The sequence below is a fragment of the Tardiphaga sp. 768_D3_N2_1 genome, assembly GCF_052076105.1.
Taxonomy (GTDB): Bacteria; Pseudomonadota; Alphaproteobacteria; order Rhizobiales; family Xanthobacteraceae; genus Tardiphaga.
Genome location: NZ_CP197245.1, coordinates 2,335,942 through 2,446,296, shown reverse-complemented (window position 1 = coordinate 2,446,296; position 110,355 = coordinate 2,335,942). Strand labels below are relative to the sequence as shown.

Genomic DNA, 110,355 nt, shown 5'->3' with positions numbered 1-110,355 from the left:
CGGATTGCGGGCCGAGACGGCCGTGATTGGATTTGATCTCGAAGGTATCGCGGTATCGTCTGGTTCCGCCTGTTCTTCTGGTAAGGTGCAGCCATCTCATGTGCTCGAAGCCATGGGTTTCGGGCCGGAGCTGACCCGGGGGGGCGTGCGTCTCAGTCTGGGCTGGTCCAGCACCGAAGCAGACGTTGATCGGTGCCTGGAGGCTTGGCGAAAGCTGTCGGGTACACTACTTAAACATAGCGACGAAACACAGCTTGAACGGTTCTAAGAGGGGTGATTTCCCGGCGGGAACATCGTAAAGAACCCCGACAAGCTTTGAGTTTCACGTTTCTGGATTGATCCACCGCGGTCCTTGAAACCGCGAGCGGAGGATAAAATGGCTGCCGTACAGGAGACAGTCGATCGGGTTCGCCAGATCGATGTCGATCAATATCGTTATGGATTCGAGACCGTCATCGAATCCGAGAAGGCCCCAAAGGGCCTTTCCGAAGACACCGTCCGTTACATCTCCGCCAAGAAGAACGAGCCAGCCTGGATGCTGGAATGGCGTCTTGAGGCGTATCGCCGTTGGCTGACCATGGAAGAGCCGAAGTGGGCGCGGGTCGAGTATCCGAAGATCGACTTCCAGGACATCTATTATTATTCGGCGCCGAAGCCGAAGAAGACCATCGGCTCGATCGACGAGATCGATCCCGAAATTCTCGAGACCTACAAGAAGCTTGGCATCCCGCTCCGTGAGATCGAGGCGCTGGAAGGCGTGGTGCGACCGGAGGGCGAGCGCAAGATCGCCGTGGATGCCGTGTTCGACTCGGTGTCAGTCGCAACCACATTCCAGAAAGAGCTGAAGCAGGCCGGCGTGATCTTCATGCCGATCTCGGAAGCCATTCGCGAACATCCCGAACTGGTGAAGCAGTATCTCGGCACGGTCGTTCCGACCTCCGACAATTTCTACGCCACGCTGAACTCCGCCGTGTTTTCCGACGGCTCGTTCGTTTACGTGCCGCCGGGTGTGCGTTGCCCGATGGAACTGTCGACCTATTTCCGCATCAACGAGCGCAATACTGGCCAGTTCGAACGGACGCTGATCATCGCCGACAAGGGCGCTTACGTCAGCTATCTCGAAGGCTGTACCGCGCCGCAGCGCGACGAAAACCAGCTGCATGCGGCTGTGGTCGAACTGGTGACGCTGGACGACGCCGAGATCAAGTATTCGACGGTGCAGAACTGGTACCCTGGCAATTCCGAGGGCAAGGGCGGCATCTACAACTTTGTCACCAAGCGCGGCGACTGTCGCGGTGACAATTCCAAGATCTCCTGGACCCAAGTGGAGACAGGTTCGGCGATCACCTGGAAATATCCGAGCTGCATCCTGCGCGGCGACAATTCGCGCGGTGAGTTCTACTCGATCGCGATTTCGAACGGCTATCAGCAGGTCGATAGCGGCACCAAGATGATCCATCTCGGCAAGAACACCACGAGCCGGATCATCTCCAAGGGTATCGCTGCCGGCAAGTCGCAGAATACCTATCGCGGCCTCGTTACTGCGCATCGCAAGGCGACGAATGCACGTAACTTCACGGCATGTGACTCGCTGCTGATTGGCGATCAGTGCGGTGCGCATACCGTGCCGTATATCGAGGCGAAAAACGCCTCGACGCTGTTCGAGCACGAAGCGACGACGTCGAAGATCTCCGAAGACGTGCTGTTCTATTGCATCCAGCGCGGCCTGTCGCAGGAAGAAGCTGTCGGCCTTGTGGTCAACGGCTTTGTAAAGGACGTGTTGCAGCAGCTGCCGATGGAATTCGCAGTGGAAGCGCAGAAGCTGATTTCGATCTCGCTTGAGGGGTCGGTGGGCTAAGTCCCGCCATCGCGGATGCCCGCATAGCGGCGCCTCCAGGATGTCGGAAAAATTGAAAACCATCCTTAGAGGCTTGCCGCGATTGGCGAGCACTCCTGCCTGAACCCGAGTGCGTTCAGGCGAGGGTGACGGTGATGATCAAAGGATAGAGACTGATGACCGCATTGCTTGAAGTGAAAGACCTGCAGGTTCGTGTCGAGGATCGCGAGATTCTCCATGGGCTGACGATGACCGTGAATGGCGGCGAAGTGCATGCCATCATGGGACCGAACGGTTCGGGCAAGTCCACGCTAAGCCACGTCATCGCCGGCAAGCCTGGTTATGAGGTGACCGGCGGCGAGATCCTGTTCAAGGGCGAAGACCTGCTCGAAATGGAGCCCGACGAGCGCGCCGCCAAGGGAGTCTTCCTGGCGTTCCAGTATCCCGTGGAAATTCCTGGCGTGACCACGATGAACTTCCTGCGCACCGCGGTGAATGCACAGCGCAAGGCGCGCGGCGAAGCCGAATATCTGGTGCCAGACTTCCTCAGGAAGGTCCGTGAAGTCGCGGCTTCGCTGAACATCCCGATGGATATGCTGAAGCGTGGCGTCAATGTCGGCTTCTCCGGCGGCGAAAAGAAGCGCAACGAAGTGCTGCAGATGGCGTTGTTCCAGCCGAGCCTGTGCATCCTCGACGAGATGGACTCCGGTCTCGACATCGACGCGCTGCGCATCGCGGCCGACGGCGTCAACGCGCTGCGGGACCCGGATCGCGCCATGGTCGTGATCACGCATTATCAGCGCCTGCTGAACTACATCATACCGGACCACGTTCATGTGATGTCCAAGGGCCGCGTCGTGAAATCGGGCGGCAAGGAACTGGCGCTAGAACTCGAGGCGACCGGTTATGCGCAGTATGAAGAAGTGGCGGCCTGAGTGAGACAATCATGAATGTAGCTCTCGCAAAGACGACAACGGGCGCGGTGCTGGACGGCACATTCGCTGCCGCACGGGGCCGGTTGCCGGGCGTCGGCACGGTGGCCGAAACGCGCCAGCAGGCGTTTGACGATTTCGCCCGCACGGGCCTGCCAACCCGGCGCATCGAAGAGTGGAAATATACCGATCTGCGCAACCTGCTGCGCGATGTGGCGCCGCTTGCGCCCACGCCGGATCAGGATGCGCTGGCACAGGCCGCGAAGCTCCTTGAGACGCTCGGTATGGGCGATACGCAGAAACTGGTTATCGTGGACGGCGTCTTCGCAGCCGGTCTCTCCGATCTGACGTCTGGCGGCGGCGTGACCGTGCATGCGCTGAGCGCCATGCTCGACGACGCCACCAGCGCGACACGCGCCGACCTGCTGCGCTCGCGTATTGTCGATCCGATGATCGCGCTGAATGCCGCCTTTGCAACCGATGGCATGCTGATCGATATCGCCGACGATGCCGCGCCATCGCGGCCGCTGCATATCGTGCATGTGGCGACACGCCCGAGCGTGGCCGCATTCACGCGGTCGCTTGTTCGCATCGGCAGTCGTGCGCGTGTGACGCTGGTCGAAAGCTTTGTCGCGACAGAGGCTGCGAAGTCCTATCAGGTGCATGATGCTGTGGTGATCTGGATCGGTGACGATTCCGGCCTGCAGCACGTGCGCGTGATGGAAGACGCTGGCGATGCCGCGAATATTGCAACGGCCATTGTCACAGTTGGTGCGCGCACCAAGTTCAACACTTTCAGTCTCACCACCGGCGGTGGCGTCAGCCGCTACCAGAGCTTCATCACGCTGGCCGGCGTGGACTCGGAGCTGTCGACCAACAGCGTCCACCTGCTGCGCGACAAGCAGCATGGCGACTGCACCTTTGTAATCGACCACGCGGCGCAGAATTGCCTCAGCCGTGAGCTGTTCCGTGCTGTGCTCGACGATCGCGCACATTCGGTGTTCCAGGGGCGCATCAACGTCCATCAGGCAGCACAGAAGACCGACGGCAAGATGATGTCACGGGCGCTGCTGCTGTCCGACGAGGCCGAGATCGACAACAAGCCCGAGCTCGAAATCTTCGCTGATGACGTGCAGTGCGGCCATGGCGCGACCATCGGCGCGCTGGATGACAGCCTGCTGTTCTATCTGCGGGCGCGCGGCCTGCCGGAGAAGGCTGCGCAGGCGCTGCTGATCCAGGCATTCGTCGGCGAGGCGCTGGAGTCGATCGTCAGCGACGATCTGCGCGACGTCGCGATATTGGCGGCGGAGCGCTGGCTGGAGTCGCGCGCATGACACTGCATCCTGCGGTCTCGAACGGGTCGTACGACGTCGCTCGCCTCCGCGAGGATTTTCCGGCGCTTGAGATGAAGGTCTATGGCAAGCCGCTGGTCTATCTCGACAACGCGGCATCGGCGCAGAAGCCCTATGCCGTGCTCGACCGTATGACCGAGGCCTACAAGTCCGAATATGCCAATGTGCATCGCGGGCTGCACTACCTCGCCAATGCGGCGACCGAGGCCTATGAGGGCGCGCGCATCAAGGTGCAGCATTTCCTCAACGCCAAGCGTCCTGAGGAAATTATCTTTACCCGCAATGCCACCGATGCGTTGAACACTGTCGCGGCGGCATGGGGCGGTGAGAATATCAAGGCTGGCGATGAAATAGTGCTCTCGATCATGGAGCACCATTCCAACATCGTTCCCTGGCACTTCCTGCGTGAGCGCCAGGGCGCCGTCATCAAGTGGGCACCGGTCGATGATGAAGGCAACTTCCTGATCGACGAGTTCGAGAAGCTGCTGACGGACCGTACCAAGATCGTCGCCATCACCCAGATGTCCAATGCGCTGGGCACGCTGGTGCCGATCAAGGAGGTCGTGAAGCTTGCGCATGCGCGCGGCATTCCGGTCGTGGTGGATGGCAGCCAGGCGGCCGTGCACATGCCGGTTGATGTGCAGGACATCGATGCCGACTTCTACATCTTCACCGGCCACAAGCTGTACGGCCCGACCGGCATCGGCGTGCTGTATGGCAAGTATGACCGGCTGGTCGCGATGCGGCCCTATGCCGGCGGCGGCGAGATGATCCGCGAAGTGGCGAAAGACTGGGTCACCTATGGTGATCCGCCGCACAAGTTTGAGGCCGGCACGCCGGCCATCGTCGAGGCCATCGGCCTCGGCGCGGCCATCGATTACGTCAATTCGATCGGTAAGGAGCGGATTGCCGCCCATGAGCACGACCTCCTGACCTATGCACAGGATCGGCTGCGCGAGATCAATTCGCTTCGCATCATCGGCACTGCCAAGAACAAGGGCCCGGTGATCTCGTTCGAACTGAAGGGCGCTCACGCCCATGACGTGGCGACCGTGATTGACCGGCAGGGCGTTGCAGTTCGCGCGGGAACCCACTGTGTGATGCCGCTTCTGGAGCGATTCAATGTAACGGCCACGTGCCGCGCATCATTCGGAATGTATAATACCCGCGAGGAGGTCGACCACCTCGCACAGGCGCTGATCAAGGCACGGGAGTTGTTTGCATGAATGACATTGCAGAAGCCAAAACGCCGAACGCCAGCCTCGAGGCTGAGAAGCCGGCTCACGTGCAGACCACCTCGGCGCTCGACCCCGCCGAAACCGAACGTATGGGCACCGAGATCGTCGCCGCGCTGAAGACGGTATTCGATCCGGAAATCCCGGCCGACATCTACGAGCTCGGCCTGATCTACAAGGTCGACATCAAGGACGATCGCTCCGTCCAGGTCGAGATGACGCTGACGACGCCGAACTGTCCCGCCGCCGAAGAGCTGCCGACCATGGTGGAGAATGCCGTGGCCAGCGTGCCCGGCGTCGGTCTGGTCAAGGTCGATATCGTCTGGGAGCCGACCTGGACGCCAGACCGGATGACCGACGAGGCGCGTCTCGTCCTGAATATGTGGTGAGCATCGCGTCTCGTTCTCAATATCGCCGATGGCGGCCTTGAACCGCCGAAGGAACTGAACACATGACTGAGATGACACCGAACCCGACCATACTGGCTGCCAAGCCGAAGCCGCGTCCTCGTCCGCAGGTGATGCGCCTGACCGATGCTGCCGCAACGCGAATCCAGGAACTGACCCAGCGTGCGGATTCCGAGATCGTGGGCCTGCGCGTCGGCATCAAGAACGGCGGCTGCGCCGGCCAGTCCTACACCGTCGAATATGCCCATGACATCAAGCCGACCGACGAGATCGTCGAGGACAAGGGCGTGAAGATCCTGGTCGATCCCAAGGCCGTTCTGTTCCTGCTCGGCACCGAGATGGATTACAAGACTGACAAGATGCAAGCCCAGTTCGTGTTCAACAACCCGAACCAGATCTCGGCCTGCGGCTGTGGTGAGTCCGTGCAACTGACGCCGGCAAAGATCGACGGCTGAGGGCTGTCTTTCCTAAATTAAAGCGCTGTGATGCCCGGGCCTGTCCCGGGCATCCTTTTTTCTGGCTTCGGTGAAAGCGAAGGAGGCGGGATGGCCGGATCAAGCTTGGCCATGACGTCGGGAGACGACGCGGATAGACCGCTTCCGCAATCGCGCGTCGCGTCCTACACTTCCCCAATGGACCGCGAATTCCTCAGTGAACTGTTCGCCGGCTTCGGGCCGGTGACGATCCGCCGGATGTTTTCCGGCTTTGGCGTTTCCGCCGACGGCATCAACTTCGCGCTGGTGCTGCGTGGGGCGATCTATCTGCGCGCCGATGAAAACTCGATCCCTCGTTTTGAGGCCGAAGGCTCGCAATGCTTTCAATATGAGATGAAAGGCAAGCTGCGGATGATCGCCTCCTATTGGCGGTTGCCGGAGCGGCTCTATGACGATCCCGATGAGGTGACGGAATGGGCGAGGGTCGCGCATGCCGCAGCGATCCGTGCATCGCTGGCAAAAGCAGGCAAGAAGCGGGCAACGAAGAAAGCGACGAAGGCGAAGGTCGTGAAGACCGTGGCGAAAAAGAAGGTCGCAAAGAAGGCTGCAGTTAAGAAGGTCGCCAGCAAGAAAGTCAGTAAAGCCGCAAGGAAGCGCAAATCCTCATCCTGAGGCGCCGCGAAAGTGCGCTCCTCACCATGAGGACGGAGTGCGGGGCGTCACGCCACCTGAAACTGCAGCTCCGCCGAATATTCCGGATCGACTTCGCAGATCACGCGGTTGCGGCCGCTACGCTTCGCAGCATAGAGACAGGCGTCGGCACGGCCGATGAGCGATTCCATATCGTCGCCGATCTGCAACATCGAGACGCCGACGGAAATCGTGACGCGTCCCAGGATCTCGCCAGTCGATTTTTTCTTCAGCTCCTTTGACATCACGGCGCGGCGGATATGATCGGCAACGGTGAGCGCCTGACGCAGCGGCGTGTTTGGCAGCACCACGGCGAATTCCTCGCCGCCATAGCGCGCGGTGATATCCTGGCCCTTGATGGTCTGCTTCAATGACTGGCCCACAAGACGCAGCACCTGGTCACCGGTGAGATGGCCGTAATTGTCGTTGAATGACTTGAAGTGATCGATGTCGAGCATCAGGAGCGACAACGGTTCGCCGCGTTTCACCGCGGTATCGATTGCTGCCATCAGCGCACGATCGAAATATTTGCGGTTGCCGAGCGCGGTGAGAGGATCGGTCAGGCTCTCGGCGCGGATCGCCTCGAGGCTCTGTTGCAACGTGTAGACCTCGCTCTTCGAGGACAGCAGCCGCTCTTCCAGCGCCTTGTTCGTGTCGTGTACTTCACGGGTGGACTTGACGAGACTCTCGATCACGGCTTTCACCGCAGCAGGATCGCGCGCGAGCGACAAATCCTTGCTGGCACCATCAAGGCTGGCATTGAAGTTCGTTGTCATACCCAGCGCATCGGTGATGAGCACCATCACGTCGTCGATTTCGCCGATGACGCGGGCGCCAACCTGATCGATGCGATCGGTGGTGCGAATCTGTGAAAGATAAGTGTCGTGGATCTGGTCGAGGTCGGCCTCTGTCAGGCGGCCATTGCGCGCCAGCGTCTCATTGATGACCTTGTTGAGCGCTGAATTGTAGCCAGTCGCGTAGACGTACCAGATCTCATAATTGCGCGGAATCGCCGTCTGGCGCAGCGATCGGATTTGTCCCAGCGCGACTTCGGCAAATGCCAAAGTCCGCTCTTGTTCGTCCAGGATGCCGGTCACGTTCTGTGCCCTCGCGGACAGCGGGTATACGCCGTCCTCTGAAATGCAATTTTGTTAAAAATATCGCATTCAGATTAGGGGACGAGAGTGAACGGCAAGTAAATGCTCCCGGCGCTATACTACCTATGCGCGTGCTCGGATCGGACGCAACAGAAAGGCCGGCAGGTGCGAATGATCCGCCGGCTCGTTGTCCTCACGGCGCGGACGCGGGGCTTCGGCACGGCCGATCGAAGGTGGACGCTGCGGCTGCGGAGCGGCGGCCACTGGTGCTGCGAAAGCGGCTTCCGCGGGTTGTGGCTGTGGGCTGCGCTCGCCGCCTTCCGAGCGACCACCTTCACGGCGCGGGCCACGCTCACGGCGCGGCTTGCGATCGCGTCCGCCGTCGCGGGGCTGATCATTGCGATGACCGTCGCGGCCGCCGCGCGGATGTTCGGCATTGGCTTCGCGATTGCCGGTGCGGTTGCGCGACTGGCGCGGTGCTTCGGTGGTTTCGCCTTCGACGGGCTCGGAGATGGCGACGCTGGATTCGATCTTGGGAATAGCCTGGCCAATCAGCTTCTCGATGGCCAGCATCGACTTCTGGTCGGCGGGCGCCACCAGCGAGACGGCGGTGCCGAGGCGACCGGCGCGGCCGGTACGGCCGATGCGGTGCACGTAGTCGTCGGAGTGATGCGGGACGTCGAAATTGAAGACGTGACTGACGGCGGGAATATCGAGGCCGCGGGCGGCAACGTCGGAGGCCACCAGGATCGGCAACTCGCCCTTGCGGAACTGGTCGAGCGCGGCGAGTCGGGCCGACTGCTCCATATCGCCGTGCAGGGCGCCGACGGCGAAGCCATGCTTCTGCAGCGATTTGGCGAGCAGCGCGACCTCGCGCTTGCGGTTACAGAAGATGATTGCGTTCTTGAGGTCAGTGGCTTCGCGGATCAAAGCGCGGAGCACTTCGCGCTTCTCATGCGGCTCGCGGCTAACGGCAACCTGCTGCTGGGTAATCGTGGATGCTGTGGTGGCAGGCTTGGCGACTTCGATCTTAACCGGGTTGTGCAGGAAGGTATCGGTGACGCGGCGGATTTCCGGCGGCATGGTCGCCGTGAAAAAGAGGGTCTGGCGGGTGAAAGGCACCAGCTTGCAGATGCGCTCGATGTCGGGAATGAAGCCCATGTCCAGCATGCGGTCGGCTTCGTCGATCACCAGCAATTCGACGCCAGTGAGAAGCAGTCCGCCGCGTTCGGTATGGTCGAGCAGGCGGCCCGGGGTGGCGATCAGCACATCGACGCCGCGGATGAGCTTGGCATCCTGATCCCCGAACGAGACGCCCCCGATCAGGAGCGCGACGTTGAGCTTCTGGCCGACACCGTATTTATCGAACTGTTCCTTGACCTGAGCGGCCAGTTCGCGGGTCGGTTCGAGGATGAGCGTGCGGGGCATGCGGGCGCGGGCGCGGCCCTTTTCCAGCATGGTCATCATCGGGAGAACGAAGGCAGCGGTCTTGCCGGTGCCGGTCTGGGCGATGCCGAGCACGTCCTTGCGCGCCAGCACGTGAGGAATCGCCTGTTCCTGAATGGGGGTCGGATTGGTGTAACCGGTGGCCGCAACGGCGGCGAGAACCTTGTCGGACAGGCCGAGATTGGAAAAGGACATTGAGCCTCTGTATGGGGGCATGATCTGATCCGGTATCCGGATGATCACAGTTCGGAATCACGCCTCAGGTGGAAACCGCCGCTTGGATTCTCGGAGAATACTGCAGCGCTTATCCCCGGAGCGGCACGCAAACATGCACGGAGATCGCTGGGCGCTGACAGGCGGCTTACTCAAGATATCGCGTTTCGATACCGGGCCGCGTCGAGCCGGAACATAGGCCGGAATCGGCCAAAGTCAATCCGCCACACCCTGGAACACCCCAAAAAGCTTAATGTTTTCGGGCAAAATGGGGCTGGGGGTCCGTTATCTGCTCGGGATTGGCGCCTACGGTCGCCGTGGTGGTCGCGTCGACCGGACCGGGAACCGACGCGTCGATCTCCCGCTGGCGATGCGTGCTCCACTCCACGAAGGCGCCCACGGTGCCGATCGCGGCCGTTGCCACCACGATTTCGCCAGGCGCACCCAAAGCGAGGGCGATGAGGCCGACCATCCACAGCGCAGCGATGAAGCCGAAGGCGATGCGCAGCGAGGCCGGTATCGCAGTCATCTTCGTCACCATGCGTAACGGGCCACGCCCTTGCCGGCATAGCTGCGTGTGGTCTCGGAGAATTCGCCCTCGAAGGTTGCCGCGAGCGAGAACCCGTTGCCCCATGTCAGTTCGGCAGACGCAGTTGTCAGCGCGGCATCGCGCGCGGCGGCGGCGCCGTTCACCACGAAGCTTGCGCCGGGCAGTGCCTGGAAGGTTGCCGATGCGGCCCGGTCGGTGTTGAAGTCATGCGCCCAGGCGGCGCGGCCGCGCAGCGTCAGCAGTGCGCCATCGAGTGCGAAGGCCTTGTCGGCGCGGAGGCCGAGTTCGGTGCGCGGCGCCATTACGGTCTTTGCCGTGTAGCCGAGTGCGAAGGCGTTGCTGCCGGAGACGACGCTCTCGGCATAAGCGGGCAGATCGAGGATCGTGATCTGGCCGGCGGCATAGGGCGTGAGGCCGATGCCGTTCAGCTCTGCCACGGCGCTGCGGCTGCCGAGCTCGACGCGGCCAGCATAGCTGTTGGCATTGAAGCGCGCGCGCAGGCGGTCGGCGCCAGCGACGGTGACGAGGCGTTCGGTCGTGATGTCCTGCCAGCCATAGGCGAAGGCCGCGCTGAGATAAGCGCCGCCGATCGTGTGGCGGAGGAAGCCGCCGACCTGCACGAGATCGGACTGCCCGGTGCCGCCTTGCGCAACGGAGAAGCTGGTGGCGCCGCCGGCCATGGAGATGCCGGCCAGCGTGGTGGGCGACAACCACACATCGGCGCCGGCTGCGGCGCCGTAGATACGCGAGGTCGCGCTGTTGCTGCCGGCAGCGGCGTTGCCGTCGGTGCTCTGCGATCCGCCGAAGCCGGATGCCCACATGCTCCAGCGCTGTTCGAAGACGGACGCGTGGGGCATCGCCTTGGTGATAGCCGCATAGGCATCGCGTGGCGCCTTGCTCCGCGCTTCCGGCGCATAGGCCATCGCATCACTGGCTGCAAAGCCCGACGCAACCGGCGGCGCATCGCTGCGGCCTGCGGCGGATGGGTCCATCATCATGCCCATGAACTGGGTCATGGCGTTGAAGCTCGTCTGCTGGGATCCCGTCGTCGTCTCGCCGGAGACCTGGGTGAGACCGTTCGCCGTCAGCCCGCCATAGACCATCGGGATGCCGCCGTTGCCATTGAAGTAGTTCACCAGCGCATTGCCGACGCCCTGCTGATTGCCGCCGGCGCCTGCTGTGGCCGGGCGCGCGAAAATCATTTCGAGATCGAGATAGGCATTGTTGCCGTCATAGCTGAGCGACGACCTGAAACCGTCCGGCAGATTGGTGGTGACGAACGAACTGAAGGTGGAACCGCCGAGGCCGCCGTCCGCACTGATGATCGTGTATTTCTTCGCGACATAGCTGCCGGATGCGAAAGATGCCTGCACCGTCGCACCGCCAAGCGTCGCGGTGCCGGTGACATTGGTACGATCGGAAGCGGCGGGCGAAACTTCGACCATATAGCTTGAGGCCGAGGTGAGAACGAGGTTGCCCTGCACGGTGAGCGTACCGATGGAATTGCCGGGCGCCAGCGTGCCGCCATTGATCGTGGTGTTGCCGACGGTGCCGGTGCCACCGAGCGTCGCGCCTGCATTCACGGTGGTGAGCGACGAGGCCGCGATCGAGCCGTTGACGCTGAGCGTGCCGGCATCGACGACGGTTGCGCCGGTATAGGTGTTGATGCCCGAGAGCATGAGCTTGCCAGTGCCGGTCTTGACCAGCGATTGCCCGGTAGCAGTGCCAGTGCCGGTGAGAACGCCGGTGACGGTGGTCGACAGATTATTGCTGCCGACCGTCAGTTCGACACTGTTGAGATCGAAGCGGCCGCTGCCGGCAATGGAGGCGGCGCTGATCCTGCCGTCGCTGGCCGGGCCCGGGGTAAAGAAGTTGACCACCGCACCAGGCGCGTTGTTGATCAGTTGCGCATTCCCGGCGGTGGAGTTGCCGTCGAACAGCACCGTGCCGCTATTGGTAATGACCGCGCTGCCGGCTGTCGTATTGCCGAGGAAAGTCAACTGGCCGTAATTGGTGATCACGCTCGATGCGATGCTACCGAGAATCTCGAGGGTGCCGGCGGTGATCGTGGTGGCGCCGGTATAGGTGCTGGCGCTGGTGAGCGTCAGCGTGCCGGCGCCGAGCTTCTCCACCGTACCGCTACCGCTAATGACACCGCCATAGGTGGAATTGTCCGAGCGATTGAAGATGAGCGCAGAGTTATTGACGATGTTGCCGGCCACCGAACCGCCGGCGCCGCCATCGCCGATCTGCAATGTGCCGGCACTGATCGTCGTGCTGCCGGTATAGGTGTTGGTGCCGGTCAGCGTCAGCGTGCCGGTGCCGATCTTCACCAGCGATCCGCCTGTGCCGCCGCCGTTGCCGCCATCGGTGATCGCGCCGCTGACGGTGGTGGACAGATTGTTGCTGCCGACCGTCAATTCATTGGCGCCAAGTTTGAAAGCGCTTGAGCCTTCGATCGAGCCGGCGCTCAGTTTGTGGTCGCCATTGGGACCGGTGCTCCCGGAGATATCAACTCCCAACCAGCCCTTGTTGATCAACTGTGCATTGCCGGCGGTGGAGTTGTCCCAGAAATATATCCCGTCGATCCCGGCGCTTGTAATGATCGCGTTGCCCGCCGTGCTGCCTTGATAGAAACTTGCTCCACCGTTGATGATCGAATTTCCCGCGGTGCTTGATCCGTAAAACTCCAATGAACCGTTATTGTTGACCGTCGCCGTTCCGAGAGAGGAACTGCTGCTCATGACGAGGACGCCGTTGTTGACCAGTGTGAGGCTGCCACCATTGATGACGATGCCCGCGCCGCCGAAGAAGTTGAGGAATCCGTTGGTATTTGTAATCGTGTAGTTAGATGCGCCCGCATTGAATACCCAGGCGCCAGCGTATGTATAGCCACCACCGCCGCCAACGACGTTGTCATGCGTGATCGTTGTCGTGTCCGACACGCCGAAATAGGCTGTGTCGCTGCCACCGGGCACGCCGCTGCTCCAGTTGCCTGCATCGAAGAAATTATTTGAGCCGGGATGGGCGACCCACGTCGTTTGCGCCATCGCTGGCAGCGCCGAGGCCAGAGTAAGAACGGACGCTGCGAGTAGCGCTGCGCGTAGCTTCTTCACTGTCATTACCATGTGTAACGCACCACGCCCTTGCCGGCGTAGCTGCGCGTGGTATCGGAGAATTCGCCTTCGAAGGTCGCAGCGAGCGAGAAGCCGCTCTGCCATGTGACTTCGGCTGAGGCGGAGGTAAGGGCTGCGTCGCGCGCGGCCATCGCGCCATTCACGACGAAGCTCGCGCCCGGCAGCGCCTGGAAAGTCGCCTGCAGCGTGCGGTCGTTCTGGTAGTCATGCGCCCAGGCGGCGCGACCGCGCAGGGTCAGCAATGCGCCATCGAGGGCGAAGGATTTGTCGGCGCGCAGGCCGAGTTCGGTGCGCGGTGCGGTGACGGTCTTGCCATCATAAGCGAGGGCGAAGTTGCCGGTGCCGGCGACCAGGCTTTCCGCATAAGCGGGCAGATCGAGCGCGGTGATCTGCACGGCGGCATAGGGCGTGAGGCCGACGCCATTGGTCCATGGCTCGTTGAAAAGATATGGCTCGTTGAAGCGATTGCCGAGTTCGACGCGGCCGGAGAAGGCGTTGGCATGGAAGCGCCCGCGCAGGCGGTCGAAGCCGGCGGCGGTGACGGATCGGTCGGTGGTGACGTCCTGCCAGCCATAGGCTGCGGCAGCGGTGAGATAGGCGGAGCCGGTGGTGTGCCGGAGATAGGCGCCGGCCTGGAACAGGTCCGAACTCCCGGTGCCGCCATTCGCCACGGAGAACGTTGTGCCGCCACCGGCCAGCGCGAAGCCGGCGATCGTCTGCGGCGCCCACAGATAGTCGGCGCCCACTGCGAAGCCATAGGTGCGCGAGGTCGTGGTGTTGCTGCCGATCGCGGTGTTGCCGTCGGTGGTCTGCGATCCGCCGAAGCCGGCGGCCCAGACATTCCAGCTCGCATCGAACACAGGCGCGCGCGGTGCGGCCTTGGTCACCAGACCAAAGGCGTCGCGCTCCGATGCGCTGCGCTTGCTGCCACGCGGCGCATAAGCGAGGGCCTCACCCGCGAAGGCGCTGGCACCTGAAATGGGCGCAAGCCCGGTACGACCGGCAATGCCGGGATCGGTCATCACGCCGAGAAACAGATTCATCGCCCGCATGCTCGTCTGCTGCAGGCCCACACCGGTTTCGCCGGAGGCCTGGCTCAGCGCCCTGAGCAGGTCGTTGCCGCCGAGATTGAACAGCGCATTCAATCCGGCCGGCAGCGCGTTGCCGCCGTTCAGGGCATTGTCGACGGCCGCTGCGACATTGCGCTGATTGGTAGTGGCGGCGTCGGGCAGCACAGGCGACAGCCAGCCCGGATCGAGGGTGAGCTGCAGATTGCCGCCGATGAGGCTATAGCGCGGATTGCGCGCGAAATTGCCGATCACGGTCGCTGTGTCGAATGCCCCGCTGATGCCGGCTGCGGTGAGAAACGTGTAAGTGGTGGTCGCGGACAGGCGGGCGTCTGGCCGGATCACCAGTGCGCCGGCCAGCGTGGCATTGCCGGTGACGATGGTCCTGTCGGCCGCTGCACCGGAAACTTCCACGAGATAGGTCGCGGCGGTTGTCAGCACGAGATTGCCGGCGACGGTCAGCGTGCCTATGGAATTGCCGGGCGCCAGTATGCCGCCATTGATGAGCGTGTTGCCGACAGTGCCGGTGCCGCCGAGCGTTGCACCCGCATTCACCGTGGTGAGCGACGACGGGGCGATGGAGCCGTTGACGCTGAGTGTGCCGGCATTGACGACGGTCTCGCCCGTATAGGTGCTTTGGCCGGTGAGGATGGTGTTGCCGCCGCCGGCCTGGATCACCTTGCCGGTGCCGGCGCTGTCGCTGATGACGCCGGCAAACGTGTAGCTGTTGGAGCGGTTGAAGATCAGCGTGCCCCCATTGTCGACATCGCCGACGATGGAGCCCGTGGTGCCGCCATTGCCGAGCTGCAGCGTGGCGCAATCGCAGATGACGGTGCCGCCGGTATAGGTATTGGCGCCGGTGAAGATCGCCGTGCCGGTGCTGCCGAAGCCGCCGATCCAGACTTCGATCTTCCCGGCTGTGCCGTCCTTGATCGTTCCGGCAAAGGTGGCCGTCGTATTGTCCATCGCGGTGACGAGCCGCGCATCGCCCGCCGTCGTGGTCACCGTGCCGGCGCCGGTGAGGGAGCCGATGGCGGCGAACAGGCTGCCATTGAGATCGAAGGTCGCGCCTGCTGCGATATCGTGGCGGCTGTTCATGCTCGGCAGGCCAGTCGCGCCCACCTGCAGCGTGCCGGCCTCGATCGACGTCAGGCCGCTATAGTCGTTACTGCTCTCCGACAGCAACAGCGTGCCGGCGCCGCGCTTGGTCAGGCCGCCCGGCGTGGCGCCGCTGTCGGAGATGGTGCCGGACAATTCCAAAGTCCCGGTATCGACCTGCAAAATGCCTCCGCCGGTGCCCAGCGCGATATTGCGGCCGGAGGAAAAGCCCGCCGTGGTCCGTAACGTGCCGCCGGTGAAAGTCAGCCCGCCCCCTGTCCAACCGAGATTGGCGTCGGAGGAGACGCTGAGGGTGCCGCCGGCCAGCGTGGTGCCGCCGGTATAGGTGTTGGCGCCGGACAGGGTCAGCGTGCCGATGCCGGTTTTGACAATGGAGCCGGGCAAGCCGTAGTTGCTTCCCCCGGCGTTGCAAGAGAAGCCACCTGCGCCGCAGTCGCTGATCTCGCCGGCGAACGTCGTGTCGCGCCCGTTGCTGCCGATGGTGAGTTCACCCCCGCCCAGATAGATCAGGCCCGCGCCTGCAAGGGAGCCGATCCGGGTCTTGGCATCGCTGGGCGTCGCGACGCTGTATATGATTTCGAAAAGGGCGCCCGCATTGTTGGTCAAGGCGGCGTTGCCGCCAGTCCCGCCTGTTGAGGAACGGAATTCCAGCGTTCCGTTATTGGTGATGTTGGCGTCCCCGGCGGTGGAGTTTCCATAGAAGCCCAATCTGCCGTCATTGACGATGTTGGCTGTACCGGCGGAAGCCGTGCCGACGAACTCCATCAGGCCGCCGCTCGTGGTTTTGAGCGTGAGGCTGCCGCCGTTGATGATCACCCCAGCGGTCTTGAGCTGGAGATAATTGCTGAAGGTCAGCGTGTAGTCGCCCGCATCGGCGTTCAGCGTGAGGTTATGCCATCGGTTGTTCGCGGCCGACTGCAGGTCCGTGATGGTCGATGCGCCGAAAAAGGCCGAGCCTGTATCCTGCGTCGGCCGCGATCCGCCGATCCAGTTGTTGCCATCGGCGAAATTAGAGGTCGCAGGCGTGGTGCTCCAGGTGGCGTCCTGCGCGCGGCCCGGATTAGACAGGCCGGTGCTGGAGACGGCCGCAACTGCGAGCAAAATCAATCGCTTGCCAGCAATGGCCCCGGCGTCGTCCCACTTCAACAAGTCTATGACCCCCGCACTCCCGACGATGCCTCTCTCCCATACCGGAGCGGCCGGAGTCCTGAAGTGCACCCAATAACAGCACGCTATCTTCTGAAGATTTTCTGATATCTTCGAAGGATACCGTGGGGCTGGCGTGGCCCGGCCATTTCATGGCAGAGAGCGCGTCGATTTTGCGGGGACGTCTGTGATCTTCTTTGCTGATTTCATCATCGATTTGCAGCGCGCCGAGTTGCGCCGGTCGGATGGCGATGTCATCAAGATTCGGCCCAAGCCATTTGATATGCTGGTATTTTTCGCGGGCAACGCTGGTCGCGTCGTAACCAAACAGGAGCTGATGGAGCGGTTCTGGCCGGGTGTTCACGTCGGCGAAGACAGCCTTTTCCAGTGCATCCGCGAAATCCGTGCCGCGCTTGGCGATGGGCGGCGCCAAATTCTCCGCAATATTTCCGGGCGCGGTTATTTGTTCGAGGCGGATGTGACGCGGCCGGAGAACGTCCTTCCGGTTATGCCACCTGCGGTTGAGGCCGAGCAGGTGGTCCCGCTGACGGACGAATACGCCGAGGTCGAAGTCGCAGAGACGAGCATGCCGCAGGGCGAGGCCGTCGTTTCCGAGCAGCCATCGCGGCGCTCGCCTGAACGGCGCTGGCGGATGGCAGGCGCGGCTGTTGCTGCCATCTGTATCGTCGCGATCGGTGGGTTGGCAGTCGCCGTCCCGTTCTTCAACCGAGGGATGGTTCTGGTACGGTCGCGACCGGCCATCGCATTGCTGCCGGTCGTGACCACCAATGGCGACCCGGATGTGCGCGCCATGGCGGTGGGCGTCACCGACCGGTTGGGTGCGGGCCTCGCGCGGATCGAGAATATCCGCGTGGTCACACCGGAGCAGGTTACGGCGCGCGCATCGCTCGATCCGGTGTCGTCGCGCCCGTTGCTGGCGGACTACGTGGTCAATGCCGAATTGCAGAAAGAGGAGCGGGGGTGGCTGGTCCGCGCCCGCATGATCGACAGTGCGAGCGGGGAGATCGCCTGGACATCCGACATCAATGTCGCCAGCGGCGATGCCGACGCGGGTCTTCAGCAGTCGCGGCTCGCCGCTGCAGTCGGCCATCCGCTGGCGCTGCGCATCAATGCGATTCTCAACGATGCCGTGCCGGGTGTCAAAGGCGCATCGGGCAGCGCGAAGGTTGCCGTTGAACAGGCGACCGCGTCGATCGTGCAAACCTCGCGCGAGCGTTTCCGTGCCGCGCAAGTCATGCTCGAAAAGGCGCTGGCCGATAATCCCAACGATGTCGATGTGCAGGCGGCGCTCGCAGCGCTGCAACTGCGTGGCATCCAGATGGTCTGGTACGAACCGCATGAACGCGAAAGCGTGAGACAGAACGCACAGGCGATGATGGAACGCGTGTTGCGGGCGAAGCCGACCTATGTGCCAGTGCTGGAAAGCTATTGCCGCCTGCTCAGTGCAACCAACCGATTTGTCGACAGCCTCGTTGCCTGCGCGCGAACACTGTCCTTCGATCCCTGGAACGGGCTGGCGATCTATCACATCGGCCTTGGCCAGACCTTCCTCGGGCGCTTCGAGGATGCGCTGACGAATTTCAAGCTGGCCGATCAGTATGACACGCCGACCGTGTCACGCTGGACGTGGTTGCTGGGCGCGGGTTTCAGTCTTGTTTGTCTCGAACGCGATGAGGAGGCTGTGCGCTGGCTGGAGCGGTCGCTTGCCGTCACGCAAGGTAGCGGGCGAACGCATTTCATGCTGGCGGTGGCCTATCAGCGGCTCGGACGTCATGCCGATGCGCAAGCGATGATTGCCAGAGGGCTCGCGCTACGGCCAGGAGCGACTGCCGAAAATATCGGCCCGCCGACCGAGAATACCAGTCCGGTCTATCTTGAGGCTGAGGCGCGCGTGCGCAAGGTTCTGGTCGAGGCAGGTCTGCCGCGGCGCTGAAAACGCTTTGCCCGACGTTACTGCACTGGCCTGCGCTCGCGGCCAGGTGGGCCGGCAATGGCGATGAGCGCGCCGCTCAGCAGCAGCGCTGTGGAGATCACGGCGAACATCGCAATGGCGCCGTGGCTGCCGAGCAGCGGTAACAGCGCAACGGGGACAAATGCGGATACGATGCGGCCCAGCCCCCATGCGCCAGCAGTGGCCGAGGCGCGCAGATGCGTCGGCAGCAGTTCGACCGCATAGAGACTGAGCACAGCGCTGTAGACCGCGCTGGCGAGGTTGAACACGATGCCGGTAACGATGAGCGGCGTCAGGACCGTGCTGATCGCGAAAGTGAGGCCGGTTGCGATCATCACCGTGGCGCAGGCGATCAGCGACAACCGTCGGGGAATGCGATCGACGAAGGCGGAGGCAGCCGCGATGCCGATGGACGGGCCGAACATCGTGAGCCCCGCGAATAGCAGCGACTCGCTGACATGGAAGCCTTTCTGCACCATCACGGCGGCGCTGAGCAGCGGGAAACCGATCGTGGCCCATGGGCCCAGGACGTAAAGCGCGGCAAGCAGCGCCGTGCGGCGCAGGCTGGTTGGGTCTCGGGCGAGGGCCCGGAAACCGCTGGATCCCGCGGCTACGGTTTCAGGAGCGGAGGTCACCAGCGGCGATGGATGGCGAGCAGACGCCTCGAAGCGGCGGCAGGCGGCATCAGCTTCGGCGTTGCGTCCGACCGATGCGAGCCAACGCGGCGATTCCGGCACCAGAAAGAACAACAGCGCCGTCAACGCCGAGCAGGCGCTGCCGAAGATCAAAGCCCAGCGCCAGCCTTCGATGCCCCATGGCGCGATCGGTGTCAGCCAGCGGATCATCAGGATGATCGCCGGTGCGCCGAGAAAGGCCAGGGCGCCGCACAGCATCATCAAGAGGCCACGGCGTCGGGGCGGCAGGAGGTCCGACAAATAGGCCGATGTCAAAGGCGGATAACCGCCGATGGCGAGGCCGGAGATGAAGCGGAATGCCGTCATCGTCGCGACATCGCGGCTGGCTGCGACAGCCAGCGAACTCAGCGCCAGGACGGCGAGCGCGCTCTGCAGGGCGATTTGGCGGCCATAGCGATCCGCAACCCAGCCGAACACAGGCGCACCAACGGCGCCGCCGGCAAAGACCGAGGCCAACAACAGCGAGAGTTCGCTTCGCGAGATGCTGTAGGGCGGTGCGAGAAATATGCCGGAAAAGGCGTTGCTGAGCGCCACTTCGGCAATGTCAGCGAATAGGCCGAAGGCACAGAGCGCGAAGATGCCGAGATGAAGGGGGGAAACAGGCAGCCGGTCGAGCCGTGCCGCAATGGTCAGCGCGGCAGCACTATCCAGCGCCCCGTGCGTCCGCATCTGGTCGTCCATCTGAAGCCCCGCCTCTCACAGCGGTAACGCTATGCGCGTCGTCCGCAGCCCGCGCGGACCATATGTCGATGAAACGCGATGAGTCGAGGGGGAGGGTGTGCGGCGAACCGCAGCGTGTCAGATCTGCGTCGGCGTTGCCGCGCAGCCATACAGGATCATCTCGCAGGTCTGCCGATAGCGCGCCGAGAAGTCATTCGCTGCGATCGGAGGGAGCGCCTGATTGACAGCCCGGCCGCCATCGGCCAGCGCCTGCGCGATCTGTGCGGCCGTAAAACGGCCGGTCAGGATCAGCAGCTTGCTGTAGTGGAAATCGATGATCAGCTTTTCCAGCTCGGCCTGGAAGGCGATCGCGGACTCGATCATGAGATCGCGGCAGCGCCGAAAGGCTTCCGCATTGAGCTCGACGGTATGCGGCGAGAAGGTCAGCATGCGGCGGGTCTCGCCGTAGCGCAGATCAATGATCGTGGCCATGATGTCGAGCGCGCTGCCGCCGCTTTCGCGGATCTTCTTGCCGGCTTCCAGCGCCTGTGCGATCGCAACCTCGTTGCGATGGGCGACCCCGGCACGAAACGCTTCTTCCTTGTTGCTGAAATAGTAATAGAGCGCGCGCTGCGTGAAACCGCATTCTCGCGCGAGGCCGACCATCGACAGGCCGGCATAGCCGTGGTCGAGAAATGCCTGGTTGACCCGGAGCAATAGATCGTGCCCGGGCGTAATCATCTTCTTTGCCATTGGTCGTCAGGTATCCAGTCGTAGTAGGCTTCGGGCGGGTGATTAAAACTGCCTGAAATCTTACAGTCTAAAAAATCCCATCCTCAAATCGCCAAGCTACGGAGGAACGCAAAGTTCCTGAAGCGCGCTTCCTGACGTTGGTTGCCTGTAGCAGGAGTAGCGATTTGATTAGCTAGCTCCCCGGATCTCGTCCGAACCCTGTGATATGTCGCTTAGCATAGTTCAGGGCAAACATGTCGAGGATTTGCCCTGTATTCTTTATCCACAAGATCGCGAGATCGAGCGCGCTGTCGCCGACCTCGTTGAGACACCCGCCGACCATGGATGGCCGGCGCATATCCATACAAATTTACCGAATCAGGCCTGTCGGCCGGCGTCCGAGGAAATGATACCAGCGCTGGATCACTTGCCGTAGGTGCCAAGCTGCATGCCGAGATTCTGCATCACGAACGCATTCATGCGCAGATGCACCTCGCTACCGCTCTGCAGGCGGGCGTCGATCTCATAGGTCGCCGGGTCGACCTGGCGAATAGCGATAATCTGGGTGATGGCCAACACGTCCGGCGTGGTCTGTGCCGGTTTGGCGGCCACCGGTGCGTGTTTTGGTTTGCCGGCCGGTGCAGCCTTGGCTGCAGGAGCGGGGGCTGCATCCTGGGCGAGTGCGATGGTAGGAAGCAGCAGCGCGGCTGCGAGGACCAGTGACTTCACGTCGATCTCCTGACTTTGATTTGGCTCGGGCTAATGGAGATTAAGGCAGAATTTGTGGCAATGTCCTGCAATGTGAGGGCGGATGATCTGCTTGTGTGGGCAAGACAAAACTACCTGTAACGGTTAGACCTCGGTTTGAACCGGCCGCCGTCTTGCCTCGACCAAGGCAGACAATCACGCGGTCGAGCCACCATAGAGATAAATGCGCTGGCGGGGCGGGGATAGAACAATGCGACGGTTTTTGATCCTGCTAGCGGCGCTGGCGGCGGCAGCACTTTCGGCGGCGCCGGCTTTTGCGGCGAAACGCGTGGCGCTGGTGATCGGCAACAACGACTACCGCAACGTGCCGAAGCTGCAAAAGGCTGTGAACGATGCCCGCAGTATCGGCGATGCCCTCAAGGGTCTCGGCTTTAGCGTCATGGTGGCCGAGAACCAGACCCGGCAGGCCTTCAGTCAATCCTTGCTTGCTTTCGATTCGGCGATTGAAAAAGGCGACACGGCCTTTTTCTTTTTTGCTGGTCACGGCTTCGAGATCGCCGGCCAGAATTTTCTGCTGCCGACGGACGTTCCTGCCGCCACCGAGGGGCAAGAGGAACTGGTGCGCGACTCCGCAATCCTCGCCGACCGTATCGTGACGCGCCTGCAGATGCGCGGCGCGCGGACGTCGATTCTGGTGTTCGATGCCTGTCGCAACAATCCATTCGAGCGCGCTGGCACCCGTGCAGTGGCCGGCAGCGGCGGCCTCGCCCCGATGACGACGCTTCCGGAAGGCGTCTTCTCGATCTTTTCTGCAGGGCCGCGGCAGACCGCACTGGATCGTTTGTCGAACAACGACACCGACCCGAATTCGGTCTTCACGCGCGCATTCATCAAGGAGTTGCAGGAGCCATCGCTGAACCTTGTGCAGGTCGCGCAGCGCACCCGGCGGACCGTCAGCGAGATGGCGGAGACCGTGAAGCACCGTCAGGTGCCGGTGTATTTCGACCAGATGGTCGATGACGTCTTTCTCAACGGTGTTGCGCTCAAACAGGCCGACGTGCGGCCGGCCGAACCGCTGCAGCAGGTCGCTGCGCTGCCGCCTGTCAACATTCCGCAACTGCCGCCGGCCAACGATGCGGTGAATGCACCGATCGCCAGCTTCTCGCGCCACAATGGTGGCTGGACCGTGATGTTCTCGATCGCCGATCCGACGCTGGGAATCTCCTGGCGAATGGGCGAGGCGGGTAGTTTCCGCGAGACCGGCTTCATGGACACGCTCGATCCGCGCACGCGCAAGCGGATGCCGAATCCGGCGATCCAGCTCGATGCCGATGCCGCGGCAGCGACGATCTATCTGCGTTACATCGACGCGAACGGCGAGATGCAGGGGCCGTTCCCGATCCGCTTCGATCCGGAGGCTGCGCTGGTTCGCGATCAGCGCAAGATTCTCGACATGACGGCGGGAAGCTGGCTTGCTTTCGGCGGCTACAACACGCCGTTGATGTACTATACGCACCTGATGTCGTATCGCTGCGCCATTCGCGAAGCTCGCGTAGGCATCGACAGTGCCATGCCGGACAAGGTTCTGAAATTCCCGCCTTGCGATCTGCACGACCCGATCGCGACACCAGCTGGTGCCGAACCCTACATCAAGATCCCTGCCACCACGAAGTTTGTTTCAGTCGAATTGACCTTCCGCGACGGCAGCGTATCGGAAATCAAGAGCTTTCGACGTTCTGGAAATCGATGAGCATGATCGACACCGCCCTGCGAACCAAAGTCATCGCTGACATCAAAGAGCTCGAAGAACGCCGCCGGCAGGCGATGCTGAGATCGGATGTACCAGAACTCGAAGAGCTTTTTGCCGAAGAGCTGGCCTACACGCATTCGAATGCCGAAGTTGACACCATGGCGGACTATATCGCCAAGCTCGACAACCATCATTATCTGTATCACGAACTGAATTTTCTGGATCAGGATATTCGCATTGTTGGTCCGGCAGCGCTTGTGACGGGCCGTATGACGGGTGAAGTCACGATCGCCGGGCAGTTGAGAAAGCTCAACAGCCGAACGACAGTCGTCTGGATCCGCCGTGATGACCGTTGGCGGATGCTGACATTCCAAAGCACGCCGATCCTCGTAGCCTAGAGGCGCGGCGTTTTCCGTTGACGGACCCTCGCAGTCTCGCTCAAGTTGCAATTTGGAGCTTGAGGAGAAGCGAATGACTGCAGGCGCGCACGAGAACTCGCTGACTGCGCGCTGCTGCATCGTCGGCGGCGGCCCTGCCGGGATGATGCTCGGCTATCTGCTCGGCCGTGCCGGTATCGACACGATTGTCCTCGAGAAGCACGCCGACTTCTTCCGCGACTTTCGCGGCGACACCGTGCATCCATCGACATTGCAGGTGATGGACGAGCTTGGCCTGATCGACGACTTTCTGAAGATCAAGCACGATCGTATTCAGAAAATGGACGGCTTCTTCGGAACGCACCAGCTGCGCATCGCCGACATCAGCCGCACCAGCGCGAAATATCCGTTCATCGCCTTCATGCCGCAGTGGGATTTCCTCAATTTCCTGCGCGACAAGGCGCAACGCTATCCGTGTCTCAAGGTGATGATGAACACCGAGGCGACCGATCTCATCTGGTCGGGCGAGCAGGTGGTCGGCGTCAAGGCCATCACGGAGCAGGGGCCGGTCGAGATTCGTGCCGATCTGACCGTGGCCTGCGACGGCCGGCATTCGATCGTGCGACCGGCAGCTAAGCTTGAGGTCGAGGACATCGGTGCGCCGATGGACGTCCTGTGGTTTCGCGTCGCCAAGGGCCCGGAGACCGAAAGCGTGTTCGCGCGGCTCGAGCCCGGCAAGATGATGGTGACCATCGATCGCGGCGACTACTGGCAATGCGCTTACGTGATCGCCAAGGGGCGCTATGAGGAGATCAAGGCGCGCGGACTGGAGGCTTTCCGTGCCGAGACGTCACGTCTGGCGCCGACCCTGGGTGCGCATATCGGTGACCTCACGAGCTGGGATGACGTCAAGCTCCTGACCGTCGCGATTAATCGGCTGACGCGTTGGACACGGCCGGGGCTGTTGTGCATTGGCGACGCCGCGCATGCGATGTCGCCGGTTGGCGGCGTCGGTGTGAACATTGCGGTTCAGGATGCCGTTGCGACCGCCAACCTGCTGGCAGCAAAGCTTGCGAAGGGACCGGTGACCGAGGACGATCTCGACGCTGTACGGCGCCGCCGCGAATTCCCGATGCGGGCCACGCAGGGCATGCAAGTGATGATGCAGAACAACATCATCAGCCGGGCGCTGGCTCCGGGCGGTCAGCCGCTGACGCCGCCGCTGATCATGCGCTTGGTCAGCGCGTTTCCTGTGCTGCAGGGATTGACCGCGCGCTTCCTGGCGATTGGCGTACGACCCGAGCACGTGCAGTCGCCGGAAGCGTAGGAGAGGCTATCCCTGCACCGAGAAGCCGCCGTCCACGGGGATTGCCGTTCCAGTGACGAAGTCAGACGCGCGAGACGACAGGAACACGGCAATGCCCGCGAAATCACCCGATGCACCCCAGCGGCCGGCGGGTGTTCGTGCCAGCACCTTGTCATGCAGGCCATCGATTTCACGGCGCGCATTCTGTGTCAGTTCGGTATCGATCCAGCCCGGTAGCACGGCGTTGCACTGAATATTGTGAGGCGCCCAGGCGACGGCGCAGGAGCGGGTGAACTGCACAATGCCGCCTTTGCTAGCGGCATACGCGGGCGCGAAAGACGCGCCAAAGATCGATAGCATCGATCCGATATTGATGATCTTGCCACCGCCCGCGGCCTTCATCGCCGGATGCGCCGCCTGCGAACAGACGAAGGCGCTGGTGAGATTAGTCTTGATCACGCTGTCCCATTCGTCGAGTGAGATCTCGTGCGGCGGCTTGCGGATGTTGATGCCGGCATTGTTGATGAGGATATCGATACGGCCGAGTTCTTTCAGCACGCCCGCGATCATTCCATCGACAGCGGTCTTGTCGGTTACATCGGCCGCAATGGCGACCGCTTTGGCGCCGCTCTCGGTCAATTCCGCGACGGCATCCTGGGACTTCGTCTGGTTGCGTCCGACCACGGCGATGGTGGCACCGGCCTGCGCCAGACCCCGCGCCATGCCGAGCCCGATGCCGCCATTGCCACCGGTGACGACGGCCACTTTGCCGGAGAGATCGAACAGTCCTGCAGTCATGGTGTTGTCCTCATTGTATCAGCCTTGAATTGAAAAGCCGCCATCGACCGTGAGCGCGGCGCCGTTGACGAAGTCGGAAGCCCCGCTGGCCAGAAACACGGCCGCGCCCGCAAGATCATCAGGCCTGCCCCAACGTTGCGCCGGTACACGCCCGAGAATGCGATCGTGCAGTTCGGGTCGGATTTCCCTGGCGCGTTTGGTCAGGTCGGTGTCGATCCAACCTGGCAGGATGGCGTTGGACTGGATGTTGTCCGCAGCCCAGGCCGTCGCCAGTGCGCGGGTGAATTGCAGAATGCCGCCTTTGCTTGATGCGTAGTTCGCCGCGCCGCCGGCGCCGAGCGTGGCCAGTACCGAGGCGATATTGATGATCTTGCCGCGGCCTGCAGCTTTCATCGCCGGGTAGACAGCCTGGGCGCAGATGAAAGGCGCAGTCATGTTGACGTCGATGACCTTCTGCCAGTCGGCCAGCGCCATCTCTTCAATCGGTGCGGACAGGCTGATGCCGGCATTGTTCACGAGAATGTCGATGCGGCCGAACGCGCTCAACGTCGCGGACGCCATCTGCGCGATCGAGTTGGTGTCGGTAACGTCGGTCGTCAGTGCGAGCACCGGATGTCCGGACGTCTCCAGTTCGGCTTTTGCCGAAGCAGCATTATCGCGGTTGCGATCGGCGATCACGAGGGTGGCACCGGCATTCGCCAGCCCGCGCGCCATGCCAAGGCCGATGCCGGTATTGCCGCCGGTGACGATGGCGACCCGGCCGATGAGATCGAAGAGATTGCTGGTCAAGATGTCCGCCCCGCATGCTTGTTCCTGACGCGTTCTGTGGCGCGCCTGGGACGATCATCGCAAGACTGGCGGGAAGATGGAAGAGGGCGTCAGCGCCGCACGAGCGCCAGCCCGATCAGGCCGACACCAAGCGATGCCCGCTGACAATCCTAGACGTCCAGCAATTCCTCGTTGGCAAATTCTGCCTTGTCCGAGATGAACGCAAAGCGGGCTTCGGCCTTCGAGCCCATCAGGCGCTCCACGGAATCGGCGGTTCCTTCGCGGTCTTCGGTCAGCAGCTGAACCCGAAGCAGCGTGCGCTTCGCCGGGTCCATGGTGGTTTCCTTGAGCTGCGCCGGCATCATTTCGCCCAGGCCTTTGAAGCGGCCGACATCGACCTTGGCATTGGCGTTGAACTCGCTCTTCAGCAGGGCGTCCTTGTGCGCATCGTCGCGCGCATAGACGGTCTTGCTGCCATGGGTCAGCCGATAGAGCGGCGGCACTGCGAGATAGAGATGTCCTTCGTCGATCAGATGCGGCATCTGGCGGTAGAAGAAGGTGATGAGCAGCGATGCGATGTGAGCGCCGTCAACGTCGGCGTCGGTCATGATGATGATGCGCGAATAGCGCAGATCTTCTTCGCGATACTGTGCACCGGTGCCGCAGCCGATCGCCTGCATCAGGTCTGATATCTGTGCGTTGGCCGTAAGCTTGTCCTTGGTCGCCGAGGCGACGTTCAGGATCTTGCCGCGCAGCGGCAGGATGGCCTGCGTCTTGCGGTCACGCGCCTGCTTGGCGCTGCCACCTGCCGAGTCACCCTCGACGATGAACAGTTCGGAGCCTTCGGTGGCTGTGTTGGTGCAGTCGGCCAGCTTGCCGGGCAGGCGCAGCTTCTTCACTGCGGTCTTACGCGAGGTTTCCTTCTCGGCACGGCGGCGCAAACGCTCGTCTGCGCGCTCCAGCACGAATTCAAGCAACTTGTTGGCCTGCACCGGGTTGCCGGACAGCCAGTGGTCGAACGGATCCTTGATGGCCTGTTCGACAATCTTCTGGGCTTCTGCCGTGGCGAGGCGGTCCTTGGTCTGGCCCTGGAATTCCGGTTCGCGCACGAACACCGAGAGCATGACGGCGGCGCCTACCATCACGTCTTCGGATGTGATCGTACCAGCGCGCTTGCCCTGGCCGACACGCTCGGCGTGATCCTTCAGGCCGCGCAGCATGGCGCTGCGCATGCCGGATTCATGGGTGCCGCCGTCCGGCGTCGGCACGGTGTTGGTGTAGGACGACATGAAGCCGTCGGCATCCGCAGTCCAGGCGACAGCCCATTCGCAAGCGCCATGGGCGCCGTTACGGCCGGATTTGCCGGAGAAGATCTCCGGATGCACCAGTGTGTCGGCATGGATCGCCGCGGCGAGATAATCCTTGAGGCCGCCGGGGAAGTGAAATTCATCCTCGGCCGGGACTTCCTCAATACCCTTGAGCAGTTCCGGATCGCACTTCCAGCGGATCTTCACGCCGCCGAACAGATAGGCCTTGGAGCGCGCCATCTTGAACAGGCGCTGCGGCTTGAAGGCTGCCTTGGCGCCGAAGATTTCGGTGTCCGGCTTGAAGCGCACGCGGGTGCCGCGGCGGTTGTTGACCTTGCCGAGATCCTGCAGCTTGCCCTGCGGAATGCCGCGGGCGAATGTCATCTTGTAGAGCTGCTGATTACGCGCGACCTCGACCTCGAGCAGCGAGGAGAGGGCGTTGACGACGGAGACGCCGACGCCGTGCAGGCCGCCCGAGGTCTCATAGACCTTGGAGTCGAATTTGCCGCCGGCATGCAGTGTGCACATGATGACTTCGAGGGCGGACTTCTTCGGGTGCTTCGGATGCGGGTCGATCGGGATGCCGCGGCCGTTGTCGGACACCGACAGGAAGCCGTCGGCGGTGAGTTCCACCTCGATGAAGGTCGCATGGCCAGCCAGCGCCTCGTCCATCGAGTTGTCGATCACTTCGGCGAACAGGTGATGCAGCGCCTTTTCATCGGTGCCGCCGATATACATGCCCGGGCGACGCCGAACCGGCTCGAGGCCTTCGAGGACCTCGATGTCCGCGGCCGTATAGCCGTCCTCGGCATTGGCGGAGCGGGTGGACGCCTTCGGTGCTGCAGCCGATTTTGGTGCGCTGGCGCCGCCGAAAAGATCGGCTTTCGCGTTTGATTTCTGTGCCTTGGCCATATGTCTTAAAGTCTTGTCTCGGGTGGCGCCGTGCAACGCGCGGCGAATCGTTGCTGTGACTATGCCACGTTCAGGTTGGCAATGTGGCTGCGACCTCGGGGCTTATGTCGCCGTGCCAGAGCGCTCGGTGCGTAGCACAATCACGACGAACAGGGCCATGGCCACGAGCATGATCAGTGAACCGACGATCGGAATGGCCATATAGGCGTGGTTGGCGAGCAGGGTAATGCCGATGCCGACCGGGAACATGATGCCGCCAACGATGTGCATGGAGCCCTGGATTTTGGCCAGCAGCGAGCTTCCGGCTGCGGGAATCAGGCGGTAATACAACCCGAACAGGAACAGCAGCACGCCGCCGACGAGGTTGAGATGCGCATGCGCGGGGCTCAGCAGGAAGTCCTGGCGAATGCCCATCACGATGCCGGCGACCATGCCGATCAGCAATATCAGCGCACTCACGCACATCATCAGCGATCCGATCATCTTCAGTCCTTTGCGTGTTTTGATTGTCGAGCCCGGCAGTCAGCGGGCCTACAGCGGAAAAATTGCCATCCGGGAGATGGTCTGTGATCTTGGTCAGCGGAGCTGGCGCAAGGTTCAGGATACCGCGAGCTCCGCCACTCGTATGTCTGGTGATACGCGGTCGAAGCATCCATTGCGTGTGGAGAGGCCGCGGTCGGACTCATTGGGCGCCACGCCGAACCCTCAGATGTTGTGACTTGATGTGATCGGTGCTGCCGGATTACCTGTGACGGGCGTTTGAAGGTTAAAGCGGTTCGCGGCCGATCTGGCCGGCGCTAGAGCCGTAAAGGAACACTCTCCATATGGAAGGCTGGATGCACGCGTTGATCGAATTCGTGCGCCAGAACCAGGTCTGGGCGGCGCCGATCGTTCTCCTGCTGGCTTTCGGGGAATCGCTCGCCTTCATCTCGCTGCTATTGCCGGCCTGGGGGGCGCTGGTGGCGATCGGCGCACTGGTCGGCGCAAGCGGGATCAGCTTCTGGCCGGTCTTGATTGCCGGTGCTCTCGGTGCGGCACTCGGCGACTGGCTCTCTTATTGGTTCGGCTTCAGATACAAGGACCAGGTGGCGCAGATCTGGCCGCTGTCCAAATTTCCCGACCTGCTTCCGCGCGGCGAAGCCTTCGTCAGGAAGTGGGGCGTGCCCAGCATCTATATCGGCCGCTTCTTCGGCCCGTTGCGGGCCTCGGTGCCGCTGGCCGCCGGCATTTTCGAAATGCCGTATTGGAGCTTTCAGATCGCCAACTTCACGTCGGCCTTTATCTGGGCGGGCGTGCTTCTGCTGTTCGGCGACGGCCTGTCCGTCGCTGTCGAATGGCTCTGGAAGCTGAAGTAATCCGGCGGGGAATAACCGCGGTGCCCAGGTGTTCACGGGCTGACATGTCGCGGTGTCTGCATGCCGCGACAACTCGCAGAAGTCATCGAACGCTGGTAAATAGTTCCGCCAGCCCCCGCCTGTCACTGCTTCACCCTGGAGAACATCATGGATCTGTCACGCCGCCACGCCCTTGCCGGAGCCGCCGCGCTCGCCGCATCTCCGTTGCTCACCGCAGGCTCTGCCAAAGCGTCTGCTCCACCTGCCGATAAGCAGGCGCCGAGCTTCTATCGCTACAAGGTCGGCGATGCGCAGGTGAATGCGATCTCCGACGGCGCCAACACCTTTCCGCTGGCCGATACATTTGTGCTCAATGCCAAGAAGGATGAGGTCAACGCCGCGCTCGACAAGGCCTTCCTGCCGAAGGACAAGATGACCATCCATTTCGCTCCATTGGTCATCAACACCGGCGGCAAGCTGGTGGTGATCGATACGGGCAACGGCCCCGGAGCCCTCGCGGCCACCAAGGGCAATGTCGGCCAGTTCGCCAACAACATGGCTGCCGCCGGCATCGACGCCAAGAACGTCGACATGGTGGTGATCTCGCATTTCCACGGTGATCACGTGAACGGGCTTCTGGCTGCCGATGGCACGCCGGCGTTTCCCAATGCCGAGATCCTGGTGCCCGCTGCTGAGTGGAAGTACTGGAACGACGATGGCGAACTGGCCAAGGCGTCCAGCGACCGCATGAAGGGGTTGTTTGCCAGCAACCGCAAGCTCTTCAACGATGGGCTGAAGAAGAAGGTCACACCCTATGAGTGGGGCAAGAATGTCGCGCCGGGCCTGCTCGCCGTGGAGACGGTCGGCCATACGCCGGGCCACACATCGTTCGTGCTGTCGTCCGGCAGTGACAAGTTGTTCATTCAGTCCGACGTCACCAACCATCCGTCGCTGTTCGTCACCAATCCCGGCTGGCATCTGATGTTCGACCAGGATCCGGCGCAGGCGGAAACCACGCGCCGCAAGGTCTATGACATGCTGGTGGCCGAGAAGATGCGTGTGCAGGGCTTCCATTATCCGTTCCCGGCCAACGGTTTCGTCGAGAAGGATGGCAACGGTTATCGGCTGGTGCCGGCGCCATGGAGCCCGGTGATCTAAGCGAAGCCTGGCAATTTCCCGGCCTGCGCTGCAGCGCAGGCCGGCTGGCTTCGCAAAGAGCATCGCCTCCGTCGTCATCCCGTGCCAGTCTCCGTACTGGAGTCGCGCCAACAGCGACCATGCAAAGCGACGGGAGAAGACCTCATGGATTTGTCACGACGGCATGCACTGGCCGGCGCTGCCGCGCTCGCTGCATCTCCATTACTCGCCACAGGCTCTGCCAGGGCCTCAGCTCCGCCGGCGGACAAGCAGGCGCCAAGCTTCTATCGCTACAAGGTCGGCGATATCCAGGTGAACGCCATCTCCGATGGTGCAGCGACGTTTCCGCTGGCCGATACCTATATTTCCAACGTCAAACGCGATGATATCAATGCCGCGCTCGCCAGGGCATTTCTGCCGACAAACCAGATCACCAACTTCTATGCGCCACTGGTGATCAACACCGGCGGCAAGCTGGTCGTGATCGACACCGGCAACGGGCCGGGCGCCTTTGCGGCAACCAAGGGCAATGTCGGTCAGTTCATCACCAACATGATGGCGGCGGGGATCGATCCAAAGATGATCGACATGGTCGTCATCTCGCACTTTCACGGCGACCATGTGAACGGCCTGCTGACGGCGGACGGCGTGCTTGCATTTCCCAATGCCGAAGTGCTGGTGCCGGCAGCCGAGTGGAAGTTCTGGATGGACGATGGCGAGATGAGTCGTGCTGCTGGCGATCGCATGACCGGTCTGTTCAAGAACAATCGGCGGGTGTTCGAGGCCGGGTTGAAGAAGAAGGTTACGCCCTATGAATGGGGCAAGGACGCCGCGCCGGGGCTGCTGGCGGTTGCTTCGACCGGGCATACGCCGGGCCACACGTCCTATGTGCTGTCTTCCGGATCGGACAAGGTCTTCATCCAGTCTGATGTCACCAACCTTCCGGCGCTATTCGCCGCCAATCCCGGCTGGCACGTGAATTTCGACCAGGAGCCGGTGCAGGCCGAAGCCACCCGCCGTAAGGTCTATGACATGCTGGTGGCCGAGAAGATGCGCGTGCAGGGCTTCCACTATCCGTTCCCGGCCAACGGTTTCGTCGAGAAGGATGGCAATGGCTATCGCATCGTACCGGCGCCGTGGAGCCCGGTGCTCTGACGATCTTGACGGATCGCGGGCACGGCCTTATGACGGCGCCCATGATCAACCTTGCGACCAGCATCATCGCCAGCCGCCGCCGCATTCTCGCGGCAGGTGGAGATATGCGCGCTTAAGCGTTTTTGATCTCTCACTGCCGCCGGATCCGGTCCGCGGCAGTCCTCCCCCTGAAGCGCGATCTGATCCGACGGCCCCTCACAAGAGCAGGAGCCCGTCATGTATACGCCGCCCAGATTCCAGACCGACCGGACCCAAGCTTTGGCGTTCGCCGAGGCACGTGGATTCGGCACCGCCTGTGCGTGGGACGGCCGCAAGCCGATCGCGGCATCCCTGCCGTTCTGCCTGGACTACGGCAATGACGGTACGCCGCGCCTCGCATTTCATCTGGCGCGGCAGAACCCGTTGCTGAAGGTCGCGGACGGTGTGACCCCATGGGCCATGGCGATCACCGGCGCAGACGCCTATGTCTCGGCTGACTGGTATGTGTCGCCGGATCAGGTCCCGACCTGGCTCTATCAGGCGGTGCATCTCACGGGGCCCGCACGGCTGCTATCCGATCGCGAACTCGGTCCGCATCTTGACGCGCTGAGCGCCAGGTTCGAAAGCTGGCTCGCGCCGAAGAAGCCCTGGACGTCCGGAAAGATGGCGGCGGGGCGACTGGATGCGATGAAGAAGGCGATCGTCGGCGTGGTCATGACGGTGGATGAGGTGGAGGGGAGCTTCAAGCTCAACCAGCACAAGTCCGACGCCGATCACCTGGCTGTCATGAGCTCGCTGGCCATGCGGCCGGAGCCGGCGGCTGTCGAGATCGCGGATGCGATGCGCAAATTACGGCCGCATTTATTTGCGGAAGAGACGACACATTTGACTGCTATGGCTGAGGCGGAAGGATTTATGGGATGAGCAACAAGAAGAAAATCGGCATTCTGGGGGCCTCCGGTTACACTGGCGCCGAACTGGTGCGGCTGCTGCTGCGTCATCCCAAGGTCGAGCTCGTGCTGCTGACGGCCGACCGGCGCGCCGGACAGGCGATGGGCGATGTGTTCCCGCAATTTGCGCCCTATGAGCTGCCGACGCTCGTGAGCATCGACCAGGTCGACTGGACGACTATCGGCCTCGATCTGGTGTTCTGCGCGCTACCGCATGCGACCACGCAGAAGGTGCTGCAGGATCTCCTGGCCAAAGCGCCGGAGACCAAGGTGGTGGATCTCTCTGCCGACTTCCGGCTTGAGGACGCAGCAGCCTATGCGAAGTGGTACGGCCACGAGCATCACGCGCTGGAGCTGCAGAAGGAGGCCGTCTACGGCCTCGTCGAAATCTATCGGCGCGACATCAAGAAGGCGCGGCTCGTCGCCAATCCCGGCTGCTACACGTCGTGCGCGATCCTTCCGTTGGTGCCGCTACTGAAGGCGCGCGCCATCGAGACCGACGAGATCGTCATCGACGCCAAGTCCGGCATGACGGGAGCAGGGCGTTCGGCCAAGGAAGAGATGCTTTTCTCCGAAGTGTCCGAAGGCTTCAACGCCTATGGCGTCGGCCATCACCGGCACATGGCGGAGCTCGATCAGGAGTTCTCCAAGGCTGCCGGGAAGGACGTGGTCGTGAGCTTCACGCCGCATCTGCTGCCGCAGAACCGCGGCATTCTCTCGACCATCTATGTACGGGGCCGGCGTGGCAAGACGGCGCAGGATCTCCACGAGGTGCTGGTGAAGCAGTATGAGAAGGAGCCGTTCGTTCACATCCTGCCATTCGGCAAGACGCCGCATTCGCGGCATGTGCGCGGCTCCAACATGACCTTCATCGGCGTGGCCGCTGACCGTATCCCGGGCCGCGCCATCATTGTCTCGACGCTCGACAACCTTACCAAAGGCGCGTCGGGGCAGGCGGTGCAGAACATGAATCTGGTACTCGGTTTTGCCGAGACGCTGGGCATCGATCAGCCGGCGATGTTCCCGTAACGGAAGCTCCGCCTCGCTCCATCATGGTCGGGACAAAGCCGGTCATGATGGAGCGAGAGGCACGCGCCCGCAAAACAAAACGGCCCGGACTTCCATCCGGGCCGTTTCTCATTTCGCCCTTCAGCATGTTGCCGGATGAGTGTCACGACATCCGGCAACGGCACGTCGACCGGAGCAATAGCCTCGCATATCGCTCGCTGATGCGGGCTACGGCCACGTGTGACGCGTGAGTGGCATTGACCGGAAACACATCCATAGATAGATTTTTCGGATATTGGAACGTCCCGGCCAAACGCGGCCGGCCGTCGCTTGTTTGAAAAATTCATTTTTGGGGGTGTGGGTATGCGTCATTCCTGGCGTTGGAATGTGTTCTTCGTGATTGTGGCTCTGTTCGGTGCGCCTGCTGAAAGCTTCGCTCAGATCGGCATCGGAGATGTCATCGGCAATCGGACATTGCGATTGAGCAGCGGCGTCGATCTCGGGCTGACCAGGTTCGGCCCGGATCTTGTCACCGGTTCGGTGACGGCGTTCGCGGCGGTTCGCGACATCCAGGCGGTGATGGACACTGTGCTGCCGGTGATCAACAAGCAGATTGTTTGCAAAAACCACAGCCCATTCGAGGGCGGCGGCAGACTGCAGAGCATTTCGATCAATGGATCGACGGCGTTGCCGAACGGGCTGGTGCTCACTGCGACGGGGGACTTCGCGGATTGCCTCACCGGCTGGGTTGGAGCTCAGGCGCAGATCTCGATTCCCCTCCTGATTTCGAACACCGCTCTCTCGGTGAAGCTCAGCGTCGGCACCATCACTGTCGGCGATGGTCGCAAGGGGTGGCAGCGTCAGGTCGCCAGTGCCATTGCGTCGAAGATTGCGCCCGTGACCGCTCAGCTCAATGGTTACATCGGGACACAACTTTCCGGGCAAGCCCTGCGGCGCCAGGCCGACGCATACAAGCTGAAGATCAATTCCATTCAGTTGGCGACGGACACCGGAGACCTCATTCTCACGGTCAAGCTATCGGGCCAGGCCAAGGTGCAGGAGCTGGATGCGCTACTTGTCGGGACGCCGGGGAGCTGACCAACCAGTCTTGCCGCAGCCCGGACAAGCGCAGCGGCATCCACGTCTTGGCGACGAGAGCGAAGACGTAGATGGCCGGGCCATGACGGCAAGAGGCGTTAGCCAAAACAAGCGGCCCGAACTTTCGTCCGGCCGTTTTCCCATGCTCTTTTCACTTTGCCGATCCCGGCTTCTGTGCGCGTTCCTTGAACAGCTCACTCAGTGTCTGCGCAGCCTCGATGGCGCGCGGGAAGCCGGCATGGACGGTCGTCAGATAGACGATCTCCTTTAGTTCTTCCTCTTTCACGCCGGCGTTGAGCGCGTAGCCCGCATGGATCTTCATGAACGGCCGATGCCCCAGTGCTGCGAAAGCGGCAACCGCTGCCAGCTGTCGCGTGCGCGCGTCGAGAACCGGCCGCGCCCAGACGTCGCCGAGTGCGTAGCCCGTGATCGCATCGGCGAGAAAGGGAAACTCGGTGCGCAAGCCTTCGAGGGTCGGCTGGCTGCTGCCGGCATTGAGCGATCGAACAACCTCTTCACCGCGACGCAGACGTTCTTCCGTCGTCTCCGCGCGAAGGCTTGCCGTGAATGTCAGCACGCAGAATGCCGCAACGAAGGCGGTCGTTTGATATGACATGATCGCTGCTCCCTGTTTTTCTCGTCGCGTCAGCGTCGCGAATGTCGCGACGGCGGACAAGTATTGGGGTAGGTGCGCGCCCGGTATTAGACCGATCCTGCCGATCTCTTGTCCAATCCTCTAAGGCGGCGAAAGGACGCAGAGGTCAAACAAAACGGCCCGAACTTTCGTTCGGGCCGTTCGTCATTCTAATTTAGGGAGCGACTTACGCGGCTGCCGACTTTGCGGTCGGAACTTCCGAGATCGTCTTCAGGATCTGCGAAGCGATCTGGTAGGGGTCGCCCTGGGAGTTCGGACGACGGTCTTCCAGATAGCCCTTGTAGTCGTTCTTGATGAAGGAGTGCGGGACGCGGATCGACGCGCCACGATCCGCGATACCGTAGGAGAACTTGTTCCACGGAGCGGTTTCGTGCTTGCCGGTCAGGCGCTTGTCGTTGTCCGGACCGTAGACGTTGATGTGGTCCATCAGGTTCTTGTCGAACTGGGCCATCAGGGCTTCGAAGTAAGCCTTGCCGCCGACCGTACGCATATATTCGGTCGAGAAGTTGGCGTGCATGCCCGAGCCGTTCCAGTCGGTGTCGCCGAGCGGCTTGCAGTGGAATTCGATGTCGATGCCATACTTTTCCGTCAGACGGAGCAGCAGGTAACGCGCGATCCACATTTCGTCAGCGGCCTTCTTGGAGCCCTTGCCGAAGATCTGGAATTCCCACTGGCCCTTCGCCACTTCGGCGTTGATGCCTTCGTGGTTGATGCCAGCTTCGAGGCAGAGGTCGAGATGTTCTTCGACGATCTCGCGGGCGATCGAGCCGACATTCTTGAAGCCGACGCCGGTGTAGTACGGACCCTGCGGAGCCGGATAGCCAGCCTCGGGGAAGCCGAGCGGACGGCCGTTCTCGTAGAAGAAGTATTCCTGTTCGAAACCGAACCAGGCGCCGGCATCGTCGAGAATGGTGGCGCGCTTGTTGGTGGAGTGCGGGGTGACGCCATCCGGCATCATGACTTCGCACATCACCAGAGCGCCGTTCTCACGGGCCGCGTCCGGATAGATCGCAACCGGCTTCAGCACGCAATCGGAGCTGTGGCCTTCGGCCTGCATGGTCGACGAACCGTCGAAGCCCCACAGCGGGAGCTGCTCGAGTGTCGGGAAAGAATCGAATTCCTTGATCTGCGTCTTGCCACGCAGGTTCGGAACCGGCGTGTAACCGTCGAGCCAAATATACTCGAGCTTATACTTTGTCATGCGGGTCTCTCATGAGTTGGCGATGCGTAGGGCGTGAACCCTGAGCTTGCTGGCGCGCGGATGCATGATCCGCCCGCCAGCGGCGCTGCATATAAAGCACGTAGTATGCCAACTTGTCGCGGTGCAACGCTTTTGTGACGAAAACTTCGGCGCGTCCCCAACCGGGCTGCCATTCGCTGCCGGAAGAGGGTGTTGGAGGTCGGGAATCGGTCCGGATTCGCGAATTTTTCAGAGGAATTCGGCCGCGCGCGAAAATACCGGCTGCTCAATTCCCTTGCAGGCGATTTTTGACGGGAACTTTTCTGCCTTTCAGACGCTCAAATGACAGGTCAGACGCCGCGTAGGCGGCCTCAAAACCTGCGCGCCCAAGGCGCACGTCCAGCGAGTGCGCATATTGTAGCCATTTGCATGCTTCTTACGAGGCAGTCGGCACAAAAGAAGGGCGTCTCTGTTACAATGATGATCCGAAAGGAAAAATCAGATCAGAGGAAGGAAGAGAAGCGATGCCAACGTCTCAAACGCATCACCCCCATACCGCTAAAATCTACCAATTCCCGGTTGGTGGTCGTGCATCGGTCGGTCCGCGGGGACGGCTCAGCAAGCCAATGGACCTGCGTGCCTCGACCGTGAAAACCGTGGCCGACCATGACAGCTGGTACCACGAAGCGGCCATCCAGGAAGCCAAGCGGACCCGTGAACATTGACGGTGCCTGGCCGGAAGCAAGGTTCACCGCCGCGGGCGCGGTTCATCGACGACGATCAAGGGTTGAAACAGCAATGTTTCAGCCCTTTTTCATGAACGGATACCGGGGTGACGTCAGGTCCCGAAGATCGACCAGCCGAGCCGTTTGGTGAGCTCTTCGAGGGCGATGCGACCGAGATGCGAATTGCCATGATGGTCGAGGCCGGGCGCCCAGACGGCGATCGACGCCTTGCCCGGCGCCACCGCGATAATGCCGCCGCCGACACCGCTCTTGCCGGGCAGGCCGACGCGATAAGCGAATTCGCCGGAGCCGTCATAGTGCCCGCAGGTCAGCATCAGCGCGTTGATGCGGCGCGCGCGCTCCGACGACACTACCGAGAGCCCGGTCGACGGATTGCGGCCCGAATAGGCGAGGTAGCGCGTCGCCATCGCCAGCTGCCGGCACGACATCGCGATGGCACAGTGATGGAAATAGACGCCGAGCGTGAAGTCGACGGGATTCTGGACGACGCCGAACGACTTCATGTAATTGGCCAGCGCGGTGTTGCGAAAGCCCGTGCGTTTCTCGGAGGCCGCCACCGCCTCGTCGATCACGATGGTGTCGTCGCCAGCCAGAAACTGCATGAAGCGCAGGATTTCGCCGATTGCCTCGCGCGGCTGGTGGCCGGACAGGATGACATCGGTGACGGCGATGGCGCCGGCATTGATGAAGGGATTGCGCGGCACGCCGCGCTCGCGTTCGAGCTGGACGATGGAGTTGAACGGATTGCCCGACGGTTCGCGGCCGACATGTTTCCACAGCCGGTCACCGACCATGCCGAGCGCCAAGGTCAGCGTGAAGACCTTCGAGATACTCTGGATCGAGAACGGCTCATCGGCATCGCCGCCGGTCGCTACCTGGCCATCGGCATCGACCACCACGAGTCCGAACTTGTTGGGATCGATGCCGGCGAGCTCCGGAATATAGCTCGCAACCTCGCCGCGGTCGGTCCGCTGCGCCATCTCGTCAGCGATTTCGGTGACGATCGTTTGCAGGTCTGGCGCGGGGTGACTCATTGCGCTGGACTAGCGTATCCGGCCTCAGACCGGAATACGCAGGATCGCGACGGCGAGCACCGCCTGAGCGATGAAGCCCACCAGGAAGGCCAGCGTACGGAAAATCGGCAGGCCGAGCGTATAGACGATCAGATGTACGACGCGCGACCAGAAATACACCGCGCAAGCGAGTACGGTGGTCGGGGTCGAGACGTCGGCGGCATTGAGGATCAGCACGAGCGGCGCGAAGATGATGAGGTTCTCGACCGCATTGTCATGGGCAAACATCAGCCGGTTGGCCCATTCGGCCTGCGGTCTGTCGGTGCGCGTCGGATTGGCCATGACGCCGGTGAGACCGCGGACCATGATGCGGTTCACCATATAGGGCACCCAGAGCAGGCCGGTGAGAATCACGGTCAGCGTCAGCCAGAACAATTCGCGCGTCATCCGGATGTCCTTTCAGGCGAAATTTCCGCAGAAAACGCGGAGATGGTCATGCAAAACACGCGCGCCGCAAGCGGTATGCGATGCGCGTTGGCTGAAACCATAGACGTTTGCTGTGACAACGCCAAGCAAGTGCGGAGCAGGCGAGTCGTTATGCCCGCACCCGCACGTAACTGCCCGGGGCATCTTCCAGTGGGGGGAAAGCCTCGGTGCCGACCTGACGGGCCGGAACCTCTTCGCCATCGATGCCGGCGAGCCATTCACGCCAGTTCGGCCACCACGAGCCAGCATGTTCCTGCGCGGTCTTCATCCAGTCGGCGAGATTGGTGGCGTGGGCGTTGTCGTTGGTCCAGTACTGGTACTTGCCGGAAGCTGGTGGATTGACCACGCCGGCGATGTGGCCGGAGCCGGACAGCACATATTTCACCGGGCCGCCGAAGAACTGCGAGCCGTACAGCACCGACTGCGCCGGCGCGATGTGATCCTCGCGGGTGGCGAGATTGTAGACAGGCACCTTGACCTTGGAGAGATCAAGCCGGGTGTTGTCGAGGATCATGTTGCCGGTCGAGAGCTTGTTCTCGAGATAGCAGTTGCGCAGATAGAACGAGTGGTTCGCCGCCGGCATCCGCGTCGCATCCGAATTCCAGTGCAGCAGATCGAAGGCCGAAGGCGGCTTGCCCTTGAGGTAGTTGTTGACCACGTAGGACCAGATCAGGTCGTTGGAGCGCAGCATGTTGAAGGCCATGGCCATCTTGCTGCCTTCCAGTACACCCGCCGCCTGCATGTCCTTTTCCAGCGCCGAGATCTGATCCTCATCGACGAACACCATGAGGTCGCCGGCATGGGTGAAGTCGACCTGCGCGGCCAGGAACGTTGCCGATGCTACGCGGACGCGGCGCTTTTCGGCCAGCCAGGCCAGCGTCGAGGCGAGCAGGGTGCCGCCGACGCAATAGCCGATCGTGTGGACCGTCATCTCCCCGGTGACCTGCTCGATGACGTCCATTGCCGTCAGTGGACCTTCCTTCATGTAATCGTCGAAGGTCTTGTTGCCGAGCCGCTTGTCGGGATTGACCCAGGAGATCACGAACACCGAGATGCCCTGATCGACGCACCACTTGATGAAGGATTTCTCGGGCTTGAGATCGAGGATGTAGAACTTATTGATCCAGGGCGGCACGATCAGGAGCGGTGTGCGCAGCACGTTCTCGGTTGCCGGCTGATACTGGATCAGCTGCATCACCTCATTCTGAAAAATCACCTTGCCCGGCGTCGTCGCCATGTTGACGCCGACTTCGAGATTCTTTGGATCGGACTGGCGAATGCGCAGCGAGCCTTTGCCGGCTTCGATGTCTTCAGCCAGCATGGTCATGCCGCGCATCAGGTTGCTGCCATTCGACATCACCGTCTCGCGTAGCACTTCCGGATTGGTCAGCACGAAGTTCGACGGCGCCATCGCATTGGTGATCTGCTGGACGTAGAACTCCGCCTTCTTGCGGGTATGTGCATCGAGCCCCTCGGCATTCTTGACGAGGTCGTGGGCCCATTGCGTGGTCAGCAGATAGGCCTGCATGACGAAGTCGAAGAACTGGTTCGATTTCCACTCGGGATCGCTGAAGCGCTTGTCGCGCGGCGGTGCCTCGATGGCGGGCGAGCCGGCTTCGCCGACCATCCGGCGCATCGCCGAGCCCCAAAGGTCGAGATAGGCCTTGCCGAGTTTCATCTGCAATTCGGCGGCACGCTTGTCGTCGGACAGCCAGTAATTGGCGACGATGCTGAATGTCTTGATCAGTTCGGTCAGCTCGCTCGGCGGTTTGTCGACGGTCTCGCCGGTCTGGCGCGGCTGCAGATAGGCGGCCAGCGCCTTGCCGCCATTCTCCATCGCCTTGGCCATGTTGAGCGCAAAAGCTTCAGGATTGAACGGCTTGTCGGTCTTGTCGCCCCAGGTCTTGTCGTTCCCGGTCTTGTTCTCGGCAGCTTTGGCGTCGGCGGCAACTTCGGTCATGGCGCAACAACAGCTTCATTCCAGTCGGGCAACGGTACGTCACCACTCACATCGATGATGGCACAGTTCGCGGATTGCCGCAGGATTCGATGTGCTGCACCGCGTCATGTCGTCGGTTTTGGGTCTTGCTTCGGTCATATTGAAGATCCAAGCCTGTATCCTGTTCTCCCGGCGTTAATCGTTTGTGACCAGATTGGCTGGATGGTGCGCTGCGATGGGGATGAAATCGATTCTAATGCGATGTAGGGTTGTGGCGTGACGCGTAGAGGCACATTCAGGGCGATCGATGGCCGCAGCGCGCGGGTGGCGACAGTGGCTGCCCTGCTGGCGCTGGGTCTCGGCTCACCCTTGGGCGGCTGTGCCTCGACCATCGCCGACATGCCCATGGTGGGGACTCCGGCGGGCGCTCCGGCGCGTCCGGCCGAGGTCGGCACCTATCTGCCGGTTCACGATCTGCCGACCACCCGCGAAGGTACCGCCATGGCGCCGGCGGATCAGGCCAAGATGCAGGCCGAGCTGACTGCGGCCCGCGACCGCCAGGCCGTTGTCCTGCCGGCCAAACCGGCGGCCAAATAGTCAAAACTGCCTGTCGTGACTGGTGTCAGCGGGCTTCCGTGATAAAAAGAAACGATTCAACCGCACGCTGAAGCGGTTCTGGAGCCCGATCCCATGGAAGACTTTTACCGAATTCGCCGTCTGCCGCCCTATGTGTTCGAACAGATCAACCGGGCCAAGGCCGCCGCGCGCAATTCGGGCGCCGATATCATCGACATGGGCATGGGCAATCCGGACCTGCCGACCCCGCCGCACGTCCTTGAAAAGCTCAAGGAGACCCTCGGCAAGCCGCGCACCGATGGCTACTCGTCCTCCAAGGGCATTCCCGGTCTTCGCAAGGCGCAGGCTGGCTATTACGCCCGTCGTTTCGGCGTGAAGCTGAATCCGGACACCCAGATCGTCGCCACGCTGGGCTCCAAGGAAGGCTTTGCCAATGTTGCCCAGGCGATCACGGCGCCGGGCGATGTCGTGCTGGTGCCCAATCCGAGCTATCCGATCCATGCCTTCGGCTTTCTGATGGCGGGCGGCGTGATCCGCTCGGTGCCATCGGATCCGACTCCGGATTTCTTCCCCGCGGTGGAGCGCGCCATTCAGCATTCGATCCCCAAGCCGATCGCGCTGGTGGTCTGCTATCCGTCGAACCCGACGGCCAAGGTCGCCAGCCTCGACTTCTACAAGGACCTCGTGGCTTTTGCGAAGAAGCACGAGATCTACATTCTCTCGGACCTCGCTTATGCCGAGATCTATTTCAACGACAAGAACCCGCCGCCCTCGGTGCTGCAGGTGCCTGGCGCGGTCGACGTCACCGTCGAGTTCACCTCGATGTCCAAGACCTATTCCATGGCCGGCTGGCGCATGGGCTTTGCGGTCGGAAACGAGCGCATCGTCTCGGCGCTGACCCGCGTGAAGTCGTATCTCGACTACGGTGCGTTCACGCCCGTGCAGGTCGCGGCAACCGCGGCGCTGAACGGTCCGGATGACTGCATCAAGGAGATGCGCGACACCTATCGCAAGCGCCGCGACACGCTGATTGAGAGCTTCGGGCGCGCCGGTTGGGATATCCCGGTGCCGGAAGCCTCGATGTTCGCCTGGACGCCGCTGCCGGAGAAATTCCGCGAGATCGGCTCCATGCAGTTTGCAACGCTTCTGGTTGAAAAGTCCGGCGTGGTGGTATCGCCCGGCGTCGGTTTCGGCGAACACGGCGAGGGCTATGTCCGCATCGCCATCGTCGAGAACGAACAGCGCATTCGCCAGGCTGCCCGTGGTGTGCGCCGCTTCCTTGAAAGCGGTCTCGAAACGTTGCACAACGTGGTTCCTCTCGCCAACCGGCGATAGGCGTGATCCCGAAAACCGGCAACCGGTTTTCGGACCGGTCATCGCTCAACAAGAATTCCGACAGGTCTGAAGCTTAATGGTCGCACCCCTCAAAGTGGGTATCGCGGGACTCGGCACCGTTGGTGCCGAAGTCGTCCGTCTCATCGAACAGCAGAACTCGATTTTGGCCGCGCGCTGCGGTCGTGGCGTCAAGGTGGTTGCTGTCACCGCGCGCTCCAAGACCAAGAAGCGCGGTGTCGATCTGCGCGGCATCGACTGGATGAAGGATCCGCTGGCGGTTGCGCAGCATCCGGACGTCGAGTGCTTCGTCGAATTGATGGGTGGCGTAGGCGATCCCGCGCTGTCGTCGATCGAGGCGGCGCTAGGCGCCGGCAAGTCGGTCGTCACCGCGAACAAGGCACTGATCGCCAAGCATGGTCTGAAGCTCGCGGCATCGGCCGAGAAGCACGGCGGCGCGCTCAACTACGAGGCTGCCGTCGCTGGCGCGATTCCGATCATCAAGACGATCCGTGAGGGTCTGTCTGGCACCGATATCAATCGCGTCTACGGTATTCTCAACGGCACCTGCAACTACATCTTGTCCCGGATGGAGCTGGAGGGCTTGTCTTTCGAGGAATGCCTCAAGGACGCGCAGCGGCTTGGCTACGCCGAGGCCGAGCCGTCCTTCGACGTCGACGGTCACGATACCGCACAAAAGCTGGCCATTCTCGCCAGCCTCGCATTCGGCACCAAGGTCGCGCAAAGCGCGGTGTCGGTCGAGGGCATCTCGTCGATCGCGGCTGAAGATCTGCGCGCTGCTGCAGAGCTTGGCTATCGCGTGAAGCTGCTGGGCGTTGCCATGCGCACCGCAACTGGCATCGAACAGCGCGTGCATCCAACAATGGTGCCGCTGTCTTCCTCCATTGCCCAGGTCATGGGCGTCACCAACGCCGTGACCGTCGACGGTGCCGGTATCGCGCCGATCACACTGGTCGGTCCCGGCGCCGGTGGTGCTGCGACGGCGTCTGCTGTTCTCGCCGATATCGCCGACGTCGCACGTCATGTGCGCACGTTGCCGTTCGGCCGGCCGGTTGAGAAGCTCAAGACCACCACCAAGGCGCCGATGGAACGCCATGAAGGTGGTTATTATATCCGCCTGATGGCACGCGATCTCGCCGGCACAGCTGCCCGCATCGCGACGCGCCTGGCCGAGCAGAAGATTTCGCTAGAGTCGATCGTGCAGCGCCATCCCAATGGCGGCATCGAGCCGGTCGGTAAGAGTGCGAAATCGTCACCTGTGCCTGTTATTCTGATCACCTATGCGACCACTGAAGACGCGATGCGCCGCGCCCTCCAGGCCGTGCAGAGCGACAAGGTGATATCGGGCAAGCCGCAGGTTATCAGGATCGAGAAGAACTAAATCCACGCGTTGAGAGTTGTATGGGATCATCGATCCCTAGGGGTCGTCAGACCCGCCGTAGAAGGAGCCAGCCGATGTCGACCCATATTACCGTCCCGCCGCAGCAACTGCTCGAGCGCATTCTGACGCTGGAGATCGTTCGCGTGACCGAGCGCGCGGCGGTGTCGGCTGCGCGGCTGCGTGGTCATGGGCAGGAGAAGGCGGCCGATCAGGCAGCGGTCGATGCGATGCGCCGCGAACTCAACAAGATGCCGATCGACGGAACCATCGTGATCGGCGAGGGCGAGCGCGACGAAGCCCCGATGCTTTATATCGGCGAGAAGGTCGGCATCAATGCCGGCCCGAAGGTCGACATTGCCGTCGACCCGCTGGAAGGCACGACGCTGTGCGCCAAGGACATGCCGGGCTCGATTGCTACCATGGCGATGGCCGATGGCGGCACGCTGCTGCACGCGCCCGACGTCTATATGGACAAGATCGCGATCGGCCCCGGTTACGACAAGAACGTAATCAATATCGATGCGTCGCCCGAGGAAAACATCAAGCGCCTCGCAAAGGCCAAGGGCGTGCCGGTGTCGGAGATCACCGCCCTGGTGCTCGAACGGCCGCGGCACGAAGCATTGATTGCAGCGATCCGCTCGACCGGGGCGGCGCTGCGTCTCATTCCCGACGGCGACGTCGCCGGCGTCATCCACACCACTGATCCCGCTAAATCTGGCATCGACATCTATCTTGGCATTGGTGGAGCGCCGGAAGGTGTGCTGGCGGCAGCAGCACTGCGCTGCATCGGCGGCCAGATGCAGACTCGCCTGATCCTCGACACCGAAGAGAAGCGCGAGCGTGCGGCGAAGATGGGCGTCACCGATCCCAAGATGATCTATGGCATCGAGGACATGGCGAAGGGCGACTGCCTGTTTGCCGCCACTGGTGTCACCGATGGCGCCTTGCTGTCAGGCGTCAAGTTCCGCGGCGACGTCATCGAGACCGAGACCATCGTGATGCGTTCGGTGACCGGGACCGTGCGCATCATCAAGGGCGAGCATCGCCAGCTCGAGAAATTCCATCTGGATTGAGTTCGGTCACATGGCGAAGGCGAATGTTGAGATCCGCCCGGTCGGTCCCGATGAACGGGCCGCCTGGGAGCCGCTGTGGCAGGGCTATCTAACCTTTTACAAGACGACGCTGCCACAGGTCGCGACGGACACGGCATGGAAGCGTTTCCATGACGCAAACGAGCAGATGTTCCTGCTGGGCGCCTATGTGGATGGCAAGCTCACTGGCATCGTGCAGTTCCTGTATCACCGCTCATCCTGGACGCCGGGCAATTACTGCTACCTGCAGGACTTATTCGTCGACAACAGCGCGCGGGGGCTTGGCGTCGGCCGTGCTCTGATCGAAGCGGTCTATGCAAAGGCCAAGGCCGATGGCTGCAGCCGCGTGCACTGGCTGACCCAGAACGAGAATGCGCAGGCCAGAATTCTCTACGATCAGGTCGCGGATAATTCCGGATTTATGCAGTACCGGAAGATACTCTAACTAAAGGCAATCCGAGCGCGCCAACACGCGCTCGGATTATTCGAACCAAAAACCAAGAAAACAAATGGGGATGAGACCATGAGCGAGACCGATAACGTCAAGGCTCTGGTGTTCGACGTGTTCGGCACCGTGGTTGACTGGCGTTCCAGCCTGATTGCTGACTGTACCGCCTTCGGCAAAGCGCGCGGCATTACCGCAGACTGGACTGCGCTAATTGACGCCTGGCGGCAGGCTTACATGCCGTCGATGGACGTGGTGCGTCATCATCCCGAGCGCGGCTTCGTCAAGCTCGATACGCTGCATCGGCAGTCCCTCGATGTGCTGGTCGCCAAGTTCGGCATCAAGGGGCTCTCGGACAACGATCTGCATCATATTACGCTCGGTTGGCACCGGCTCCATCCGTGGGCGGACTCGGTCAGCGGTTTGACGCGTCTGAAGACCAAATACGTCATCAGCCCGTTGTCGAACGGCAATGTCGCGCTGCTGACCAACATGGCGAAATTCGCGGGCCTGCCGTGGGACCTGATCATGAGCGCGGAATTGTTCGAGCACTACAAGCCCGATCCGCAAGCCTATCTCGGCGCGGCCGCGCTGCTCAATCTGAAGCCTGCGGAAGTCATGATGGTCGCTGCCCATAACAGCGATCTCGACGCCGCGCACAAACTCGGCCTCAAGACCGCCTTTGTGCCGCGCATCACCGAATACGGCCCGCACCAGAACCGTGACTTCAAGGCCGAGGGCCCGTGGGACGTGGTGGCGGATGATTTCAACGATCTGGCGAAGCGGATGGGCTGCTGACGGCCCGGGATTTGCCGAAAGCGGCTGCGCGGCCTATTGCTGATCCCATGACGCCACCGACCATCATTCCCGTCGAATCCCAGCAGGCCTTTCTTGGCGTTACCGAATCCGCCACCGGGCGGATCTGGCGCGACCGGGTGGATCAGCGCGGGGCGGCGCGGGCGCTGGCTATGGTGCAGCGTTTCCAATTGCCGGAAATGCTGGCGCGCGTCATTGCCGGCCGCAATATCGAGCTCGACGCGGTCGAGGATTTTCTCGATCCGACCATCCGCAAGCTGATGCCGGACCCGTTCACCATCACGCAGATGGAAGCGGCGGCGAAGCGCATCGCGGATGCCGCGCAGCGCCGGGAGAAAGTGGCGATCTTCGGCGACTATGATGTCGATGGTGCCACATCGTCGGCGCTGCTGGCCTGGCATCTCAGACATTGCGGGCTCGACCCGCAGATCCACATTCCCGATCGCATTTTCGAGGGCTACGGCCCCAATGTGGATGCCATCAAGATGCTGGCCGGGAAGGGCGCGACATTGCTCGTGACTGTCGATTGCGGCACGACGAGTTTCGAACCACTGGCCGAGGCAAAGAAGCTCGGGATGTCCGTGGTCGTCATCGATCACCATCAGACCGGCGAGGAATTGCCAGACGTCGATGCCGTGGTGAATCCGAACCGGCTCGATGATATTTCCGGTCTAGGCCATCTCGCCGCCGTGGGCCTCGCGCTGATCACGCTGGTCGCCGTCAATCGCGAATTGCGCAAGCGTGGCTTCTGGACGGCCGGGATGCCGGAGCCGGATCTGCTCGGCATGCTGCATCACGTGGCACTCGGCACTGTTGCCGATGTCGCGCCGCTGATCGGCCTGAACCGCGCCTTCGTTGCAAAGGGTCTCATCGCATTGCGCCGCCGCGATCACGTCGGGCACACCGCGCTGATGGATGTGGCGCGTTTGAACGGTCCGCCGGAAGCATGGCATCTCGGTTTCATGCTGGGACCGCGCATCAATGCTGGCGGCCGTATCGGACGCGCCGACTTGGGCGTGCGGCTGCTGCTCGAAGGCGATATCTCCGAAGCTGCGAAGATCGCTGCCGAACTCGATCGATTGAATATCGAACGGCGTGCCATCGAGCAGGCAGCGGAAGCGCAGGCCGAGGCCGAGGCGCTGGCGTCATTGGGGCTCGAGGACAAGGGATCCGTCATCGTGACTGCCTCCGAGGGCTGGCATCCCGGCGTCGTCGGGCTGGTGGCTTCACGTCTCAAGGAGAAATTCGCGCGGCCGGCTTTTGCGATTGCGCTGGAGCCCGGCGGCATCGGCACGGGGTCTGGCCGCTCGATCTCCGGCGTTGATCTCGGCAAGGCCGTGCGGCAGGCCGTCGCCGATGGATTGCTGATGAAAGGCGGCGGTCATGCAATGGCCGCGGGCGTGACGTTGCGCAAGGAACGTCTCGGTGAATTCCGCGCCTATATCGAAAGCGCGCTGGCCGCTGACGTCGGCAAGTCGCGCAACGAGAAGGAGCTGTTCATCGACGGGGCTGTTACTGCGCGCGGCGTGACGACGGATCTTGTAAACACGCTCAATCGCGCCGGCCCGTTCGGGCAGGCCAATCCCGAGCCGGTGATTGCGCTGCCGGCGCATCAGCTCGCTTATGTCGATGAAGTCGGGCAGGCGCATCTGCGGCTGCGCTTCAAGGCGAGTGACGGCGCGATGGTCAACGGAATCGCGTTCCGTTCAGTGGGGCAGAAACTTGGCAACGCGTTGCAGGAGCTGCGCGGTCAGCCTGTCCATGTGGCGGGCTCGCTGACTGTTGATCGCTGGCAGGGCGCCGAGCGCGTGCAGATGCGTGTGATCGACGTGGCCGTGCCCGATCCCGGGCCTAAGATGATCAGGTAGCGTGATGTCGGAAGAAGCGCCGTCTGGTGTGGGACCTCATGAAGGACGCGAATTCGATCTGATGATCGCCGGGCAGAAGCATCTCAGCATGTTTGTGTTCGAAGGCAGCGAAAGATACACGGACTATCCCGACCCTCGCTTCGATGAGTTTGTGGCGAATGGGCGCTTCGTCAAAGCGGAGAAGATCGAGCAGTATACGCTTCCAAACGGCAGAGAACTGTCCACGCGTTACGTTCTCTATGCCGACGCCCAAGAGGCGTGGCGCATTCCGGCGATGCTCATGGTGCAAAGGCTCTATCTCACCTTGCTGCCGGGCCGGCGGCCCGATCTGGAACGCATGATTGGCGAATTGCTTGGATACGACCGGGCCGACGTCGAGCAATTCATTACATGGCTTCGTCGGCCGTAACGTAACTTCGCTGCCTTCTCCCACCTTACTCCTGCACGCGTTCCCGCCTTAGCAGCCGCGTCGAATATCGATACCGATCCGCTGGATGAATGCTGAGCGAGACTTCAGCCAGTTCGTTTGACGCGAACAGATACTGCCGCCTAATGGACAGCGCATGCGTGCCAGCCGTTGTCTTCAGCGGCTCCGCCATCGTCTTCGAAACGCCTACAGCAGAGATGTCCTGACGAATCTCGACGAACCGTCGTCCGGAGATCTTTTCGACGAGCGTGCCGAAGATCTCGTGATGCCCGCCCATCCTGGTGCGCACTTCGTCGGCGAAGGCACCGTCGATATACACGTCTGTCCAGCAGATCGGCGTCTGCGTAATGTCGCCCGGGATCATGCGCAGACTTGAAATGCACAGCCAGCGCCGCCCGGGCCGGCAGCCGAGTTGCTCCGCAAGCGCGCTGTCGGCAACGACATCCGCAACGCGCTGCACGTGTCGTTCGGTCTCGGTGCCGAACTGCTGCACCGCTTCGATCGTATTGAGTGCCTGCGTAAAGCCATCGCCGCCTTTGGCGGGAGAGGCCGCTTCGACGCGGGTTCCGGCATTGCGCTTCCGGCTGACAAGGCCGGACGCCTGAAGCTCCTGCATTGCCGCGCGCACGGTTGATCGGCTCACGGCGAACTGGTCCGCCAGCTCGAACTCTGTCGGCAGCACGGACCCGACCGGATGCCGTCCGTCAGCGATGGCCTCGGCAAGTGCCCGGGCCACGAACGCGTAACGCTTTTCCACCGTCGTCCCTCGCCCCCTAAGTCCCTGATCGCAAGATGGAAGCCTGATTGGCGCCCACCTCGTCAAGGAAGGAGATTGACATGTGGTTTATGTTCGGACAATTTAATATGTACGAACATATAAAGAGGAAGCGTTATGGGCAGCACGGTTTTCGATTCGGTCTTGTTTCGGGACATGTTCGGCACCTCAGAGATGCGGGCTGTCTTCACCGACGAAGCCTTGGTCGGCCGCTACATCGAGGCCGAAGTCGCGCTGGCCCGGGCACAAGCGCGGCTCGGCGTCGTGCCGAAGGATGCGGCCCAAGCCATCGAGGCTGCCGCCAAATCGATCCGGATTGATTTCGACAAGCTCCGCCACGAGACCGAGATCGTCGGTTACCCGATCCTGCCGCTGGTCCATCAACTGTCCGAGGCTGCCGGAGAGGCGGGCCGCTACGTCCATTGGGGCGCGACCACCCAGGACATCATGGACACCGCCAATGTCCTGCAGATCCGCGCCGCGCTGCAGATCGTCGCACGCGACCTGCGCGAGGTCCGCGACATCCTGAGCGCGATGGCCCGCAAATATCGTGACACGCCGATGGCCGGGCGCACCCATCTGCAGCAAGCTCTGCCGGTGACCTTCGGCTACAAAGCGGCCGTCTGGCTGTCCTCCATTGACCGCCACATCGAGCGCGTCGATCAGGCACTGCCTCGCATTCTGCTCGGCGAGTTCTCCGGTGCCGCAGGTACGCTCGCGTCGGTAGGCGAGGGTGGCCTGGAAATGCAAAAACTGTTTTGCGAAGAACTCGGTCTGCATCAACCGTCGATCACCTGGCATGTCGCCCGTGACGGCATCGCTGAAGCGGTCACGCTGCTCGGCCTGATCACCGGTACGCTCGGCAAGATCGCCACCGACGTGATGCTGTTGTCATCGTCCGAATTCGGCGAAGTGTCTGAGCCTTTCGTGCCCGGTCGCGGGGCGTCATCGACGATGCCGCAAAAGCGTAACGCGATTTCAAGCGAACTGATTCTCGCCGCTGCCAAGGCGGTGCGCCAGCACGTCGCGACTATGCTCGACGGCATGATCCACGACCTGGAACGTGCAACGGGACCGTGGCACCTCGAATGGGTGTCGTTGCCGGAGAGCTTCCTGCTCACCGCCTCGTCGCTGGCAAATGCCAAATTCATGCTGGCCGGACTCGTGGTTCACGAGAAGCGCATGCTGGAGAATCTGGCTCTGACACGCGGCCTCATCGTCGCCGAAGCGGTGATGATGGCAGCCGCGCCGAAACTCGGCCGTCAGCATGCGCATGACGTCGTCTACGACGCCTGCCGCAAGGCCATCGAAGGCGGCGGACAGCTTGCGGATATCCTCGCTGAGGTTCCGGAAATCACCGAAGCGCTTGGTGGCAAGGAGGCCATCCGTCGTCACTGCGACCCGGCCAACTATCTCGGCCTGTGCGGTCCGATGGTGGATCGCGCGCTGGGCATGAGCGGACGCTGAAACAACAGACACAACAGGGGAGGATTTCGATGACGAAGAACATTTTGACGACCGCATTCGTGCTCGCCGGTGCATTGCTGGCCGGCCCGGGCCTGGCGCAGGATTATCCGACCCGCACCATCACCATGAATATGCCCTACTCGGCAGGCGGCCCCGGCGACACCATTGCGCGGCTGCTGGCGCAGGGCATGAGCGGCCCGCTGAAGCAGCAGGTCATTGTCGAGAACACGACCGGCGCTGGCGGCTCCATCGGCAGCGCCAAGGTCGCCGCGTCGCCGCCGGATGGCTACAATCTGCTGCTGATCCATATCAGCCACGCGACCAATCCGGCGCTGTATCCCAAGCTCAAATACGATCCGATCAAGGACTACGAGCCGATTGGTCTCGTCGTCGATCTGCCCTCGGTGTTCGTGGCGCGCAAGGATCTTCCGGCTGCCAATCTGGAAGAGCTGATCGCTTATATGAAGGCGAACAGGGAGAAGGTGAATTACGCACATGCCGGTATCGGTTCGGCGGCGCATCTGTGTGGCCTGCTGCTCGCGTCCGCGATTGGCGCACAGCCGACCCAGATCGCCTATCGCGGCGCGGGCCCGGCGATGAACGACATGATGAGCGGGCAGGTCGACGTCATGTGCGATCAGATCGTCAACGTTGTCGGCAATGTCGATGGCGGCACGATCAAGGGCTACGCCGTCACAAGCACCGAGCGGGCTCCCGCGCTGCCGAAGCTGCCGACCACGGCGGAAGCCGGCCTGCCGAATTTCACCTACACCGTCTGGTACGGCCTGTTCGCACCGAAGGGCACGCCGAAGCCTGTGATCGACAAACTCGTTGCGGCGTTGAACGTGGCGCTGAAGGACGAGACGGTGAAGAGCCGGCTTGCCGGGCTCGGCGTGCAGCCGGTCTCGCCGGAGCGCGCACAGCCTGAAGCGCTGGCGGCACATCTCAAGTCAGAAATCGACAAGTGGACGCCGATCATCAAGGCGGCGGGCGTCGTCGGCGCGCAGTAGGCGAGACGTGGTGACCGATACACGCACGGAACATGACGCCTTCGGCACCATCGCGGTGCCGAAGGATCGCTATTGGGGTGCGCAGACCCAGCGCGCGCTTGAGGTCTTCCAGGTCAGCGATGAGCATTTCCCGGTCGCGCTGATCCGTGCATTCGCTCTGCAGAAGATCGCGGCACTTCGCGCCAATCTGCAACTCGGGACGATCGCGCCGGAAATCGCAGCACCGGTCGAAACAGCGGCACTCGAACTTCAGCAAGGTCGCTTTGACGATCATTTCCCGTTGCCGATCTGGCAGACCGGCTCCGGCACTCAGACCAACATGAACGCCAATGAGGTGATCGCGAACCGCGCCAATGAATTGCTGGGCCAGCCGCTCGGGACCAAATCACCCGTTCATCCCAACGATCACGTCAACTGTTCGCAGTCATCGAATGACAGCTTTCCGACCGTGATGCATGTGGCCACGGCGCTGGAGTTGCGCGGGCGCTTGCTCCCGGCCTTGCAGGCGCTGCGCGACGATCTCCGGGCCAAGGCGGACGCATTCTCCGATGTCGTGAAGATCGGACGCACGCATCTGATGGACGCCGTGCCGATGACGATGGGGCAAGCATTCGATGCCTTCACGCGCCAGACCGATCATGCGATCGACCGTATCGAAGCCGTCTTTCCGCGTCTGCTGATGCTGCCGCAGGGGGGCACAGCCGTCGGATCCGGGCTCAATGCGCCCACGGGATTCGACAGCGCCTTTTGCGGGCACCTGAACGCATTGACCGGTGTTGTTTTCGTCCCGAACCCAAGCAAGTTCGAAGGCATGGGCGCGCATGACGCGCTTGTCGAAGTGTCCGGCGCGCTCAACGGCCTTGCCGTCACGCTGCTGAAGATCGTCAACGACGTACGCTTGCTTGGCTCCGGTCCGCGCTGTGGTCTCGGCGAACTCGTCATCCCGCATGACGGGTTGACGTCGTCGATCATGCCCGGCAAGCGCAATCCGACGATCGCCGAAATGCTCGCGCAAGTGTGTTTTCAGGTCATGGGCAACAGTGCTGTCGTCACTGCAGCCAGCGCATCCGGCAATTTCGAGCTCAACGTTGCCAAGCCAGTTATTATCTACAACGTCTTGCAGTCGGTCCGCATCCTCGCCGATGGCATCGATGTCTTTACGTCCCGATTGATCCGCGAGCTCGACGTCGATCGGCGACAGCTCGCTGCGAATGTCGCCAATGCGCCGCTGCTCGCGACAGCCCTCAATCCGGTGATCGGCTACGACAAGGTCGCGCTCATCACAGCCAAAGCTTTGGATGAAGCCATCACACCGCGCGAAGCAGCGATCGCGCTGGGGCTTCTCTCGGGCGAAGACTATGATCGTTACGTCGATCCGCAGCGGATGGCAGGGATTTGACGGAACGGCTCAGCCGCCTTGCCGCAGCCGCGCGAGTACCTTTAACCCGCCATATCCGTCCGCCGGCAGCAGTCCTGCCTTCGTCTGGAAATCACGCACCGCCTTCATCGTGTCGTTGCCAACGCGGCCGTCGGTGCCACCAGTGTCAAAGCCGGCGCGGGTGAGGCGGGTTTGCACTTCCTGCACTTCGGCGAGTGTCAGCGCGCGTTCCGAGCCGGGGAAGGGCTGGATGAAAGGCGCACCACCGAGAATGCGATCGCCGAGATGGCAGATCGCCAGCGCGTAGTTCATCGACGGATTGTAGCTGCGTACGGCGTAGAAGCCCTGGCCAAGCAGGAAGCTCGGCCCGCCCGATACCGGTGTCCAAAGCGTCGCCGTCGCATTCGGCTGCGGAAATGGCTGTCCATCCGCGCGCGTCACGCCGGCAGCGGCCCATGATGCAAAAGAGCGTTTGGCATCCGACGAGCCGGCGCCGTTCGCGCGCACTTCATAACCCCAGTGCTCGCCGCGCGGATATTTGCCGCGATTGACGAGGAAGCGCGCGCTGGAGCCCAGTGCATCATCGGGCTTGCCGAACGGCGAGACGCGGCCGTCGCGGTCATAGTCGATGCCGACATTGAGCCAGACCTCCGGCATCCATTGCGTATGCCCCATGGCGCCGGCCCAGGAGCCACGCATCTCCTCGGGCGTGCCCCAGCCCTTGTCGACGATCTTCAGCGCGTTGATCAGTTCGGTTTCCCAATAGGCACGGCGGCGCGGTTCGTTCCAGGCCAATGCAGCCAGCGACGGAAATACCGGGCGCATATGATTCTGCTGCACGATGGGATCGCCATAGGCGGACTCGACGCCCCATAGCGCCAGCAGCGTGCCGCGCTCGACGCCGAAGTCGCGCTCGATGCGATCGAACACGGCTTCATTCTTGCGCAGCGCTTCCTTGCCGGCGGCGATGCGCCAGTCGGAGGCGCGGCGGTTGATGTATTGCCAGAGCTGCTCGTGAAATTCCGGCTGCTTCTGCATCTTGGTGAACACGGACATGTCCGGTTCGATGCGGCCCATCACACGCGCGTAGGTCGCGTCGGATACGCCTTTGGCAATTGCCTTGGCGCGAAAGCCGTCGCGCCACTGGTCGAATCCCGCGGCCGCCGCAAAGGCGGTCCCCGGCATGGCCAACAGCACGCTTGCACCCAGGCCGGAGCGGAGCAGGCGGCGTCGGTCGATCAGGGAATCGCGCGTGGTCATGTCCCATTGTAGCCGCATGATTTGCGTGGCGGCAGGGGCAAGGAGTCGCGGTCCGTCTCTGGTAACAACCTTTTGTAATCACGAATGAAAAAGACCGCCGCAAGCCATTTTCGGGCTTGCGGCGGTCTTGTGAAAATCTTGCGGTCTACTGGCGGTAATCTTGCGATCGCCCCGCGCTTTTAGTCCTTGGCACGCTCGACGTAGGAACCATCCTCGGTTAGCACGACGATGCGGGTGCCTGTGCCGACATGCGGCGGAACCGCTGAACGGATGCCGTTCGACAGGATCGCCGGCTTGTAGGACGACGACGCGGTCTGGCCCTTGGTCACCGGTTCGGTTTCGACCACTTCGAGCGTCACGCGCTGCGGCAGGGTGATCGCGACGGCCGCGGTGTCGTGGATGGAGAGCTTCACCGTCATGTTTTCCTGCAGATAGGGCTCTGCGTCGCCGATTACGTCCTTCTGGACCTGAATCTGGTCGTAGTTTTCATTGTTCATGAAGTGGAAGCCGTCGGCGTCCTTGTAGAGGAAATTGAAGTTGTGATCCTCGATGGTCGCCTTTTCCACTTGGTCGGTCGTCTTGTAGCGCTCGGAGATCTTCACGCCGTCGCTGATTCGGCGCATTTCGATTTGGCTGACCGGGGTGCCTTTGCCGGGGTGGATGTTCTCGGCGGACAGAACCACGTAGAGCTTGCCGTCTTGATCGATAACGTTGCCCTTGCGAATAGAACTGGCGATGACTTTCACAGATATGTTTCCTAGATTTCAGGCCCGGGACCGATCCGGACGTGTTTGTCCTGTGGCCAGCGAAGCGGTTTCGGGGGGCAACATACTGATTTCACGCGGCGATGCCAGCGTTTTGCAACCCAAAAGGGCCGTTTGCCGATGACTGGAACCGACCGTCCGTCGCCCTGGTGGAGCCCGGCGCGACACCAGGACCGCCGGGGCTTCCTGCTGGCGCGGACGGCGATCACCCGGGCCATTCGGGCGTGGTTTGACGCCCGGGGCTTCCTGGAGGTCGAGACCGGCGTCCTGCAGGTCTCGCCGGGCAATGAGACCCATTTGCACGCGCCCAAGACCGAGTTGATCGACCGCGATGGCGAACGCTTGCAGCGGTATCTGCGGACCTCGCCCGAATTCGCCTGCAAGAAGCTGCTGGCGGCGGGTGAGGCGAAAATCTTCGAATTCGCGAGGGTGTTTCGCGACCGGGAGCGGGGTGACAAGCATCTGCCTGAATTCACCATGCTGGAATGGTACCGTGCCAATGAGAACTACGAGACTGTCATCGCCGATTGCGTGGCGATCATCGCTCGTGCTGCGCGGGCCACGGGCGTCAGACATTTCACGTTTCGCGATCAGGTTGCCGATCCATTTTTGGAACCGGAGATGCTGACAGTGGCAGCGGCTTTCATGCGCTTTGCGGATATCGATCTGCTTGCGAGCATCGATGGCGCCGAGGGTGACCGCGCCAAGCTGGCGACTGCGGCGACCGGCAAGGTGCGGATCAGCGACGACGACACCTGGTCGGATATTTTCAGCAAGATTCTGGTGGAGCATGTCGAGCCGCATCTCGGGCAGGGACGGATGACCGTGCTGTTCGAATATCCGTCGCCGGAGGCCGCTCTGGCACGCACGAAAGCGGGCGATCCACGTGTGGCCGAACGCTTTGAGGTCTATGCCTGTGGCGTCGAACTCGCCAACGGCTTTGGCGAGCTGACCGATGCTGATGAACAGCGCCGCCGCTTCACGGAAGCGATGGATGAAAAGGAGCGTCGCTATGGCGAGCGCTATCCGCTCGATGGGGAGTTTCTCGAGGCCGTCGCAGCGATGCCGCCCGCGTCTGGCGTGGCGCTTGGCTTCGACCGGTTGGTGATGCTGGCTTCGGGCGCGACGCAGATCGATCAGGTGGTGTGGACGCCGCCGGCAGGTGTGTCATGAATCGTCACGTGAAAGTTGCGACGACCATGCGGCAAGCCAGCGACCTCGTTGAGAATGGTTTCGCGCCAGCCTCGACGTTGGCTGATCTGGAGAAAGTCGCCGCGCATTATGCGATCGCGGTGACGCCGGCCGTAGCTGCACTGATCGACAGCAGCGATCCCGACGATCCGATTGCGCGCCAGTACATTCCAAGTGTGGATGAACTGAACGCGCAGCCCGAAGAGAACGCCGATCCGATCGGCGATCACGCCCACGCGCCCATCGATGGCGTCGTGCATCGCTATCCCGACCGCGTGCTACTCAAGCTGGTACATGTCTGCGCCGTCTATTGCCGGTTCTGCTTCCGCCGCGAGATGGTGGGGCCGGGCAAGGAGACCGCGCTGTCGTCCGACGCTTATTCAGCCGCGCTGGATTACATTCGTAATCACGACGAGATCTGGGAGGTAATCCTCACCGGCGGCGATCCCTTGATGCTGTCGCCGCGACGATTGAGCGAGATCATGGCGGACCTCGCTGCGATTCCGCATGTAAAGATCATTCGATTGCACACGCGGGTCCCGGTGGCCGATCCCGATCGCGTGAGTGCGGAGATGGTGGATGCATTGAGGGTCCCGGGCGCAACCACATGGGTGGCACTGCATGCCAATCATCCGCGCGAGTTGACCGATGCTGCACGTGCGGCATGCGCGCTGATGATCGACGCCGGTATTCCCATGGTCAGTCAGTCCGTGCTGCTGCGCGGCGTGAATGACGATGCGGCGACGCTGACTGCGCTGATGCGCGGCTTCGTCGAATGCCGCATCAAGCCTTATTATCTGCATCACGGCGATCTTGCGCCAGGCACCGCACATTTGCGCACCAGCATCGCCGAGGGACAGGCCTTGATGCGCGCCATTCGAGGCAATGTTTCGGGATTATGCCAGCCGGATTATGTGCTCGATATTCCCGGCGGTTACGGCAAGGCGCCGATCGGTCCGGAATATTTGTCCGAGGATTCTTTAATCAATCGCACGGCTGACGGTGAAGCTTCTGCGGAATCGCGCTATCGTGTGGTGGACTACTGCGGCGACGTTCATACCTATCCACCGAAGCCGTAGTGACCGGCTTACTCGCGCCACCTGGTGTCGGAGACAGAAAATGAAGACATTGTTCGTGATGACGGCAGGCCTGTTCGTTCTCGGCCATTCGCCGGCTTTGGCGCAGGACTCATCCCGTAACCTGCCACCCAAGGGGCTGCGCTCGCAGCCGACCACACAGAGCAACAGCGGCGGCACCTTGCCTGAAGCCCCCATCGGCCATCGTCAGCCGCGTCCGGGCGATCTGCCGCCGGAGACTGGCAAGAACGATCCGTCCCGCATCGACGCGCAGGATCGCGAACTTGATCGTATGATCAAGAATATCTGCAAGGGCTGCTGAGCCCCTGCAGATCATCGGCCGGATCAGGCCTTGTTGCGTGCGGCCATCGCGAGGCCGATCAGCGACGCGCCGCCGATCACCAGATTGATGCCGACCATCAGGCCGATGGCCCAGGCTGCCGTGCCGGGCAGGCCTGAGATGATGATAAAGGCGATTACGATATCCATCAGACCGGAGAAGGCCATCCAGCTCCAGCGCTCGGACAGTTCCTTGCGATGCTGGAGCGCATACATGATGGTCGCGACGCCTTCGGCGAGGAAATAGACGCCAACCACGAATGTCAGCGTCAGCGTGCTTTCGGCTGGACGCGTGAGCAGAATGATGCCGGCACCGATGCCGAGCACGGCTGAGATCAGCGACCAGATAAAGCCCGGCGTCTGGCGGGCCCAGAAGGTCATCAGCAGCGCGGCAACGCCCGAGATGAAGAACATCCAGCCCAGCATGACGGTGACGGCAATGCTTGCCACCTGCGGCACAATCATCGCGGCGAAGCCCAGGATCACCAGCACGATGCCCTCGATCAGAAATGCTTTCCAATGCGCGTGCACGGCGTCGCTCATCTTCGATTGCAACTCGGCAAGGTTGGGCGGCATGGTCATGGCGGCGATGTCCTGATCTGGCCGGCAGCATGCTGGCCGTGCCTTGTATTTATCCGCTCACACGCGGAAGCGTGCAAGGTTGTTGATCGGGAATAACTCGAATGTCGCGCGCGTTCTTGAACGTTACGACTGCGCTGGTGCGGCCGTGCGCATGCGGTTGCGGCCGAGGACATAGGCCGTTGTGGTCAGCACCAGCAGCACGGCGCCGATGGCGATCGATACCTGACCGAGCGGGATTAGCATCATGGTGACGTTGCGCGCCGGGTTGATGTACCAATGATGGATCGAGGTCAGCAGGAATGCTGTGCCGGCAAACCCTGCACCGCCGCCGGCCACCAGCAGCGCCCACATGCCGCGCAACTGGCTGAGCCGCTCGCGTGACACCTCCGTATGGGGCGCATGATGCGCGCCGATCCGCCTGACGAGTCGTGCTGCCAGCGCGATCGTGCCGAAGCCGATCACCACGCCGGCGGCCTCCAGCACACGGCGCATCACGCCGACGATTTCCGGATGCCGCTGCAGCGTCAGCAGAGGAAGATCGAAGCAGGCATGCAGCGTCACCGGCGCGAGAACAATGAGCATGGGTGTGCGAATGAAAGCCCATCCATCGCGGCGATGGGCGCCGAGCGCACGGCCGGAGCGGGCGATCGCGATATAAGCGCCTGCGATGACGCCGAGCGCGCCGTGAAACGGCACGGTCAGCACGCTGCGCAGCACCGCGAGCGTCCGCCACATCTCGGGATATTGCAGGAGATAGACAAGATTCTCATAGGCTGCAAAGCCGAGGCCGGCGGCAGCGCCATAAACCACGGTGTCCATCGGATCGGCCGTGCGGGCGCGCTGGGTGGATACTGCGAGGATGACGAAGATCTTCACGATCTCCTCCGGCGCGGCGACGCCAAACACAGCGTGAAGCACCATGGCCAGGGTCGGGTTGTCCGTAAGACCCGGAATTGCCGCGAACAGCGCGCGGGCATAGCCGAGGAGGGAGATGCTGGCGGCGCCCAGCAGGAATGATGCCCAGACCAACCCTGGCGGTCCCGGCCGTTCGTCGGCAGCAATCACCAGCCACAGCACCAGCAGAGCTGGGGCCACGGCGGCGATGCCGATCACGGTGGGGAGCGATTCGAGCAGGTACATGGAACCTAATTATAGACGGCCGGGCAGGCCGGAAAGAGTGACTCTTGCGGGGGCAACCTGCGGCAAAAAAGTAAGGTGGCGTTGACTCCGGGCAGGGCCGGAACCAATCAGCGCTCGGTCGATTGGGCTGAGACAGCTCATACTGCACGGGACACGACCATGGCCGACGACGCAAGGACACCCCCTTACATCTACGAAGGCGTCGAGCCCGTACCTGAGGCCAGATCGACAATCACAGAAACGATCACGGATGTGAAAGACGCGGTGACCGAGACCGCGCATCGCATCGGAGGCGCCATCGAGTCCGGCAAGAAGCCAGGAATGCCCCTGAGCATCCTGGCCAATGTCGCGCGGGAAGCGCCGCTGGGATCTCTGTTGGTTGCCTTCCTGCTCGGCGTCGCTGTGGCGCGCCGACGGTAGAAGCTCCGCCGGTTCTCGAAGGTGGCGGTTCGATTCCGCTAGGGAGCGCCATCCCGTGGGAAGGTCCGCTGGCGCTCAGCTTTAGCGCATTCGCGCCGGCACTAGGTTGTTGACCGGCTTAGAGGTCCGCAGCGAGGCCGGCTGATAGGCTGAAGTTGGTGCGAATACCGACTTGCAGCCGTCGCTGAGCTGCGACTTGTTGCGGATCATGCAGGCCGTGACGCGATCGACATCCGGAATCTCCGAACTACAGAGACGCATCGCGTCGCCCGTGCAAAGTTGTTCCTGCTCGGCGCTGTAGGCGTGGCATACGGAGGTCAGCATACCGAATGCAAGAACAGTGGCGGCAGCGAGCCTGGCGGTCGTGAATGTCATCCTGTGTCCCTCGATCTGGTGTCCATCCGTGCGCCGATCGGCGCGTCGTTGGAACGATGGGATAGAGAGCGTTCGCTTCGGGCGATTTGCGCGGAGGCGAGGAAACGGTTTCGTCGATCGCAATTTTGTTTCATTGCTTGTTTCGAACGAAACACAGCGCGCCGGTCGGAAGCCCCTCCCTGATGGACATCATTCAGAAAATCTCTGCGCTGATTGCGGCACAAGCCGACTGGGCTGGACCGCTTGGCTTCGTCATCGCCTTCTTCGGATGTCTGGTCGGCTCCAGTTTCGTCGTTCCGGCCGCGGCCATCGTGACGGCGACGGGCGTGCTGATCGGCGCCGGCTTGGTGTCCTGGACTTTCGTCCTCTGGGCCATCGGCGGTGCGGCGCTCGGCATGAGCCTGTCCTATGAGCTCGGCAAGCGGTGCGGGCCGAGGCTGCTGGAGATGCAGATGCTTCAATCGCGTCAGCAACTGGTGGCGCGGGTACGCGGGCTATTCGACCGCTACGGCATCGCGGCAATCATGGTCGGCTACCATATCGGGCCGGCGCGCGCGCTCGTCACTAGCGTCGCGGGCATCGCCGGCATGCCGCGTCTGAAGTTCGAAATAGCGAGTATCGTGTCCGCAATGGTCTGGATTGTCGATCATGCCTTGATCGGCGTCATTCCCGGTACACTCATCGAAGCCGACAGTCCGTGGCTGCTGCCGGTGACATTTGGAGCGCCGGTCGTCGTGATCGTGCTCACCGTGATGTTGTTGCGCAAGGCGTTCTAGCCACAATGCCAACGCGGTGCATCACGCCGCTTTCGAGATCTTCTTCTTGAGATGTCCGGTGTCGTGATCGCGGCGGAGCTGGCTGAGGGAGGTGTCGTTCAGCTTCGCCAGCACCTCGCCGAGGGTAAGCGTGTCGGGATGCCCGGCTGCGAAGAACTTGCCGTAGATCTTGCGGAGTGTCGCCAGTGTGGTGCTGCCGTATTTCTCGGCTATCGCGCTGTCGTGCGCGTGAAGGTGATCGCCGCCGTCGTGCTTCATGTCTCGCTCCCTGCCTGGATCGCATGACCTCGCACCTTGAGCAGTGCAGATTGCGTTCGGCTGAGCAGACTAGGCGCGGTGTTGTGGAGAGTACAAGCAGTTCACGTGTGCTCGGGAGCAATCGCCCGGGATGGCTTAGCCGCGCGCCCCGGGGCGCTTGCGCTGCACAACGACCTTCATCTTCGTGCGGCCCTTGCTCGCCGCGGCGCGGGAGCGCGAGCGACGCGGCTGCTCACGCGCTGCAGGCTTGTCGTCGGTTGCCGAGGTGCTGGCAAAGGACTGCCGGAGATTGTCGAGCGTCGAGGTGAGGGCGCCGACCTGTTCATTGAGCTTACGCGCTTCGTTCTGCTGCGCCGTCATCAGGCGCTGCATGGTCTGCAACTGATCCTGCACCACCTGGAGCTGATCGATCGACTGCTGCTGGGTGGCCTCGATGCCTTTGGTCTTTTCGATCAGCTGTTCGGACGCCTGCGCAACACGGGCCTGCTGCAGGCGCGATGCGGTAAGGCGCTCCGGTTCCGGCGTTGCGCCGCTATAGCTGCGCCATGCGAAGATTCCGCCGATGCCGATCACGACCAGAAACAGGGCTGCAGCCGCAACCATGATCGGCTGCTGGCTAAGGCGCCAGGTGTGATCGGGGTCGGTCGCATAACTGTGCTGGGAAGCGTTCGGCATGATTTCGACCATGAAGCTCGAAGTCCTATGGCGTGTGATCGTTCCAATCCGCGACAAACCATCCAGAACGCGTGGATTTGAGGAGGTTCGCGGCCAAGTTCAACGAAAATAAGGCTCGGGTGGCAATAACGTGGCCTAACCCGGGGCAGTGCGCGAATGGCGCTCCCTAGCGGAATCGAACCGCTCTCTCCACCGTGAAAGGGTGGCGTCCTAACCGATAGACGAAGGGAGCAAAAAACCCCGGTCGATCCAGCGACCCGAAACGGGCCAAGGATACCGCGGTTCTGCACGGCTATTTCTAAAATCGCCGCAACATCAAAGCTTTAGGGCTGATCTATCGCGGGCGGCACCGACCGAAAGCAAATCAGTTCGGTGCCAGCGGCCGAACGTATAGTGACGTTTGTTCGGGTCGGCAAGTGGGCGGTGATGGATCAGGTGGATGATCCCCATGCGCGGCGCGCGAACCTTGTGCACAGGACATTTCGAACTCTTCTGCACCTCTCAACGGTTCTTAAAGCATGCGGGCCTAAGGCTCTCTTCGGGGGCGTGGAGTGATGCGATGGCAGTGACGAAAAAACGCGACACACGCCGGTCCGTGCACCAGGCGGGATGGATCACGCTGGACGGCGGTTTCGCGGCCCGGCAATGCAATGTGCTGGACCTCTCGACATCCGGCGCGAAAGTTGTCGTCGACGATCCCACGTCGGTCCCCAACAAGATGAAGCTGGCTTTCTCGCGCGACGCGCGCACCGGGCGTACTTGTGAAGTGGTCTGGCGCCGCGGCAAGACGCTGGGCGTTCGTTTTATCGCGTAGGGCTTCACGATCGTGCGCCCCGATATCGTCATTCCCGTATTGATGGGCTGCGCGCTGCTGTGGTGGATCGGTCGCGGCATGAGCTGGACCACGCGCTTTATCGTGGCCGCGATCACGCTGGTGGTGATCGTCGGTATCGTGCTGCTCGAACGTTCGTGGAATTAACGCTCAAGCGAATGCCTGCGCTCAAGAAAGCGGCGGCGCGACATAGGTCTGGAAGCCAGGCCGCGCCGAGACCGCCTGATACCAGCGCTGCAGATGCGGAAGTGCAGGGCGGGTGATGCCCTCGACGCCGAACCATCGCCGCGCGTAGCAACCGATAGCGATATCGGCGAGGCTGAAGTCCTCGCCTTCCATCCAGGTCTGATGGGAGAGCTGTCGGTCAATAATCTCCCACAACGCTGCATTGGCGTCGGCCGCCGTCTGCATTGCCACCATGTCGCGGTCCGCTTTGGGCGTGCGTACCAGTCCCCAGAACAACGGGCGCTCGGCCGGCTGCAATGTCGTCAGTGTCCAGTCGAGCCAGCGCTCCATCCCTGCGCGCACCTTAGGGGCGGATGGGTAGAGCGGCGATGTGGCGCCGTAGGCCAGGGCGATGTAGCGCATGATGGAATTGGATTCCCACAACACGAAATCGCCCTGCACCAACGTCGGCACGCGGCCGTTGGGATTCATCGCCAGATAGCCGGCCTCGCTGTTGCGGCCGAACTGCATGCCGGCATCGATCCGCTCATAGGCGACATCGAGCTCGTGGCAGCACCACAGAACCTTTTGCACATTGACCGAATTGGCGCGGCCCCAGATCTGCAGGGACGGAGGGGTAGTCTGTGGCACTATGAACCTCGCTGGAGTTTGAGCGCCGCAGGTTTAGCCAGCAACGTACGACCATCGCAAGGATGGTTTCGCACCGACCTCTCACAAAGGAGCGAGCCGGCAAACGAAACAGGCCCCGCGTGAGCGAGGCCTGTTCATTGGTTCGGCTTGGGAGGCGTCAGCGACCGAAGAAGAGCCACAGCAGAATGATCACCGGAATTGGCACACCCAGCAGCCAGAGTAGAATTCCACGTCCCATTGTCTCAGCCTCCATGAAATCAGGTTCGCATTGACAACGCGACATGTCTCATGGAGTTCCGCAACTACACACAGCAGCGCGTTTTGCGAGTTACCAATGTCCGGTATTGGGCATTGAGGACCACGGCTCCTGCGGCGGCAACGCGTCGCCCTTCTGTAGAAGCTCAATCGAATGTAGATCGGGCGATCGCACGAAGGCCATCTGACCATCGCGCGGCGGGCGATTGATCGTGATACCGAGCTTCATCAGCCGATCGCAGGTCGAATAGATGTCGTCGACCTCATAAGCGAGATGGCCGAAATAGCGATCTTCGCCATACTTCTCTTCATCCCAGTTGTAAGTGAGTTCGACCAGCGGCGCGCCGCGGCCCTTGGTATTGGCGAGCAGCGCCTCGTCTTCTGCGGCGCACAAGAACACCAGTGTGAATTTCGCCTTGTCGTTGTCGATGCGGCGGACTTCCTTGAGCCCCAGCGCATCGGCATAGAACTTCAGGGCAGCGTCGAGATTGCGGACGCGAAGCATGGTGTGGAGGTAACGCATTGGATTGTCTCCATGGGATCGACACAGGCGTGCAACTGCAAAGGCAGCGGTGCTTGCCATAGCAGCTTAATACGACAAATGGCAGGTGTCGTGGCGACAACGACGGCGCATCTGCGGGATTGTGAGGTCAGTTGGCTTTCAAGCACTCACATCGACAATGGTTGGCTGATCGATCTCCCGCTTGTGCCAGACCGTCAGATCCTTGCGCGGCCTTTGCCACTTATATTCGTCACCGCTTTTCTGAAGATGCTGAATGGCTGCCACATGTGCGTCGTCGGCGTTCTTTGCCTCAACAACGATCTCCACGGATTCCTCGACGGAGCGCACGACGACGACGCTAAAAAATTTCCTTGCCATGCGGGTATAACGGGGAGCGTAAGGCTACGTTCCCGCAGGCAACGGGTCGTTGCCTCGCCCGTCGCTTTACCGACGTCTTTGTCGTGAAGCAGGCAGTCGCAAAGGTCAGGGCTAGGTTGGAGCAATGCTGAGTTGATAATCGTCGATCTTTTCCCGGGTAATATCGACGATGGCGCCGGGAAAGCGAACAGCGTTGCCGGCAGCATCGAGCGTACACTTGCCACGCGCATAGACCCAATGCGTGGCTCCGTGAGAGATGACGCGATATTCGCGTGAGAACACCTGACCTGTCGTCAGTGAGCGATTGATATCGGCGGTGACATCATCGATGTCGTCCGGATGAATGGCATTCAGCCAGTCTTTCAACGGCGTGCCCCGTGAGGCCAAGTCCGCATTGACGCCAAACAGGCGGGCGAATTTGCTGTCGGCATAAACGCGGTCGTTGGCGATATCCCAATCCCAGGTGCCGACCAGCCGATCGCGAATGGTGGTGTCGTCCTGATGGCGGGTGCCGGTCCGAGCCGCTTCGAGTGACGCCATGCGCAGGATCTGCGCCAGGACGGTTTGATGGTCGGTCTCCGCCGACGCGGCGAGCTCCCGGCAGATTTCCGAGATGGGCCGGCCGACAATCATGCGTTGCTCCCCATCATCGGATGCTCCGGGAACTTATTGGCCAACCGGTCGTAGTATTGCGTATATTGATAGGCATTCAATTCAACGTACAGGGAAAAGGTTCCAAAACCTTTCTGTACAACTTTGGAGTGTCGCGCGTGTGGCGGTTTGGAAGGGCTTCGGACGAGGAGGCTTTAAAAATGGTTGTGACTTATCTCACCATCAACGAGCCGGAGCGCCGTCGGGAAATATTCGAGCTTGCTGAGAAGTATGCGAAGGAGACCGCCGCTCCGCCGATTTCGCAGGACAACGTCGACAAGAAGTAACATGCGCACGAAGTCACGAACCGTGCAGGGGCGCTTCACGATGTGGTTCTGTAGTTTAGGTTGATCGCGGGAGCGCCGGAAATTAACAGTCTACAACGGCTTCGTTAAAATCCGCGCAGCCAAGTAACCTTCATCGGTTAGGTTAAAACCAGAGTATGATTGCGCGGAAATAAGGGTGAGCTATTCATTTCCCATCGAGGGAGTGACCATGTCCGCTTCGTTTCACAGTGCCGACAAGCCGACGCATCGACGGGTGATGCTGGTGGGATTTTTGTTCTGCGCAGCCTTTGTCGCCGTGAGCTTCTTTGCACGGCCGCAGCCGGCTACGGACCATGTCCTGCTGAAAGCAGACAAGCTCACTCGCACCGCCGGCCAGCCTGTGGCTGCCAACTAGACGCAGCGCTCTTAACGCTTGCTCGGCGTGATGTTGGGGGTGAAGGGCACGATTACGCGTACGGGCTCTTGCGAGGGAGGTCGCTCATAGGCGACACGCTGGGGGCCTTTGCTTGCAACAGCGCGGGGCGGCTCGATGAGCCACGGTACGAAGGCGATCATTCCGCAGACAAGCGCGACCGCACCGAGCAGGAATACGCCATTATCTTCTTCTCTCGGTCCCATGCCATGGAAACGCCGCACTGCAGCTTTCGTTCCGATGAGCGGTGCGACCGCGTAGGAGCGGCGAGGGAAGGCATGAGAATTGTCGTTGTTGGACTGTTGATCGCTGTCGTGCCGCTGGAGGTCTTCGCTGCGGCGCCGAAGAAGCCGGTAGTCACGAAGCAGAGCATGAAGCCAGCACCACGAAAACCAAATCCCTGTGCGCAATACGGCGCCGGCTTCGTGCAGGTTGAGGGGACGTCGACCTGTATCAGGATCGGCGGGAGCGTCGGCATTGGTGGGCGGGTTTCGCAATAGCGCGGACCGCCGCCGGCCAGCTGGCGACCTTAGACCTTCTTGTCGAGTTCGACCGGCGGCTCAGGGGGCTCGTGGTGGTCGTCATAGGCCCGTTTGGCCTGCAACTGATCCCATGCCCCCGTGCGCAATGACAGCCGACCGTAAGGCGGCGGGTTCGGCCTCAGTTCGACGGTTTGAACGACAAGGGCTCTGGACATCATCCCCCATAATGCCGCGGGGGCAATTGGGTTCTCGGAGCTCTGGAAGTGCAGTTAAAGCCGGGTTGGCGGAATCTCCGGCATTTGAATGATTGCTCGTGGGACAGGTGAGCGGCGCGCCGGAACAAGTCACCGTCGTGCGGGTTTTGCACTCACCAGACGGCATATGGAACACGTTGCGTGGACGAGGATTTCAATAACGCCGGCTAGCAGCTCGCCACTTACGTCAACCAGCTGATTGAAGAGGCCGATGACGATGGATGATCTGAAGAACAAGGGTCAGCCGGATCGCAGCAAGATCAACATGCACGAGGCGCATGAGGTGAAATACTGGACCCATCAGCTCGGCGTGTCCCGTGAGGAGCTGCAGGCGGCGGTGGAGAAAGTTGGCAATGCGGCTGCGGCAGTCCGCAAGGAACTGGCGCACTAGAACAGGACGCACCTGACCAAGTGAAACGAACCAAGTGAACAAGCAAAGCAGCACCCGAAGGGGTGCTGCTTTCTCTGTGTCTATGCCGCTTGCGGGTCAGACACCCATGGGAACGCCGTAGTAATCGTTCACTGCACGAGCCCGCGATGTGTCGGCCCAATTCCAGCTATTGTCGTTGCCGTATTTGGGGGCGTTTTCCAACTGCTGCTGTGTGACTCCGGTACGATAGCCGCCCAGTCCGGTATCATATTTCAGCGACTGCCAGGGCAGGGGATAGTGATCGTCGCCGATCCCCAGAAAGCCGCCGAAGCTCAGGACGGCGTATGAGACCCTGCCGCTTTTCTTGTCGATCATCACGCGTTCGATCGAACCGATCTTCTGGTCGTCGGCGCCGTACACTGCAGTGCCTTCGACCTTGTCGCTGCCAATCAGGTTACCTTGTTCACTTGCTTCGATGGGCATGTAGAGCCTCCCTCTTGGTTGTGTCTGGCCAACAGGTAAAAGGGAGAAACGTTCCTGCGTCGTTGCCGCGCAAATGTTTTGCGACGCCCAGCGTCATCAGCGACTGGCCACGAGACGCAGGCGCGGCTTCAACGTATCCTGCAAGTCTTCAGCAAGTCTGAGGACCCGCGGATCGCTGGAGCGGGCCGCGCAGGTGGAGAACTGATTGACGGAGCGGACTAAAGCCTCGCGTTCCTCGCGCGTACGCGTGACCTGCGGACTCGACAATCGCAGCACCATTTGACCCAGGCCGACAAGCAATTCGTCGAGCGCTTTGTCGATCTTCGCGATCTGTTCAATCATCGCCATTACTCCACTATTCGCACGCGTGGCTGTGCGACACCGCGTACATTCATGGAGAGGAAAGCGTCGGCTTTGCGAGCCGTTCCGATAACCGGTTGTTCATGGTAAATGAAATGTGACGGCGCTGTGGGGCGCGTTAAGGCTTTAGCCTGAGCTGATCGGCACCTTGTCGCGGGGGAGCGCAGCGATGCGACGCGTATAGGGTGACGGCTTCATTTTGCGATGCGTTACAGGAATCATCTTGTCGCGTCCGTTGTGTTCATCGAAAGCGCGAAGCCGCTCCCTGATGAATTCGGGATGCGCCGCGTGAAAGGCCTGAAGCTGGCGTGCGAGCTGCGCACGGCGATAGCGAATGGGCATCATGACGCACTTCCGGTCTGGAACCCGAGCGGTGAAATCTTACAGGCCCTGAAACCAACAAAAAAGCTTGGCGTTATTTGGCCAGTGGTGAACAGAAAGGATGGTCACATGAAAAAGGCAGCATTGATCCTGGCCACTGTCGCAGCCATTGGCGCGACCGCCATTGCGGCGCCGGCTGAAGCGCGCGGATGGGGGCGAGGTTGGGGACCGGGTCCCGCAATCGGCTTTGGTATTGCCGCAGGTGCGCTGGCCGCGGGGGCTTATGGCGCGTACGGACCGTATGGCTATGGGCCACGATATTATGGCTACGGTCCCGACTACGGCTATTACCGGCCGCGCTATTATCGGCCGGCTTATTATGGCGGCTACTATGGTCCCGGCCCCTATGCCTATGGCGGGCCGCGCTACTATCGCAGCTACGGCTATTGGTAGGCGCTGAACAATATCAGGGCCCGGAGCATTGCTTCGGGCCTTTTGCGTTGCACGCAGTGAGGCGCACTCAGCGACTTGATTCAATAAAGAGCCCGCCAGACAATAGCGGGCTCTTTATTGAATGCTGCTGCGCGAACAAATCGCGGCTAGTGCCGTACGCGACGCTCCTGACGTGGTGTCACGAATTCATTCCAGTCGGTGGCACGTACCTTTTCGATCGTGGTCTCATAATAGTCTTCACGTTCGCGCTGAAACTTTGCCTGCTTCTCGCGAAATTCTGCCACCCGCCGTTCCATGTCGGCGCGTGCCGCTGAAATTCTTTCTTCGTTCATTCTCTTCTCTTCGTTTCGCTCCCCGAGGAGAGCATTGATGCCGAATGCGGCATCAATCCGATCTTTGCAAGGCGGCCGGTGGATAAGTCGCAGCGCGCAACGCTCACGCAACTCAACCGGCCATCTCTGCCGAATCGCCGGCAAAGCAAAACCTCGCGTCAGGCTATGAGGCGAGGTTGGATATCCTGATGGCGATGTAACGGCGAAGATGGCGAAAGGTTCCGCTAGTTTGCGGTCTCCAGAGCGAGGGCCTGTTCGAAATCCCGCATCCGCGCGTTGACCCAGTCTTCGTCCTGACAACTCAACAACAGCATTTCCCGCTCTGCCTTGCGGCAGAATTCCGGATCCGGGTCGATGCTCTTCCAAAGCTCGATACGTGCCTGCAAGTCCATGTCAGTCTCCCTGTTTTCCAGCCGCGTATGCCCCGCCAACCCGGCGATTCCTGTGACGTCGCGATAAAACATTGGCGAATGATGTTCTCTATTTGTTCTAGTTCACGTCAGCCGTTCTGTCCATCGGGATCTCGCTGCGGCAGATTGGAATGCACGAAAATTCTGCAGGGGATGGTGCGATCCGGGGCTCCCGATTTTGATCGCGATGGAGAGTGTCATTGTCATCGGTTATAAGGCCGCTCGATCGGGGCCTTTTGCTTCGGCGTCTGTCCAGGAGAGCTGCATGAGCAAACAGGCAATGCGCGAAGAAGCCGAGCGTCTGATCCGCGAGACCATGGAGCGCAAGGCGCTGGTGGTGAAGCAGGGCGATACGAGGATCATGTCGACATGCGGCAAATGCGGTGCGGCGAACAAGGTTTCCGCGCCAAAGGGCGTCGCCCGGGTGTCTTTCACCTGCAAGGAGTGCGGTCACGAGCAGGTCACGCTCTGACCCTATGCTGAAGCCGGAAGTCGGCGCGAAAATTGCTTTGTATTTCGTGGTGGTCCGGGGCAATAATTGCAGTAACGGCTCGGACAGAGCCGGCTGCAAAAATTGAAGGGCGTGAACGAATTACCCTTGGACCGGTGCGTATTTGCTGTGTTGGGGACGACCATGCGTTTTTGGGTTTTGGGGACTTTCGGAATTTCTCTGGTGGCGTTGGCCACACCATGTGCCGCTCAGTCCATTCGGACAGCTGAACCGCTCATCCTGGCACCTTATGAAAGCGCGCTGGTCCAGGACGGGTCATGTGCGGCCGGCAAGATCCTGAAGGTCACCGGCGCCATTCGCGGCCTGCGCCGTAAGAAGCTTTGCATCCCGCTTAATGAAATCCAGGCCTCGCTAGGCTCGGTTGTTCAATAGCCGCTCGCGGCAAGGGTTGCTTTGGCTCGACGGCTTTCCGAGATTGCGTCAATCGCCTGTTAACGCTGGAGCAAGCACGCGCTTGGGCGGTGCGGGTGAGGTGTTACCCTCTCTGTATGATCAGTCTCGTCCCAGTCGCCGCCGTCCTGGCGTCCGAACGCGGCGTCCGGCCGGCGCCGGTGATCGATTCCAGCGACGCGTCGCAACGTGACTACTGGGCCTATCGGCTGAGCGTCTCGCCGACCGAATTGAACGCCGCGATCGAAAAGGTCGGCTCCTCGGTTGCCGCCGTGCGGCGTCACCTCGGTAAATAACCCGGACAGACAGACCGTCCCTCAAACAGATCGCCCCTCGAGTTGAAGCCCAAGGCGAAAGCCCGCCGCGGGAGGATGGGGCTTCCTGAAAACAGGGCATCGGAGAAGCTGTTCCGGCCTTACATCCGGTCGTGCCCGGCTTCGTTGCGCAGCGTTGTTCGAATACGCGTCTGTATGGCTTCGTAGTAAACGTCGCGCTCGTGAGTTATCTGGGCTTGGCGAGCCCTGAATGAAGCAACGCGCTTGAGGATCTCGGCCCGTTCGGATGGACCGGAATAGAGCGGGTTTCTCCGAGCAGGAGACGACGCGTTGGTTGGAGCAGCAACGGGAACGGCTTGCGAACCACGCTCCGAGGTCTCACTTGCCGCACTAGCCGCTTCTACAATCAAAGCAGAGGTCGTCGAATGATCGGCGTTCGCAATAGCAGGCGAGGTGAAGACTTCCGTTGAACCGGACGCTTGCGACGGTGTGTGGGTCGGCGGTTGCCAGATCTTCAGCCGCTGGGCCGCGACCGGATGCGCCGCAGCGACCTCCTGTACGAATGCGAGCGTCTGCGCGACCAGTCGGTCACGCTCTTCTTTCCAAGATGCCATGACGCGTTTCCCCAATCCCGCATGCATTGTCTGCGAAGTGCGGGCTCGACGTCAATCGAATTGCATCTCTTCGGTGGATGATCGCGTTGCCGCGCTTGCGGCGCATGGATGTTATCGCTAGTGCGGAACAAACGGGAGATTTCCATGGCCAAGATCGATCTGGACTCACTGAGTATCGAGGAACTTGCGGCACTGCGTGATCATGCATCCGACAAGCTGGCGGAAAAAGTTGCTGCACGTCAGGCTGAGCTCGAAGCCGAGCTCGATAAGCTGGCGCAGTACGGCAAGTCCGTGAAGAAGTCTCAGGCAACGCCGGTGGCGAAGCCGAAGAAGGACGATCTGCCTAAGAGCGAACCCTCTGCCGACGTTTCGCGGGCTGCATAAAAGATTTCGTAAATCGGTATTTAGTTACTTGAGGGCGGAGCGCATTCCAGCTTCCGCCTCGATATTTCATTTTGATGCGGTGTTTTGACACCGCAACCATTTTATTTAATTGACGCACGCTGGGCGCATATTTGCGCGCCTCGGGGAAGGAGTGCGGACATATTTGATCGGAGCCTATTTATGCCGACCCCTGATATCAAATCTCTTTCGGTTCCCGAACTCCTCGCATTGCGGCAGGAGATCGACAAGCAGCTGCAAGCCCATCGTGCCGAATTGCAGGCGCAACTCGCGCAGATCAGAAGCGTCGACAGCAGAACCAGCCACGTCAAAGGCATCAAGGTTCCGCCGAAGTATCGCCATCCCAAAACGGGAGAGACCTGGACCGGGCGCGGCGGTGTTGCGGGCTGGCTCGCGAAAGAGATCGCCGCCGGTCGCAAGCGGGAAGACTTTTTGATCGACAAGCCCGCCAGGAACGGACGCGCTAAAGCGAAATAGATCCTGGAAACGTGATCGCTAAGCAAAACATGCGTTGAGCCCGACAGGATGGCACCAGATCCCGGTCTGCGGCATTGTCGTCGGATCACTTCCTCTCGGACCTTCCAATGATTGCAACTGACCTTCGCACTGGCGTGGACCGTCTTGGCGAGATGATCGCCGAGTCCAGAACCATCGTGCCGTTCACCGGCGCGGGGATCTCGACCGAAACGGGCATTCCCGACTTTCGTTCGCCTGGTGGCTTGTGGACCCGTAACCAGCCAATTCCGTTCGACGAGTTCGTCGCCAGCCAGGCCGCGCGCGATGAAGCCTGGCGCCGGCGCTTTGCGATGGAAGAAATATTTGCTGCGGCGAAACCAGGTCGCGGGCATAGCGCACTCGCCTCACTCTACAAGGCCGGCAAGATTCCCGCTGTGATCACCCAGAACATCGACAACCTGCATCAGAGGTCCGGCTTCAAGGCTGACGCTGTGATCGAACTTCACGGCAATACGACCTACGCGCGCTGCATTGGTTGTCAGAAGCGCTATGAACTCGACTGGGTGAAGAGCAGATTCGATTCCGAAAGACGGGCGCCAGACTGCACGGCATGCGGCGAGCCCGTGAAGGCTGCGACGATCTCATTCGGTCAGGCGATGCCTGAACATGAAATGCGTCGCGCAGCCGAGCTATCGCAACACTGCGATCTGTTCATTGCGATTGGATCGTCGCTCGTCGTGTGGCCCGCAGCGGGATTCCCGATGATGGCGAAACATGCCGGCGCACGCCTTGTCATCATCAACAATGAGGCGACGGAGCAGGACGATCACGCTGACCTTGTTATTCGCCACGATATTGGCGAAACGCTCGGACCGTTCGTCGGAAATTGATGGGCATCTGATTCGTTTGAGCGCAAGCTGTTCATAGCTGCCACTGTGTTCGTTTTTTGTCTTTGCTGATCAGGCGACAGTGTTATCTTCGAATCGAAAGATTCGCACCGCGCCATCGTGAATTAGCATCGATGGGGTATGTGAGATGGCGCTGACAGGGCTGACAGCGCAAATGATAGTGGGATCCGGGGCCATGGGGTCGGACGCATTTGAGTCCAAGCGGTTGGGGGTACTGATTCCTGGAGCGGGTAATCCGCGAGCAGGGAATGAGCACTCAGGCAACGCAAGCCGCGATACACTCGACCCCTTCGCGGGTGTCGGCGAAGGCAACGCAGTCGATCTTGTCGAGATCAGCGGTGTCATCAAGTGGTTCGATGCCTCCAAGGGTTATGGCTTCATCATTCCCGATAATGGCGCTGCCGATGTGCTCCTGCATGTAACCGTGCTTCGCCGCGACGGCTACCAGACGGCCTATGAAGGTGCGCGCGTGGTCGTGGAATGCACCCAGCGGTCCAAGGGCTATCAGGCTTTCCGCGTTGTCTCGATGGACGAGTCGACTGCCATCCATCCCGCGCAGATGTTGCCGCCGCGCACCCATGTCAGCGTGACACCCACGAGTGGTCTCGAGCGGGCGCAGGTGAAGTGGTTCAACCGTCTGCGTGGCTTCGGCTTCCTCAGCTGCGGCGAAGGCACCCCTGATATCTTCGTTCATATGGAAACCCTTCGTCGCTTCGGTATGACCGAGCTGCGTCCCGGCCAGTATGTGCTGGTGCGCTTCGGGCCCGGTTCCAAGGGCATGATGGCTGCCGAGATCCAGCCCGAAGGTGGTACGCCCGGCCTGTCGTCGCACTAACCCGTCCGCGGTTTTCCAGGTTTCTTGCAGGTCTGCTGCGGGCTTTGCCGCTATGGGCTATCACGCGGCTGTGCATGACGACCGTCTGGCGCTGGCATACATCGTCAGGCTAGGGTCGCGCCGCCCGACGTCCCGATCGGGCTTTTGCGTGGATTGCCCTTCATGAGTCTGTTTTGTTTCGCCGCCCGCTGTCGCCTCTCGATGCTGGCCGCGATCGCCGCTTTGGCCCTTGTCGCCCATCAGGCGCCTGCCTCCGCCGCTGAATTCCAGCCGCTCGAAATCGTGACCAGGTCAGGCGTGCGGACGTTCTCCGTCGAAATCGCCAAGACCGACGAAGAACGCGCCACCGGGCTGATGTACCGCAAGGAGCTCGCGGATGGCCGCGGTATGCTGTTCGACTTCAACCCGGAACAGCAGATCTCCATGTGGATGAAGAACACCTTCGTCTCGCTCGACATGATCTTCGTTGGCGGCGATGGCCGGGTGCTTCGGATCGCGGAGAATACCGAGCCGCAATCGCTCAAGATCATTTCCTCGGGCGGTCCGGCACGGGCGGTTCTCGAAGTGGTCGCAGGCACGGCCAAAAAATATGGGATCGCGCCGGGAGACCAAGTGGTCCATCCGCTGTTCAAGAAGCGTTAAGTCTTTGAATTCAATGGGAGATGGTCGGGGCACAAGGATTCGAACCTTGGACCTGCGGTACCCAAAACCGCCGCGCTACCAGGCTGCGCTATACCCCGACGATGCGGTGTCGATACACGCTTAGGCGGGGGGCAGCAAGGCATCTGCCGGCGATTTCTCGTCTGTCCCCACCACCTTCGACAACGGGCCTATTCGGCCGCCTTGGATGGCGGTGCCTGCTGTGCCGATGCAGCGGGGGCGGCCGGCTTCGGCAGCGGCTTGTCCTGCTTCTTCGACCACGAGATATAATAGGCCACCAGCGTCATGATGCCGATGCCAGCCGCGCTGACGAACAGCTGCGCCAGGAACGAACCCGACGACATCATCAGCTGGAAGTGGCCGACGAAGGACAGGAACACGCCGACGCAGAACACGGCGAGCGACTGCTGGCCGCATTTGATCAGCGGCTGGAACACCGGCCACTCAAGGCCTTTCCATTCCTTCGGCACGAAGCGGGTGACGAAGAAGGCGATGATCACGAAGTGCAGCACGCGATAGGGCGCGAGGTTGGTTTTGTCGTTCGGATTGAACGCGTCGAACAACCAGTCCGGCATGATCATGCGGCCGGTGTCCGGGAATCGACCGGCCATGGTCATGACAAGCGAGAACAAGAGATAAGCGATACCGAAATACAGTAGCACCTTGGAGCGGATCACCGAGCGTGACTCGAGCGCGCCGCCGAGCGCGAACCACGCGCCGAACACAAACAGCAATTGCCAGGTGAACGGGTTGAAGTACCAGACGCCGTAAGGATAGGCGGGCAGATTCCAGCCGAACTGGCGGGCCGCGAAATACAGCGCCAGTGAGGCCAGCATCGTCAGGTCCGGCTTGCGCAGCATCATCCACAGCACCGGCGGGAATAGGCCCATCAACACGATATAGAGCGGCAGCACGTCGAGGTTGAGCGGCTTGAACTTGAGGAGCAGGCCCTGCGTCAGCGTCTGGATCGGATTGTCGACGAGGCCGGCAACGTTGAACTCGTTGATGATGTCGGGGTCGTTATAGCGCTGCGCCACATAGCCGATGGCGGCGATATAGATCACGAACAGGATGACGTGGGCGACATAGAGCTGCCAGACCCGTTTGGTCAGGCGGGTGGCGCCGACGATGAAGCCACGCTCCAGCATCATCTTGGCGTAGACGAAGGACGCCGTGTAGCCGGAGATGAAGACGAACAGATCGGCGGCGTCGGAGAAGCCATAGTTCCGGGTAGTGACCCAGTTCACCACATTGTCGGGGATGTGATCGAGGTAGATCGCCCAGTTGGCGATGCCGCGAAACAGGTCCAGCCGCAGGTCGCGGCCTTTGGGGGGAAGAATGGCGTGAATGTCCATGGGTGTCGCTTCAGGAGCCGTTCATGATGCCGAATTGCGAGATCAGATAGACCGCTTCGTGCCCCGATTGTCACGACGCCGTGGAACGAATATACACAATAACGAAGCCGCCAAACGACGGAATCACGGATCAAATTCGTGACAACTGGATATACCAGCGCCGCCGTTTTCACCAATTTGTCGCAGTGTCGCAGCTGACCAAGGCCGATCCCGAGACGCTTGTCCCGAGACGAAGGCCCATCCTTTAAAGGCTATCGCATTCCATGACCGCACGTATCTTCAAAGCCCCCAAGAACGCCATGCAGGCCGGCCTTGCCAAGACCAAGGACTGGCAGCTCGATTACGAGCCGGAGCAGGCGCGGGTGATCGAGCCCTTGATGGGCTGGACGTCGTCCAGTGACATGAAGCAGCAGCTGTCCATCCACTTTGACAATAAGGAAGAGGCGGTCGCCTATTGTGAGCGCGAAGGCATTGCGTATCAGGTGATCGAGCCCAAGGTGCGCGCGCCCCGGACCGTTGCCTATGCCGACAATTTTGCGTTCCGCCGCTCGGAGCCGTGGTCGCACTGACGACAGGTTGCGGGCAAATCAGCCCCCATAACGCTCCCGATCTCACCCTGACCAGCATCGAAAGTTAGGGTTGCATCCCGCCACGACGGGATGACACCATCATGGCAGGCCCGTTGCCGGGCCGCCGTGCAAACAAGAAACAGACCCTGCAGGAAACGGAAGCCGATGTCGCTTCGCTCCACGATCGATCCCACCTCGGCCGAGTTCAAACGCAATGTCGATGTGATGAAGGCGCAGGTCGCCGAGCTCAAAGACAAGCTCGGTGCGGTCGCCGGGGGCGGCGGCAAAGCGTCCCGCGCCAAGCACACCGCGCGCGGCAAGATGCTGGCCCGCGAACGTGTCGATCTGCTGATCGATCCCGGCACGGCCTTCCTCGAACTCTCGCCGCTGGCCGCCAACGGCCTCTATGGTGGCGATGTCCACTCCGCCAGCGTCATCACCGGTGTCGGCCGGGTGTCGGGCAGGGAATGCATGATCGTCGCCAATGATGCGACCATCAAGGGCGGCACCTACTATCCGATGACGGTGAAGAAGCATCTGCGGGCGCAGGACATTGCGCGACAGAACAATCTGCCGTGTATTTATATGGTGGACTCCGGCGGCGCATTTTTGCCGCAGCAGGACGACATCTTCCCGGATGAACGCCATTTCGGCCGCATCTTCTACAACCAGGCTCAGATGTCAGCGCAAGGCATTCCGCAGATTGCCGTGGTGATGGGCTCGTGCACTGCCGGCGGCGCCTATATGCCGGCTATGTCTGACGAGAGCATCATCGTGCGCAATCAAGGCACGATCTTCCTGGGCGGTCCGCCGCTTGTGAAGGCCGCAACCGGCGAGGTGGTCACGGCCGAAGAACTTGGCGGCGCGGATGTGCATTCGCGGCAGTCTGGCGTCACCGATCACTACGCACAGAACGACGGCCACGCCATCGGCATCGCGCGAAAAATCGTCGCGACGCTGAAACCACCACAGCGGGCCACACTGAACATGCAGCCGTCCCGCGATCCCTTGTACGCGGCGGAAGAACTCTACGGCGTCATTCCCGCTGACGCGCGCAAGCCGTTCGACATGCACGACGTCATCGCGCGGATCGTCGACGGCTCCGAATTCGATGAGTTCAAGAAGCTCTACGGCACCACATTGATTTGCGGCTTCGCGCATATCTGGGGCTTCCCGGTCGGCATCATCGCTAACAACGGAATCCTGTTCAGCGAGAGTTCGCTGAAGGGCGCGCATTTCATCGAGCTCTGCTGCCAGCGCAACATTCCGCTGGTGTTCCTGCAGAACATCACCGGCTTCATGGTCGGCAAGAAATACGAAGCCGGCGGCATTGCGCGTGATGGCGCCAAGCTGGTGACAGCCGTCGCCACGGCCAACGTCCCGAAATTCACCGTGGTGGTCGGTGGCTCCTATGGCGCCGGCAATTACGGCATGTGCGGCCGCGCCTACAGCCCGCGGTTCCTGTGGATGTGGCCCAACGCCCGCATCTCGGTGATGGGCGGCGAGCAAGCGGCGATGGTGCTGAGCCAGCTGCGCCGCGACAACATCGAAGCCAAGGGCGGCACCTGGTCGACCGAAGAGGAGGAAGCGTTTCGCAAGCCGACACGTGATCAGTTCGAGACCCAGGGCAGTCCATATTACGCGACGGCGCGTCTTTGGGATGACGGCGTGATTGATCCCGCAGATACGCGCCTCGTACTCGGACTTGGATTGTCAGCGTCGGCCAATGCGCCGATCGAGCCGACGCGCTTCGGCCTGTTCAGGATGTGATGATGGCCAAAGCCGAAATTTCAAAAGCGTTATATCGCCGCTTTCGCACGCTCCTGATCGCCAATCGCGGCGAGATAGCCTGCCGCGTCATCCGCACGGCGCGCGCCATGGGCTTGCGCACCGTCGCCGTCTATTCCGAGGCAGATGCCAATGCGCTGCATGTCGCGGAAGCCGACGAAGCCGTGTTGATCGGCCCGGCGCGTGCGCGCGACAGCTATCTTAATATCGAGCGCATTCTCGAAGCTGCAAAGAAGACCGGCGCTGAGGCGATCCATCCCGGCTACGGCTTTCTCTCCGAAAGCGCCGAGTTCGCGCAGGCTTGCGCCGATGCCGGACTGATCTTCGTGGGGCCGACGGCCGACATGATCACCGCCATGGGCTCGAAGTCCGGCTCCAAGGCGCTGATGGAGAAGGCCGGCGTGCCACTGGTGCCGGGATTCCATGGCGAAGCGCAGGACGACGCGACGCTGGCCAAGGCGGCCGACAAGATCGGCTTCCCGGTTCTGGTGAAGGCTTCAGCCGGCGGCGGCGGGCGTGGCATGCGCGTGGTGCGCTCGGCGGCTGAACTGGCTCCGGCCATCGTCAGCGCCAAGCGCGAGGCACTGGCGGCGTTCGGTGACGATCGCATGCTGATCGAAAAATATGTCGATAATCCCCGCCACATCGAGGTGCAGATCGTTGGCGACAGTCATGGCAATCTGGTCTCGCTGTTTGAGCGCGAATGCACGCTGCAGCGCCGGCATCAGAAGGTGATCGAAGAGGCGCCGTCGCCGACATTGAACGATACCCAGCGCGAAGCGGTCTGCGGGGCGGCCCGCAAGGCGGCTGGCGCGGTGAATTATGTGGGCGCTGGCACCATCGAATTCGTCTCCGACGGCAAGGATGTGTTTTTCATCGAGATGAACACGCGCCTGCAGGTCGAGCATCCCGTCACCGAACTGATCACCTCGGTCGATCTCGTCGAATGGCAATTGCGTGTAGCATTCGGCGAAAAGCTTCCGCTGACGCAAGACCAGATCAAGCTCAACGGCCACGCCATTGAAGCGCGCGTTTATGCGGAGAATCCGCACAAGAACTTCATGCCGTCGGTGGGCAGGATCCGCACCTGGCGTATGCCTGCTGAAACCAGCGGTCTCCGCATCGACGCCGGCTATCGCGAGGGTGACGCGGTGTCGCCGAATTACGACGCCATGCTTGCCAAGGTGATCGCCTGGGCACCGACGCGCGATGCAGCCATCAACCGGCTCAATCGTGGGCTGGAAGAAACCGACATTCGCGGCATTGTCACCAACACGCCGTTTCTGTCAGCGCTGGTCACCCATCCGGACGTGCGTGCCAATACCATCGATACTGGTTTCATCGAGCGTGAATTGAAGGTGCTGACGCCGGCTTCGGCGGCGCCCGGCGATCTCGAACTATGCGCGGCTGTCGCCGTCATCGTCTCGAGCGAAGAGCAGGCAGCACGGGCTGCCGGCACCTCGCCCTGGCAGACGGCTGGCTGGATGCCGGTTGGGCGTCGTCAGCGCGTGTTCAAGTTCAAGCATGGTTCGGACGAGCAGCGCGTGACGTTGCATTATGGCAGCGGTCCTGCAACGATTTCGATCGGCGCTCGCGAACTGGAGTTTGAAGCGTCTGCGGCCGATGACGGGCATTTCGATCTGATGCTGGATGGAGCGCGCTCGCACATCGTTTCGGTGATCGAAGGCCATGAACTCTACCTGCGCACGCGTCACGGCCGTTTCGACCTGCATTGGGTCGATCCGTTCGGCGGCGACGATGAAGAGCAGGTCGGCGAAGACAAGATCGTCGCGCCGTTGCCGGGCACCGTCGTGGCGTTGCTGGCCGAGGAGGGCGCCAGTTTGGAGAAGGGCGCTGCCATCCTTACCTTGGAAGTCATGAAGATGGAGCAGACCCTGCGCGCGCCGTTCGCCGGCGTGCTCAAGCGCATCAAGTGCAAGGTCGGCGATATCGTTGGAGAAGGTGTCGAGCTCGCGGAAGTCGAGCCGAGCGCCTGATCTTCTGAAAGACGTGTGAGATTGAAACAAGCATGAGTGATCAGGTTCGGATCGTCGAGGTCGGCCCGCGCGACGGTTTGCAGAATGAAAAGACGCCGGTGTCGGTCGAGGACCGCATCGCCTTTGTGAGGGCGCTGGTCGGGGCTGGGCTGCATACGGTCGAGGTCGGCTCGTTCGTGTCGCCCAAAGCGATCCCGAAGATGATGGGATCGGATCAGGTATTTCTCGGCGTGCGCGATTTGCCCGGCGAATTCCATGTGCTGGTGCCCAACGAGAAGGGCTATGAGGGCGCGAAGGCGGTCGGCGCGAAAGTCATCGCGGTATTCGCCTCGGCTTCCGAAGGTTTTTCGCGTGCCAACATCAATTGCTCGGTCGCCGAATCCATCGAGCGCTTCAAGCCGGTTATTGAACGCGCCAGGGCCGACGGCATCCGTGTGCGCGGTTACGTGTCCTGTGTGCTGGGCTGCCCCTATGACGGCGACGTCGCGCCGCAGGCCGTCGTGGACGTTTCGAAGACGCTGTTTGATCTGGGTTGCTACGAAGTCTCGCTCGGCGACACGATCGGTGTCGGGACGCCGTCGAAGGCGCGGCAGATGCTGCGCGCCGTTGCGGGTTCGGTTCCCATGCCGAAGCTCGCGATGCACTTCCACGACACTTACGGTCAGGCGCTGGCTAATCTCTATGCCGGGATGGAGGAAGGCTGTCGCGTTGTCGACAGCGCTTCCGGCGGTCTCGGCGGCTGTCCTTATGCACCTGGTGCGACCGGCAATGTCGGCACCGAAGATGTGGTCTACATGCTGGAAGGCATGGGGATTGCCACAGGCGTCGATATGAACAAGCTGCTTGCTGCGACCAATACCATCAGCGCTCTGATCGGACGCCCGCCGGTCAGTCGTGTCGCTTCGGCCCTCAACGCGAAGACGCGCTGAGGGCCCCGGCGTACGACGGCATACGTCAGGCCGGGACCTCCAGTGCGAGCTTGAGGAGGTTCGCGGTGAGCGGCGTCTTGGCGACGTAGTCCTTCCACGCCGTATCGCGCGCGATATCGCGCCATTTGCCGACGGTCGCAGCATCGAGCGCGCTGACCTTGGCGCCAGCATTTTCATAGACCCTGGCCACTTCGACATCGTCCTGCTGCGCGCCTGTCTTGCCGAAGGCTTCCATCTCGGCGCCGACCGAGATCAGAATATCCTGATGTGCTTTCGGCAACTTGTCGAACACCGCCTTGGACATCATCAGAGGCTCAAGCATGAACCAGTAGGACGCACCCGCGCCGGAAGTCAGATGCTTGGCGACCTCGCTCAGCTTGAATGAGATGAGACTGGTTGATGACGTGATGCCGGCATCGCAGGCGCCGCTCTTCATTGCTGCGTAAATTTCGTTTGACGGCATTGAGAGTACGCGCGCACCGGCAGTCTGCAGCATCATGTTCATCTCGCGCGAACCGCCGCGTACTGTGAGACCTTTGGCGTCCTCAGGGGCAACCAGCGGGCGTGAACGGCTAGCCACACCGCCGGCCTGCCAGACCCAGGTCAGCAGCATGATGCCCTTGTCGGCGAGAATGTCGCTCAGTGCCTTGCCGATCGGCAGGTTCTTCCAGCGCAAGCCCTGATCGTAGGTCGAGACCAGACCGGGCATCAGGCCGATATTGGCCTCCGGCAATTCATTGCCGGCATAGGGCAGAGGATAAAGGCTGAGATCGAGAGTCCCTTTGCGCATGGCGGAAAATTGCGCATCCGCCTTGATCAGCGACGAATCCGGATAAACCTCGGCAACAAGGTCGCCGCCACTCTGCTTGGCAATGGCGGCTGCGAACGTGCGGACCAGACGGTCGCGGAAATCGCCGTTGTCGATGGTTCCGCCGGGAAACTGGTGCGAGATCTTCAGTGTGGTCGCTGCCTGCGCCGTACCGATACCACAACGAAGGATCGCAGACGCGGCCAGGGCCGATCCAAGGATGTGGCGCCGAGTCAGCATACGTAACTCCTGAAAGTGTTCGCCTGGTGCCGGGCGGGACAAAATGCGCCCGCGTCCTGTTGCTCCGTCACCGCGTGCCCCTTCGTTTATACATTCCGAACCGGCGGGCAAGTGATGTTGCGTCGCACGCAACGGCTATCGGATGCGTCATCAAGACTTTTTTTGATGCGACGTAACAAACCGGGATCTCCGTACGTCTGGTTCATAGCGACAGATGTCGCGCTTCAGAAATGGATCAGAGGAAGAACATCATGACCATCTCCACCAGGTTTGCGCTCGGCGCGTCTGCCGCTCTCGTCTCACTCAGCCTCGCGCTGGCGCCTGCTGCGTTCGCTCAGGACAAGATGAGCAAGGATGACGGCATGAAGAAGGACACTATGTCGAAGGGCGATGGAATGAAGAAGGATGCCATGTCTCACGACGGGATGAAGAAGGACGATGGCATGAAAAAAGACGGCATGATGAAGAAGGACGACGGAATGATGAAGAAGTAACGCCTTCACTTGCATCGTTGTGACGGGCCCGTCCGTGCGACGGGCTTGTCATGTTGCGCTGCTCGTTGCTGGACCTGAAAACTCGGCATAGCCTCCGCGCACAAGAAAATGCCTGGGGAGGCCATAATGAAAAAAGAACGACGCGTCGTCGTTGCGGCGGCTTGTCTGATCGCGGCAACACTGTTTCCGAGCGTGACGACATGGAGCGCCACTGATGAGATGGGCTTTGTGCGCATCAATCAGGGCGAGGAAGTCTGGAAGAACCCGTTCGGTGTCGGCGTCGAAGTCGCGACACTTTACGGAGATCCCTCGAAGCAGGGCATCTATGTGCTGCGCATCAAGTGGCCGCCCGGCATCATGAGCAAGCCGCACAAGCATCCGGAAGATCGTCACGTCGTGGTGCTGTCGGGCACCTGGTATACCGGCACGGGCGAAGCCTTCGTGCCCGAGAAATCGATCCCGATGAAGACCGGCGGCTACATGGTGCATCCCGCCGGTGCCGTGCACTGGGACGGCACGCGGGAAGAGGGCGCGGTGATCCAGATCACGGGCTACGGCCCCAGCGGCAACAACTTCGTCAGACCCGATGAGCCGCAATTCGGCAAAACGAACTGACTTGAGTTTGCAGGATCATGCAGCGTGCCATCGGGCGATGGCACGCTGATCGGGTATTTACTTACGCTTCTTGCGGGCCGCGTAGCGGGCGTCACGGGCGGCCTTCTGCTGGGCTTCCAGCGCGGCCTTGGCTAATGCAGCCTCTTCCTGTTCACGGGCGAGCTGGGCAGCGGCAGCGGCGGCCTCCTCGGCCTCACGAGCCTTCTGCGCAGCCTTCTCGGCATCGCGGGCAGCCTTTGCCTCGGCGCGTGCGGCGGCAGCGGCTTCGCGCTCGGCGGCACGGGCCTTTACGGCAGGATCGTCGGGACCCGGCTGTGCCTTGAATTTGTTCAGAATATTCTTTCTGGCTTCGCTCGCAGCTTTTTGACGATCTGCGAAGCTGGGTTCCTTGAATCCGCTCATGAACGAGGCCTTGTCGCTTTCTTTCGTTTGGGGTGGGTCATTGTGTTGGATGCGGCAGCCGGGCAAATGCTCTGGCGATGGCCGAAACTCTGCTGCGGTTTACAGCCGACAGCGCGGCAACGCATCAACTATCTGCGATTTACGGCGATCTTGCGCATGATTTGCCGGGAATGAAGCCTGCGCGAGGCTGGGCGGAGCCCGCGCCGGGGTGATCCGCGTATATCCGGAAATCCCGGGAATCGGGCATGTCTTGACCATCCGGCGATTTTGAGCGCGCGGAAAAGGCCCTCTGTGCGGCGCGAGGATTGATATGGATGCCCAGAAGACAGCAGTCGATGCCGTGGTCATTCTGACCGGCTGTGATCGCGACATGGTGACCCACTTCATTCGCGGCCTGTATCTGGCGGGCGTTCGCGACCCCAAGCGACTGACTTTTAAAGGGCTGCAATTCGCTGCAGAAGCAAGCGCTTAGCAACATTTGCAGCCAAAATGGCCTTATTGCGGCTTTGCAGCGGCCGTGCTGCGGCCTTGAACCTGCGCTGTCCTCCCGCTGACTGATCAGGAACTTTCCGCGAAACGCGGAGTTCCTGTCGCCATCGGGAGTTCTCCATGCAAGCAGCCATCGATCGCGTCATCCGCTCGTTCAGCTTCAAACATCCGGTCTCGCTCGAGCCGATGACCGACAGCCCATCGATCAAGGCGAGCGACGAGGCAACCGAGTTCGCGACCCGGTTGCTCGAAAATTACAAGGGGCAGCTAGCCCGACGCAGCCCGAAGCCTGACTGACGGCCGGTTCAAGCTTCCCCATTGACCGATCTCGATGGATCGCAGCTCCGGGATTCGGCATTGCCAGGACTTGCGTTGCGGTGCGATGGCGGGGCATGACTGCGCCGCTCGCAGACCCAACCATCCAGGAGACATGATGCGAAACTCCCAGCGTGCCGTCAGAGCCACGGCCGTCGCCCTCGGTGCGACCATGATCGTGGCCGTGTCCGACGTCTCCCTTTCGTCCGCCATGGCGCAAGCGCCTCAAAAACAAGCGCCGCAGAAAATGGCGCCAGCCGCAGGAAAAACCATGACCACAGCTTCAGGCCTCAAGATCGAAGACACCACCGTTGGCACCGGCGCAACGCCGGCCAAGGGACAGACCTGCGTGATGCACTACACCGGCTGGCTCTATGAGAACGGTGTCAAGGGCAAGAAATTCGACTCGTCGGTCGATCGCAACGAGCCGTTCGAATTCCCGATCGGCATGTCGCGTGTCATCAAGGGGTGGGACGAAGGCGTCGCCACCATGAAGGTCGGCGGCAAGCGCACGCTGATCATTCCGCCGGATCTCGGCTATGGCGCGCGTGGTGCTGGCGGCGTGATCCCGCCAAATGCGACGCTGATTTTCGACGTCGAACTGCTTGGCGTCAAATAAGCCCGATCAAACGAACCTATGCCTGTGCGATCCTGCGCAGCAACGTCCGTGACGCTTCCTCGCCGGCATAGATGTCGGCGAGGGGCGCTGCCTTCGCAATGAAGGGGGCCTTGTCCGGCTTGACGAATGTCACGCCCATCGCTTCGACCTGCAGGCGCGTTTGCGCCTCGAATGCGGTCCACAGCTCGTTCATGTGATGATAGGACAGCGCAGCGGCTTCGCGGATGATCTCCCGCTGTTTCGCCGTCATGCTGTTGAGTCGGCTGGCGCCCACCAGCAGCACATCCGGGATCATGGTGTGTTCGTCGAACGAGTAGTGCGTCGCGACTTCGGCATGCTTGCCGACAATCAGCGCAGCCACGCTGTTCTCTGCACCATCGACCAATCCCGACTTCAGCGCGACATAGACATTGCTCCATGACAGCTCGATGCCTTCGGCGCCGAACAACTGCATTAGTTTGACCATGGTCTCCGAAGGCTGGATGCGGATCTTCATGCCCTTGAGATCGTCCGGATGAAGGATCGGTTTTCGCCCATAGAAGCTGCGCGCGCCGGCGTCGTAAAAGGTCAGGCCGGTGAGACCGGCCGATGTGGTTGAGGCGAGAATCTCACTGCCAACCTCGTTGCTCGTGACCTTCAGCCAGTGCGCACGATCGCGGAATGTGAAGGGCAGGTTGAGAACCTTGTAGGCAGGATGGAAGCGCTCAAGCACGCTGGCACTGACTTTCAGGAAATCCAGTTTTCCAGCCTGTACCTGCGACAGCAGGTCGACTTCCTGACCGAGCTGCCCGTCCGCAAACAGCGCGATGTCAAGTTCGCCCTGCGAACGCTCGCGTGCCAGATCTGCAAAGTGCTGCATTGCCGGGTGGACGGGATGGGTGGTCGGCAGGCTGTGGGCGAGCCGCATCTTCAGCGGTTCGGCGCGCAGCACTGCCGGGCAGGCGATCGCCAGTCCCGCAGTCAGCAAAAGGCGGCGCCGTGAAAGCATGTCTGACCCGTGGTCTGGCTGGAAAGATGATGCAAGCATCGGCGCGGTCTCTGCGCCGGACGCCATGTTACGTCGGAACCCAGGAAGTTTAAAGTCTGCCGCCAGCTACTTTGGGGCGATTGGCCTGGAGCAGGGCGACATAGCGGTTTTTAGCATCGGGCGCGACCGCGCCGCGGCTGGCCAGATGATGCACGCAATTCAGCGCCAGATCGAACGAGCCGTAGCAATGATGCGCGATCAGCGCGAGGTGCTTGAGCTGCTCGCTGTCCATGGCCTCGGCCTGGATGAAATCCCGGACATAGACGACGTCGGCCTCGACGAGTTGATTGATGGCGGCAGCAGGATTCGGCCCCATCATGGGCGCGATCATCTTCTTGTTGATGGCCGCGAACATGTGCGGAATGAAGCCGAGGCTGCGCAGTTCTAGATCGATGTCGCCGAACACCGGCTGTTTCTCATAGAGCGGCACGAAGGAGACTTCGGTCTGAATGGCCACGGCCTTCGCCAGTTTGGTGCGACCGTTCCTGAACACCGACAGTTCGCCGCCCTGAATGTCGATCTTCAACAAATCGATGCGCTCGATCTCGGCGATATCGTCGAGCCGCCGTGTATCGAGCGGGAGCCTGTCGACGACACGTCCGAGCTCGGTGAAGTTCGGAAAGTGCGTGAGTGTTTTGGGCTCAGGTTGCAGTAGGCTGGCAAAGCCGATGCCGCGGCAGATGTTCAGCGTATGGCTGCCGCCATCGCCGACGGCATAAGGAAGATAGGTCTCAAACGGACCTTTGCGGCCCTGCAGTTGCGCCAATGCCTGTGGATGCGGATCGAAACCGGTAACGCGGCAAAGGCCGCTTTGCAGCATCGGCTTATAGGGCGGGTCACCGTCGATGGGATTGGCGCCGATATCGACGACAGCGGTCTGCCGCGCAGGCTGGAGCAGCGCGGATAATCCATCATCGTTGCGTCGAATCGCGCCGTCCCGCATGCGTACCTTTCCTGCGAATGGTGCGACAATGCGTGCTTCAGTGGGCGCGGGCAGCGTGTCAGAGTGTCGCGCGACAATTCGAGCGATTGAGGTACTTGGTGCCGGAATGGAGGACGAATGAATAGCGAACAAGGGGATGACGCAGTGCATAGCCGCCCCATCCATCATTCGCCGCTGTTCTGGATCCTGGATCGGTATCATTCTGTGTCTGGCAGCGATCGTCATCTATGTGATGTCTTACGACCTGTCATGGTCGGTCGCCAGATAACGACGCTCACGCTTTCTTTGGCTTCTTCTTCGCTGACGTGTTCAGCGCCACAGCGGCGCGAATCAGCGCCCTCAGTGCCCTTTCGTTGACCTTGTCGCCTTCGTGAATATCGATGGCGCGGCGGGTATTGCCGTCGAGGCTGGAATTGAACAGGCCTGACGGATCATCGAGCGATGCGCCCTTCGCAAAGGTCATCTTCACGACTGCTTTGTAGGTCTCGCCGGTACAGATGATGCCGGCATGTTCCCAGACAGGAACGCCGCGCCATTTCCATTCTTCGACCACTTCGGGATCAGCCTGCCTGATGATCTTTCGGACGCAAGCGAGCATCTCGCCACGCCAGTCACCGAGCTCCCCGATCTTGGCGTCGATCAGTTCGGAGGGGGCAGCTGCTTCGCTGACCTTTGTCGATTTGACAGACGTCTTTTTTGACATGCGCTCCCTCTCGGCCGCCGGCACCATGCGGCTTGGTCGGTGGTTCTTACCTACCAACTGCATTTTATTTATCCTTGCAGAGAAGTAACTCCGCCCATTCCGAGCGTCCAGTCTCGGCCAGCGCCCAGCAAAGATCGTTGCTTCCTGCCCGGTTGCGCCGCGCGAACCAATTCCGGCGTCATCAAATTGCGTGTAGCTTCGGAGCATCAGCGCAATGCGTGATTCGTAGCTTTTTCCTTATCCAGTTCATTCGCGTTCGACAGCAGTCCGCCCGTTACGGCGCGCTGGTTGTCATCAGCTAGTCACGGCTGTTTTGAACAGCGAGCCGAGGCAGATTGTTAACGTGTGCCGCGTTAGTCGTGACACCAGCCATCGCCAATATGTCGGGGGAATCCGGATATGACGTATCGCCATGCTGTCGTTCTTGCGGCTGCCTTGTTGGGGGGCGTCAGCGCCGTCCAGGCACAGACCCTGCCGTCCTACATGGCGCCCATTTCCGGACTGGCGACGACAACGCCGGCTGAAACGGCGACCAAGGACATGCTGGCACTCAACACCGGCATGTTTGAGCTTTATGGCGACGCAGCGAAAGTATTTCGCGCCAATATCCTTGCCAAACATCCCGTGATCCTCGGCCTGTTCTCCGGTGCCGGCGGCAAGTTCACGTTGTACCAGCCCGGCAAGCCGCCGGTCGATGCTCCTTCGGTGCCAATGGTCTATCAACTGCTCAAGTCCGTTGGCCACAGCACCATGGCGCTCGCCGAAGTGGTCGGCCCCTATGTGAACAATCCCGACAACAAGTCCTGGCTCGGTTCGATGAAAGCCTATCGCAGCCGGATGCAGTCGGCGCTCGATGGCCTCGACCTCACGCCGATGCAGGCCGACTGGCGCGACAACAGCCGTACCATCCTGCAGAACAATCTCGCTTTCATGGATGAATGCATCGCCAAGGGTGCCATTCCTTTCGATGCGCTGGAGAAGTTCGGCAAGAAGCAGGCCCCTTATCTGGCGAACAACGTCGCTTGGGCGGCACAGACCCAGGTCAATCACTGGATGACCGTGCTGGCCGACTGGAAGAAGATGCTGGGGCCCGACTGGGACAAGGCCTATGCCGCCAGCAATACGATTTATGTGGCACGCCAGAACAACGTGCTGTTCAGCGTGCTCGCGCAATTCTTTCCGCCGGAAGCGATCAATGACCGGTTGTTGCTGATCGAAACCGTGTCGTTCACCACCACACAGGCCGATATGCTGGAGTCGCTGACGCGCATCATCGCGGACCGCTCCGTCGGCTCGCTGTTCTTCGGCAACTATCACCTGATGGACTATGAATTGATGGGGGGCGACGCCCGTGCTGCCATCATTGCGGAAAGCGCCAAGCGTGGCATGACGCCGTTCCTGCCGCCAATGGTCCCGTTCGGCTCCAATCAGTGGCCGACACTCATCACGACCGGCCCCGGGCCGGCGACCATCGCCGATCTCAAATAAATATCGCCGAACGGCAACTACTGTCGATCATGGGTAAAGGAATGGGAACTTCGCGACGCGAGTTCATGAAGTGGGTGTCGGCGGGTGGTATCACACTCAGCCTGTCGCACCTTGCAGCAGCCGAGCAGATGGCATTTCCGGCACGCGAGACATTGCCGGGGCGGGGCAAATTCAATCCCGCTATCGGTGGAGTTGGTCGTGTCGATGGCGTTGCCAAGGTCACCGGCTCGAAACTCTATGCGTCGGATTTCCGGGCGAACGACCTGCCGGGCTGGCCGGCCAAGACCTCGCACGCGATTCTGGTGCGCGCGCCCGATGCCACGCATGTTTATCTCGGCATGGATCTCGCGCGGCTGAGCGGGGCGCTGAAGCCCACGGTGATCGTCACCGCAGCGGATCTTGCCAAGATTAACACGCGCGTTCCCGCCTTCTATGAAGGCGATCTGTTTTGCCCGGTCGGCAAGACGCCGCTTTATCTGGGCCAGCCCGTTGCACTGCTGATTTTCGAACAGTTCGACGCCTATGACCGCGCGCGCATCGCCTTGCGCGATGGCACCTTCGTTCAGTTCGGAGAGGAAACCGGCCCGATCGATATGCCTAACTATGCGGCCTATCGCTTCACGCGCGTCGCAGGCGCCACGCCGGATGTGCCGGATGTGTATTCGCCGATCCTCGCCGGCTGGGTCAGCCCGGGCCGCGTTCAGGCGTCCAGCCTACCGGTCTGGTCGTCGCTCGCGCACAAGAACGAGGCGGTCTACGAGAAGGCCGCCGTGCATGGCGACAGGATTCGCGCCGAGATCGCGGCGAGCGAAAGCTCGGCGCTGGTGCTGGATAGCACCTTCGATACGCAGTCCGTCGATCCGATGTTTCTGGAGCCGGAATGCGGACTCGGTTGGTACAGCGCAAAAGACAAGGCGCTCGAACTGGTTCTGGGCGTGCAGTCGCCCTATGAGGCCGCGGAATCAATTGCGTTTCTGCTCAGCGAGGCGAAAGCGCCGTTCAAGCCGAGTGAGATCAACGCGCAATTCGCTTATGTCGGCGGCGGCTTCGGCGGCCGTGACCATACGCCGTTCATTTTGTATGTGACGCTGGCAGCGATGTTCTTTCCGGATCGTCCGGTACGGCTGGCGCATGATCGCTATCAGCAATTCCAGGGCGGCATCAAACGTCACGCCATCAAGATGCGCTCGCGCATGTCCGTTGATCGCGCCAGCGGCAAGATCACGGCCTTCGCAGCCGATCATGTGCTGGATGGTGGCGGTCTCGCGAATTTCTCGCCCAATGTTGCCACCTGCGCCGCGACGGCCGCGATCGGAATCTATGACGTGCCGAAGGTCGACGTCACCACGGTGGCGCAGCACACCCGCGGCGTCACCGCGGGCTCGATGCGCGGCTATGGGTCGCTGCAAACGATGACGGCACTGGAAGTACTGATCGACGAGGCCGCTGCGGCGCTACCGCTCGATCCCATCGACTTCCGGCGGCGCAATGCGCTGAAGCAGGATGGCCGGACGATGACTGGCAATCCCTATATCGTCTCGGTGCGGACAACGGAGGTTCTCGACAAGCTCGAGAAGCACCCGATCTGGCAGCAGCGCGCCGCGGAGAAGGCGCGTGCCGCGAGTGGCGTGCTGGTTGGTACCGGTGTCGCTTGCGTGACGAAGGATTACGGCACCGGGGGTGACTGCTCGAACGGTCGCGTCGAGCTCGGCCCTGACGGCCGGATCGCGATCTTCTGCGATCACGTCGAGATGGGCAACGGCATCGGTACGGCATTGGCCAACCGCGTCGCGCGGCATCTCGGCGGAATGGCCGATGAAGTAGCGGTGTCGCAGGTTGGCGTGTTCGACGCATTGGAACTGGTGACCTCCGGCGACTCCTACACGATGGACCAGAAGACCCAGGATAAGGCCGAGAAGGATCCGCGCTGGGTGCCGGCCATCAGCTCGGCCACCTCGGCGTCAATCGGCGCCCATGTCGGCACCCATGCGTCGGCCGAAGCTGCCCGCGTGATCTTCCGTTTTGGTTTGTGGCCGGCGGCGCTGGTCTTGTGGAAGATCGACCGACGCGATCCGCGCGCCAGGGACTGGGACAAGGCCGCATGGAAAGACGGCCAACTGACGTTGCCCGGCATGCCGTCGTTGTCGCTGGCGAAGCTCGCCGCCACAGCCCATGCGCGCAATCTCGTTACCGGGGCGGTAGCGCACGGCTTCTCGCGCTGGGCGTGGTCACGCGCGCGCTTTCCCATCGATGGCGAACAGTATCGCGCCGAGATCGACGGGCTCGCGGTGCGTCGCGGCGCCGGAAAATTCACGCGCATCGTTCGGTCGAGCGTGCTGTTTCCGCCGACCAACAACAACCGGATGGGCACCGCCTACACATCGATGTGTGGCACGACCGTCCGCGTGGAGATCGAGAAAGCGACGGGCGCGCTGCGTATCGCGAAAGCCTACAGCGTGTTCGAATGCGGACAGGCATTGGTTCCGGAAGTCGTGCTCGGTCAGGCGCAAGGCGGCTTCGCCATGGGCGTCGGTTACGCGCTGCTGGAAACGCTGCCGCCTTTCGAAGGTGGTCCCGGCAACGGCCAGTGGAATCTCGGCGACTATCTGGTGGCGCGCGGATCAGATCTGCCGCTGCGCGATATCGAGATCGAGATGCTGCCGCCGCTGACACCGGACGAGCCGCCGAAGGGGATGGCCGAGGTGGTGATGATCCCCATCGTGCCGGCGTTGCTCAACGCTATCCATGATGCCACCGGCAAGCGCTTTCCTGCGTTGCCAGTGACACAAGCCATGCTCAAGGGAGCGCTCGCGTGACGACACTGGGCATCACCATCAACGGACAGGTTCATGCGCCCACGGAGGTGCGCGACGATCTCTCCATGAACGATTTTCTGCGCGAATATCTCGGGATGACCGGCACCAAATTCGGCTGCGGCGCCGCTCAGTGCCTGAGCTGCGCCGTTATCGTCGATGAGCCCGACGGCACCAGTCATACCACCCCGACCTGCGTTGTGTCCGCGGCGAGCTTTCACGGCAAGACCATCCGCACCGTGGAAGGCCATGCCAAAAACGGCGAGTTGTCGCCATTGCAGAAAGCTTTCATCGCGCATTTTGCGTTCCAGTGCGGCTACTGCACCGCCGGCTTCCTCAATGAAGGGCAGGTGTTGCTCGAGCAACTGGCGAAGACGCCTGTGCCGCGTGCAGGTATTGAACAGCGGATCGCCGAAGCGCTCGACGGGCATCTGTGCCGTTGCACCGGCTATATCAAATACCATGAAGCTGTACTCGACGTGATCCTCGCTGACCCGAAGCGCTATCTTATTCAGGAGACGCGCGGATGAGAGTTGAGACGCGCGTCAAAATTCTGATTGTCGTTGCGACGCTCGGCATGAGCATGCTGACGGCCTATGCGGCGGGTCAAGGGACGTCGAAAGGGCTTGCCACACCGGAAAGTTTCGATGGCATCGCCGATATCAATGCACGCTCGGCGGCGATCTTCACCGAGCTCGGCAAGGTGCTGACCCATCCGCGCTGCACGAATTGTCATCCCGCCGGCGATATGCCGCGCCAGGGTGACTCGCAGCGCCTGCATCAGCCGCCGGTCACGCGTGGCGCGGACGGTCACGGCACCGCGGCAATGCGCTGCAACTCCTGCCACAAGGATGCCAATTTCGAACCCGGCCGCATCCCCGGTCATCACGAATGGCACCTCGCGCCGCGAGAGATGGCGTGGGAAGGCAAGACCGTTGCCGAGATCTGCGCGCAGATCAAAGACCCGGCACGCAATGGCGGCCGCAAGGTCGAGGATCTCATCGATCATATCGGCAAGGATACGCTGGTCGGCTGGGCCTGGGCACCGGGGTATGGACGTGCGCCTGCACCGGGCACGCAGGCCGTGGCGGGTACTCTGGTCGAAGCCTGGGCTAAGACTGGCGCAGCCTGTCCTGGCTGATGCCACGACGCCATTTCATTGGACATGATGGCGGTCCCCGCAGGATTCGAAGCTGTGCAATCCACGGAGTAGAAGCCCGCTATACGACCAGCGAAATCGTGGAGATGCGGTGACCGTGTACTATTAACGTACTGCACGGCGAGCAGCGGTACGATGTCTTCCCGATAAGGTCGTGTGGGCCGCAGCTAACCAAGTCTTTCGAAGACCAGCGCGAGTTCTGATAAGCGCACAACCCGACGTAACGTCGTCACCTCCGGAAATCAGCATGACCATTCGCTGTTCTTGTGGCGACGTTGCCTTAGCGTAGCACCGCCCCAGTATTGGATGCGCAATCCTCTTCTATACTACAATGTGCTCAGTTACCGTTCATCCTTGCTTTGGCGCGATTTAGATAGTTCAGAAAGAAAAAAAGGAACTGAAGGACACACCGTAAGTTTGAAGACCGCTTTTGAAAGTTGGTCATTTCATTCATACGGAGTAAGGCTATGTCGAAAAGCGCATTGCTTGCTTGTGCGATTATCTGCTTTGCATCACAGGCTGAAGCCCGCAAGGGAAGTCATCACCGAGCGCGCGCGTGGTGTGGGACATATCTCAGCAAATACCTTCATCAATCCGATCGACGTCTTGCTCTCGCTCGCGAATGGGCGCGCGTTGGTTCGAGCGCCGGAGGCCCGGGCATTGGAGTAGTTGTGGTCTGGCCACATCATGTCGGGATCATAACGGGGCAGGCTTCCAACGGCGAATGGATAGTACACAGTGGCAACGATGGCGGCGCGATCAGAACTCGTCCTCGATCAGTTTCGCGCGCTATCGCTTTCCGTCGCGTTTAGCGACATGGTCAGCGTCGCCACGCATTCTTAGTCACTCCCTGTAAGTGGAGCTCTCTTGAGCATTCACCGGCACAGCGCAGAGCGGCACTATGGTCATGATCGACATAGGGCTGCACAAGCGACCTAGTGAATGCTTGAGAGCTATCGGACATTTGCTACCGTTTCAAACGCGAAGCGCGCCAAGATCATCCGATGTCTTCGCGGTGCTTGCAAAAGAAAGCACCAACCAACTTGTACTGTCGCACCGTGTTGCCGACGGCCGCAGCTTCGTCGCGATGCCACGTGCAATCCGACCTCATTACTTACGCCGGCATGTCCAAGCCTGCCTCGGCTATCGTCGTTTCGAGAGGACGGTTCTGGGATATCGTGTTGTGTCCGTCTTGCGCACACTCGTCGGGACTAAACGGGACAGCTGTCATTTGATTTAGAGAACCCGAGTCTCAGGAGATCAAGCCAGACGCGGACGCCGATCAGAGGCCTTGAAAGCCCCCCGCGAATCCCGCCATTTCGCCCGGTCTGTCCAAGCCATACCGACGATGGTATGACGACGCGCCGGTCCCATAGCTCAACTGGATAGAGTAACGGATTTCTACTCCGTGGGTTGCAGGTTCGAATCCTGCTGGGATCGCCAATATTTTCTCACAAAATCAAATATTTGACGCCGTATCGCATTCGCTTTGCATGCTGCCCGTGCTGCTGCGTGCCAGCCCCACCAGTCTGGCCTTTCTCTTGCTGATTGAGCGGTGAACCCGCGATTTCAGCCAGAAAGTGTGCCGACTTGATCCGTTTTTCGTCCCAAAACCGAACGTTCGTCTGTGCCTTTGACGCCGCCTCAGTTCGTGTCCCGTTCGGGGATGCCTTCGCAGCTTCGGGGCTGGCAGACTGGCGGGCCCTAAGACTCCGACGGCGGGGGCCGCGATGGTGGCTTGCTGTCCTTACCATTGTCATCGGAGATGCCGCGCTGGCCGGGCTCGCCTGGCTCGCCGTCGATGTCGTCCTCAAATAGCTGCTCCGGGAAGCCGTATTGCCGGGTTACAAAACGGCCGGCCATATAGGAGATCTGGCACGCGATCAGACATCCGGTCGTGACCGCAACGCCGCTTAGCGCCGAAAATCCCTGGCCCCATGTCACGACGGCGGACAGGACCGCGACCAGCACGGTCGTCACGATAATGACCCAGATGGGGCCGATGAGTCCGACGGCGAGGCCCGCCAGTGAACTTGTCGCCAAAAGAAGTTCGATCATGATGCGATGGCCCATAAGGACCGAGCGGGCGGGCGATCGCCGTGATCGTCCGATGCCGCAAGGCGCGTCCATCTGACGGCAGTTGTAAGACTTGGGTACCGATGATCTCCGGTCGTCCCCAGCAGGCTGTTTTTAGTCTTAACATGTCGCGTTTGATTAAAACGCGCGGGGCGACGACGGGGCGGGCCGGCCGTTCATGCGCATCCGGCGCGTTGTAAAACTGTCACCAAAATCGTCCGCGTGTGCTCGAACCGTTTCCCACACAGGCGCGACCAATCGGCGGTGACATGGCTTTGCTTTCGGCAGGGCGCGCCGCCATGATGCGCCGTGACTTGCGAGTGGCGCTGCGATTTGAGTTACCCAGGTTCGTCACATGATGTTGCCGGCAATCGTCTTATCTCGCGTTGCGCTGGTCGAGAGACTCGCGAAGAAGCTGGCCATGAGTCCGTCACCGTTTTACGCACATTTGCATCCAGGCGGCATTCGTCCGTGCAGGGGAGTTGTCCATGATTGGTCTGGTTCGCGCTGTCAGTGTCTGCGCCGCGCTGGCGTTCGGCCTCGTCTCGGCTCACGCGGCCGACAAGGCTTTCCGGCGGGATGAGCTGGTGGATTCCGCGGTCAAACTCGAGGCGCAGATCAAGAGTGAGGCCGGGCCTGTCGCCAAGAGCGCGGCAACACTGCGCACCGATGCAGATGCCGCCTTTAAACGCTCCGATTTCCGCGCCGGTCTGCAGACACTTGGCCAGATCGTGGCGATTGCACCTGAAGACAGCGGCAACTGGCTGCGACTCGCCAAAACCATCTTCCAGATTCGTCCCACAAATTCGTCGGAGACGACCTTCCTGCGCGAGCGGGCGGCGACCGCGGCCTACATCGCCTATCAGCGGGCAGGGAATGCCGGCGAGGAGGCTGAGGCACTGGCCGTGCTCGGCCGCGCGTTGGAGGAACGCAGACTGTGGCGTCCGGCACTGGATGCGCTGCGCCTGTCGCTCGACATGCGCGAAGTCGCCGATGTGCGCGGGCAATACGAGAAGCTGCGCGACGATCATGGCTTCCGATTGCTCGACTACACCGTGGACTCGGATTCCGCCTCGCCGCGGGCCTGTTTCCAGTTCTCCGAAGAACTCGCCAAGCGGGTCGATTTCGCGCCGTTCCTGGCGCTCGCGGGCAGCGACAAGCCTGCGCTGACCTCCGAGGAGAAGCAGCTCTGCGTCGAAGGCCTCAAGCATGGCGAGCGCTACAATATCAACCTGCGCGCCGGTCTGCCGTCGACGGTGAAGGAGAGCCTGCCGAAATCGGCCGAGTTCAACATCTATGTCCGCGACCGCAAGCCGTTCGTGCGTTTCACCGGCCGCGCCTATGTGCTGCCGCGCAGCGGCCAGCAGGGCATTCCCGTGGTCTCGGTCAACACCCAGGCGGTCACCGTCAATGTGTTCCGGATCGGCGATCGCAATTTGATCAACACCGTCATCGGCAGCGACTTCCAGACGGCGCTGAGCAAGTACCAGCTCGAGAGCCTCGGCGACGAGCGCGGCATGAAGGTCTGGACCGGCGAGCTGGCCACGGCGTCGACGCTCAATGCCGACGTCACCACGGCATTCCCCGTCGATCAGGCCATCGGCGAGCTCCAGCCGGGCGTCTATGTGATGACCGCGGCGGCCAAGGGGCCGGGCTCGGGCGGGGGCGACGATGACGGGTCGCTCGCCACCCAGTGGTTTATCGTCTCGGATCTTGGCCTCACAGCCTTCTCCGGCAATGACGGCATCCATGTCTTCGTCAATTCGCTGGCCTCGACCGATCCGATGGCCAAGGCCGACGTCCGGCTGGTCGCGCGCAATAACGAGATTCTTGCGACCAGGAAGACCGATGACTCCGGTCACGTGCTATTCGAGGCGGGACTCGCCAAGGGCGAGGGCGGTCTGTCGCCGGCATTGCTGACGGTCACCAGCGACAAGAACGACTATGCATTCCTCAGTCTGAAATCGAATGCCTTCGACCTTTCGGATCGTAGCGTCTCCGGCCGTGCTGTTCCGGCCGGTGCGGATGCCTTCGTCTATGCCGAGCGCGGCGTTTATCGCTCCGGCGAGACCGTCTATCTCACCGCGCTCCTGCGCGACGGGCAGGGCAACGCCGTGACCTCGGGTCCAATGACCCTCGTGGTCGAGCGACCCGATGGCGTCGAGTTCCGCCGCGCCGTGTTGCAGGATCAGGGCGCGGGAGGTCGCAGCCTGACACTGCCGCTGAATTCGGCGGTTCCGACGGGCACCTGGCGTGTCCGTGCCTTCACCGATCCGAAGGCGCCGTCGGTCGGCGAAACCACCTTCATGGTCGAGGATTACGTCCCGGACCGGATCGAATTTGATATTAGTTCCAAAGATAAGCTGATCAAAGCTGATGCTCCTGTAGAACTTAAGGTGGATGGCCGCTTCCTCTATGGCGCGCCAGCCTCGGGCCTGCAGCTCGAAGGCGATATGCTTGTCACCTCCGCCGCGAACCGTCCCGGCTTCGCCGGCTACCAGTTCGGCGTTGCCGACGAGGAAAGCGCCAGCAACGAGCGGACGCCGATCGAAGGCCTGCCGGAAGCAGATGCCAATGGCGTCGCTACGTTCCCGGTCAGCCTTGCCAAACCGCCGTCCTCGACGCGGCCCCAGGAGGCGCAGATATTCATCCGCATGACGGAAGCCGGCGGTCGTGCCGTCGAGCGCAAGTTCGTGCTGCCGGTTGCGCCCAACGCGCCGATGATCGGCGTGAAGCCGCTGTTCAAGGACAAGAACGTCGCCGAGGGCGACAACGCCGCCTTCGACGTGGTGGTCGTGTCACCAGAGGGCGCCTCGCTGGCGCGCAGCGGGCTGCGCTACGAACTGCTCAAGATGGAATCCCGCTACCAGTGGTATCGGCAGAATTCGTCCTGGGACTATGAACCGGTCAAGTCGACCAAGCGCGTGGCCGATGGTGATCTCACCGTCGCCGCCAATGCACCGGCCCGCATCTCGCTGCAGCCGCAGCCCGGCCGCTATCGTCTCGACGTCAAATCCAATGAGGCCGACGGCCCGATTACCTCGGTGCAGTTCGATGTCGGCTGGTATTCCGACGGCAGTGCTGACACGCCGGACCTGCTGGAGACATCCATCGACAAGCCCGAATATCTGTCGGGCGACACCATGACCGTCTCGGTCAATGCCCGCACGGCCGGTCTGCTGACCATCAATGTGCTAGGTGATCGCTTGCTGACCACCCAGAGCGTTGCGGTTAAAGAAGGCGCGTCGCAGATCAAGATTCCGGTCGGCAAGGACTGGGGCACAGGCGCATATGTCGTAGCGACGCTGCGTCGGCCGCTCGACGCCGCTGCCAAGCGGATGCCCGGCCGTGCCATCGGCTTGAAGTGGTTCGGCATCGACAAGAAGGCGCGTACGCTCGACGTAGCACTGTCGCCGCCGGCGCTGATCCGACCCAGCACGACACTGAAGCTGCCGGTGAAACTCGGCGGGCTCAATCCCGGTGAGGACGCCAAGATCGTCGTTGCCGCGGTTGATGTCGGCATTCTCAATCTGACCAATTACAAGCCGCCCGCGCCGGATGACTATTATCTCGGCCAGCGCCGTATGACGTCTGAAATCCGCGACATCTATGGGCAGCTGATCGACGGGATGCAGGGTACACGCGGCCAGTTGCGCACGGGCGGCGATAGTGCCGGCGCGCAGATCGAGGGCTCGCCGCCCACGCAGAAGCCCTTGGCATTGTATTCCGGCATCGTCACCGTGGCAGCCGACGGCACGGCGCAGATCGAATTCGAGATCCCCGAATTCGCAGGCACCGCCCGTGTGATGGCCGTGGCCTGGACCGCGACCAAGCTCGGCCGCGCTACCATAGACGTTACGGTGCGCGATCCCGTGGTCCTGACGGCAACGCTGCCGCGGTTCCTGCTGTCCGGTGACAAGGGCACCATGAGCTTCGATCTCGACAATGTCGAAGGCGTACCGGGCGATTACACCATTGCCGTGAAGACCTCTGGCCCCGTCAAGGTGACCGGTAATCCGGCCACGACAATCAAACTCGCCGCCAAGCAGCGGACATCGATGGCGCTGGCCATCGATGCATCCGGTGCCGGCACAGCCCAGTTCGACGTCGATCTCAAGGGGCCCAACGGGCTGACACTGGCACGGCACTATGTGCTCGACGTCAAGGCGGCAACGCAGGTGCTGGCGCGACGCTCGATCCGCACGCTGGCGAAGGGCGAGAGCCTGACGCTGACGTCGGACATGTTCTCCGATCTCGTGGCGGGCACGGGCGGCGTCTCGCTGTCGGTCAGCCTGTCCACAGCACTTGACGCAGCGACCATCCTGAAGGCACTGGATCGCTATCCCTATGGCTGCTCCGAGCAGATCACCAGCCGTGCGATGCCGCTCCTCTATGTGAACGATCTCGCGGCCGGCGCGCATCTGGCAATGGACACCGGTATCGATCAGCGCATCAAGGGTTCCATCGACAGACTTCTGGCGCGTCAGGGCTCGAACGGTTCGTTCGGCCTGTGGTCGGCGGGCGGCGACGACGCCTGGCTCGACGCTTACGTGACGGACTTCCTGACCCGCGCCCGCGAGAAGGGATTTGTGGTGCCGGACGTGCTGTTCCGTGCGGCGCTGGACCGCGTGCGCAATTCGGTCGTCAATGCTGACGAACCGGAGAAGGATGGCGGTCGCGATCTTGCGTATGGCCTCTACGTGCTGGCCAAGAACGGGACCGCGCCGATTGGCGATCTGCGCTACCTCGCCGACACCAAGCTAAAGAACCTGGCGACGCCGATCGCCAAGTCGCAACTGGCAGCGGCGTTGGCGCTGGTCGGTGACCGTGCCCGTGCCGAACGTGTCTATGCCGCGGCCGTCGAAAGCCTCGCACCGAAGCCGATCATCGAATTTGGTCGTGTCGACTATGGCTCGGCACTGCGCGACGCTGCGGCGCTGGTCTCGCTGGCCAGCGAAGGCAATGCCCCGCGTGCAACGCTGACACAGGCCGTTCAGCGTGTCGAAGCCGCGCGCGGTCTGACGCCTTTCACTTCCACGCAGGAGAATGCATGGCTGGTGCTGGCGTCGCGCGCGCTGGCCAAGGAAGCAAATACGCTGGCGCTCGACGTCAACGGTTCGCCTGTGAAGACCGCACTTTATCGCAGCTACAAGGCGGCGGAAATGGCGGGCCAGCCGATCAAGATCACCAACACCGGCGATACGCCGGTGCAGGCTGTCGTCTCGGTTTCGGGGTCACCGATCACGCCGGAGCCGGCCGCGTCCAACGGCTTCAAGATCGAGCGCAATTACTTCACGCTCGACGGCAAGCCGGCCGACGTCTCCAAGGCGAAACAGAATGATCGCTTCGCCGTCGTGCTGAAGATCACGGAAGCCAAGCCGGAATACGGGCACATCATGGTGGCCGACTATCTGCCGGCCGGTTTCGAGATCGACAATCCGCATCTGGTGTCGTCAGGCGACAGCGGCACGCTGGACTGGATCGAGGATGGCGAAGAACCTGAGAACACCGAATTCCGCGATGACCGCTTCACCGCGGCCATCGACCGGAAGAGCGACGACAAAGCGGTGTTCACCGTTGCCTATATCGTCCGTGCGGTGTCGCCTGGGAAGTACGTGCTGCCGCAGGCCTATGTCGAGGACATGTATAATCCGTCGCGCTACGGGCGGACGGGAACGGGCTCGATCGAGGTCGCGAAGGCAAAATGAGTGAGCGGCTAACAACAGAAACGCCGTCGTGCCCGGGCTTGTCCCGGGCATCCACGTCTTCTGTAACCGGGTGCCAAGGCGTGGGTGGTCGGGACAAGCCCGGCCATGACGTGGCGAAGGGCTTGAGGCGCACCCGGAAAACGTTGATCGCTATGGCCGCTGTTGTGGCCCTCGGAGGTCTTTCGTTCGCCGCATGGGTGGCCTCTCTCGGTCCGCTCCCCCTCGAACAAGCGCAGAAGATCTCCACCACCGTCATTGATCGCAACGGCAAACTCCTGCGCGCCTATGCGATGGCTGACGGTCGCTGGCGGCTACCGGTCGATGCCAAGACGTCCATCGACCCGGGCTATCTCAACATACTGCTGGGCTATGAAGACAAGCGCTTCTACAGCCATCATGGCGTCGATCCGCTGGCACTCGGTCGCGCGGCTCTACAGCTCGTCACCCGCGGCGCGATCGTGTCGGGCGGCTCGACCATCACGATGCAACTCGCGCGGCTGATCGAACCACGGCAGCAACGCTCGATATCTGCGAAAATCAGACAGGCTGTGCGGGCGCTGCAGATCGAGCGGCAGATGAGCAAGGACCAGATCCTCGATCTCTACCTCGCTCTGGCGCCGTTCGGTGGCAATCTCGAAGGTATCCGCGCTGCGTCGATCGCCTATTTCGGCAAGGAGCCGAAGCGGCTGTCGCTGGCGGAATCTGCATTGCTCGTAGCGCTGCCGCAATCACCCGAGCATCGCCGGCTTGATCGTCATCCCGGCAATGCCCGCGTGGCCCGCGACCGCGTACTCGAACGTATGGTCGGCGAGGGCAGGGTGTCGGCTGCGGATGCCGTGCAGGCAAAATCCGTCAGCATGCCGAAGCTGCGCAAGCCGATGCCGATCCTGGCGCCGCATTCCGCGGATCAGGCGACGTCGCTGCACAAGGATCGCCCCATCATCAAGCTGGCGCTCGATGCCGGCATCCAGCGTGCGCTTGAAACCCTCGCGCGTGACCGTGCGGCGGCGCTGGGCAACAATATCTCCATCGGTCTCATCGCGGTCGACAACGACAGTGGCGACGTGCTGGCCCATGTCGGTTCGCCCGACTATTTTGATGATCGTCGTGCAGGGCAGGTCGACATGACTCGCGCAGTGCGCTCGCCCGGCTCGACGTTGAAACCGTTCATCTATGGCCTCGCCTTTGAAGATGGCTTCGTGCATCCGGAAAGCTTGATCGAGGATCGGCCGGTGCGCTTCGGCAGCTACGCGCCGGAGAATTTCGACATGAGCTTCCAAGGCACCGTGCCGGTGCGCAAGGCGCTGCAGCTCTCACTGAACGTGCCGGCTATTGCGCTGCTGGATCGCGTCGGTGCCTCACGACTTTCATCGCGCCTCAAACAGGCGGGCGGCAATCTGGTGCTACCACCGGGTGAGGCGCCTGGTCTGGCCATGGGCCTCGGCGGTGTCGGCATTACGCTGAAGGACCTCGTGCAACTCTATACGGGCGTGGCGCGGCTCGGCAGTTCGAAGCCGCTGCGGGAGATCATGCAGGCCAATGGCGGCGACGATCGCGAGCCGCTGCGGCTGATGGACCCGGTCGCGGCCTGGCAGGTCGGCAATGTTCTGATCGGCACGCCGCCGCCGGAGAATGCGGCGCATAACAGGATCGCCTTCAAGACCGGCACCAGCTACGGCTATCGCGACGCGTGGTCGGTCGGTTTCGACGGACGCATGACCATCGGTGTCTGGGTCGGCCGGCCCGATGGCGCGCCGGTGCCCGGACTGGTCGGTCGTACCGCCGCGGCTCCGATCTTGTTCGACGCCTTTGCCCGGACCGGCAAGCTGCCGGCTCCGTTGCCGAAGGCGCCCAAGGGCGTGCTGATCGCCAGCAATGCCAAATTGCCGCTGCCGCTGCGCCGGTTCCGCCCGGTTGGCGACCTAATCCGGACCGGCAGCGATCAGGCCCTGCATATCCAGTTCCCGCTGAACGGTTCCCGGATCGATGCCAGTGGCGGCGACGGGCAGCTGTCCGCGGTTCCGGTCAAGGTGGCCGGCGGGGTACAGCCCATGACCGTTCTGGTCAACGGCATGGCCGCAGGGGAACTCGACAGCCGGCGCCAGCGGCTGGTCGATCCGCCTGGTCCGGGCTTCGTCCGGCTGACGGTTATGGACGCCATGGGCACCGCAGACACAGTTGTGGTCAGAATCCAATAAGCGCGGGCTAACTGGTTGTCCGGTCGGCGGTTTCAGCGTATGCGACAGGCATGGCCGAGACCTATCCAAGACCCCGATTTGGCGCCCCGCGCGAGCCGAAAACCCGTGTCGATCCAGGCAGCAGACTGGTGCGCGTGCTTGATTTCGTCAGCTCCGGCCATGCCCGCGCGGTCGCGTTCCTGACGATTTGCGGGTTCCTGTTTTTCCTGCCGGGCTTCTTCACCATCCCGCCGATCGACCGCGACGAAGCCCGGTTTGCGCAGGCGACCAAGCAGATGGTCGAGAGCGGCGACTTTGTCGACATCCGGTTCCAGGACGAGGTCCGCTACAAGAAACCGGTCGGCATCTACTGGATGCAGGCGGCCGTGGTCGAGACCGCCGAGGCACTCGGTCTGCAGAACGCTGAAGTCCGCATCTGGCTCTATCGGGTACCATCGCTGATCGGCGCCATTGGTGCAGTGCTGCTGACCTACTGGACCGCGCTAGCCTTTCTGACGCGGCGCGGCGCCGTATTGGCTGCATTGATCATGTGCAGTTCGGTGCTGCTCAACGTCGAGGCCCGGCTCGCCAAAACCGACGCCATGCTGCTGCTGACGGTGGTCGCCGTGATGGGTGCAATGGCGCGAATTTACCTGGCGTGGCAGCGCGGCGAAGACGCCAACAAGTCGCGCTGGCAGGAACCGGCGGTGTTCTGGACGGCGATGGCGATCAGTATTCTCGTCAAGGGACCGCTGATCCTGATGTTCGTCGGTCTGACGATCATTGCGCTGGCGATTATGGATCGCTCGGTCGCGTGGCTGTGGCGATTACGGCCGCTGGTTGGCGTCGTCTGGATGCTGTTGCTGGTTCTGCCGTGGTTCGTCGCGATCTTCCTGAAGTCGGGGCAAGCGTTCTTCTCCAATTCGCTTGGCGGCGACATGCTGAGCAAACTGGCGGCGCAGGAATCCCATGGCGCGCCTCCGGGCATGTATTTCCTGCTGTTCTGGATCACCTTCTGGCCCGGAGCACCGCTAGCCGGGATGGCCACGCCGGCGATCTGGCGCGCGCGGCGCGAGCCCGGCGCACAATATCTACTGGCCTGGTTGATCCCATCCTGGCTCGTGTTCGAAGTCGTGATGACCAAGCTGCCGCATTATGTGCTGCCGCTCTATCCGGCGATCGCCATCCTCGTCATTGGTGCGCTTGAGCGCCAGGTGCTGGCGCGCAATTGGCTGGCGCGGGGCGCGGCCTGGTGGTTCGCCATCCCGGCGCTGACCGCTGTGGTCGCCGAGATCGGCGCCGTCGCGATCGTCCGCCATCCGGTGTTTCTGGCCTGGCCCTTTGCCGCCGCAGCACTGGTTTTCGGCCTGTTTGCCTGGTGGCTGTATGACAACGCCCACGCGGAGCGCTCGTTGCTGAATGCGGTCGTAGCCTCACTGTTCATGAGCGCCGCCTTTTATGGCGTACTGCTGCCGTCGCTCCGACCTCTGTTTCCAAGCGTGCAGATCGCACGTGCGCTGCGTAACGTGGTCTGCGTCGGTCCCAAGGCTGCGGCAGCGGGATATCACGAGCCGAGCCTGGTGTTCATGACCGGCACATCCACGCAACTCACCGATGGCGCCGGCGCGGCGGATTTCCTCGGGCAGGGCAGCTGTCGCTTCGCGCTTGTCGAACTGCGTTCGGAGCGCCAGTTCGCGACGCGCGCCGAAGCCATCGGCCTGCGCTACAATATGGCGACCCGCATCGACGGCTATAATTTCTCGCAAGGCAAAGCGATTTCGGTAGCAATCTATCGCTCCGAAGGGACCGAGTAATGGCAGCTCCGGACAACTCGCAGCCACAGACCTATCTGTCGCAACTCGTTGCGCTGGTTTGGCAGTCCTTCGCACAACTCGTTCGCGCACCGTCGCATTCGCGGCGTGCGGAAGCTGCGCGTTACTGGGCGCGCCGTTCGCTTGTGCTTGGCGCCGTGACCGCCGTGATCATCATCGCGCTGATGTTTATCGTCGATGCCACCGAGATCGGGCTGATGCCGGCGCGGGGCACGGCTGGCCTGTGGCCGCTCCGCATCTTCACGGATTTCGGCAAGGACGAATATGTCTTGCTGGCATTATTCGCGCTCATGATCGTCCTAGCACTGCTCACGCCACTGCGGCATGGCACGTCGCGTGCCGTACTCGTCAGCTTGGGCACGCGCATTCAATATATCTTCCTGTCGGTCGCACTGTCGGTCTTCGTGGCTGAAATCATCAAAGGCATGCTCGGTCGTGGCCGGCCTTTCGTCAGCGGCGCGGCGGATCCCTTCCACTTCTCGCATTTCGCCTGGACGCCGGCCTATGCCAGTTTCCCGTCGGGCCATGCGACCACCAGTTTCGCGCTGGCCTTTGCGGTCGCGGCGCTCTGGCCGCGGTTGCGCACGGTGATGATCGTCTATGCGGTCGCCATTTGTGCCAGCCGGCTCGTCCTGCTGGCACATCATGCCAGTGACGTGGTCGGCGGCGGGCTGGTCGGCTGGATTGGCGCCATGACGGTCCGATACTGGTTCGCGGCCAGGCATCTGGCCTTCACTATCCATCAGGACGGTACGATCGACCCGCTGCCAGGGCCGTCCGCAGGCCATCTCAAAAGGGTTGCCCGCGGGACCGCGGCCCCATAATAAGCGGTCTTCGCTGGGCTGGCTGCGACAAGTTCCCGCAGGCTGGCCTTGCGAAAATCTGCTTCCAACCATGAGCTCCGATTTGCCCGCTCCCGAAGCTGCTCCCGTCGACGTTTCCATTGTCGTGCCCGTGCGTAACGAGCAGGACAATGTCGCGCCCTTGATCGCCGAAATCACCGCCGCGCTCGATGGCCGCTGGCCTTACGAGATCATCTACGTCAATGACGGCTCGACCGACGCGACGCCAGCACGGCTTGCCGAATTGATGCAGACGCGCGCCAACCTGCGTCGCATCGACCACGCCGCATCATCGGGCCAGTCGGCCGCCGTGCGAACCGGCGTGCGCAACGCCCGCGGCTCCATTGTGGCCACGCTGGATGGCGATGGTCAGAACAATCCGGCATTCCTGCCCAACCTGATTTCGGCCATTCAGGACGGCGGCGGCCGTGTTGGTCTCGCCGCCGGGCAGCGCGTTGGCCGCAAGGATACCGGTTTCAAGAAAGCCCAATCGAAGATCGCCAATGCTGTCCGCAATGCGATCCTGAAGGACGGTACGCGCGATACCGGCTGTGGTCTGAAGGCATTCCCCCGCGATGTGTTCTTGTCGATGCCTTATTTCGATGGTCTGCATCGCTTCCTTCCGGCGCTGGTGCGCCGCGAGGGTTTCGACATCGCCTATGTCGATGTCACCGATCGGCCGCGCCATTCCGGCGTGTCCAATTACGGATTTTTCGACCGTCTCTGGATCGGCATCATGGATCTCGCTGGCGTCTGGTGGCTGATCCGCCGCAAGCGTACGACGCCGGTCGCAACCGAGTTCAAATAGATGCTGATTCAATACGGTCAGGCGCTTGGCGACTATATCTACGACGTCTTCGTCGCGAAGTTCGATTTCTGGCTCGCTTTCGGCCTGATCGCGCAACTGCTGTTTACCGCGCGCTTCCTCGTGCAGTGGATTTCCAGCGAACGTGCCGGACAGAGCGTGGTGCCGATGGCCTTCTGGTTCTTCTCCATGGCAGGCGGGTTCATGACGCTGATCTATGGCATCGCCAAGCGCGAGCCGGTGATCATCCTCGGTCAGGCTTTTGCCACCGTAATCTATGTCCGCAACATCATGCTGATCATCAAGAACCGCGGCAGCGGATCAAAGACACTCGATAGCTGAGCGTCTTTGTCTGGCGACCCGCCGATTACAGCGCTGCGTTGAACGCCGCCAAGCCGCGTTCTAGATCAACCTTCAGATCATCCACGCTTTCCAGGCCGATATGAAATCGCAATGCCGGGCCGCCGGGCGCCCACTTGGTCGCACTGCGATAGTCCGAGCAGTCGAACGGGATGACGAGGCTTTCGAAGCCACCCCAGGAATAGCCCATGCCAAACAGCTTGACGGTGTCGAGGAGCGCATCGACGGCCTTTTGCGGCGACGGCTTCAGGATGATGCTGAACAGACCGGATGCACCAGTAAAGTCGCGCTTCCAGATGGCGTGACCGGGATGGCTGGGCAAAGCGGGATGCAGCACCTTCAGCACTTCCGGGCGGGTCTCCAGCCACTGCGCCATCTCCAGCGCCGAGCGCTGATGATGGGCGAGGCGCACAGACATCGTGCGTAGCCCGCGCAGCGCGAGAAAGACGTCGTCCGGGCCTGCGCATGTCCCGAGCAGCTTGATGCCTTCGCTGATCAGCGGCCACGTTGCATCATTGGCGGAGATGGTGCCGAACATGATGTCCGAGTGGCCGCCGATATATTTGGTCGCCGCCTGGATGCTGATATCGACGCCTTGTTCGAGCGAGCGATGATAGAGCGGTGTGGCCCAGGTGTTATCGTCGAGCACCAGCGCGCCGCGCGCATGCGCGATGCCGGCAATGAGAGGCACATCCGGCATTTCGAATGATTGCGAGCCCGGCGCTTCGACCAGGACGGCGCGGGTATTCGGCCTGAACAGCGCTTCGACGCCGGCGCCGATCAGCGGATCGAAATAGGTCGTCTCGATGCCGTAGCGTGCCAGCATGCCGTTGCAGAAATTGCGTGTCGGCCGATAGGCACTGTCGCTGACCAGGAGGTGATCGCCGGCCTTGAGCACCGAGAGCAGGGCGGTCGAGATCGCGGCGAGGCCCGATGGCATGAGTCCGACGCCGGCACATTTCGGGCCTTCCAGCGCCATCAGCGCTTCCTGCAATGCCTTGGTGGTCGGCGTGCCGTGGCGCCCATACTGAAACTCGCCGCGATGCGCATGGAGGTCGTCGGCGGTCGGATAAAGCACCGTGGAGCCGCGCACGACCGGCGGATTGACGAACCCCCTCTGCGATTTGGTGTCGCGGCCGGCGGTGACGATCACGGTGTCCGTGTCGAGCGAGGTGGTGCCGTGATTGTCGTTCGAAGCTGTCATAATGGGACCGCCAGTCTGCAGGTGTTGCACGGCCATTGGCATCTCGGTTGCCGAATGGCTGGTTCCGTCACTAAGAGGGCACGGAAGATAGCCGTCAACCCCTTGACCCCGCTGGCTGATCGTTCTCTGTTGCGGACCTCGGCGATCCCCCGCGGCATGTTGAGGGGCATGCCGCGAAATCTGCGATTTCCTGCTGATTCGTCCGGTCTTTTTAGATCGTCTCTGCTGTAGTTCGCCTTTCCGGTCGGGCCATTCACGGCTATGGAACTGATCCGTAGGCTCGTCATTCAATTCTTTGCGTCGACCGAGCGTCCTGACGTTCCCAAAGAGGCCTTATATGAAACGCGCGACCTTGATGTTCTCTCTCGCTCTTGCCGCTGGTCTGACCGCGCAAGGCGCATCTGCGCAGACGCTCAAGACGGTGAAGGACCGCGGCATGTTGTCCTGTGGCGTGACCCAGGGCCTGCCGGGCTTCTCGGCGCCGGATGACAAGGGCAACTGGGTGGGCTTCGACGTCGACCTGTGCCGCGGAATTGCGGCTGCGATCTTCAATGATGCGACCAAGGTGAAATATGTGCCGCTCTCGGCGAAGGATCGCTTTACTGCCTTGCAGTCCGGCGAGATCGACGTGCTGTCGCGCAATACGACCTGGACGCTGTCGCGCGATACGTCGCTTGGCGTGAACTTCGCCGGCATCAACTACTATGATGGCCAGGGCTTCCTGGTGCGCAAGGCGCTCAAGGTGAACTCGGCGCTCGAACTCAACAGCGCCTCGATCTGCCTGCAGACCGGCACCACCAACGAGCAGAATGTTGCCGACTATTTCAAGGGCAACAACATGAAGTATGAGGTCATCGCGTTCTCGACCGCCGACGAGACGATCAAGGCCTATGAGTCCGGGCGCTGTGACGTGTTCACCGCCGATATCTCGCAGCTCTATGCCGAGCGCCTGAAGCTTACCGTGCCTGCAGATCATGCCGTGCTGCCTGAGGTGATCTCCAAGGAGCCGCTCGGCCCACTGGTGCGCCATGGAGACGATCAGTGGCTGGATGTGGTGCGCTGGACGCTGTTCGCGATGATTAATGCGGAGGAGCTCGGCATCACGCAGAAGAACGTCGATGATCAGGCGAAATCCGACAAGCCGGAGCTGAAGCGCATCTTCGGCACCGACGGCAATCT

General features: G+C 61.6%; 114 protein-coding genes and 3 tRNA genes (2 of these 117 cut by a window edge). 71 read left to right on the top strand and 46 right to left on the bottom strand.

Annotated elements, in window-relative coordinates:
• From AB8A27_RS11350 to AB8A27_RS11315, 8 genes are all read left to right on the top strand, one after another.
• On the top strand, positions 1-268 hold the 3' end of the coding sequence (locus tag AB8A27_RS11350; protein ID WP_441241984.1) for a cysteine desulfurase family protein. It extends 899 nt beyond the left edge of the window; 268 of the gene's 1,167 nt are visible here — the last part of the coding sequence; its start codon lies off the left edge, out of view; the stop codon is at positions 266-268.
• Positions 269-376: 108 nt separating this feature from the next.
• Positions 377-1,858 carry a Fe-S cluster assembly protein SufB gene (gene sufB, locus AB8A27_RS11345; RefSeq protein WP_441241983.1) on the top strand — a complete coding sequence of 494 codons (1,482 nt, stop codon included), beginning with the start codon at positions 377-379 and terminating at the stop codon, positions 1,856-1,858.
• 155 nt (positions 1,859-2,013) lie between these two features.
• Complete coding sequence (gene sufC / locus AB8A27_RS11340; protein ID WP_441241982.1) at positions 2,014-2,772, top strand: Fe-S cluster assembly ATPase SufC; 759 nt, start codon at positions 2,014-2,016, stop codon at positions 2,770-2,772.
• An 11-nt stretch (positions 2,773-2,783) separates the two neighbouring features.
• Entirely contained in the window at positions 2,784-4,103 is a 1,320-nt protein-coding gene (gene sufD / locus AB8A27_RS11335) for a Fe-S cluster assembly protein SufD (RefSeq protein WP_441241981.1), read from the top strand.
• Positions 4,100-5,347, top strand: coding sequence for a cysteine desulfurase (locus AB8A27_RS11330; protein ID WP_441241980.1), 1,248 nt, complete (start codon positions 4,100-4,102; stop codon positions 5,345-5,347). Before sufD ends, AB8A27_RS11330 begins: the two co-directional genes overlap by 4 nt.
• The gene (locus AB8A27_RS11325; protein ID WP_441241979.1) at positions 5,344-5,745 is read left to right on the top strand and encodes an SUF system Fe-S cluster assembly protein; all 402 of its coding nucleotides are present in this window, start codon (positions 5,344-5,346) and stop codon (positions 5,743-5,745) included. The genes AB8A27_RS11330 and AB8A27_RS11325 overlap by 4 nt, the downstream gene beginning before the upstream one ends.
• 62 nt (positions 5,746-5,807) lie before the next feature.
• Positions 5,808-6,218 carry a HesB/IscA family protein gene (locus tag AB8A27_RS11320; RefSeq protein ID WP_441241978.1) on the top strand — a complete coding sequence of 137 codons (411 nt, stop codon included), beginning with the start codon at positions 5,808-5,810 and terminating at the stop codon, positions 6,216-6,218.
• Between the two features lie 90 nt (positions 6,219-6,308).
• Entirely contained in the window at positions 6,309-6,869 is a 561-nt protein-coding gene (locus AB8A27_RS11315; protein ID WP_441241977.1) for a TfoX/Sxy family protein, read from the top strand.
• A gap of 47 nt (positions 6,870-6,916) precedes the next feature.
• Here AB8A27_RS11315 and AB8A27_RS11310 read toward each other — a convergent pair whose 3' ends face one another.
• The 5 genes from AB8A27_RS11310 to AB8A27_RS11290 all read right to left on the bottom strand — a co-directional run bounded on the left by AB8A27_RS11310 (position 6,917) and on the right by AB8A27_RS11290 (position 16,617).
• Positions 6,917-7,984: a GGDEF domain-containing protein gene (locus AB8A27_RS11310; protein ID WP_441241976.1), complete on the bottom strand. Its 1,068-nt coding sequence runs from the start codon at positions 7,982-7,984 to the stop codon at positions 6,917-6,919.
• 123 nt (positions 7,985-8,107) lie between these two features.
• Positions 8,108-9,625, bottom strand: coding sequence for a DEAD/DEAH box helicase (locus AB8A27_RS11305; RefSeq protein ID WP_441241975.1), 1,518 nt, complete (start codon positions 9,623-9,625; stop codon positions 8,108-8,110).
• A gap of 268 nt (positions 9,626-9,893) precedes the next feature.
• On the bottom strand, positions 9,894-10,172 hold the full coding sequence (locus AB8A27_RS11300) for a hypothetical protein (RefSeq protein ID WP_441241974.1): 279 nt from the start codon (positions 10,170-10,172) through the stop codon (positions 9,894-9,896).
• Positions 10,173-10,177: 5 nt separating this feature from the next.
• A complete protein-coding gene (locus tag AB8A27_RS11295) occupies positions 10,178-13,321 on the bottom strand; it encodes an autotransporter outer membrane beta-barrel domain-containing protein (RefSeq protein WP_441241973.1) in 3,144 nt (1,047 codons plus the stop codon).
• The gene (locus AB8A27_RS11290; RefSeq protein WP_441244887.1) at positions 13,315-16,617 is read right to left on the bottom strand and encodes an autotransporter outer membrane beta-barrel domain-containing protein; all 3,303 of its coding nucleotides are present in this window, start codon (positions 16,615-16,617) and stop codon (positions 13,315-13,317) included. The genes AB8A27_RS11295 and AB8A27_RS11290 overlap by 7 nt, the downstream gene beginning before the upstream one ends.
• A 181-nt stretch (positions 16,618-16,798) precedes the next feature.
• Between AB8A27_RS11290 and AB8A27_RS11285 the strand changes: the two genes are divergently transcribed.
• On the top strand, positions 16,799-18,616 hold the full coding sequence (locus tag AB8A27_RS11285; protein ID WP_441241972.1) for a winged helix-turn-helix domain-containing protein: 1,818 nt from the start codon (positions 16,799-16,801) through the stop codon (positions 18,614-18,616).
• Positions 18,617-18,633: 17 nt separating this feature from the next.
• Here the strand turns inward: AB8A27_RS11285 and AB8A27_RS11280 are convergent, their stop codons facing one another.
• The 3 genes from AB8A27_RS11280 to AB8A27_RS11270 all read right to left on the bottom strand — a co-directional run bounded on the left by AB8A27_RS11280 (position 18,634) and on the right by AB8A27_RS11270 (position 21,450).
• Positions 18,634-19,998: an MFS transporter gene (locus tag AB8A27_RS11280; protein WP_441241971.1), complete on the bottom strand. Its 1,365-nt coding sequence runs from the start codon at positions 19,996-19,998 to the stop codon at positions 18,634-18,636.
• 129 nt (positions 19,999-20,127) lie between these two features.
• Positions 20,128-20,742: a TetR/AcrR family transcriptional regulator gene (locus AB8A27_RS11275; RefSeq protein WP_441241970.1), complete on the bottom strand. Its 615-nt coding sequence runs from the start codon at positions 20,740-20,742 to the stop codon at positions 20,128-20,130.
• A gap of 402 nt (positions 20,743-21,144) precedes the next feature.
• Complete coding sequence (locus AB8A27_RS11270) at positions 21,145-21,450, bottom strand: hypothetical protein (RefSeq protein WP_441241969.1); 306 nt, start codon at positions 21,448-21,450, stop codon at positions 21,145-21,147.
• A 229-nt stretch (positions 21,451-21,679) separates the two neighbouring features.
• Between AB8A27_RS11270 and AB8A27_RS11265 the strand changes: the two genes are divergently transcribed.
• The 3 genes from AB8A27_RS11265 to AB8A27_RS11255 all read left to right on the top strand — a co-directional run bounded on the left by AB8A27_RS11265 (position 21,680) and on the right by AB8A27_RS11255 (position 24,883).
• Positions 21,680-23,179, top strand: coding sequence for a caspase family protein (locus AB8A27_RS11265; RefSeq protein WP_441241968.1), 1,500 nt, complete (start codon positions 21,680-21,682; stop codon positions 23,177-23,179).
• A gap of 2 nt (positions 23,180-23,181) precedes the next feature.
• Entirely contained in the window at positions 23,182-23,577 is a 396-nt protein-coding gene (locus AB8A27_RS11260; protein ID WP_441241967.1) for a nuclear transport factor 2 family protein, read from the top strand.
• A 73-nt stretch (positions 23,578-23,650) separates the two neighbouring features.
• On the top strand, positions 23,651-24,883 hold the full coding sequence (locus tag AB8A27_RS11255) for an FAD-dependent oxidoreductase (protein WP_441241966.1): 1,233 nt from the start codon (positions 23,651-23,653) through the stop codon (positions 24,881-24,883).
• 6 nt (positions 24,884-24,889) lie between these two features.
• Here AB8A27_RS11255 and AB8A27_RS11250 read toward each other — a convergent pair whose 3' ends face one another.
• The 4 genes from AB8A27_RS11250 to AB8A27_RS11235 form a co-directional block, all read right to left on the bottom strand.
• Positions 24,890-25,660 carry an SDR family NAD(P)-dependent oxidoreductase gene (locus AB8A27_RS11250; protein WP_441241965.1) on the bottom strand — a complete coding sequence of 257 codons (771 nt, stop codon included), beginning with the start codon at positions 25,658-25,660 and terminating at the stop codon, positions 24,890-24,892.
• An 18-nt stretch (positions 25,661-25,678) separates the two neighbouring features.
• A complete protein-coding gene (locus AB8A27_RS11245) occupies positions 25,679-26,449 on the bottom strand; it encodes an SDR family NAD(P)-dependent oxidoreductase (RefSeq protein ID WP_441241964.1) in 771 nt (256 codons plus the stop codon).
• Positions 26,450-26,598: 149 nt separating this feature from the next.
• Complete coding sequence (parE, locus tag AB8A27_RS11240; protein ID WP_441241963.1) at positions 26,599-28,647, bottom strand: DNA topoisomerase IV subunit B; 2,049 nt, start codon at positions 28,645-28,647, stop codon at positions 26,599-26,601.
• 102 nt (positions 28,648-28,749) lie between these two features.
• Positions 28,750-29,130, bottom strand: a complete 381-nt coding sequence (locus tag AB8A27_RS11235; RefSeq protein WP_441241962.1) for a hypothetical protein — start codon at positions 29,128-29,130, stop codon at positions 28,750-28,752.
• A 341-nt stretch (positions 29,131-29,471) separates the two neighbouring features.
• Here AB8A27_RS11235 and AB8A27_RS11230 point away from each other — a divergent pair, with 341 nt between their 5' ends.
• The 6 genes from AB8A27_RS11230 to AB8A27_RS11205 all read left to right on the top strand — a co-directional run bounded on the left by AB8A27_RS11230 (position 29,472) and on the right by AB8A27_RS11205 (position 35,308).
• Positions 29,472-30,002: a DedA family protein gene (locus AB8A27_RS11230; protein WP_441241961.1), complete on the top strand. Its 531-nt coding sequence runs from the start codon at positions 29,472-29,474 to the stop codon at positions 30,000-30,002.
• A 147-nt stretch (positions 30,003-30,149) separates the two neighbouring features.
• Positions 30,150-31,139: an MBL fold metallo-hydrolase gene (locus AB8A27_RS11225; protein WP_441241960.1), complete on the top strand. Its 990-nt coding sequence runs from the start codon at positions 30,150-30,152 to the stop codon at positions 31,137-31,139.
• A 144-nt stretch (positions 31,140-31,283) separates the two neighbouring features.
• On the top strand, positions 31,284-32,273 hold the full coding sequence (locus AB8A27_RS11220) for an MBL fold metallo-hydrolase (RefSeq protein ID WP_441241959.1): 990 nt from the start codon (positions 31,284-31,286) through the stop codon (positions 32,271-32,273).
• A 216-nt stretch (positions 32,274-32,489) separates the two neighbouring features.
• On the top strand, positions 32,490-33,176 hold the full coding sequence (locus tag AB8A27_RS11215) for an FMN-binding negative transcriptional regulator (RefSeq protein WP_441241958.1): 687 nt from the start codon (positions 32,490-32,492) through the stop codon (positions 33,174-33,176).
• The gene (gene argC / locus AB8A27_RS11210; RefSeq protein ID WP_441241957.1) at positions 33,173-34,231 is read left to right on the top strand and encodes an N-acetyl-gamma-glutamyl-phosphate reductase; all 1,059 of its coding nucleotides are present in this window, start codon (positions 33,173-33,175) and stop codon (positions 34,229-34,231) included. Before AB8A27_RS11215 ends, argC begins: the two co-directional genes overlap by 4 nt.
• 342 nt (positions 34,232-34,573) lie before the next feature.
• Positions 34,574-35,308, top strand: a complete 735-nt coding sequence (locus AB8A27_RS11205) for a hypothetical protein (protein WP_441241956.1) — start codon at positions 34,574-34,576, stop codon at positions 35,306-35,308.
• A gap of 151 nt (positions 35,309-35,459) precedes the next feature.
• Here AB8A27_RS11205 and AB8A27_RS11200 read toward each other — a convergent pair whose 3' ends face one another.
• Together AB8A27_RS11200 and AB8A27_RS11195 are read right to left on the bottom strand one after the other, a co-directional pair.
• Positions 35,460-35,924, bottom strand: a complete 465-nt coding sequence (locus AB8A27_RS11200; RefSeq protein ID WP_441241955.1) for a carboxymuconolactone decarboxylase family protein — start codon at positions 35,922-35,924, stop codon at positions 35,460-35,462.
• Between the two features lie 205 nt (positions 35,925-36,129).
• Positions 36,130-37,164: a glutamine synthetase beta-grasp domain-containing protein gene (locus AB8A27_RS11195; protein WP_092143373.1), complete on the bottom strand. Its 1,035-nt coding sequence runs from the start codon at positions 37,162-37,164 to the stop codon at positions 36,130-36,132.
• A 503-nt stretch (positions 37,165-37,667) separates the two neighbouring features.
• Here AB8A27_RS11195 and AB8A27_RS11190 point away from each other — a divergent pair.
• Positions 37,668-37,868: a DUF2735 domain-containing protein gene (locus AB8A27_RS11190; protein WP_092143370.1), complete on the top strand. Its 201-nt coding sequence runs from the start codon at positions 37,668-37,670 to the stop codon at positions 37,866-37,868.
• 113 nt (positions 37,869-37,981) lie between these two features.
• Here AB8A27_RS11190 and AB8A27_RS11185 read toward each other — a convergent pair whose 3' ends face one another.
• From AB8A27_RS11185 to AB8A27_RS11175, 3 genes are all read right to left on the bottom strand, one after another.
• Positions 37,982-38,923 (bottom strand): glutaminase, encoded by a 942-nt coding sequence (locus tag AB8A27_RS11185; protein ID WP_441241954.1) that lies wholly within the window; start codon positions 38,921-38,923, stop codon positions 37,982-37,984.
• Between the two features lie 24 nt (positions 38,924-38,947).
• Positions 38,948-39,349 (bottom strand): MAPEG family protein, encoded by a 402-nt coding sequence (locus AB8A27_RS11180; protein ID WP_441241953.1) that lies wholly within the window; start codon positions 39,347-39,349, stop codon positions 38,948-38,950.
• Positions 39,350-39,497: 148 nt separating this feature from the next.
• The gene (locus AB8A27_RS11175; protein WP_441244886.1) at positions 39,498-41,237 is read right to left on the bottom strand and encodes a PHA/PHB synthase family protein; all 1,740 of its coding nucleotides are present in this window, start codon (positions 41,235-41,237) and stop codon (positions 39,498-39,500) included.
• A 366-nt stretch (positions 41,238-41,603) separates the two neighbouring features.
• Here AB8A27_RS11175 and AB8A27_RS11170 point away from each other — a divergent pair, with 366 nt between their 5' ends.
• From AB8A27_RS11170 to AB8A27_RS11135, 8 genes are all read left to right on the top strand, one after another.
• Positions 41,604-41,924, top strand: coding sequence for a hypothetical protein (locus AB8A27_RS11170; protein WP_441241952.1), 321 nt, complete (start codon positions 41,604-41,606; stop codon positions 41,922-41,924).
• A gap of 93 nt (positions 41,925-42,017) precedes the next feature.
• On the top strand, positions 42,018-43,238 hold the full coding sequence (locus AB8A27_RS11165) for an LL-diaminopimelate aminotransferase (RefSeq protein ID WP_441241951.1): 1,221 nt from the start codon (positions 42,018-42,020) through the stop codon (positions 43,236-43,238).
• 76 nt (positions 43,239-43,314) lie between these two features.
• Entirely contained in the window at positions 43,315-44,637 is a 1,323-nt protein-coding gene (locus AB8A27_RS11160) for a homoserine dehydrogenase (protein WP_441241950.1), read from the top strand.
• Positions 44,638-44,711: 74 nt separating this feature from the next.
• Complete coding sequence (gene glpX / locus AB8A27_RS11155; RefSeq protein ID WP_092143353.1) at positions 44,712-45,710, top strand: class II fructose-bisphosphatase; 999 nt, start codon at positions 44,712-44,714, stop codon at positions 45,708-45,710.
• A 10-nt stretch (positions 45,711-45,720) separates the two neighbouring features.
• Positions 45,721-46,173 carry an N-acetyltransferase family protein gene (locus tag AB8A27_RS11150; RefSeq protein ID WP_441241949.1) on the top strand — a complete coding sequence of 151 codons (453 nt, stop codon included), beginning with the start codon at positions 45,721-45,723 and terminating at the stop codon, positions 46,171-46,173.
• Between the two features lie 78 nt (positions 46,174-46,251).
• Positions 46,252-46,971 (top strand): haloacid dehalogenase type II, encoded by a 720-nt coding sequence (locus tag AB8A27_RS11145; RefSeq protein WP_441241948.1) that lies wholly within the window; start codon positions 46,252-46,254, stop codon positions 46,969-46,971.
• Positions 46,972-47,018: 47 nt separating this feature from the next.
• Positions 47,019-48,857 (top strand): single-stranded-DNA-specific exonuclease RecJ, encoded by a 1,839-nt coding sequence (gene recJ, locus AB8A27_RS11140; protein ID WP_441241947.1) that lies wholly within the window; start codon positions 47,019-47,021, stop codon positions 48,855-48,857.
• A gap of 1 nt (position 48,858) precedes the next feature.
• Positions 48,859-49,266, top strand: coding sequence for a hypothetical protein (locus AB8A27_RS11135; RefSeq protein ID WP_441241946.1), 408 nt, complete (start codon positions 48,859-48,861; stop codon positions 49,264-49,266).
• Between the two features lie 25 nt (positions 49,267-49,291).
• On the opposite strand, the gene AB8A27_RS11130 is transcribed toward AB8A27_RS11135, so the two are convergent.
• A complete protein-coding gene (locus tag AB8A27_RS11130) occupies positions 49,292-50,041 on the bottom strand; it encodes a GntR family transcriptional regulator (RefSeq protein ID WP_441241945.1) in 750 nt (249 codons plus the stop codon).
• 135 nt (positions 50,042-50,176) lie between these two features.
• On the opposite strand from AB8A27_RS11130, the gene AB8A27_RS11125 reads away from it, so the two are divergent.
• The 3 genes from AB8A27_RS11125 to AB8A27_RS11115 are packed head-to-tail and all read left to right on the top strand — an operon-like array spanning position 50,177 to position 53,935.
• On the top strand, positions 50,177-51,526 hold the full coding sequence (locus AB8A27_RS11125; RefSeq protein ID WP_441241944.1) for a class-II fumarase/aspartase family protein: 1,350 nt from the start codon (positions 50,177-50,179) through the stop codon (positions 51,524-51,526).
• Positions 51,527-51,549: 23 nt separating this feature from the next.
• Positions 51,550-52,536, top strand: coding sequence for a Bug family tripartite tricarboxylate transporter substrate binding protein (locus AB8A27_RS11120; protein ID WP_441244885.1), 987 nt, complete (start codon positions 51,550-51,552; stop codon positions 52,534-52,536).
• Between the two features lie 10 nt (positions 52,537-52,546).
• Positions 52,547-53,935 carry a class II fumarate hydratase gene (locus tag AB8A27_RS11115; protein WP_441241943.1) on the top strand — a complete coding sequence of 463 codons (1,389 nt, stop codon included), beginning with the start codon at positions 52,547-52,549 and terminating at the stop codon, positions 53,933-53,935.
• Between the two features lie 9 nt (positions 53,936-53,944).
• Here the strand turns inward: AB8A27_RS11115 and AB8A27_RS11110 are convergent, their stop codons facing one another.
• Positions 53,945-55,174, bottom strand: a complete 1,230-nt coding sequence (locus AB8A27_RS11110) for a lytic murein transglycosylase (protein ID WP_441241942.1) — start codon at positions 55,172-55,174, stop codon at positions 53,945-53,947.
• A gap of 179 nt (positions 55,175-55,353) precedes the next feature.
• Positions 55,354-55,920: an elongation factor P gene (gene efp / locus AB8A27_RS11105; protein WP_441241941.1), complete on the bottom strand. Its 567-nt coding sequence runs from the start codon at positions 55,918-55,920 to the stop codon at positions 55,354-55,356.
• Positions 55,921-56,058: 138 nt separating this feature from the next.
• Here efp and epmA point away from each other — a divergent pair, with 138 nt between their 5' ends.
• Genes epmA through AB8A27_RS11090 form a run of 3 tightly spaced genes read left to right on the top strand, consistent with a single transcriptional unit; the run spans position 56,059 to position 58,527 of the window.
• Positions 56,059-57,111, top strand: coding sequence for an EF-P lysine aminoacylase EpmA (gene epmA / locus AB8A27_RS11100; RefSeq protein ID WP_441241940.1), 1,053 nt, complete (start codon positions 56,059-56,061; stop codon positions 57,109-57,111).
• Positions 57,108-58,208, top strand: coding sequence for a lysine-2,3-aminomutase-like protein (locus AB8A27_RS11095; protein WP_441241939.1), 1,101 nt, complete (start codon positions 57,108-57,110; stop codon positions 58,206-58,208). The genes epmA and AB8A27_RS11095 overlap by 4 nt, the downstream gene beginning before the upstream one ends.
• Positions 58,209-58,248: 40 nt before the next feature.
• Positions 58,249-58,527 (top strand): hypothetical protein, encoded by a 279-nt coding sequence (locus tag AB8A27_RS11090; protein WP_441241938.1) that lies wholly within the window; start codon positions 58,249-58,251, stop codon positions 58,525-58,527.
• A 23-nt stretch (positions 58,528-58,550) separates the two neighbouring features.
• Here the strand turns inward: AB8A27_RS11090 and AB8A27_RS11085 are convergent, their stop codons facing one another.
• Both AB8A27_RS11085 and AB8A27_RS11080 read right to left on the bottom strand, forming a co-directional pair.
• Positions 58,551-59,126 (bottom strand): HdeD family acid-resistance protein, encoded by a 576-nt coding sequence (locus AB8A27_RS11085; RefSeq protein WP_441241937.1) that lies wholly within the window; start codon positions 59,124-59,126, stop codon positions 58,551-58,553.
• A gap of 123 nt (positions 59,127-59,249) precedes the next feature.
• On the bottom strand, positions 59,250-60,266 hold the full coding sequence (locus AB8A27_RS11080; protein ID WP_441241936.1) for a PrsW family glutamic-type intramembrane protease: 1,017 nt from the start codon (positions 60,264-60,266) through the stop codon (positions 59,250-59,252).
• A gap of 159 nt (positions 60,267-60,425) precedes the next feature.
• On the opposite strand from AB8A27_RS11080, the gene AB8A27_RS11075 reads away from it, so the two are divergent.
• Positions 60,426-60,686: a hypothetical protein gene (locus tag AB8A27_RS11075; protein ID WP_441241935.1), complete on the top strand. Its 261-nt coding sequence runs from the start codon at positions 60,426-60,428 to the stop codon at positions 60,684-60,686.
• Between the two features lie 81 nt (positions 60,687-60,767).
• Here AB8A27_RS11075 and AB8A27_RS11070 read toward each other — a convergent pair whose 3' ends face one another.
• Positions 60,768-61,061: a hypothetical protein gene (locus tag AB8A27_RS11070; protein ID WP_441241934.1), complete on the bottom strand. Its 294-nt coding sequence runs from the start codon at positions 61,059-61,061 to the stop codon at positions 60,768-60,770.
• Positions 61,062-61,243: 182 nt separating this feature from the next.
• On the opposite strand from AB8A27_RS11070, the gene AB8A27_RS11065 reads away from it, so the two are divergent.
• Positions 61,244-61,837, top strand: coding sequence for a DedA family protein (locus AB8A27_RS11065; RefSeq protein ID WP_441241933.1), 594 nt, complete (start codon positions 61,244-61,246; stop codon positions 61,835-61,837).
• Between the two features lie 21 nt (positions 61,838-61,858).
• Here AB8A27_RS11065 and AB8A27_RS11060 read toward each other — a convergent pair whose 3' ends face one another.
• The 3 genes from AB8A27_RS11060 to AB8A27_RS11050 form a co-directional block, all read right to left on the bottom strand.
• Positions 61,859-62,095 carry a hypothetical protein gene (locus AB8A27_RS11060; protein WP_441241932.1) on the bottom strand — a complete coding sequence of 79 codons (237 nt, stop codon included), beginning with the start codon at positions 62,093-62,095 and terminating at the stop codon, positions 61,859-61,861.
• Positions 62,096-62,230: 135 nt separating this feature from the next.
• Positions 62,231-62,770 (bottom strand): hypothetical protein, encoded by a 540-nt coding sequence (locus tag AB8A27_RS11055; RefSeq protein ID WP_441241931.1) that lies wholly within the window; start codon positions 62,768-62,770, stop codon positions 62,231-62,233.
• Positions 62,771-62,927: 157 nt separating this feature from the next.
• Positions 62,928-63,002, bottom strand: a tRNA-Glu gene (locus AB8A27_RS11050).
• 327 nt (positions 63,003-63,329) lie between these two features.
• On the opposite strand from AB8A27_RS11050, the gene AB8A27_RS11045 reads away from it, so the two are divergent.
• Positions 63,330-63,584, top strand: coding sequence for a PilZ domain-containing protein (locus tag AB8A27_RS11045; protein ID WP_439093084.1), 255 nt, complete (start codon positions 63,330-63,332; stop codon positions 63,582-63,584).
• 12 nt (positions 63,585-63,596) lie between these two features.
• Positions 63,597-63,749 carry a hypothetical protein gene (locus AB8A27_RS11040; protein ID WP_441241930.1) on the top strand — a complete coding sequence of 51 codons (153 nt, stop codon included), beginning with the start codon at positions 63,597-63,599 and terminating at the stop codon, positions 63,747-63,749.
• 21 nt (positions 63,750-63,770) lie between these two features.
• On the opposite strand, the gene AB8A27_RS11035 is transcribed toward AB8A27_RS11040, so the two are convergent.
• The 4 genes from AB8A27_RS11035 to AB8A27_RS11020 form a co-directional block, all read right to left on the bottom strand.
• The gene (locus AB8A27_RS11035; RefSeq protein WP_441241929.1) at positions 63,771-64,418 is read right to left on the bottom strand and encodes a glutathione S-transferase family protein; all 648 of its coding nucleotides are present in this window, start codon (positions 64,416-64,418) and stop codon (positions 63,771-63,773) included.
• Between the two features lie 328 nt (positions 64,419-64,746).
• On the bottom strand, positions 64,747-65,196 hold the full coding sequence (locus AB8A27_RS11030) for a VOC family protein (RefSeq protein ID WP_441241928.1): 450 nt from the start codon (positions 65,194-65,196) through the stop codon (positions 64,747-64,749).
• 138 nt (positions 65,197-65,334) lie between these two features.
• Complete coding sequence (locus AB8A27_RS11025; RefSeq protein WP_441241927.1) at positions 65,335-65,553, bottom strand: hypothetical protein; 219 nt, start codon at positions 65,551-65,553, stop codon at positions 65,335-65,337.
• A 111-nt stretch (positions 65,554-65,664) separates the two neighbouring features.
• On the bottom strand, positions 65,665-66,186 hold the full coding sequence (locus AB8A27_RS11020) for a PAS domain-containing protein (protein WP_441241926.1): 522 nt from the start codon (positions 66,184-66,186) through the stop codon (positions 65,665-65,667).
• A 179-nt stretch (positions 66,187-66,365) separates the two neighbouring features.
• Between AB8A27_RS11020 and AB8A27_RS11015 the strand changes: the two genes are divergently transcribed.
• The 3 genes from AB8A27_RS11015 to AB8A27_RS11005 all read left to right on the top strand — a co-directional run bounded on the left by AB8A27_RS11015 (position 66,366) and on the right by AB8A27_RS11005 (position 67,403).
• On the top strand, positions 66,366-66,491 hold the full coding sequence (locus tag AB8A27_RS11015; RefSeq protein ID WP_286144227.1) for a hypothetical protein: 126 nt from the start codon (positions 66,366-66,368) through the stop codon (positions 66,489-66,491).
• A gap of 208 nt (positions 66,492-66,699) precedes the next feature.
• Positions 66,700-66,885 carry a hypothetical protein gene (locus AB8A27_RS11010; protein ID WP_441241925.1) on the top strand — a complete coding sequence of 62 codons (186 nt, stop codon included), beginning with the start codon at positions 66,700-66,702 and terminating at the stop codon, positions 66,883-66,885.
• Between the two features lie 296 nt (positions 66,886-67,181).
• Complete coding sequence (locus AB8A27_RS11005) at positions 67,182-67,403, top strand: hypothetical protein (protein WP_441241924.1); 222 nt, start codon at positions 67,182-67,184, stop codon at positions 67,401-67,403.
• A gap of 29 nt (positions 67,404-67,432) precedes the next feature.
• On the opposite strand, the gene AB8A27_RS11000 is transcribed toward AB8A27_RS11005, so the two are convergent.
• Positions 67,433-67,603 (bottom strand): hypothetical protein, encoded by a 171-nt coding sequence (locus AB8A27_RS11000; protein ID WP_441241923.1) that lies wholly within the window; start codon positions 67,601-67,603, stop codon positions 67,433-67,435.
• Between the two features lie 253 nt (positions 67,604-67,856).
• Here AB8A27_RS11000 and AB8A27_RS10995 point away from each other — a divergent pair, with 253 nt between their 5' ends.
• Complete coding sequence (locus tag AB8A27_RS10995) at positions 67,857-68,030, top strand: DUF3606 domain-containing protein (RefSeq protein ID WP_441244884.1); 174 nt, start codon at positions 67,857-67,859, stop codon at positions 68,028-68,030.
• A 96-nt stretch (positions 68,031-68,126) separates the two neighbouring features.
• Here AB8A27_RS10995 and AB8A27_RS10990 read toward each other — a convergent pair whose 3' ends face one another.
• The 3 genes from AB8A27_RS10990 to AB8A27_RS10980 all read right to left on the bottom strand — a co-directional run bounded on the left by AB8A27_RS10990 (position 68,127) and on the right by AB8A27_RS10980 (position 69,197).
• Positions 68,127-68,492 (bottom strand): PRC-barrel domain-containing protein, encoded by a 366-nt coding sequence (locus tag AB8A27_RS10990; RefSeq protein WP_441241922.1) that lies wholly within the window; start codon positions 68,490-68,492, stop codon positions 68,127-68,129.
• A 96-nt stretch (positions 68,493-68,588) separates the two neighbouring features.
• Complete coding sequence (locus tag AB8A27_RS10985; RefSeq protein WP_441241921.1) at positions 68,589-68,834, bottom strand: hypothetical protein; 246 nt, start codon at positions 68,832-68,834, stop codon at positions 68,589-68,591.
• A 144-nt stretch (positions 68,835-68,978) separates the two neighbouring features.
• Positions 68,979-69,197, bottom strand: a complete 219-nt coding sequence (locus tag AB8A27_RS10980) for a hypothetical protein (protein WP_441241920.1) — start codon at positions 69,195-69,197, stop codon at positions 68,979-68,981.
• A gap of 105 nt (positions 69,198-69,302) precedes the next feature.
• Between AB8A27_RS10980 and AB8A27_RS10975 the strand changes: the two genes are divergently transcribed.
• Positions 69,303-69,626: a hypothetical protein gene (locus AB8A27_RS10975; protein WP_441241919.1), complete on the top strand. Its 324-nt coding sequence runs from the start codon at positions 69,303-69,305 to the stop codon at positions 69,624-69,626.
• Positions 69,627-69,772: 146 nt separating this feature from the next.
• Here AB8A27_RS10975 and AB8A27_RS10970 read toward each other — a convergent pair whose 3' ends face one another.
• Positions 69,773-69,958, bottom strand: coding sequence for a hypothetical protein (locus tag AB8A27_RS10970; protein WP_139069921.1), 186 nt, complete (start codon positions 69,956-69,958; stop codon positions 69,773-69,775).
• Between the two features lie 224 nt (positions 69,959-70,182).
• The gene (locus AB8A27_RS10965; RefSeq protein ID WP_441241918.1) at positions 70,183-70,422 is read right to left on the bottom strand and encodes a hypothetical protein; all 240 of its coding nucleotides are present in this window, start codon (positions 70,420-70,422) and stop codon (positions 70,183-70,185) included.
• 211 nt (positions 70,423-70,633) lie between these two features.
• Here AB8A27_RS10965 and AB8A27_RS10960 point away from each other — a divergent pair, with 211 nt between their 5' ends.
• The 3 genes from AB8A27_RS10960 to AB8A27_RS10950 all read left to right on the top strand — a co-directional run bounded on the left by AB8A27_RS10960 (position 70,634) and on the right by AB8A27_RS10950 (position 71,565).
• Entirely contained in the window at positions 70,634-70,840 is a 207-nt protein-coding gene (locus AB8A27_RS10960; RefSeq protein ID WP_441241917.1) for a hypothetical protein, read from the top strand.
• A gap of 162 nt (positions 70,841-71,002) precedes the next feature.
• Positions 71,003-71,251, top strand: a complete 249-nt coding sequence (locus AB8A27_RS10955; RefSeq protein ID WP_068736508.1) for a DUF6719 family protein — start codon at positions 71,003-71,005, stop codon at positions 71,249-71,251.
• A 116-nt stretch (positions 71,252-71,367) separates the two neighbouring features.
• Positions 71,368-71,565 carry a DUF3606 domain-containing protein gene (locus AB8A27_RS10950; protein ID WP_068736505.1) on the top strand — a complete coding sequence of 66 codons (198 nt, stop codon included), beginning with the start codon at positions 71,368-71,370 and terminating at the stop codon, positions 71,563-71,565.
• A gap of 119 nt (positions 71,566-71,684) precedes the next feature.
• On the opposite strand, the gene AB8A27_RS10945 is transcribed toward AB8A27_RS10950, so the two are convergent.
• Positions 71,685-72,158: a hypothetical protein gene (locus AB8A27_RS10945; RefSeq protein WP_441241916.1), complete on the bottom strand. Its 474-nt coding sequence runs from the start codon at positions 72,156-72,158 to the stop codon at positions 71,685-71,687.
• A 144-nt stretch (positions 72,159-72,302) separates the two neighbouring features.
• On the opposite strand from AB8A27_RS10945, the gene AB8A27_RS10940 reads away from it, so the two are divergent.
• The 5 genes from AB8A27_RS10940 (at position 72,303) to AB8A27_RS10920 (ending at position 75,401) form a co-directional block, all read left to right on the top strand.
• Positions 72,303-72,542: a hypothetical protein gene (locus AB8A27_RS10940; protein WP_092143260.1), complete on the top strand. Its 240-nt coding sequence runs from the start codon at positions 72,303-72,305 to the stop codon at positions 72,540-72,542.
• A gap of 180 nt (positions 72,543-72,722) precedes the next feature.
• Positions 72,723-73,037, top strand: coding sequence for an H-NS histone family protein (locus AB8A27_RS10935; protein ID WP_441241915.1), 315 nt, complete (start codon positions 72,723-72,725; stop codon positions 73,035-73,037).
• 107 nt (positions 73,038-73,144) lie between these two features.
• A complete protein-coding gene (locus tag AB8A27_RS10930) occupies positions 73,145-73,906 on the top strand; it encodes an SIR2 family NAD-dependent protein deacylase (protein WP_441241914.1) in 762 nt (253 codons plus the stop codon).
• Between the two features lie 193 nt (positions 73,907-74,099).
• A complete protein-coding gene (locus AB8A27_RS10925; protein ID WP_175500351.1) occupies positions 74,100-74,759 on the top strand; it encodes a cold-shock protein in 660 nt (219 codons plus the stop codon).
• Positions 74,760-74,960: 201 nt separating this feature from the next.
• Positions 74,961-75,401 carry a DUF192 domain-containing protein gene (locus AB8A27_RS10920; RefSeq protein WP_441244883.1) on the top strand — a complete coding sequence of 147 codons (441 nt, stop codon included), beginning with the start codon at positions 74,961-74,963 and terminating at the stop codon, positions 75,399-75,401.
• Between the two features lie 21 nt (positions 75,402-75,422).
• Here the strand turns inward: AB8A27_RS10920 and AB8A27_RS10915 are convergent.
• Both AB8A27_RS10915 and AB8A27_RS10910 read right to left on the bottom strand, forming a co-directional pair.
• Positions 75,423-75,499, bottom strand: a tRNA-Pro gene (locus AB8A27_RS10915).
• Between the two features lie 90 nt (positions 75,500-75,589).
• Positions 75,590-76,774: an OpgC domain-containing protein gene (locus tag AB8A27_RS10910; protein WP_441241913.1), complete on the bottom strand. Its 1,185-nt coding sequence runs from the start codon at positions 76,772-76,774 to the stop codon at positions 75,590-75,592.
• A gap of 263 nt (positions 76,775-77,037) precedes the next feature.
• On the opposite strand from AB8A27_RS10910, the gene AB8A27_RS10905 reads away from it, so the two are divergent.
• The 4 genes from AB8A27_RS10905 (at position 77,038) to AB8A27_RS10890 (ending at position 82,057) form a co-directional block, all read left to right on the top strand.
• On the top strand, positions 77,038-77,343 hold the full coding sequence (locus tag AB8A27_RS10905) for an ETC complex I subunit (protein ID WP_441241912.1): 306 nt from the start codon (positions 77,038-77,040) through the stop codon (positions 77,341-77,343).
• A gap of 165 nt (positions 77,344-77,508) precedes the next feature.
• Positions 77,509-79,113: a carboxyl transferase domain-containing protein gene (locus AB8A27_RS10900; protein WP_441241911.1), complete on the top strand. Its 1,605-nt coding sequence runs from the start codon at positions 77,509-77,511 to the stop codon at positions 79,111-79,113.
• Between the two features lie 2 nt (positions 79,114-79,115).
• Entirely contained in the window at positions 79,116-81,128 is a 2,013-nt protein-coding gene (locus AB8A27_RS10895; protein ID WP_441241910.1) for an acetyl/propionyl/methylcrotonyl-CoA carboxylase subunit alpha, read from the top strand.
• Between the two features lie 32 nt (positions 81,129-81,160).
• Positions 81,161-82,057 (top strand): hydroxymethylglutaryl-CoA lyase, encoded by an 897-nt coding sequence (locus AB8A27_RS10890; protein WP_441241909.1) that lies wholly within the window; start codon positions 81,161-81,163, stop codon positions 82,055-82,057.
• A 25-nt stretch (positions 82,058-82,082) separates the two neighbouring features.
• Here AB8A27_RS10890 and dctP read toward each other — a convergent pair whose 3' ends face one another.
• A complete protein-coding gene (dctP, locus tag AB8A27_RS10885; RefSeq protein WP_441241908.1) occupies positions 82,083-83,105 on the bottom strand; it encodes a TRAP transporter substrate-binding protein DctP in 1,023 nt (340 codons plus the stop codon).
• 251 nt (positions 83,106-83,356) lie between these two features.
• Here dctP and AB8A27_RS10880 point away from each other — a divergent pair, with 251 nt between their 5' ends.
• Both AB8A27_RS10880 and AB8A27_RS10875 read left to right on the top strand, forming a co-directional pair.
• Complete coding sequence (locus AB8A27_RS10880; RefSeq protein WP_441241907.1) at positions 83,357-83,599, top strand: pentapeptide MXKDX repeat protein; 243 nt, start codon at positions 83,357-83,359, stop codon at positions 83,597-83,599.
• 126 nt (positions 83,600-83,725) lie between these two features.
• Complete coding sequence (locus AB8A27_RS10875) at positions 83,726-84,214, top strand: cupin domain-containing protein (protein ID WP_139212547.1); 489 nt, start codon at positions 83,726-83,728, stop codon at positions 84,212-84,214.
• A 57-nt stretch (positions 84,215-84,271) separates the two neighbouring features.
• Here the strand turns inward: AB8A27_RS10875 and AB8A27_RS10870 are convergent, their stop codons facing one another.
• On the bottom strand, positions 84,272-84,616 hold the full coding sequence (locus tag AB8A27_RS10870) for a DUF6481 family protein (protein WP_441241906.1): 345 nt from the start codon (positions 84,614-84,616) through the stop codon (positions 84,272-84,274).
• Between the two features lie 310 nt (positions 84,617-84,926).
• Between AB8A27_RS10870 and AB8A27_RS10865 the strand changes: the two genes are divergently transcribed.
• The 3 genes from AB8A27_RS10865 to AB8A27_RS10855 all read left to right on the top strand — a co-directional run bounded on the left by AB8A27_RS10865 (position 84,927) and on the right by AB8A27_RS10855 (position 86,039).
• Positions 84,927-85,088, top strand: coding sequence for a hypothetical protein (locus AB8A27_RS10865; RefSeq protein WP_175500350.1), 162 nt, complete (start codon positions 84,927-84,929; stop codon positions 85,086-85,088).
• Between the two features lie 137 nt (positions 85,089-85,225).
• Positions 85,226-85,402: a hypothetical protein gene (locus AB8A27_RS10860; RefSeq protein WP_441241905.1), complete on the top strand. Its 177-nt coding sequence runs from the start codon at positions 85,226-85,228 to the stop codon at positions 85,400-85,402.
• 136 nt (positions 85,403-85,538) lie between these two features.
• On the top strand, positions 85,539-86,039 hold the full coding sequence (locus tag AB8A27_RS10855) for an FKBP-type peptidyl-prolyl cis-trans isomerase (RefSeq protein WP_441241904.1): 501 nt from the start codon (positions 85,539-85,541) through the stop codon (positions 86,037-86,039).
• A gap of 16 nt (positions 86,040-86,055) precedes the next feature.
• Here the strand turns inward: AB8A27_RS10855 and AB8A27_RS10850 are convergent, their stop codons facing one another.
• The 3 genes from AB8A27_RS10850 to AB8A27_RS10840 form a co-directional block, all read right to left on the bottom strand.
• The gene (locus AB8A27_RS10850) at positions 86,056-87,027 is read right to left on the bottom strand and encodes a TRAP transporter substrate-binding protein (protein WP_441241903.1); all 972 of its coding nucleotides are present in this window, start codon (positions 87,025-87,027) and stop codon (positions 86,056-86,058) included.
• A gap of 88 nt (positions 87,028-87,115) precedes the next feature.
• A complete protein-coding gene (locus tag AB8A27_RS10845; protein WP_441241902.1) occupies positions 87,116-88,009 on the bottom strand; it encodes an FkbM family methyltransferase in 894 nt (297 codons plus the stop codon).
• A gap of 274 nt (positions 88,010-88,283) precedes the next feature.
• The gene (locus tag AB8A27_RS10840; protein ID WP_441244882.1) at positions 88,284-88,712 is read right to left on the bottom strand and encodes a DUF1801 domain-containing protein; all 429 of its coding nucleotides are present in this window, start codon (positions 88,710-88,712) and stop codon (positions 88,284-88,286) included.
• Between the two features lie 399 nt (positions 88,713-89,111).
• On the opposite strand from AB8A27_RS10840, the gene AB8A27_RS10835 reads away from it, so the two are divergent.
• The 5 genes from AB8A27_RS10835 (at position 89,112) to AB8A27_RS10815 (ending at position 95,615) form a co-directional block, all read left to right on the top strand.
• Positions 89,112-90,200 carry a hypothetical protein gene (locus AB8A27_RS10835; protein WP_441241901.1) on the top strand — a complete coding sequence of 363 codons (1,089 nt, stop codon included), beginning with the start codon at positions 89,112-89,114 and terminating at the stop codon, positions 90,198-90,200.
• Positions 90,201-90,241: 41 nt separating this feature from the next.
• Positions 90,242-93,016, top strand: a complete 2,775-nt coding sequence (locus AB8A27_RS10830; RefSeq protein ID WP_441241900.1) for a xanthine dehydrogenase family protein molybdopterin-binding subunit — start codon at positions 90,242-90,244, stop codon at positions 93,014-93,016.
• Positions 93,013-93,543 (top strand): (2Fe-2S)-binding protein, encoded by a 531-nt coding sequence (locus tag AB8A27_RS10825; RefSeq protein ID WP_441241899.1) that lies wholly within the window; start codon positions 93,013-93,015, stop codon positions 93,541-93,543. Before AB8A27_RS10830 ends, AB8A27_RS10825 begins: the two co-directional genes overlap by 4 nt.
• Entirely contained in the window at positions 93,540-94,154 is a 615-nt protein-coding gene (locus AB8A27_RS10820; protein WP_441241898.1) for an Isoquinoline 1-oxidoreductase subunit, read from the top strand. Before AB8A27_RS10825 ends, AB8A27_RS10820 begins: the two co-directional genes overlap by 4 nt.
• A gap of 1,384 nt (positions 94,155-95,538) precedes the next feature.
• Positions 95,539-95,615, top strand: a tRNA-Arg gene (locus AB8A27_RS10815).
• A 261-nt stretch (positions 95,616-95,876) separates the two neighbouring features.
• Here AB8A27_RS10815 and AB8A27_RS10810 read toward each other — a convergent pair.
• Complete coding sequence (locus tag AB8A27_RS10810; protein WP_441241897.1) at positions 95,877-96,230, bottom strand: hypothetical protein; 354 nt, start codon at positions 96,228-96,230, stop codon at positions 95,877-95,879.
• A 506-nt stretch (positions 96,231-96,736) separates the two neighbouring features.
• Between AB8A27_RS10810 and AB8A27_RS10805 the strand changes: the two genes are divergently transcribed.
• From AB8A27_RS10805 to AB8A27_RS10780, 6 genes are all read left to right on the top strand, one after another.
• The gene (locus AB8A27_RS10805) at positions 96,737-101,956 is read left to right on the top strand and encodes an alpha-2-macroglobulin family protein (RefSeq protein ID WP_441241896.1); all 5,220 of its coding nucleotides are present in this window, start codon (positions 96,737-96,739) and stop codon (positions 101,954-101,956) included.
• Entirely contained in the window at positions 101,953-104,154 is a 2,202-nt protein-coding gene (gene pbpC, locus AB8A27_RS10800) for a penicillin-binding protein 1C (protein ID WP_441241895.1), read from the top strand. Before AB8A27_RS10805 ends, pbpC begins: the two co-directional genes overlap by 4 nt.
• A gap of 50 nt (positions 104,155-104,204) precedes the next feature.
• A complete protein-coding gene (locus tag AB8A27_RS10795; RefSeq protein ID WP_441241894.1) occupies positions 104,205-105,947 on the top strand; it encodes an ArnT family glycosyltransferase in 1,743 nt (580 codons plus the stop codon).
• Complete coding sequence (locus AB8A27_RS10790; RefSeq protein WP_441241893.1) at positions 105,947-106,789, top strand: phosphatase PAP2 family protein; 843 nt, start codon at positions 105,947-105,949, stop codon at positions 106,787-106,789. Before AB8A27_RS10795 ends, AB8A27_RS10790 begins: the two co-directional genes overlap by 1 nt.
• A 70-nt stretch (positions 106,790-106,859) precedes the next feature.
• A complete protein-coding gene (locus tag AB8A27_RS10785) occupies positions 106,860-107,615 on the top strand; it encodes a glycosyltransferase family 2 protein (RefSeq protein ID WP_441241892.1) in 756 nt (251 codons plus the stop codon).
• A complete protein-coding gene (locus AB8A27_RS10780; protein ID WP_068736456.1) occupies positions 107,616-107,954 on the top strand; it encodes a lipid-A-disaccharide synthase N-terminal domain-containing protein in 339 nt (112 codons plus the stop codon).
• A gap of 25 nt (positions 107,955-107,979) precedes the next feature.
• Here AB8A27_RS10780 and metC read toward each other — a convergent pair whose 3' ends face one another.
• Entirely contained in the window at positions 107,980-109,176 is a 1,197-nt protein-coding gene (gene metC / locus AB8A27_RS10775; RefSeq protein WP_441244881.1) for a cystathionine beta-lyase, read from the bottom strand.
• 337 nt (positions 109,177-109,513) lie between these two features.
• Between metC and AB8A27_RS10770 the strand changes: the two genes are divergently transcribed.
• On the top strand, positions 109,514-110,355 hold the 5' portion of the coding sequence (locus AB8A27_RS10770; RefSeq protein ID WP_092143179.1) for an amino acid ABC transporter substrate-binding protein. Its footprint extends 175 nt past the window's final position; 842 of the gene's 1,017 nt are visible here — the first part of the coding sequence; its start codon is at positions 109,514-109,516; the stop codon falls past the right edge of the window.

Bases quoted from the DNA above. Each gene is read 5' to 3' on its own strand.
- sufB (WP_441241983.1), top strand. From the start codon at position 377: ATGGCTGCCGTACAGGAGACAGTCGATCGGGTTCGCCAGATCGATGTC.
- sufC (WP_441241982.1), top strand. From the start codon at position 2,014: ATGACCGCATTGCTTGAAGTGAAAGACCTGCAGGTTCGTGTCGAGGAT.
- sufD (WP_441241981.1), top strand. From the start codon at position 2,784: ATGAATGTAGCTCTCGCAAAGACGACAACGGGCGCGGTGCTGGACGGC.
- AB8A27_RS11330 (WP_441241980.1), top strand. From the start codon at position 4,100: ATGACACTGCATCCTGCGGTCTCGAACGGGTCGTACGACGTCGCTCGC.
- AB8A27_RS11325 (WP_441241979.1), top strand. From the start codon at position 5,344: ATGAATGACATTGCAGAAGCCAAAACGCCGAACGCCAGCCTCGAGGCT.
- AB8A27_RS11320 (WP_441241978.1), top strand. From the start codon at position 5,808: ATGACTGAGATGACACCGAACCCGACCATACTGGCTGCCAAGCCGAAG.
- AB8A27_RS11315 (WP_441241977.1), top strand. From the start codon at position 6,309: ATGGCCGGATCAAGCTTGGCCATGACGTCGGGAGACGACGCGGATAGA.
- AB8A27_RS11305 (WP_441241975.1), bottom strand. From the start codon at position 9,625: ATGTCCTTTTCCAATCTCGGCCTGTCCGACAAGGTTCTCGCCGCCGTT.
- AB8A27_RS11300 (WP_441241974.1), bottom strand. From the start codon at position 10,172: ATGACTGCGATACCGGCCTCGCTGCGCATCGCCTTCGGCTTCATCGCT.
- AB8A27_RS11295 (WP_441241973.1), bottom strand. From the start codon at position 13,321: ATGGTAATGACAGTGAAGAAGCTACGCGCAGCGCTACTCGCAGCGTCC.
- AB8A27_RS11280 (WP_441241971.1), bottom strand. From the start codon at position 19,998: ATGCGGACGCACGGGGCGCTGGATAGTGCTGCCGCGCTGACCATTGCG.
- AB8A27_RS11275 (WP_441241970.1), bottom strand. From the start codon at position 20,742: ATGGCAAAGAAGATGATTACGCCCGGGCACGATCTATTGCTCCGGGTC.
- AB8A27_RS11265 (WP_441241968.1), top strand. From the start codon at position 21,680: ATGCGACGGTTTTTGATCCTGCTAGCGGCGCTGGCGGCGGCAGCACTT.
- AB8A27_RS11260 (WP_441241967.1), top strand. From the start codon at position 23,182: ATGATCGACACCGCCCTGCGAACCAAAGTCATCGCTGACATCAAAGAG.
- AB8A27_RS11255 (WP_441241966.1), top strand. From the start codon at position 23,651: ATGACTGCAGGCGCGCACGAGAACTCGCTGACTGCGCGCTGCTGCATC.
- AB8A27_RS11250 (WP_441241965.1), bottom strand. From the start codon at position 25,660: ATGACTGCAGGACTGTTCGATCTCTCCGGCAAAGTGGCCGTCGTCACC.
- parE (WP_441241963.1), bottom strand. From the start codon at position 28,647: ATGGCCAAGGCACAGAAATCAAACGCGAAAGCCGATCTTTTCGGCGGC.
- AB8A27_RS11235 (WP_441241962.1), bottom strand. From the start codon at position 29,130: ATGATCGGATCGCTGATGATGTGCGTGAGTGCGCTGATATTGCTGATC.
- AB8A27_RS11230 (WP_441241961.1), top strand. From the start codon at position 29,472: ATGGAAGGCTGGATGCACGCGTTGATCGAATTCGTGCGCCAGAACCAG.
- AB8A27_RS11225 (WP_441241960.1), top strand. From the start codon at position 30,150: ATGGATCTGTCACGCCGCCACGCCCTTGCCGGAGCCGCCGCGCTCGCC.
- AB8A27_RS11220 (WP_441241959.1), top strand. From the start codon at position 31,284: ATGGATTTGTCACGACGGCATGCACTGGCCGGCGCTGCCGCGCTCGCT.
- AB8A27_RS11215 (WP_441241958.1), top strand. From the start codon at position 32,490: ATGTATACGCCGCCCAGATTCCAGACCGACCGGACCCAAGCTTTGGCG.
- argC (WP_441241957.1), top strand. From the start codon at position 33,173: ATGAGCAACAAGAAGAAAATCGGCATTCTGGGGGCCTCCGGTTACACT.
- AB8A27_RS11205 (WP_441241956.1), top strand. From the start codon at position 34,574: ATGCGTCATTCCTGGCGTTGGAATGTGTTCTTCGTGATTGTGGCTCTG.
- AB8A27_RS11200 (WP_441241955.1), bottom strand. From the start codon at position 35,924: ATGTCATATCAAACGACCGCCTTCGTTGCGGCATTCTGCGTGCTGACA.
- AB8A27_RS11195 (WP_092143373.1), bottom strand. From the start codon at position 37,164: ATGACAAAGTATAAGCTCGAGTATATTTGGCTCGACGGTTACACGCCG.
- AB8A27_RS11190 (WP_092143370.1), top strand. From the start codon at position 37,668: ATGCCAACGTCTCAAACGCATCACCCCCATACCGCTAAAATCTACCAA.
- AB8A27_RS11185 (WP_441241954.1), bottom strand. From the start codon at position 38,923: ATGAGTCACCCCGCGCCAGACCTGCAAACGATCGTCACCGAAATCGCT.
- AB8A27_RS11180 (WP_441241953.1), bottom strand. From the start codon at position 39,349: ATGACGCGCGAATTGTTCTGGCTGACGCTGACCGTGATTCTCACCGGC.
- AB8A27_RS11175 (WP_441244886.1), bottom strand. From the start codon at position 41,237: ATGGCCAAGGCGATGGAGAATGGCGGCAAGGCGCTGGCCGCCTATCTG.
- AB8A27_RS11165 (WP_441241951.1), top strand. From the start codon at position 42,018: ATGGAAGACTTTTACCGAATTCGCCGTCTGCCGCCCTATGTGTTCGAA.
- AB8A27_RS11160 (WP_441241950.1), top strand. From the start codon at position 43,315: ATGGTCGCACCCCTCAAAGTGGGTATCGCGGGACTCGGCACCGTTGGT.
- glpX (WP_092143353.1), top strand. From the start codon at position 44,712: ATGTCGACCCATATTACCGTCCCGCCGCAGCAACTGCTCGAGCGCATT.
- AB8A27_RS11150 (WP_441241949.1), top strand. From the start codon at position 45,721: ATGGCGAAGGCGAATGTTGAGATCCGCCCGGTCGGTCCCGATGAACGG.
- AB8A27_RS11145 (WP_441241948.1), top strand. From the start codon at position 46,252: ATGAGCGAGACCGATAACGTCAAGGCTCTGGTGTTCGACGTGTTCGGC.
- recJ (WP_441241947.1), top strand. From the start codon at position 47,019: ATGACGCCACCGACCATCATTCCCGTCGAATCCCAGCAGGCCTTTCTT.
- AB8A27_RS11125 (WP_441241944.1), top strand. From the start codon at position 50,177: ATGGGCAGCACGGTTTTCGATTCGGTCTTGTTTCGGGACATGTTCGGC.
- AB8A27_RS11110 (WP_441241942.1), bottom strand. From the start codon at position 55,174: ATGACCACGCGCGATTCCCTGATCGACCGACGCCGCCTGCTCCGCTCC.
- epmA (WP_441241940.1), top strand. From the start codon at position 56,059: ATGACTGGAACCGACCGTCCGTCGCCCTGGTGGAGCCCGGCGCGACAC.
- AB8A27_RS11095 (WP_441241939.1), top strand. From the start codon at position 57,108: ATGAATCGTCACGTGAAAGTTGCGACGACCATGCGGCAAGCCAGCGAC.
- AB8A27_RS11090 (WP_441241938.1), top strand. From the start codon at position 58,249: ATGAAGACATTGTTCGTGATGACGGCAGGCCTGTTCGTTCTCGGCCAT.
- AB8A27_RS11085 (WP_441241937.1), bottom strand. From the start codon at position 59,126: ATGACCATGCCGCCCAACCTTGCCGAGTTGCAATCGAAGATGAGCGAC.
- AB8A27_RS11080 (WP_441241936.1), bottom strand. From the start codon at position 60,266: ATGTACCTGCTCGAATCGCTCCCCACCGTGATCGGCATCGCCGCCGTG.
- AB8A27_RS11075 (WP_441241935.1), top strand. From the start codon at position 60,426: ATGGCCGACGACGCAAGGACACCCCCTTACATCTACGAAGGCGTCGAG.
- AB8A27_RS11070 (WP_441241934.1), bottom strand. From the start codon at position 61,061: ATGACATTCACGACCGCCAGGCTCGCTGCCGCCACTGTTCTTGCATTC.
- AB8A27_RS11065 (WP_441241933.1), top strand. From the start codon at position 61,244: ATGGACATCATTCAGAAAATCTCTGCGCTGATTGCGGCACAAGCCGAC.
- AB8A27_RS11060 (WP_441241932.1), bottom strand. From the start codon at position 62,095: ATGAAGCACGACGGCGGCGATCACCTTCACGCGCACGACAGCGCGATA.
- AB8A27_RS11055 (WP_441241931.1), bottom strand. From the start codon at position 62,770: ATGCCGAACGCTTCCCAGCACAGTTATGCGACCGACCCCGATCACACC.
- AB8A27_RS11045 (WP_439093084.1), top strand. From the start codon at position 63,330: ATGGCAGTGACGAAAAAACGCGACACACGCCGGTCCGTGCACCAGGCG.
- AB8A27_RS11030 (WP_441241928.1), bottom strand. From the start codon at position 65,196: ATGCGTTACCTCCACACCATGCTTCGCGTCCGCAATCTCGACGCTGCC.
- AB8A27_RS11025 (WP_441241927.1), bottom strand. From the start codon at position 65,553: ATGGCAAGGAAATTTTTTAGCGTCGTCGTCGTGCGCTCCGTCGAGGAA.
- AB8A27_RS11020 (WP_441241926.1), bottom strand. From the start codon at position 66,186: ATGATTGTCGGCCGGCCCATCTCGGAAATCTGCCGGGAGCTCGCCGCG.
- AB8A27_RS11015 (WP_286144227.1), top strand. From the start codon at position 66,366: ATGGTTGTGACTTATCTCACCATCAACGAGCCGGAGCGCCGTCGGGAA.
- AB8A27_RS11010 (WP_441241925.1), top strand. From the start codon at position 66,700: ATGTCCGCTTCGTTTCACAGTGCCGACAAGCCGACGCATCGACGGGTG.
- AB8A27_RS11005 (WP_441241924.1), top strand. From the start codon at position 67,182: ATGAGAATTGTCGTTGTTGGACTGTTGATCGCTGTCGTGCCGCTGGAG.
- AB8A27_RS11000 (WP_441241923.1), bottom strand. From the start codon at position 67,603: ATGATGTCCAGAGCCCTTGTCGTTCAAACCGTCGAACTGAGGCCGAAC.
- AB8A27_RS10995 (WP_441244884.1), top strand. From the start codon at position 67,857: ATGGATGATCTGAAGAACAAGGGTCAGCCGGATCGCAGCAAGATCAAC.
- AB8A27_RS10990 (WP_441241922.1), bottom strand. From the start codon at position 68,492: ATGCCCATCGAAGCAAGTGAACAAGGTAACCTGATTGGCAGCGACAAG.
- AB8A27_RS10985 (WP_441241921.1), bottom strand. From the start codon at position 68,834: ATGATTGAACAGATCGCGAAGATCGACAAAGCGCTCGACGAATTGCTT.
- AB8A27_RS10980 (WP_441241920.1), bottom strand. From the start codon at position 69,197: ATGATGCCCATTCGCTATCGCCGTGCGCAGCTCGCACGCCAGCTTCAG.
- AB8A27_RS10975 (WP_441241919.1), top strand. From the start codon at position 69,303: ATGAAAAAGGCAGCATTGATCCTGGCCACTGTCGCAGCCATTGGCGCG.
- AB8A27_RS10970 (WP_139069921.1), bottom strand. From the start codon at position 69,958: ATGAACGAAGAAAGAATTTCAGCGGCACGCGCCGACATGGAACGGCGG.
- AB8A27_RS10965 (WP_441241918.1), bottom strand. From the start codon at position 70,422: ATGTTTTATCGCGACGTCACAGGAATCGCCGGGTTGGCGGGGCATACG.
- AB8A27_RS10960 (WP_441241917.1), top strand. From the start codon at position 70,634: ATGAGCAAACAGGCAATGCGCGAAGAAGCCGAGCGTCTGATCCGCGAG.
- AB8A27_RS10955 (WP_068736508.1), top strand. From the start codon at position 71,003: ATGCGTTTTTGGGTTTTGGGGACTTTCGGAATTTCTCTGGTGGCGTTG.
- AB8A27_RS10950 (WP_068736505.1), top strand. From the start codon at position 71,368: ATGATCAGTCTCGTCCCAGTCGCCGCCGTCCTGGCGTCCGAACGCGGC.
- AB8A27_RS10945 (WP_441241916.1), bottom strand. From the start codon at position 72,158: ATGGCATCTTGGAAAGAAGAGCGTGACCGACTGGTCGCGCAGACGCTC.
- AB8A27_RS10940 (WP_092143260.1), top strand. From the start codon at position 72,303: ATGGCCAAGATCGATCTGGACTCACTGAGTATCGAGGAACTTGCGGCA.
- AB8A27_RS10935 (WP_441241915.1), top strand. From the start codon at position 72,723: ATGCCGACCCCTGATATCAAATCTCTTTCGGTTCCCGAACTCCTCGCA.
- AB8A27_RS10930 (WP_441241914.1), top strand. From the start codon at position 73,145: ATGATTGCAACTGACCTTCGCACTGGCGTGGACCGTCTTGGCGAGATG.
- AB8A27_RS10925 (WP_175500351.1), top strand. From the start codon at position 74,100: ATGGGGTCGGACGCATTTGAGTCCAAGCGGTTGGGGGTACTGATTCCT.
- AB8A27_RS10920 (WP_441244883.1), top strand. From the start codon at position 74,961: ATGCTGGCCGCGATCGCCGCTTTGGCCCTTGTCGCCCATCAGGCGCCT.
- AB8A27_RS10910 (WP_441241913.1), bottom strand. From the start codon at position 76,774: ATGGACATTCACGCCATTCTTCCCCCCAAAGGCCGCGACCTGCGGCTG.
- AB8A27_RS10905 (WP_441241912.1), top strand. From the start codon at position 77,038: ATGACCGCACGTATCTTCAAAGCCCCCAAGAACGCCATGCAGGCCGGC.
- AB8A27_RS10900 (WP_441241911.1), top strand. From the start codon at position 77,509: ATGTCGCTTCGCTCCACGATCGATCCCACCTCGGCCGAGTTCAAACGC.
- AB8A27_RS10895 (WP_441241910.1), top strand. From the start codon at position 79,116: ATGGCCAAAGCCGAAATTTCAAAAGCGTTATATCGCCGCTTTCGCACG.
- AB8A27_RS10890 (WP_441241909.1), top strand. From the start codon at position 81,161: ATGAGTGATCAGGTTCGGATCGTCGAGGTCGGCCCGCGCGACGGTTTG.
- dctP (WP_441241908.1), bottom strand. From the start codon at position 83,105: ATGCTGACTCGGCGCCACATCCTTGGATCGGCCCTGGCCGCGTCTGCG.
- AB8A27_RS10880 (WP_441241907.1), top strand. From the start codon at position 83,357: ATGACCATCTCCACCAGGTTTGCGCTCGGCGCGTCTGCCGCTCTCGTC.
- AB8A27_RS10875 (WP_139212547.1), top strand. From the start codon at position 83,726: ATGAAAAAAGAACGACGCGTCGTCGTTGCGGCGGCTTGTCTGATCGCG.
- AB8A27_RS10870 (WP_441241906.1), bottom strand. From the start codon at position 84,616: ATGAGCGGATTCAAGGAACCCAGCTTCGCAGATCGTCAAAAAGCTGCG.
- AB8A27_RS10865 (WP_175500350.1), top strand. From the start codon at position 84,927: ATGGATGCCCAGAAGACAGCAGTCGATGCCGTGGTCATTCTGACCGGC.
- AB8A27_RS10860 (WP_441241905.1), top strand. From the start codon at position 85,226: ATGCAAGCAGCCATCGATCGCGTCATCCGCTCGTTCAGCTTCAAACAT.
- AB8A27_RS10855 (WP_441241904.1), top strand. From the start codon at position 85,539: ATGCGAAACTCCCAGCGTGCCGTCAGAGCCACGGCCGTCGCCCTCGGT.
- AB8A27_RS10850 (WP_441241903.1), bottom strand. From the start codon at position 87,027: ATGCTTTCACGGCGCCGCCTTTTGCTGACTGCGGGACTGGCGATCGCC.
- AB8A27_RS10845 (WP_441241902.1), bottom strand. From the start codon at position 88,009: ATGCGGGACGGCGCGATTCGACGCAACGATGATGGATTATCCGCGCTG.
- AB8A27_RS10840 (WP_441244882.1), bottom strand. From the start codon at position 88,712: ATGTCAAAAAAGACGTCTGTCAAATCGACAAAGGTCAGCGAAGCAGCT.
- AB8A27_RS10835 (WP_441241901.1), top strand. From the start codon at position 89,112: ATGACGTATCGCCATGCTGTCGTTCTTGCGGCTGCCTTGTTGGGGGGC.
- AB8A27_RS10830 (WP_441241900.1), top strand. From the start codon at position 90,242: ATGGGAACTTCGCGACGCGAGTTCATGAAGTGGGTGTCGGCGGGTGGT.
- AB8A27_RS10820 (WP_441241898.1), top strand. From the start codon at position 93,540: ATGAGAGTTGAGACGCGCGTCAAAATTCTGATTGTCGTTGCGACGCTC.
- AB8A27_RS10810 (WP_441241897.1), bottom strand. From the start codon at position 96,230: ATGATCGAACTTCTTTTGGCGACAAGTTCACTGGCGGGCCTCGCCGTC.
- AB8A27_RS10805 (WP_441241896.1), top strand. From the start codon at position 96,737: ATGATTGGTCTGGTTCGCGCTGTCAGTGTCTGCGCCGCGCTGGCGTTC.
- pbpC (WP_441241895.1), top strand. From the start codon at position 101,953: ATGAGTGAGCGGCTAACAACAGAAACGCCGTCGTGCCCGGGCTTGTCC.
- AB8A27_RS10795 (WP_441241894.1), top strand. From the start codon at position 104,205: ATGGCCGAGACCTATCCAAGACCCCGATTTGGCGCCCCGCGCGAGCCG.
- AB8A27_RS10790 (WP_441241893.1), top strand. From the start codon at position 105,947: ATGGCAGCTCCGGACAACTCGCAGCCACAGACCTATCTGTCGCAACTC.
- AB8A27_RS10785 (WP_441241892.1), top strand. From the start codon at position 106,860: ATGAGCTCCGATTTGCCCGCTCCCGAAGCTGCTCCCGTCGACGTTTCC.
- AB8A27_RS10780 (WP_068736456.1), top strand. From the start codon at position 107,616: ATGCTGATTCAATACGGTCAGGCGCTTGGCGACTATATCTACGACGTC.
- metC (WP_441244881.1), bottom strand. From the start codon at position 109,176: ATGACAGCTTCGAACGACAATCACGGCACCACCTCGCTCGACACGGAC.